The sequence below is a fragment of the Paractinoplanes aksuensis genome (genome assembly GCF_024137025.1).
Classification (GTDB): domain Bacteria; phylum Actinomycetota; class Actinomycetes; order Mycobacteriales; family Micromonosporaceae; genus Actinoplanes; species Actinoplanes aksuensis.
Genome location: NZ_JAMYJR010000056.1, coordinates 1 through 82453, shown reverse-complemented (window position 1 = coordinate 82453; position 82453 = coordinate 1). Strand labels below are relative to the sequence as shown.

The window sequence follows — 82453 nt, the reverse complement described above, 5'->3', positions numbered from 1 at the left end:
CCCCGGGGCGGGGGGGGGGGCGGGGGGCCCGGGGGGGGGGGGCGGGCCCCGCCGCACATTTTGTCCGCTCTGCCACTTTCGTGGAACTCACAGGGAAATACCAGATTCTGCGCGGTTCGCGTGGTTCTATCTTCCTCGACATAACGTGTCAAGAGAAGGTAGATATGAACCGACTTACTCGAATGCTCACGGTGACCGGCATGGGTCTCTTCGTGGCTGCCTCGGTCGGCGCCGGCCCGGCCATGGCGACCACGGGTGCGAGCCAGGCTCAGGGTCAGGCCGCGAGCTCGGCCGCCAAGACGACGGCGGGCGCCGCCTCCCGCAGCCGCGTCATCGACGTCTACTCCAGCCGCGCCGCGTGCCACTTCGCGGGCCGGCTGGGCGAGCGTCGCGGCTCGTGGGACGACTACGACTGCTACCGCGTCCGCGGCGGGTACGCCCTGCGGGTCGAGTTCGACTCCTGGGGCGGCTGGAACAACTGGGACGACCGCAACTGGTTCGGTCCCTGGGGCGTCCGCGGTCACCGCAACAACTTCCGTGACGACTTCCGCCACCGCGGCGGACACTGGGGTCACGGCGGGCGGGGTCACGGTGGCCGTGGTCACGGCGGCCGTGGTCACGGTGGCCGCTTCAACAACGGTGTCGGCGCCACGCCGGCCAACCCGGTGATCGTTCCGGGCCCCGGCACCACGTCTCCCTGATCGGCAGTCGCAACACCGAAGCGAGCCGCATCCCCGTTCGGGGGTGCGGCTCGCCGCTGTTTACGGTCGCCAGTTGTTCTTGTGAATCGACGTGAAGAATCATTTCACTCGTGACCTTGAAACTGTCGATACGATGATCGTGAATGCGAATGCGGACCATTCGTCGATCGATTCACTCATGGATTCCGGGGATGGAATGCGTTGACGTCGGCCCCGGTGCCGGACAAGACTCCTGCTCAGTGGAGCCGTATTCGACAATGATCGATATCGCGGTTGCCGAGTAACGCCCAGCGCGCGGGTGCTTGCACGGCGGCAAGGTACGGTCAGTGGCCGGATATTCAGGCTTCCTCGGCACGATCTCCCTTCCGTGCTCTCTCCAATGAGGAGTCAAGAAATGATCCGCAAAATTGGGACCGCGTTGGCCATTGCGGCCGGTGCGATCGCCGCTGTCGGTGTTGCCGCACCGGCCAGCGCGGCCAACGGGGACAAGGTCATCGACACCGGCGAGGTCGTCGTCTGGAAGGACGCGAACCTCACCGGGCAGTTCTACGACTTCGGGACCACCGTGCCGGCGTACCCGTCGGTGACCGCGGTGAACTTCGACAACTGCCCCAACCTCAACAACGACAAGTGGTTCGTGAACCCCGACGAGACCGCCCGCAAGCCCACGGCGACCGCGAACGGTCTGGAGTTCAACTCCACCGACCTCATCCACCGCAACGTCGCCGGCACCCTCAGCACGGACGACCTCGACCCGGGGACCTACACGGCATCGCCGACCCCGGACCAGCCCTCGTTCTTCTCCGTCGAGGTGTTCGGCGGGACGAGTGATTCGTACGGGACGCTCCGCTGGGACCCGGCCACCGGATTGTGGTCGATGACGGTCCCGCCCAGTCGTCCCAACCCGGGCTATTACGACGATGTAGACCCCAGCGTTGTGGTGACCCAGGCCGGGAAGAGCAAGAACGTCGTTCGGTTCGGCGTCGGCTACACGAACAACCCGGCAGGAACCGTGACGACTGTCGTCAGCGACGTCACCTTCCAGGGCGTGACGTACAAGCTGGACTGCAAGAACCTGCCTGCTTTCGGCACCCCGCCGGCCACCACGACGGCGATCGACAACAACGGCAGCAGCATCGTCAACTACTCCAACAGCTACGTGCGGGCGTACGCCAACGCCAACTACACGGGCACCTACATCCAGTTGCTGCCCTACGGGCAAGCGATCGGGACCCTGAGCTACGCGTACTCCACGCTGGGCACTCTCGACAACGCGCTCAGCTCGCACCGGGTCGCCGGGCCCTGAGGCTCGCGGCGGACTAACGAATGAAAACAGCCCGGCCAGCATCCGCCGGCCGGGCTGTTCCCCGACAGAGGAGCCGCCGCAATGATTAATGCGAAACGTGTTCTCATTCCTCTCGGTCTCACCGCAGCCGTCGCCACTCTCGCCGCTTGTACTACCGGGCCGGCCGAGGCGCAATCGGAAGAACCGTCGATCGGCGCCATTCTTACGGTACGGTCCGGTGCCGATATCGTGCTGCCGCTCGACGTTTATCTGCTGACCGGTGAACAGCGGGTGAAGATCGACGCGGCGGTAACCTCGATGGGTCGTGACTGCCTGAAGCGATTCGGTCTGTCCTGGCCCATGAATCAGTTGCCGACCCCCGACGGGACGCCCCGGAACGCCCGTCGATATGCGGTCATCGAGGCCGGGAAAGCGGCGACCATCGGCTACCACGCGCCCGAGACGGCGCCGCCGAACGTCGATCAGAAGAAGCCGACGGCCGACGCGATGAATGTCTGGGCGGGCCGGGGCGAACAGACTTTCCGGGGGCAGCCGGTTCCGGTCGGCGGTTGTGCCGGGGAAGCCGTCCGTCAACTCGCCGAGGGCGCTCCCGAGGCTGACCCCGGCCTCCCGGAGAAGCTCCAGTTCGAGACGTACAACCAGACGAAGGCCGACAGCCGGGTCGCCCAGGTCTTCGCCGACTGGAGCACGTGCATGCGGGCCAAGGGATACTCCTACCCCGACCCGTACGCCGCGGTCGGCGACCAGCGCTGGCAGACCGCCCGGGCCGACCCGGCCGAGATCAAGGCGGCCACGGCCGACGTGGCCTGCAAGACCGAGACCCAGCTGCCCGGAATGATGCTGGCCGTGGAGACCGCGTACCAGAAGCGGGTGGCGGCGCAACGGGCGACCGAGCTGGCCGCGATCAAGGTGTACCTCGAGACGCAACTCGCGAACGCCGCGGCCAAGCCGGCCCGCCTCACCAGCCCCCGTTGAAGAAGGCCAGCAGGGCCGGCGCGGGATCGGCCGCGGTGGTCGCGTTGGCCACCGTCAGCGTGCCGAGGATCAACGTCAGCACGACCGCGACCGACGCGGAAACGGCCTGCCACACACGGCCGTCCCGGTTCGTCCGCGCGAACCGCCGCCACAGCGCGACGCTGGCCGCGCCGAGCGCGACGGCCAGCACACCGGCGACGACGACCATCGCCGCGTGGTACAGGGCGAAGTCACCGACGAGAACCTCGACGGTGGGCGTGAACCGGGCCTCGGCCAGCTGCCGGCGGGCCGGTTCCCAGTCCGGCGGGCCGGGAGCGCCGGTCGCGGCGAGCGACAGCAGCGAGGACAGAGGCGCCACCGCGCCCTGGATGTTGGCCATGAGCGCGGCCAGCGAGAACACCCCGAGCGCGCCCGCGCCGACCGCGGCGACCTTGTTCCGGGCCCGGTAGAACACGAACCCGAACAGCACGAGCAGGGCCGCGGCGGCCACCGCCTTGACCACGTGGAAGGCGAGCCAGTAGTCGACGATCCGCCGCAGATCGGGTGGAAGCTCGCGGCCACCCGAACTGAGAAAGCCCGCCAACGCGGTGCGGCCGGCCTCGGCCAGGCTGCGCTCGCCCCCGAAGTGGCTCCCAGTCCACAGCCCGGCCAGCCAGGGCGGCGCGAACACGAACGCGCCGACAAGCCCCACCGCGGCCACTGCTGTTTTGATCTTGACCATGACGGCCTCGATTCTGTCTCCGATCGACTGACCGCCAGGACGGTAACCAGCGCCGTCCAGATGAGGCTGACCCCCGCATCCTTGGTAGGGCCAGCCGGATTGCGCTGGGTTCGCCGTGCCACAGTGGCCCGGTGGAATCGGACCTGATCGGGCTCATTCGTGCCAACTCGTGGTGGATGCGCATTCTCCGGACCGCGCGCGATGCGGCCGTACCCGAGGCCGGGGTCGGCGCAGGCGCGCTGCGCGACCGCTCCCGGGAACGGCTGGCCCGTCACCAGCCGGCGCAGCGGTGGCCGCGCGTCACCGTGCAACCGATCTAGACGCCGCGGTGACGTACGTCCAGGAACCAGGCCGCGGCGGCGACGCCGAGCAGGGCAACCGGCCAGCCCAGGACACTGATCAGGACGATGAGTACGGCCACCGCGAGCACCGCCAGCCGGACCAGCACGGCCGTCGGAACGGACGAGTACCTCATGCCTCCATCGTGCGCCGCCCAACCTTCGTCGCGGGCCGAACCGTGAGGGAAGGCACTCAGCGCTGGCCGACGGCGGTGGGGCGCACCAGAAAGGTCAGTGCCTGAGGGTGGTGAGCAGGCGGGTGGCTCGGTTGCCGGGGTGGGCGGTCAGGCGGTCGAGCAGGGTCTGGGTGTCTTCGGTCCAGTGGGGGCCGGGGACGAGAATCTTGCTCGGTGGGACGGCGTCGGGGCCTTCGACGGTGGTGGCTCGTACTCGGGTGTGGGTTATGCCTTCGGCCCGCAGGGTGGCGGCGCCGGTGTAGAGGGGGGTGGCCGTGGCCGACAGGTGGGGGTAGGCGGTGGCTACCTCGTGGGTGACCAGCAGGGCCAGCAGGATGTCGTCGGTGGTGGTGGGGCGGTTCTGGCGGCGGGCCTGTTCGTCGGCCTCGAGGCGGGTCCACAGGACGGGGCGGCCGGCGTGGTTGACCTTGCGGGCCAGGACGGAGAAGAGCAGACGGTCGCGGAAGCCCCGGCCGCGGTAGCGGACGCGGCCCAGCAGGGCGTCGCGGGCGGGGCGGAGTTCGGGGGCCAGCTTGTCGGGGCGCTGGGGCACGCGGTTGTCGAGCGCGGCCTGGCGGACCTCGGCCGGGTCGAGGCCGCAATCCCGCAGGACGGCGCAGGCCTCGGCGGTGGGGTCGGTCAGCACGGCCGCCAGCAGGGCCGAGGGGGAGTCCTCGGCGTCGCGCAGGGCGGCGGCAGCCGGGGCCGAGACCGGCGCGGCGCGGTCGTCCGTGCCGCGGACGACGGTGTGGCCGTCGGACGGGCCGCGATCGGAGGCGGCGTCGGGGTCGACGACCGGGCCGGCGTCCGGCCCGGCCGGTGGGCGGCCGGGGTTTCTCAGCACCGTGAGGACGACCGTGGACGTGATGTCGAAGGCGTCGAGCAGGGGTGTGACCTCTTTGTCGTACGCCAGGGAGAACAGCAGATGGCCGGTACCGATGGGGCCGTCGGCGGCGGCGCGGGCCCGGGACAGCGTTTCGGTCAGCTTGTCGCCGACGGTGAAGGTCATGACGATCAAGGTAGGGAACTTGGGCGGCCGGGCCATCGGGCCGGGGAGGGAAACCCATCCCTGCCCCAGGGCATAGGTCAGCGTTTGCGGCGCCGCAGCAGCACGTCGGCCGTCCAGGCCAGCAGGCCCACGCCGAACACCGCGGCCAGCCAGCCCGCGATCTCGATGATGACGATGAGGGCGGTCACCGCGAGCATCACCAACCGGGCCACGACCGCAGCCGGGCGGCCGCGCCGGGTGCCCTGGACGGGTTGCACGGCCAAGCGGGCGGCCAGCTCGCCGAAGTGGCGGGCGTCGCGCATCCGGGCCTCGCCGTCCTGCACGATGATGCCGTCGCACAGGTCGCGCACGCCGGGGGTTCCGCGGACGTACGACGTGACCGCGTCGTAGACCTCGGGGCTCTCGACCGTGCCGGTCAGGATGGCCACGCGGTTCTGCACCTGGACGGCCAGCGGCTGGCGCCGGTAGCGCTCGTCGGCGGCCAGCGCCTCGGCTATCCGGCGGGCGAGTTCACCGTCGGCGTCGGACTCCATGGCGTGCCTCCTCAGCGTTTGTCGTCGGCGTCGGCCAGTTCGTCGACCACGAGCAGGTCGGCCCGGGCCTGGCCGGCGCGGTAGGCGGCCCGGCCGATCATGTGGGCGGCGACCGGGGCCGTGGCCATCGAGAAGACGGCCACCAGCAGCAGGGTGGTGATGTCGACGGCGTCGCGCAGGCGCAGCGCGCAGCCGATCAGCACCAGAAGCAGGCCGAGCACCTGCGGTTTTGTTGCGGCGTGCATCCGGGAGAGCAGGTCGGGGAAGCGGATCAGCGCCACCCCGGCCGACAGGCTCAACAGCGCCCCGACCACCAGCAGGAACCATGCGATCACGTCCAGCACGCCGCTCATCGCACTTCCTCCGTGGGACGGTCGAGCCGATCCGGCGGACTCAGCGAATCGCCGCGGTCCGGCGGCTCGGGCGGACGCCGGTCCAGGGCGGCCGGCAGGCCCAGCGAGTCGGGCAGGTCGATCGACTCGGCCTGGTAATCGGAGCTGGGCCGGTCGGCGTCGCGGCCGCTGGGCGGGTCGGCCGGGGCCTGACGGCGGATGGCGAACCGGGCCACGCTGACCGCCCCGGTGAAGCCCAGGATCGACAGCACCGCCAGCACCGGCAGCGCGGTCGCGTCGCGTGAGAACGCGGCCTCGGTGGCGATGGACATGACGATCACGGCCAGCAGCACGTCGGTGGCGACGATACGGTCCAGGATGGACGGGCCGCGGACGATCCGGACCAGGGCGAGGACGGCGCCCCCGGCCAGCAGCGTGGTGATGACGATCGCGACGACGGTCATGCGGGCACCTCCTCGATGATGCGGCGTTCGGCCGGGGAGCCGAAGGCGCGGATGATCCGGCGTTCCAGCTCCAGCACGTCCTCCTTGAACTGCTCGGCCTGCTCGGCCGACTTGACCTCGAGCACGTGCACGTAGAGCACGCCCTTCTTGCGGTCGACGTCGACGATCAGGCTGCCGGGCACCAGCGACAGCGCCTCGGCGGTCATGGTCAGGCCCAGGTCCGAGGGCGCCCGCAGCTTCACGGCGACGATCGCGCTCGTCGGCACGTGCCCGAAGCTGAAGGCCAGCCGCACCACCTGGAAACTGGCCACCACCATGTCGGTCAGGAACCGGCCGAGGAACCGCAGCGTGCCCAGCGGGTGGATCCGCCCGGCGTAGGTGACCGCGGGCAGCGGGAACACCACCAGCACGATGACCGCGATGATCAGTCCGCCCACGAACGTCAGGGCGCTGAACGATCCCCACAGCAGCACCCAGATGCCGGTCAGCCCCAGGGCGGCGATGCACCGGTCGCGCCAGCGTCCGCCCTTCACGGCGCACCTCCGCCGAAGACGGCCTGCACGTAGTAGGCCCGTTCCATCAGCGAGGAGGCGGCCTGGTCGGACACGTCGAACAGCGGTCCGGCCACGACGGTCAGCGCGACGCCGAAGACGACCAGGGCCATCGTCGGCGCCACCATCAGCGGCGGCAGCAGCGAGCGCGACCGGGGCGGGCACGACGAGGGCGGCGTACGCCAGAAGGCCAGGTTCCAGACCCGGGCCACCGCGTACAGGGTGAGCAGGCTGGTCAGGATGCCGCCGCCGACCAGCAGCCAGGCCAGCACGCCGCCGTCGGCCACCCCGGCCTGCACGAGGCCGAGCTTGCCGATGAACCCGCTGAACGGCGGGATCCCGGCCAGGTTCAACGCCGGCACGAGGAACAGCACAGCGAGGACGGGCGAGAGCTTGGCCAATCCACCGAGCTTGTCCAGGGCCGTACTGCCGCCTCGTTTTTCTATCAGCCCGGCCGCGAGGAACAGGGTCGTCTGGATGGTGATGTGGTGGACCACGTAGAAGATCGCGCTGGACAACCCGAGCTGGGTCGTCAGCCCGACCCCGAACAGCAGGTAGCCGATATGGCTGACCAGCGTGAACGACAGCAACCGTTTGATGTCGGACTGCGCCACTGCGCCCAGGATCCCTATCACCATCGTCAGCAGACCCAGGATCAGCAGTACGGCGGCCGCCCGTCCCCCAGGGAACAGCAGGGTCTCGGTGCGGATGATCGCGTACACGCCGACCTTGGTCAGCAGGCCCGCGAACACCGCCGTGACCGGGGCCGGCGCGGTCGGATAGCTGTCCGGCAGCCAGGACGACAGCGGGAACACGGCCGCCTTGATGCCGAACGCCAGCAGCAGCATGCCCTGCAGGATCAGCCGCAGGCCGTCGGGCAGCGCGTCCAGCCGCTCGACCAGCTGGGCCAGGTTGAGGGTGCCGGTGGCCGCGTAGATCAGGCCGATCGCGGTCAGGAAGACGACCGACGAGAGCAGAGACACCACGACGTACGTCGAACCGGCCCGGATCCTGTTCTCCGTGCCCCCGATGGTGAGCAGCACGTAGCTGGCCACCAGCAGGATCTCGAACCCGACGTACAGGTTGAACAGGTCGCCGGCCAGGAACGCGTTAGTGACACCGGCCGTCAGGATCAGGTAGGTCGGGTGGTAGACCGACAGCGGCGTCTCCTCGTGGCCGTCGGCCATGCCCTGCCCGATCGAATAGACCAGCACGCACAGGGTCACGGCGGACGAGACGACCAGCATCAGCGCGGCCAGCTGGTCGGCCACGAGCACGATGCCCAGCGGCGCCGACCAGCCCCCGACGGCCACGACCAGCGGGCCGTCGACGGTCGAGAGGAAGAGCAGGGCGCACGAGACGAGCAGGGTGGCAGTCAGCACGGTGAGGCTGACCGTCCGCTGGGCGCGCGGCTTGCCGGCCATCATCAGCGCCAGCGCGGCCCCGAACAAGGGCATCACGACGGGCAGGGGAACCAGGAAATTCATCGCGCGGCCTCGTGGTGGTCGGTGTCGTCCGTACCGGAACCCTCGTCCCTCTCGGCCAGCAGCATGATGCGCTGGTCCTCGACGTCGTCCTGCACCTCGTCGTGGCCGGACATGGCCCAGCTGCGGTAGGCCAGGGCGAGCAGGAACGCGGTCATGCCCAGCGTGATCACGATCGCGGTCAGGATCATGATCTGGGGCAGCGGGTCGGCCATCTCCTCGTCCGGGCCGAGGCCCACGATCGGGGGCGTGCCGGCCTTGCCGCCGAGCAGGATCAACAGGTTCACACCATTGCCGAGCAGGATCATTCCCATCAGTACGCGGGTCAGGCTGCGCTCCAGCACCATCGAGACCCCGGCTGCGAAGAGCACGCCGATCACCACGACGTAGACCAGATTGGGAGTCATTTACACCGGCTCCTTCTGTCGTTCGATGGCCCGTCGTTCCGAGCGCGCCGCGACCTCGTGCTGGCGGTCCAGCTCGGCGCCGAGGCTGCGCAGGATCTCGAGCACCAGCGCCACCACGATCAGGTAGACGCCGATGTCGAAGAAGGCCGACGTGGCGAAGTGGATGTGGCCGACCAGCGGCAGGTGGAAGTCGAGCAGCGCGCTCTGCAGCACCTGACCCCCGGCGACCATGGCCGCCGCGCCGGTGCCGACCGCGATCAGCAGGCCCGCCCCGAGCAGCAGGCCGGCGTCGACCGGCGCGGCCGCGTTGAGCTCGCGCCGCCCGCCGGCCAGATACCGCGTGACCAGGGCCAGCCCGGCGACCAGACCACCGGCGAAGCCGCCACCGGGCGCGTTGTGCCCGCTGAACAGCAGATAGATCGAGAAGATCACGATCGTGTGGAACAACAGGCGGGCCACCACCTGCAGGATGATCGACTGGCGTTTGGCCTCGGGGTTGTCACCGGCCCGCATCCAGGGGCCCTGCGGCGCGGACATGGTCCCTTGTTCGGCCTTGCGCCGTTGCAACGCCCCGGACCGCCGGAAGATCAGCGACGCCACGCCGGTCGCGGCCACCACGAGCACCGAGATCTCGCCCATGGTGTCCCAGGCCCGGATGTCGACCAGGGCCACGTTGACGATGTTGTGGCCACCGCCGTACGACACCGCGGGCTCGGCGAAGTCGACCGAGATCGGCGTCGCGATCCGCCCGCCGACGGCCACGTAGGCCATGCCCGCCGCCACCAGCCCGGTCGCCGCGGCCAGGGTGGCCCGCAGGATCCGGCTGACCCGCAGCGGCCGGGCCGAGAACCGGACCGGCAGGCGCCGCAGCACCAGCACGAACATGACGATGGTGACCGTCTCGACCAGGAACTGGGTCAGGGCCAGGTCGGGCGCCCCGTGCAGCACGAACATGACGGCCACGCCGTACCCGGACACGCCGAGCAGGATCATCGCGGTCAGCCGCCGCCGGGACCGGGCCGCGATCAACGCCGAGCTGACCACGACCGCGCCCGCCACGAGCTGCAGCGGCGTGTCCCAGAGCCGGATCCCGCTGGGCCAGGGCGCGACGAACACCAGCGTGCCCGCGCCGAACAGCACCAGGACGACCAGGATGATGCCGAGCGAGAACGGCAGCGACCCGCGCTGGGTGAAGCCGGTGACCTCGACCGCGGCCCGGTCGACGGCGGACATCAGCCACTTGTAGACGGTCTCGGCGTACGGCAGGCGGCGTCCCGGCCAGGGCCGGCCGCGCAGGGTGGCGGCGAACATCGTGCCACCCGCGGCGAGGACGGCCGCCGACAGCAGCAGGGGCAGTCCGAAGCCGTGCCACAGCGCGAGGTGTTCGGTCTCGCCCGGGAAGAGTTCCGCGTACGGGGCGAGGACGCCGTCGAGCCACGACGCGCCGATGCCCACCGCGAGCCCCGCCAGCGCGAGCAGCCCGGCCGGCGCGGCGAAGGCGAACCCGGCCCGCGGCGCCTCGACCGCGGCCACGCCCGGCTTGGTCGCGAAGGCGCCCCAGAGGAACCGCAGGCCGTACGCGACGGTCAGCGCCGACCCGGCCACGAGCGCCAGCAGCACCAGCCGGTCGGTCGTGCCGCCGTGCTCGAACGCCGCGAACAGCGTCTCCTTGCCGACGAACCCGGCCAGCGGCGGCACCCCGGCCATCGAGGCCACGGCCAGCGCGGCGATGCCCGCGAGCACCGGCGCGCGCTTGCCCAGCCCGCTCAGCTCGCGCAGGTCCCGCGTCCCGGCCAGCTTGTCGACGATACCCACGACGAGGAACAGCGCCGCCTTGAACAGCGCGTGCGCCAGCAGCAGGGCGGCCCCGGCCAGCGCGGCGGCCCGGCCCCCGGCCCCGAGCGCGATGGTCAGCAGACCCAGTTGACTGACCGTGCCGTACGCCAGAAGCAGTTTCAGATCGTGCTGCCGCATGGCGTTCCAGCCACCGAGCAGCAGCGTGATGACCCCGGCCACCAGCGCCACCGGCCGCCACGGCTCGGCCAGGGCGAGCAGCGGGCCGAGCAGGCCGAGCAGGAAGACGCCGGCCTTGACCATGGACGCCGCGTGCAGGTAGGCCGAGGCCGGAGTGGGCGCGGCCATCGCGGCCGGCAGCCAGAAGCTGAACGGGAAGATGGCCGACTTGCTCAGCGCCCCGGCCAGGACCAGCACGGCCGCGACCGCGCTGTGGGCCGGCAGCGGGCCCTCGACGATCTCCGACCAGCGGTACGTGCCGGCGCCGTGCCCGAGCATGACGAAGCCGACCAGCATGGCCAGCCCGCCCGCGGTCGTCACGACGAGCGCCTGCATGGCCGCCCGTCGCCCGGCCGACTGCTCGCCCGAGTGCCCGATCAGCAGGTACGAGAAGACCGTGGTGAGCTCCCAGAACACGTACAGCAGGAGCAGGTCGTCGGTCAGGACCAGGCCGGTCATCGCGGTGGCGAAGCCGAGGAAGATGCCGGCGAAGCGACCCAGCCCCGGGTCGCCCTCCTTGAAGTAGCGGGCGCAGTAGGCCAGCACGACCGCGCCGATGCCGCTGACGATCAGCAGCATCAGCCACGACAGCGGGCCCATCCGCAGGGCCAGGTCCATGCCCAGGTGCGGCACCCAGGGGTAGGTCTCGGCGACCGGCGGCGACTGGGCCGCGGCCCAGACGAAGGTCCCGGCCGGCACGAGCGCGAGGCCGTAGAGAGCACGGTTGCCGGCGTATCGGATCGCCACCGGGGCCAGGAGCGCGGCCGCGGCGTGCAGGATCAGGACGACCAGCATCACGGCTCGATCAGCCCCGCCCGGATCGCGTACCGGGTCAGTTCCTGGCGGTCCTTCAGACCCAGCTTGGCCAGGATGTTGGAGCGGTGGCGCTCGACAGTCTTGACGCTGATGTAGAGCAACTCGGCGATGTCCTTGGTCGAGTGACCCTCGGCGACCAGTTTCAGCACTTCCTCCTCGCGTTCGGTGACGGCCCGGTCCGGGATGTCGGCGCCGGTGCGGGCCCGCTCCAGGTACTCCCGGATCAGCGCGGTCTCCGCCCCCGGGTACAGGAACGGCTCGTCCCGCATGGCCGCGTGGCAGGCCTCGACGAGGTCGCGGTCGGCGGCCGACTTCAGCACGTAACCGGCCGCGCCGACGCGCAGCGCCTCGAAGAAGAACTGCTCGTTGTCGTACATGGTCAGGATGAGGATGCGCAGGTCGGGATGGCTGCGGCTGAGCTCGCGGGCGGCCTGCAGGCCGGTCATCCGGGGCATGGCGATGTCGAGCACGGCCAGGTCGGGCGGGTCGGCCGCGGCCAGCGCCAGCGCCTCGGACCCGTCGGCGGCCTCGCCGATCACCTCGAGGTCGGGTTCGCTGTCCAGGATCAGGCGGACGCCGCGGCGCACGAGGGCGTGGTCGTCGGCCAGCAGGATGCGGATCATGCGGGCACCGACAACTGGACGGAGGTGCCGCCGGTGACGCCGGACTCGACGGAGAGGTCGGCCCCGATCAGCAGCGCGCGTTCGCGCATGCCGCGGATGCCCGCCCCCTCCGGGGCTCCGCGCAGGCCGCGGCCGTCGTCGCGCACGCACAGGCGTACGCCGCCGTCGTTCTGCTCGGACAGCACGAGATCGACGTGCTGCGCGGCGGAGTGCCGGGCGGCGTTGGTCAGGCTTTCCTGGGCGACGCGGTAGAGCACCAGTTCGACCTCCTTCGGAAGGACGGGCAGATCGGAGTGGACCTGTCGGCGCACGGCCAGACCGGCCGTGGTGAACTCGCCCGCCAGCGCACGCAGGGCGCTGGCCAGACCCAGTTCATCCAGTACGCCGGGGCGCAGCCGGCGGGCGATGCGGCGGATCTCGTCGAGGCTGTTGCGGGTGCTCTCCTGCACCTGCAGCAGCTGGTCGCGCACGGGATCGGGGGAGGCTTTGGCCACCCGCTTGAGATCGAGCAACACCGCGGTCAGCGTCTGGCCGATCTCGTCGTGCAACTCCTGGGCGATCCGGTGGCGCTCGGCCTCCTGGGCCGACAGCGCGCGCCCGGCGCTGGACGCCCGTTCCGTCTCGAGCCGGTCCAGCATCGCGTTGAACGCCGTGATCAGCTGCGCGATCTCGCCCTGGCCCCGGGCGACCAGCCGGGTGCCCGGACGCAGCAGGTCGATCGTGGTCATCACCCGGGTCAGCCGGGCCAGCGGCGACAGCCCCACGCGCAGCATCACGGCGTTGGCCACCAGTGTGACCGCGGTGCCGGCCAGGATGATCAACGCCTCGGCCAGCCGGGCCGTCGCCGACACGGTCACCGGGGCGAAGAGCAGCACGAGAGCCGCGACGGTGAGAACCGCCGCGTTCAACGAGAAGATGCGCCAGAACAGCGACACGCAAGATCACCCGATCCGGGACAGGGAAGCGTCTTTCCCCCTACCCTGCCTGGCCGGGAGGGGCCCTGCCATCGGGTCCAGCCCCCATCCGCCTACGTGAGGCGCACCACGCGGGGCAGGGGTGACGCCAGGGGCGCGAGGGCCGGGCGGCGGCGGTACTCCTGCGGGCTGACCCCGCGTTCGCGCTTGAACGCCGTGCTCAGCGCGAAGGCGCTGCCGTAACCGACGCGCCGGGCCACCGCCTCCAGCGTCGCGTCGCCCTGCCGCAGCAGGTCGGCGGCCAGGGTGAGCCGCCAGCCGGTGAGATAGGCCATCGGGGACTCGCCCACGACCTCGGTGAACCGCCGGGCCAGCGAGGCCCTCGAGACGCCCGTGCGCGCGGCCAGGGAGGCCACGGTCCACGCGTACGCCGGGTCGTCGTGAATGAGCCGCAGGGCCGGCCCGACCACGGTGTCGACCTGGGCCCGCTGCCACCCCGGAGCGTCCTCGTCGGGTGTGGCCAGCCACGAGCGCAGCACCGAGACCAGCACCAGGTCGAGCAGCCGGTCGAGCACCAGGTCCTGGGCCGGTTCGGTGCCGCTCATCTCGCGCACGAGCATGTCGATCAGCGCCCGGTCGCCGGTGCCGGCCGGCCGGATCAGCAGGCCGGGCAGCGCGTCGAGCAGCCGGCGGCTGACCTCGCTGTGGGTCTGGTAGGTGCCGCTGATCATCACGGACGCGCCGTCCGGGCCCGCGCCCCAGGAGCGGACGCCCTGGCCGGTCATCGTCATCTCGGTGCCGTCGACCGACGCGCAGCGCTGGCCGGGGTGGATGACGTTGCGGGGCGCGGTGCCGGGGGAGTCGGCCACCGTGTACGGCTCGGTGCCGTTCACCACGGCCACGTCCCCCGGCTCGATGCGGACCGGGGTCGCGTCCTGCTTCAGGATCCACGCGTCGCCCCGGACCATTGTGATCAGCGTCAGCGGCGAGCCGTCCTGGATCCGCAGCGACCACGGCGGATCCAGGATCGAGCGCATCAGGAACGCCCCGCGGGCCCGGGGCCCGTCGAGCAGTCCGGTCAGCGCGTCCATCCGCTCAGGTTAGCTGTCCCTCCGCCGCCGCCCGGGTCGCGTAGTCCGCGAAATCACGGGCCGGACGACCCAGGGCCTGGCGCACCCCGTCGGCCGGGCGCGCGTTGCGGCCGTCCAGGATGCCGCGGAACATGTCGCCCAGCTCGACCGGCAGCCCGGCCTCGCGCAGCACGTCCTCGTACTCCTCGTGGTCGATCGCGGTGTAGCGGATGTGGCGGCCGGTGGCCCGGCTCAGTTCGGTCGCGACCTCGGCGAAGGTCAGGGCCCGGGGCCCGGTCAGCTCGTAGTGCTTTTTGTCGTGTCGAGCCGGATCCGCGAGCGCCGCGGCCACCACGTCGGCGATGTCTTCGGCGTCCACGAACGGCTCGGACACGTCGCCCGCGGGCAGCCGGATGTCGCCGCTCGCGACCGCTCCGGCCAGGAAGTCCTCGCTGAAGTTCTGTGCGAACCAGCTGCACGTGACGATCGTCCAGCCCGCCCCCGAGTCCTTCACCCGCTGCTCGGCCGCCTGGGCCAGGGGCTCGCCGCGGCCCGACAGCAGCACGAGGTGCTCGACGCCGCTCTTGACGGCCAGGTCGGCCAGGGCGCCCACCTTGTCGGCCGCGCCGGGCAGCCCGAGGTCGGGATAGAAGGTGATGTAGGCGGCGCGCTGCCCGTCGAGCGCGGCCGGCCAGGTCGACTCGTCGTCCCAGTCGAACCGGGTGTCGCTGTGACGCGAGGCCACCCGTACGTCGTGGCCCTGCTCGGTGAGGCGGTCGGCGACCCGCCGTCCGGTCTTGCCGGTCCCGCCGATCAGAAGTGTCATGCTCCCCAGTACAGCGGCGTTCAGTGAGACGCTGAATGGCTCAGAGCCGCAGCGACATAAGCGAAACGCTCAGCAGTCGGGCGCTGCTCCGGTTCCAGGGCCACCGCCGCCTCGAACAGACCGGCCAGCCGGCTGGGGTGCGGCAGCACGGGGACGGGCTGCTCGACCCGGGCCGCGACCACCTCGGCCGGGTTCGGGCCGGGCCAGGCCGGGCCGCCGGTCAGGCCCGCGTGCAGCACCAGGCCGAGCGCGTAGACGTCGGTCGCCGCGGTGGCCGGACGCCCGTACAACTGCTCCGGGGCCAGGTAGGCCGGGGTGCCCCAGACCCGTCCGTCCGGGCCGACGGACGGGCCGCCCGGGCGCGCCGCGAACCCGAAGTCGACCAGCTTCGCGCCGTCCGGGCCGAGGATGATGTTGCCCGGCTTGACGTCACGGTGGACCAGGTCCCGGGCGTGGGTCGCGGCCAGTGCGCGGGCGACATCAGCACACGTACGGGCCACCTCCCGCCACGGCATCGGCCCGTGCGCCCGGATCCGTTCGGCCAGCGTGGGGCCGGGCACCAGCTCCATCACCAGGTAGGGCTGGCGCAGGCCGTCGCGCTCGGTCTCGCCGTAGTCGAGGACCCGGGCGATGTTGGGGTGGCGCAACCGGGCGCCGGTGATCGCCTCGCGGCGGACCGCGGCCCGGTGCGCGCCGCTGCCCGCCCGGTCGGGCACGAGCATCTTCACCGCCACCGGCCGCCCCAGCACCCGGTCGTCGGCCCGGCGCACCTCGGCCATGCCGCCCCGCCCGAGCGCCCCACCGAGCCGGTAGCGCCCGGCGAGCAGATCCACTCTCAGCGCCGGAACGGCCGGGCGGTCAACCCGTTGACGAACGCCAGCAGCACGACCAGGGCGCCGACCAGCATGCCGCTCCAGGCCACCCCGTGCTGCTCGTGGTAGCCCAGCACGAACGGCGCCGCCACCATCCAGGCCCCGGTCAGGGCGGCGACCGCGCTCAGGGCCCGGGACCGGTGGGGCAGCACGACCTGGGCCAGGCTGAGCACGATCAGCACCGCGCCCGCCACGACGTCGTTCCACCACGGGTAGACGCCGTGGTCGATGACGACCGGGGTGATCACCAGCCAGACGCCGCCGAGCAGCACGAACGCGATCGGCGTGAGGATGATGTCGCTACCGAGCCGGCGGGCGACCCGCGACCCCACGGCTTCTTGTGTCGGCATGTCCCACCCTCTCTGATCAGGCCTTTCGTTCAAAGGTCGGCGGGTGGCGTGGCAAAGGACCGGCGAACGTATGACAGTCACATGACGATCACCTCGCGCACCGCGTCGGCGAACGCGGCCGGCGCTTCCCGCGGCAGGTTGTGCCCGGCGTCGGCGACCTGGTGGTGCACCCGCGGGCCGGTGAAGCGGGCCGCGGTGGGGCTGCCGTCGGTGGCCGGGAAGTTGCCGTCGGCCGTCCCGTCCAGCGTCACCGCGGGCACGCTGATCGCCGGCAACGCGCTCAGCGCGGCCTCGGCCTGGGCGTGGGCCGGATCTCCCTCGGCCCGGCCCAGCCGGTGCCGGTACGAGTGGATGACGACGTCGACATGATCGGGGTTGGTGAAGGCCTCGGCCGCCCGGTCGAGCTCGGCCGCGCCGAACGCCCACTTGGGCGAGTTGCGCCGCCAGATCACCTCGGCGATCCCGCGGGCGTCCGTGCTCAGCCCGGCCCGCCCGCGCTCGGTCAGGAAATAGAAGAAGTACCAGAAACCGGCCTCCAGGTCAGGTCGCAACGGCTGCTCGGCCGCGCTGATGTCCTGGATCAGGTAACTGTTGACCGACACGATGCCGGCCACCCGCTCCGGGTGCAGGGCGGCCGCGACGCAGGCGGCGCGGCCACCCCAGTCGTACCCGGCCAGGACCGCCCGTTCGATGCCGAGCGCGTCCATCAGGGCGACCACGTCGGCCCCGAGCGCGGCCTGCTGCCCCGAGCGCGGCGTGTCCGGGCTCAGGAACCGGGTCGGCCCGTGCCCGCGCAGGTAGGGCACGATCACCCGGTGACCCGAGGCGGCCAGGTCCGGCGCCACGTCGACGTAGCTGTGGATGTCGTACGGGAACCCGTGCAACAGCAGCACCGGCGTCCCGTCCAAGGGCCCGGCCTCGTGGTACGCGACGTCGAGCACATCGGTCGTGACGTGTCGCACGGACAGCTTGTCGCTCATTTCTTTGTTCACCCCGCTAGGACCGTTGAGCGGCTCGCGTTGTGACAGGCGTTCTGGGTATAGGTCGGGGGTGGAAGACGAAGCCGGGCCGGTCCTGGCCGCGATCAGGGGCGCCTTCGGCACCAGCACGCGGCTGGCCGGCCTGGCCCCCGACCTGGTCGTACGCGACCCATCGGGCTGGGCCGAGCCCGACGCCGACCTGCTGCTCCCGGCAGCCGAGCGGCACTGGCCGGCCCAGCCGCACGTCGCCGCCGCTCTCATGTGGAAGGCTTATTCGTACTGGCTGGCCGTGCCCGCCGCCTTCAGCTGGGTGGCGGCCCGCCGGGTACCGCGCCTCACCACCGCCGACGTCCTGATCCAGCTCGACAGCCCACAGGGCCCGATCCGTCTCGGCCTGCGCAGCGCGGTGCCGGCCGCGGTGCTGCCCTCCGACCCGCTGGCCGGCCCGGGCGTGCGGGTGGCGGCGGACGACGACGCGCTGCTGGCCGAGCTGCGCCGGGTGCTCCTGGACGAGCACGCCGAGCCGCTGCTCGCCGCCGTCCAGCGCAAGGTCCGGATCGGCCGGCGCCCGCTGCTCGGCTCGCTCGCGGCCAACATCGCCCACGCGGCCCGGCACGCGGCCCGGGCCGTCCCGGGCGCCTCGACCCGCGAGGTCGGCACGCTGCTGGCCGCGCTCGGCCTCGACGACCTGGTCGAGTGGACCGCCGACCCGGCCGGCGCCGTCACGGTCACGCGGCGGACGTGCTGCCTGGCCTTCACCCTGCCCCAACCCCGCTGGTGCTCCGACTGCTGCTGCCCACCGCCCGTCAGACCGGGCTGAACGCCGCGCGGAAGCGGTCCGGCGCCTGCTCGGACGACGCCGAGGCCCAGCCCTCCAGAGCGACGACCCCGGCCGCCCAGTGCTCCACGCCGGCCACGGCCCGCTCCTCGACCGGAAGGTCCAGGAACACCATCTCCGCGCAGACGGCCAGCTTCACTTCGCCACCTCGACGACTCTTCCCGTACGGGCGGAGTCGGCTGCGGTCAGGGCGATGGCCAGGGCCGCGCGGGCGTCGTCGATCAGCGCCCGGGCCGCGACCCAGTCGGGCGCGAACCGCCGGTTGAAGCCGACCTGAAGCACCACCCCGGCCTCGCGGGCGGCGTCGATGACCCGGTCGGCGTCGGCCGAGCTCAACGCCATCGGCTTCTCGCAGAAGACGTGCTTGCCGGCCCGGGCCGCCGCCACCGCCAGGTCGGCGTGGAACCGGGCCGGGGCCGCGATGACCACCGCGTCCACCTCGGGGTCGGCCCACACCGGATCCGGGTCGGCGTACTCGCGGCCGGCCCCCAGCCGCTCGGCCGCGCCGGGCACCGGGTCGGCCACCGCGACCAGCCGCACTCCCGGCAGCCGACGGCTCAGGGTCTCGCCGTGGAACAGGCCCATCCGGCCGGACCCGATCAGCGCCACTCGCGCCATCGTCTCGCCTCCCTTTTCCTGGAACGTTCCAGGCCGAGGCAGGCCCGGTCAAGGTCCACCTTTGGAACGTTCCAGATGGTGCGATTACGCTGGGCGGGTGCGCGACGAACGCAGGGCCACGCTGACCGACGTGGCGACCCGGGCCGGTGTCTCCAAGTCCCTCGTGTCGCTGGTCATGCGGGACGAGCCCGGCGCCAGCGCCGAGACCCGCCGCCGGGTGCTGGACGCCGCCGAGCAACTCGGCTATCAGCCCGACAGCCGGGCCCGCCTGCTGCGCAGCGGCCGCAGCCGCCTGCTCGGCGTCGTGTTCGGCCTGCAGCACCCGTTCCACGCCGATCTGGTCACGGGTCTGTACGCGGCCGCCCGCGAGACCGGCTACGAGATCGCGCTGAGCGCGGTCACTCCCGGACGGGGCGAATCCGAGGCCGTCACCGGCCTGCTCCAGGACCGCTGCGAGGCCCTCATCCTGCTCGGCCCGCAGTCGTCCACGGCGAGCCTGGCCCGGCTGGCGACCCGGATGCCGGTGGTCGCGCTGGCCCGGCCCGTCCGCGACAACGGGGTCGACGTCATCCGCAGCGCCGACGCCGAGGGGCTCGCCCTGGCCGTCGAGCACCTGATCGGGCTGGGCCACCGCGAGATCACGCACATCGACGGCGGCCGGGCCCCCGGCGCCGCCGACCGCCGCCGCGGCTATCGCTCGGCGATGCGGCGGCACGGCCTGACCGAGCACGAGCGGATCGTCCCGGGCGGCCTGACCGAGTCCGAGGGCGCGGCCGCGGCCCGCACACTGCTCGAGAACCCCCCGACCGCGGTGACGGTCTTCAACGACCGCTGCGCCCTGGGCGTCCTCGACGTGGTGGCCCGGTCCGGCGTCGGCGTGCCGCACGACCTCAGCGTCGTCGGCTACGACGACAGCAGCCTGGCCCGCCTGGCCCACGTCGACCTGACCACGATCGCCCAGGACGTCGCCGTCCTGACCCGCCTGGCGGTGACCCGGGCCATCCACCGCGTCGAGGGCGCCCCGATCGACCGGCGCGAGATCGTCGTCCCGCCCCGCCTGGTCGTCCGCGGCACGACGGCCGCGCCACCCCGGCCCTGACCCATTCGGGTGGCACGCCGCGGAGGGCGAGCGCGGCCCGAGCCGCGTCGACGTCACCGCGCCCGAACAGCAGCACACCCAGGCCGAGGCGGCCTCGGCGCTGCCCGCCTCGTCCGCCCGCAACTGGGCCTCCGCGTCGCCGGGGCCGCGGCCGAACGCTCGATGCCAGTCCACCATGGCGCCGAGCCTGCCGAGACCCTTCAAGTCCAGGTGGACGACCGGAATATGCCTTCCGATACAGGTCTGATCGGACCGCAGCAAGATCCGTCGGCGGCCCGGTGCGTGTCAGACTGCCGTGCGCTCCTGATGATCCGCGGGGCCGAACTCGAGGAGACAGTCATGCCGGCGAAACGCGCACCCATTTTTCAGGCACTGTCCGCTGTGCTCGTGGCGGCATTGTCGGCCGCAGTCTGGCTCGCCTGGATGGGGTGGGACACCGAGTATCAGGTAGACCCGGTCACCGGCTCGCAGAGCGGTCCCTACGAGGCGTGGCAGGTCGCCGGCTGCGCGATCTCCCTGCTGGTCCTGCTGGTCGTCGCGCTGGTGACCGGAGTTCGGAAGGTGCTGGCGCCGACGGCACTGACCATCGGATTCACCGCGGCCTGGACGATTCAGGCGGCCCAGCAGCCGGACCAGACCGGACTGTTCGTCATCGGAGCGACATTGATCTTCGTGGGCGTCGGCCTGGCATCGGCAGTGGTCTCCGTGATCACCTACGCTCTTGGCAACCGCCGGGCCACGCCGTCCGGCGAGCCCAACTTCTCGGCCGGGCAGTGACGGCGCCGGCTCGATCAGGGACAAATGGGCATCACCGACAACGGCAAGGACCACGCCGCCTGGGCCGCCGCGCTACCGGGCCGGTTCCGGTTTGGCTGCGGAGAGCACGCCGCTCAGCTGGTTGCGGCCGGTGACGCCGAGGCGCGGGAAGAGCCGGTAGAGGCACGAGCTGACCGTGCGGGGCGACAGGAACAGCCGCTGCCCGATGTCGCGGTTGCTGAGGCCCTGCGCGGCCAGCGTGACGATCTCGAGCTCGCGGGCCGAAAGGTCGTCCAGCACTGACGTACGGCGGGCGGCCGGCTCCCCGGTCGCCCGGAGCGCTACTTCGGCCGCCTCGGACCACGGGCGTACGCCCATCCGGTCGAACCCGTCGCGGGCCGTGCGCAGCGGCTCGCGCGAGTCGAGGTAGCGCCGCTGCCGGCGCAGCCATCGGCCATGGTGCAGGTGCAGCCGAGCCCGGGCCAGCGCGCCCGCGGCCGGAAGCTCCGCTAGCGCCCACGCGTACCGCTGCTCGGCCTCGTCGTCCGACGCCAGCACCGCGGCACTGTAGACAGCCGCGATCACCATCATCTCCGACGGCAGCTGCCGGGCCAGCTCGGGCAACCCGGCCAGCACGTGCCGCGCGTCCTCGACGGCGCCGGCCGCCACCGCGGCGTCGGCCAGGTCGGCCACCGCCCGCCACTTCGTGATCGGATAGGCACCGGTGCCGTCGAACACCGTCCGTAGTGCGTCGTACGCCTCGGCGGCCCGCCCGTCCAGCAGCGCCAGCAACCCGGTCGCCTGCCGCTCGAGCGCGACGGCCAGCGGCAACTGCTCCAGCCCGGGGCGGGTGCGAAGGTCGAGCAGCCGCCGCGCCGCCGTCTCGGTCTCGCCCCGCAGCCCGGCGATCAGGGCCGCGGCACCGGTCAGGCCCTGCCAGATGGGGGTGTCGCCGGCCCGGTCGGCCAGCTCGCGCCCCTCGGCCGACTCGGACTCGGCCTGGTCCAGCCGGCCCAGGTCGATGCGGACCCAGCTGCCCACCAGCGACCGTGCGAGCTGCCCCAGGCGGCCCTCGCGCCGGCGCACGGCGGCGGCCCGGCCGAAGAACCGGGCACACTGGCTGAGGTCGCCGAGCGCCAGCGCGGCGCTGCCCAGGTAGTGCAGGGCGTGGTCGTCGGTCAGCTCGGGCCGGGCGTCGGCCAGCCGGGCCAGCGGATCGGCGCCCCGCCCGAACGGGTCGGCGTGGGCCAGCACAGCCAGCCGCACCGGGTCGTCCGGGCCCAGCGCCCAGCGGTCCAGCTCGGCCGTCACCTCGGTGCGGGTACGGTCCGGCGGTTCCTGGATGCTGCACCGGATCGCGGCCCGCCACAGCAGCTCCTCGGCCACCTCGGTCGCGCCCTCGTCGCGGGCCCGCCGGGCCGCCCCGACCATCTCGCCGATGCGCTGCGGCACCTCGCTGGTCTCGATCGTCGCGCCGTCCGAGACCAGCATCAGCCGTCCCCGTTCGACCACACCGGCCACCCGCAGATCGGCCCGCTCGAGCAGGCTGCGGGCCCGTTCACGCTCGCTGAGGCGGCCGGCCAGCTCGGCCGCGCGCACCAGCAGCATCGTGCCGCGCCGGGCGTCGCCGGTCAGCTCGGCCGCGCGGCGCAGGGCCGGCAGCGCGGCGGCGGCCCGGCCGTTGGCCAGCGCCTCGTCGGCGAACGCCTCGAGCCGCGCGGCCAGCCGGTCGTCGCGGCCGGTGGTGGCGGCGGCCTCGTGCGTCAGCCGGCGTTCCGGGTCGTCGCCGAGAGTCTCGGCCAGCAGGCGGTGGGCGGTCACCCGGTCGTACGGCCGGGCCTGGGCGTAAATGGCCGAGCGCATGAGCGGATGCCCGAACAGGGGACGGCCCTCGGTCAGCCCGATCAGCCCGGCGTCGATCGCCTCCTGCACCGCGTCCATCGTGACCGGCACCCCGGCCAGTCGCTCGGCCAGTGAGATCAACCGACCCAGGGGAGCGGTGGGCTCGGCCGCGAGCATGAGCAGGAAGGCCCGGCAGGCCGGGGTGGCCAGCGCGGTGCGGGCGCCGAACGACGCCTCCAGGCGGCGGGTCAAAGGCAGATCCTCCTGCCCGTACGACTCCTGGGACACCGCCTTGGGCAGCTCGACCAGGGCGAGCGGGTTGCCCTCGGCCCGCCGCAGCACCAGATCCCGCAGCGCGGGGGCCAGGCCCGGCGAGCGGTCGTCCAAGAGCTCGGCGGCCTCCGGGCCGGGCAACGCCCGCAAACCCAGAGCGGCGTACGAGCCGAACAGCTCGGGGCGGTTCGTCCGGGCCGCCCCGACGATGAGCAGGCGGTGCCCGGCGGCCCGACGGGCGACGAAGCCGAGCACCTCGCGGCTCAGCCCGTCGATCCACTGCAGGTCGTCGGCCGCCACCAGCACCGGACCGCGCGCGGTGGCGCCGGCCAGCACCTCCAGCAGCCCGAGGGCGACCCGGTAGACCTGGGGTTCCCGGCCGACCGCGGCTTCCCGTTCGACCGCGGCTTCCCGTTCGACCGCGGCTTCCCGTTCGACCGCGGCTTCCCGAGTGGGCGCGGCGAACGTGTCGAGCAGAGCGAGCCGGTGGGCGGATGGTTGCCGCTCGATCTCGCGGGCCAGCGGCTGAAGCAGCAGGTGCAGCGCGGCGAAAGGGAAGAGCCGCTCGGTCTCGACCCCGGCCAGCGGCAGCACGGTGAAACCGCGGCGGCGCGCCTCGTCACCGAGGTGGCTCAGCAGGGCCGACTTTCCTACCCCGGCCGGGCCGTACAACAGCACGGCCGAACCGTGCCCGGCCGTGGTCTCGTCGAGCACCCGGCCCAGGGTCTCGATCTCGTTGTCCCGCCCGATCAGAACCGGCATGCCGCCTCCCGTCGTCGTCTCGACTCCGGGAAAAGCTACCGCCGCCCAATGCGTATTAAGTTCGTGCTCATCTGCTCTCTCCGGTGCCTGTCGCCGCAGGTCATCCGCGGTGCGCGGCTTTGCGCTCGTCGCGCCGACTCACATGACCGGTGCGGCCTCGGCGTGGTGGGCGGTGGGGCGCGTCTGCGGCTCGGGGTCGAGAAGTTCGGGGAGTCACGCGGGTCTGTGCAGTTCAGATGGCCGGTGTGGGCATGGCGTGGCGGGTGGTCGGGATGGTCGGGCGCGTCTGACGCGCGGGGACGGCGAGTTCGGGGGAGTCGTGCTGGCTGGTACCGGTCAGATGGCGGGTGCGGGCACGGTGTGGCGGGTGGTGCGGGCGGTCGGGCGTGCGTGGGGGACGGGGACGACGCGGGCTTCGGCGGCGAGCGCCTCGCGGGTCAGGCTGTTGCTGGCGCGGCGGGCCGCGTCGGCGTCGTGCCAGGCGGTGCGCTCGGCGATGACGGCCTGCTCGTAGCGCTGCCGCAGCCAGGCGACCGAGGCGCGGGTGATGACCAGGTGCTGGTCGACCGGGTGCAGGCGGGCGTCCCAGCCGGCCCGCTCGGCCAGGGCGTCGGCCACCGCGGCGGTGGGCAGGTCGCCCCGGGCGGCCGCGGCGGTCACCTCGACGTGCAGGTAGCGCTGGCGGGCCGCGTACTCGTCGCACGTGCGCACCGACCACGGCGTGCCCCAGGCGGCGGCCGCGGTGGCGGTGCGCAGGCGGGCGTCGGCGTCGAGCCAGGCCGCGTACGCGTCGTTCAGTTCCGTCTCGGACCGCTCCCACGCCGCCTGCCGGCGCTGGGCACCGGCCTCGGCCCGGTCGGCGGCAACCCTTACCTCGTCGGCGAATCGGGCTGCTTCGGCGATCTGCTCGCGGGCGGTGGTGGTGTGGTGGCCGCGCAGGGCGGCGACGAACTCCTGGGCCGCCTGGCGGGGGCGGCGCATCGCCTCGGGGCTGCCCAGCACCAGGAGGGCCGGGAAGGTGAGCAGGATCAGCAGGGCCCAGATGGCCATGGGGGTGGGCTGGGTGAGCAGCATTTCCGCAACCACGTTCATGGTGTGAGAGTCCGTCCGTTCGCGTAACAGTCCAGGTGGGGTGGTCGGGTCGAGCGGTTGATCAGTCGTTCTTGGATGCGGTCATGGCCGCCAGGCTGGCTGTCGCCTCGAAGGCCCATCGATCCGTTTCGCTGCGCATTGCCGGCGACCGGGACCGCCGACTTCGGTGACGGTCAGGCCGGACCGACGACCGCCGGCGGCTGAGCTGAGGCGAGGAACGTCGGAAAGGCGACGGCCGGTGCAGCCAGCGTCGGAAGCGCGACGGCCGGCGCGGTGAGCGTCAGAACTGCGACGGCCGATGCGGCGAGCGTCAGAACTGCGACAGCCGGTGCGGCGAGCGTCGGAAGTGCGACGGTCAGGCGACGGTCAGGCAGCGGCCGGAGGCGCGCGCGAGCCGCGGACGCCGGCGGTGAACTGGGGCCGGAGGCCGGCCGTCCGAGTGGTCGGCAGCGGCTGAGCCACCACGGCGACCAGCGTCGTGGCGAGCCGCCCGCGACGGCGGTGAGCAGCAACGACGGCGATGACAGCGACGATCGTCAAGATCGCTGTCAGCACTGCCGCGGTCACCATGCGTACACCCTAGCTGTTGTGGTGGTGACCCCTGGGGCCGCCCCGCCGTTGTTTCGGCAGCGGATCTTGCGGGTAGTCGGCGGAAAGCGACAAAAAGGAGACGTGATGCCCGAGCTCAGCCTGCCCACCGACCCGGACAAGTACCCGCCTCTGGACCCGGGTGCGCCCATCCCCGACGACCCGGGTGAGCTGGAGCCCGACAGTCCTGACCCGCTGCCCCCGGCGCCCGTCGAGCCGATCGTGGAGCCTGACGTCGAGCCCGCGCCGGAACCGGGTGGGGTGCCCGAACCGGCTTGAACCCCGCTGATATCTTCGTCGCCGCCACCGATCGGCACGAGTCGATCAGGGCGACTCAATTCGGGGGAAACATCAACATGAAGGTCAACTTCACCGGCGCGGTGGTCGTGCTCGCCTCGGCCGCCCTGCTGGCTACCGGATGTGCTGGTCAGAGCGACGACAAGGGCAGCGCGGGCAATCCCGCGGGCCAGGCCACCTCGGCCGCGCCGGCCACCAACGGCGTCGAGGCGCTCGAGGCCGAGCAGATCTTGGACAAGGCGAAAGCCGCTCTCAAGAAGGCCGGCTCGTTCCACATGAAGGGTGACATCGTCACCGACGGGGACAAGATGGGCCTCGACTTCAAGACCGACGGCACCAAGATCAAGGGCAAGCTGTCGATGGGCGGCCCGAGCGTCGAGCTGCTCGAGGTCGACGGCAAACGCTACATCCGGCCCGACGCCGAGTTCTGGGGCATGGGCGGCGGCAAGGCGCAGGGCGAGCAGATGGCCAAGCTGGTCGGCGAGCGCTGGGTCGAGGTCAAGCAGGGCGACAAGGACTCGGCCGACATGTTCGGCTTCTCCGACATCGACTCGATGCTCGACGCCGAGGGTAAGGTCACCAAGGGCACGGTCAAGGACGTCAAGGGCAAGCCCGCGATCGGCCTGGTCGACAACTCGAAGGACGGCGGCACGCTCTACATCGCCACCACCGGCGAGCCCTACCCGCTGCGCATCGAGAGCAAGGACGCGACCGAGGGCGGCCTCGACTTCACCGAGTTCGGCGCCGAGTTCGCCGACATCGTGGCCCCGGCCGCGAAGGACGTCGTCGACCTCGAAAAGCTCATGGGTAAGTAAAACGACACCCCGGGATTGCGCGGCGCCACTAGGGTTTCTGGTGGCCCGCGCGATCGGGAACAGCTCGGCGACGCGGCCGCACTCCGAAGTGGAGGCGCGCGGATGACGACGGCGACAAAAGCGCAGTGGCACGAGGCTTTCCTGGGCGGCTCGCCCGAGGTCGAACGGGTGATCTTCGACCGGGTGGCCCAGCAGATCATGCTGACCCAGCTGAGGAACCGCCCGGCCCGGGGCGCGCCGATCGTGGCCGGCTTCCAGGCCAAGGGCACGTACGCGGTCGACGACGCCCACCTGCGCTTCGTCGACGACCTGCCGCCCGAACTGCAGGTCGGCTTCGCCCGCCCCGGCGCGGCCTATCGCACCTCGGTCCGGTTCAGCAACGCCGAGGGCCGCATCCTCGACGACCGCGAACCCGACCTGCGCGGCGCCGCCCTGCGGATCACCGTCACCGAGGACGAGCAGCACGACCTGCTGATGACCAACGCGCCGGTCTCGCACGCCCGCGACGCCCGCCAGTTCGCCGAGTTCGCGCTGGCCACAGCGGGCGGCGGGGTCGGCCGCTACACCGGCCTGGTCAAACTGGCCTTCGTGCTGGGCCCGGCCGAGGCGGCCCGCATGGTCCGCAACGTCGTGGCTGCGCGCCGCCGCATCACCAGCGTGGCCACCGAGACGTACTGGAGCCGCACCCCCATCACGTGGGGCGCCGAACTGGCCGTGCAATATCTGCTGCGCCCCGTGCCCGATGCGCCCGAGGGCGGCGAACGCGACAGCCCCGACTTCCTGAGCGCCGAGATGGAAGCCCGCTTGTCCCGCGGCGACGTGCAGTTCGAACTCTGCGTGCAGCGCTACCGCAACCCCGAAGAGACCCCGATCGAGGACGCCGCCGTCGATTGGCGTACGCCCGGAGCCCCGCCCGAGCCGGTGGCCGTGCTCACCATCCGCACCGGTTCGTGCGACAACCCGGTCGTGCACGGGCTCCGCTTCAACCCGTGGAACACCACCGACGACTTCCGCCCGCTCGGCAACCTCAACCGGTCACGCAAGGCCGCGTACGACGCCAGTGCCGCCCACCGCGACCGCCACCGCTGGCTGACCGAGGTGCCCACCCGCAACCGTGTGGCGAGCGCCGCCATGCGCCAGGCATTCGGGGCCGTCAACCGCTTCCGCCCGTGGCACCGCCTGCCCGACGCGCTGGCCCTGCTCAACCTGGCCGCGCTGCGAGACGGCCTGCGCCGCCACAACCTCATGGACACGCAAGCGAAAGAGGCACCCCCACGCGTACGCCAGGTGCCCCCGCCCATCCGCGATGAACAGCGCGAATTCCGTACGCACGAGGGTCGTTTCAACGATCTGTCCGAGCCCGGCATGGGCGCCGCCGGGTCCGGTTTCGGCCGCAACGTGCCCGCCGACCGCCGGCCCGACCTGGACGACGAGCCCAACCCCGTGACGGTGAGCGAACAGCTGCTGCGCCGCGAGACGTTCCGACCCGCGACCAACCTGAATGTGCTGGCCGCAGCCTGGATCCAGTTCCAGGTGCACGACTGGGTGGTGCACGCCCGCCACCCCCTGGGCGTCGACGACATACGAGTGCCCCTGCCCGACAACGCGCCCGGCTGGGCCAACACACCCGGCGCCCCGCTGGAACGCGAAATGCGCATCGCAGGCGACAGAATGCCCTCGGTCAACGTGGCCTCCCACTGGTGGGACGGCTCCGAGGTGTACGGCACCGACCCCGACCTGCTGCTAAGCGACGGCCCGAAACTGCGGCTGACCCCCGAGGGATACCTGCCCCTGGACGTGAACGGTTCCGAGATCACCGGCTTCAACGAGGCGTGGTGGCTGGGCCTGAGCGCCATGCACACACTCTTCGCCCGCGAACACAATCTGCTGTGCGACCACCTGAAGGACCGCAACCCCGACTGGGACGACGAACGGCTCTACCGGACGGCCCGCCTGATCGTGGCCGCCCTGATCGCGAAGATCCACACCGTCGAGTGGACCCCGGCCATGCTGGCCACGAACGTCCTCGACCGAGCCATGAACGGCAACTGGAACGGCGTGCCACCCAAGGACTGGCTGAGCCGGGCCGCCCTGTGGCTGACCGATGCCAACGCCCTGCGCGGCATCCCGGGAACAATCCCCGACCACCACGGCACCCCGTTCTCGCTGACCGAGGACTTCGTCACGGTCTACCGCATGCACCCCCTGATCCCGGACGACTACACCTTCCACAGCCCCGCCGGAGCCGACCTGGGCCCCCGCACCTTCACCGACCTGCAAGGCTCCCGCGCCGACGACGAACTACGCGCCATGGGGTTGAGCAACGTCCTGTACTCGTTCGGGACGGCCCACCCGGGCGCCATCACGCTGCACAACTACCCGCGGGCGCTGCTGACCCTGGAACGTGGGGGCGAGCGGATCGACCTGTCCGTGGTCGACCTGGTCCGCACCCGCCGCCGAGCAGTGCCCCGCTACAACGACTTCCGGGCGGCCTTGCACATGCCGCGGATCGAGCGGTGGGAGCAAATGAGCCCTGATCCGGCGATCGTGCAGCAGCTGAGCTCGATCTACCGCAGCGTCGACGAGGTGGACACCATGGTCGGTCTGCTCGCCGAGACGCCGCCGGACGGGTTCGCGTTCTCCGACACCGCCTTCCGGGTCTTCATCCTGATGGCCTCGCGGCGCTTGCAGAGCGACCGGTTCCTCACTGTCGACTACCGCCCCGAGCTCTACACCCGGTTCGGGCTCGACTGGATCGCCGGCACCACGATGAAATCACTCATCCAGCGCCACAGTCCCGAGCTGGCGGCAGCCGTGCCGGACAACGCTTTCAAACCCTGGCCCGGACCTCGGTAGCGCTCCACCGCCGCCTTTCTGTACTGATCGGTTACAGTTGAGGGTCGCCGGGGTGGGGAGATGCGGGATGGCGCAGGTGCGGGAGCGGGGGCGGCCGCGGGGGTTCGATGCCGAGGCGGCGCTCGATCGGGCCATCGTGGTGTTCTGGCGGCACGGGTACGAAGGGGCGTCACTGGGCGATCTGACGGCGGCCATGGGGATCAATCGGCCGAGCCTGTATGCGGCGTACGGGAACAAGGAGGAGCTGTTTCGGCTGGCGGTGACTCGGTACGCCGAGGTTGACATGGCGTACGTCCGGTCGGCGCTGGCGCAGCCCACGGCGTACGCGGTGATCGAGGACTTTCTGCGGGCCAACGTCGAGGCGCTGACCCGGCCCGATCGGCCCGCCGGGTGTTTGTCGATCCAGGGTGGTATCGCGTCGGGCAGTGACGACGGGCGGATCGCGGAGTTCCTGGCGACCAGCCGGCGGGCGGGGGAGCAGGCCCTGGCCGACCGCCTGGCCCGGGCGGTGGACGAGGGGGACCTGCCGGCGGGGACCGACCCGGCGGGGCTTGCGCGCTATGTGATGACCGTCAGTGAGGGCAACGCCGTGCATGCCGCGGCCGGGGTCGAGCGGGCCAGCCTGCACACCACCGTCGACTTCGCCCTGAAGGCCGTCCCGGGCCGGGCGCGCAGCTGACTCACGCCCGGCGCCGAGGTGGCTATGCCACGAGGGGCTTGAGGGCGGCGCCGACCGCGGCGACCACGCCGGGGCGGTGGCCGTTGCGGATCAGGTTGATGCAGACGCCGCCGACGCCGGCGTCGAGGACGCGTTCCTTGATCTGTTCGGCGACCTGGTCGGGGGTGCCGAGGAAGGCGCGGTTGCGGCGGTCGTCGGGGATGGTCTCGCCGAGTTCCTTGGCCTCCTGCTCGGTCTCGCCGACCATGCCCATGATCAGGAAGCTGGTGGCCAGGGTCTCCGGGTCGCGGCCGATCTCTTCGCAGCGCTGCCGCAGCACCGAGATCTTGTGGGGCAGCACGTCCAGGTCGCAGATGATGTTCATGTGGTCGGCGAAGCGGGCGGCCAGCCGGAACGTCTTCTGCTCGCCCGAGCCGCCCAGCATGATCGGTACGGTGTCGCGTACGCGGGGATTGTTCATGGCATTGCGGGCCTGATACCACTGGCCGTCGAGGGTGCCCTCCTGGCCGCGCAGCATCGGCGTGATGATCGTGAGCGCCTCCTCGAGCCGTTCGAAGCGCTGCCCGAACGTGCCGAACTCGAAGCCCATGTCGTGGTGCTCGCGCTCGAACCAGCCGGCCCCGAGGCCCAGCACGGCGCGGCCCTTCGACACGACGTCGAGCGTGGTCACGGTCTTGGCGAGCAGGGCCGGGTTCCGGTACGTGTTTCCGGTGACCAAGGTCGACAACTGCACGGTCGACGTGGCCGAGGCGAGCGCGCCGAGCGTCGTATAGGCCTCGAGCATGTTGTCGGACGGGTCGCCGATGCCGGGCAGTTGATAGAAGTGGTCCATCACCAGCACGGTGTCGAAGCCGGACGCCTCGGCCTCGCGGGCCTGGGCGGCCACGGTCTCGAACAGGTTCTCGTTCGGGACGCCGGGATAGGTGAAGTTCGGGATCTGATAGCCGAGCCGGATCGTCACTGTTGCCCCTGTCGTGGAAGATCTGCAACCAATGTAAGAGCCTACTCACATCAGTCCCAGCGGGGGAAGACGGGACCGGTCGGACCGCCGCCGAGCTGTTCCCGGAGGCGGCGCGCGCCGCTGGGAATGAAGGGCTCGAGCTCGTCGGCCAGGACCCCGCAGGTGTGTACGAGGGTGGCCAGAACCTCGTCCAGGCCGGAGTCCCGGGTCAGTCGCCAGGGCTGCTCGGCCTCGACGTACCGGTTGGCCCGATCGACGACGTCGATGATCGCACCGGTCGCCGCGCGGAAGTCGAAGTCGCCCAGAGCGCGATCGATGCGGGCCGGCAGATCGCCGGCCGGCTCGTCGCTCGGCGGGGCCGCGACCTGCCCGGCGCTGCGCTTGTGGACCAGGGCCAGGGTGCGGTGGACCAGGTTACCCAGCGCGTGCGCGAGGTCGCGGTTGGCGCAGTGCACCAGTCGCTCGACGGTGAAGTCCGTGTCGCCCACCGGTGGGACCTCGCGCAGCAGCCACCACCGCAGCGCGTCGGGGCCGTGGCGCTCGACCAGCGCGGTGGGGTCGACGGTGTTGCCGAGGCTCTTCGACAACTTGACGCCCTCGGCGGTGAGGTAGTCGTGCACGAAAATGGTCGTCGGCAGCGGCTGCCCGGCTGACAGCAGCAGGGCCAGCCAGTGCACGGCGTGGAACCGCACGATGCCCTTGCCGATCACGTGCACCCGTTCCGCGGCGCCCGGCCACCATTTCTCGTACGCCGGATCGCCCGTGCCGTAACCCAGGGCGGTCACGTAGTTGGCCAGGGCGTCCCACCATACGTAGACGACCTGATCCGGGTCGCCGGGCACCTCGATGCCCCAGCCGCCGGCCCGCGCGGCCGGGCGGGAGACGCTGATGTCGGCCAGCCCGGCCCGCACGAACGCGAGGACCTCGTTGCGGCGGGCCGCCGGCGCGATCCGCACCTGACCGGATTCGAGCACTTCGAGCACCCTCTGTTGGTAGCGCGAGAGGCGGAAGAACCAGTTGCTTTCCCGTACGGTGTCCGGCTCCTGCCCGTGCTCCGGGCAGAGCCCGCCGGGCAGTTCGGCCGGGGTATAGAACTGTTCGCAACCGGTGCAGTAGAGCCCGGTGTAGCTGTGGCGATAGAAGTCGCCGGCCTCGGCGCTCCGGTGCCACAGTCGTCGCACCCCGGCCGCGTGGCGCGGGTCGGTGCTGGTCGCGATGAAGTCGTCGAACGACAACGCCAGGGGCTCGCGCAGCGCGGCGAAACGGGCGGCATTGGCGGCCACGAAAGTCGCGGTGTCGACGCCGGCGGCGCGGGCCGCGCTGACGTTCTTGAGGGCGTTGTCGTCGGTGCCGGTCAGGAAACGCACCCGCTGACCGCGCTGTCGGCGGTGCCGGGCCAGCACGTCGGCCTGCACCAACTCGAGCGCGTGGCCCAGGTGTGGGGCAGCATTGACGTACGGAATGGCGGTTGTGACATAGAACGACATGGTTCCTCCTCCGCCCGGCCGCGCAGCAAGGCCGGTGGCGGATGAGAAACCAGGCCCTCGCGCGGCGGGGACCTGGTCGTCGAGATTCGTGCTAGCGCACGCCGAACAGCCCCGGAGCGGGGCGCATCATGCGGAGTCGGCTGGGCTGCATGAAACCGAGGGTGGCAGCGCGCGCGAAGGCCGGCAAACGATTATCGATGCGACGGCTAACCTTGCTACTTCGAGCGGAGGGGAGGGACATGGGCTACCACCACGGTGATCTGCGGGCCGCGCTGATCCGGACGAGTTTCGAGCTGCTCGCCGAGTGCGGGCTGTCGAAGTTCTCGGTCGCCGCCGTCGCCCGCCGCCTGGGGGTGAGCTCGGCCGCGCCGTACCGGCACTTTCCCGACCGCGACCACCTGCTCAGCGCCGTCTCGGCGGCCGCTGCGAGTGACCTGCGCGAGGCCATGCTCACGGCCGTCGCCGCGAACCCGGACGACGGCCTGGCCGCGGCGGCCGGGGCGTACGTGAGATATGTGGTTCGCACCGGCGCCGGCATCCATGTCATCTTCGCCACCGAGCTGTACGCGCTGCCCGACGACGCGCGCCGCGAGCAGACCCGGGCCCTGATGACCACGATGCTCGACCTCACCGGCCACGACGTGCGCCTGCTCGAGGCCACCCTGGCCGTCGCCCACGGCTACGCCTCCCTGATCCAGCAGCACTTCTTCAGTAAAGACACCGTCGACGACGTGGCCGACCGAGCTGCGGCCGCGGCCCGCGCACTGGTTTAGCAACCCGGCGGCACCGGAAGGGGCACCCGAGGGGCCGGAGTCTCTTCCGGGTGACGACACGACAGGAACTCCGACCGAATCCGCGGATTCGCGCCCGAGCCCGCCGGGCCATCACCGCTCCGATCTTCGCGGCGCTCGCCGTCGGGCTGGCGGTCGGCGCCAACCCGGTCCCGGTCCAGGCCGCGCCGCCCGCGGTGGCCCAGGAGTGGGGGTCGCTGATGTATCGCAGCCTGACCCGCCAGCAGACCCTGGCTACCCTGCGCTCGAACCTGACGATGCAGCAGACCGCGGCCGTGACTCGCAACCGCGAGGTGGCCGCGGCGACCACGGCCCTGACCGCTGCCCAGAACCAGGTGACCAGCGCCGGCACCGGCCTCACGGCGGCCCGGGCGCGGCAGGCCGGCGCTCAGACCGGTCTGGCCACCGCCCAGCAGAACCTGACCAAGGCCCAGAAGAAGCGCCCGGTGAGCAAGGCCGCGGTGACCAAGGCCAAGAACGCGGTCGCCGCCGCGGGCCGGGCCCTGGCCGTGCGCAGGACGCAGACCCAGACGGCGGCCACGACGCTGGTGACCGCCCAGGCCACGGCCCGTACGGCCGCCGGCACGCTCACCGCCGCCACCACCGCCCGGGAGGCGCTGGCGGCCGCGCTGGCCGTCACCCAGAACCGCATCGCCACCCTGCCCACCGCGGGCGACTACGCGACCAAGGCCGCCACCATGAGCAAGGACGTCGTCAACCAGACGCGGCCCGGGTTCGTCGTGGCCGACACGATGACGGTCTACGGCACGACCGTGCACAAGAGCGTCGCGTACGCCTTCAAGCGCATGGTCGACGACGCCCGGGCCAACGGCATCGCCATCTCGGGCGGCGGTTTCCGCACCAAGGAACGCCAGATCGAACTGCGGAAGATCAACGGCTGCCCGGACGTGTGGACCGCGCCGAGCTCGTCCTGCCGGGTTCCCACGGCGGTGCCGGGGCGGTCGCTGCACGAGCTCGGGATGGCCGTCGACATCACGTCGGGCGGCAAGACCCTGACCCGGTCCAGCCCGGCCTACAAGTGGCTGGTGCTGCACGCCAAGGCGTACGGCTTCGTGAACCTGCCCTCCGAGCCGTGGCACTGGTCGATCACGGGCGGCTGACCCGGTAGCCTGCCCGCGTGGCGGCGGCTGGTTGGCGGGCGGATTTCCGGCGCCGGTGGGCGGCCTACGCGACGAGTGAGTTCGGCAGCGCCCTGGGGTATTCGGCGCTGCCGATCGTCGCCGTGCTGGTGCTGGGGGTGGCCGACTTCCAGGTGTCGCTGCTGACGGTGCTGGCCGGGGTGGTCAGCGCGGTGGTGGCGCTGCCGCTCGGGCCGTGGATCGAGCACCACCGCAAGCTGCCGGTGATGGTCGCGGCCGACCTGGTGCGTTTCGCGGCCGTGGTGTCGGTGCCGGTGGCGGCCGTGGCCGGGCTGCTCAGCTACTGGCAGTTGTGCGTGGTGGCGGTGGCGCAGATGGCGGCCCGGCTGGCCTTCGACTCGGCCGGGACAGCCCAATTGCGTACGCTCGTGCCCGCCCCGCACCGGGCCGAGGCCAACGGCAAGTTCGAGACGACGATGTGGACGGCCAACGCGGCCGGCCCGCCCGTCGGGGGCGTGCTGATCTCGTGGCTGGGCGCCACCGCGACGATGGTGCTCGACGCGATCAGCTTCCTGGTGTCGGCCCTGACCCTGCGCGGCCTGCGCGACTCGGAACCGGCGCCGCCGACCCGCGAGCCCCAGCATCACTGGCTGCGCGAGATCACCGGCGGCTGGCGCTACATCTTCGCCCACCGCGGCCTGGCCCTGCTGTTCTGGAACTCGATGATCTTCGGCGGCTGCATCATGGCCCTCGTGCCGCTGCTGGCCGTGTTCGTGCTGCGCGACCTGGGGCTGCCGGCCTGGCAGTACGGCCTGATCAGCGGGGTCTCCGGGGTGGCCGGCGTGCTGGGGTCGCTGCTGGCCGGCCCGATCCGCCGGCGCCTGGGCGAGCACCGGTTGCTGCTGCTGGGCGGGGTCGGGCGCAACCTGTGGCTCGGCCTGATCCCGCTGGCCCCGGCGGCTTCGGTAACGGGGTTCGCCCTGGTCACCGCGGCCGAGTTCCTGATGGTGCTGTTCGCCGGCATGTTCAGCCCGACGTTCGCCACCTACCGCATGAACGCCACCGACGACACTCACATGTCCCGCGTCGTCATGGCTTGGTCCATCACCAACAAGGTCGTCCAGCCGCTGTGCATCGCCGCCGCCGGCGCCTTGGCCGCGCTGACGTCGGCCCGCACCGCCATCACCGTCCTGGCCGCGATCCTGCTGACCGGCATCGCACTATTGCCGTGGCGTGCCCCCGAGCCGTCCTGAGATCCTGCCCGGGTGTCCGATCCGCAGTTCGTCTCCATGTATTCGGTGCCGGGACAGGCATGGCACTACGAAGGCCCCGGCCTCACCGTGATCATTCCGGACGCCACCCCCGGCGACGGCCCGTTCACGCCCGTGGACGCGAGCCGCGCCCGGGTGGCGGTCGCTGACGGGTCGTCGTTGTCGTGGCCCGAGCTGACCCGCTTCATCGAGTTGGTCGAGGAGACCGGCGACATCCGCTCCAACGCCGAGACGCCGGCGGTAACCGGAGACCTCGCTCTCACCCTCGACACCTGGAGCTTCGAGGATCGGACGTTCGAGGTGCATTCCTTCCACCTCGGCGATCACGATTGCTGGTGTTACGAGCTCTACCAGACGAGCCCGCCCGAGGACGGCCACGACTACCTCGAGGTACACGTCCCCGACGCCCAGCCGGACGGCGGTCCTTGCGATCAGGCTTGGTCCCTGCGTGGGTCATCCCCCGCTCCCGAACCTCGGCCAGGTTGCGCGACGGTGGGGGTCGGCTCGGTGCGCGTCGGGCTGGGCGGGGCGGTGGCGGTGGGCAGGTGACACGGGCGGTGCTGTGACAGGGGGCGTGTCAGAGGCGTGTCAGGGTGGTGACAGGGGTCGGCCCGATCGTATGGGGCATGAGTTCAGCGATTGAGGTTTCGGGGCTGCGTAAGGCCTTCGGGGACAAGGTGGTCCTCGACGGCATCGATTTGGTGGTGGCGTCGGGCACGGTCTTCTCGCTGCTGGGGCCGAACGGGGCCGGCAAGACGACGACCGTGAACGTGCTGTCAACCCTGATGAAGGCGGACGGCGGCTCGGCGCGGGTGGCCGGGCACGACGTCGACGCCGAGACCCAGGCGGTGCGCAGCGCGATCGGGGTCACCGGGCAGTTCGCCGCCGTCGACGAGTTGCTCACCGGGCGCGAGAACCTGCAGCTGATGGCCGACCTGCACCGGGTCTCCGACGCCGGACCGGTCATTGACCGGCTGCTGGAGCGGTTCGACCTGGTCGAGGCGGCGCCGAAGATGGTGGCCGGCTACTCGGGGGGCATGCGGCGCAAGCTCGACCTGGCCATGACGCTGGTCGGCGACCCGCGCATCATCTTCCTGGACGAGCCGACGACCGGGCTCGACCCGCGCAGCCGCCGCACGATGTGGGACATCATCCGGGAGCTGCTGGCCGACGGGGTCACCATCTTCCTCACCACGCAGTACCTCGAGGAGGCCGACCAACTGGCCGACCGCATCGCCGTGCTCGACCAGGGGCGCATCGTGGCCCAGGGCACGCCGGACGAGCTGAAGCGGCAAGTTCCCGGTGGCCACGTGCGGCTGCGGTTCGCGGGGCCGGCCGACCTGGACCGGGCGGCCGGGCTGTTCCCGGATTCCACCCGGGACGACGAGACGCTGACCCTGCGGGTGCCCGGCGACGGCGGCACCGAGTCGGTGCGGGTGCTGCTCAACCTGTTGCACGACAACACGATCCACCCCGAGGACTTCTCGGTGCACACACCGGACCTCGACGACGTTTTCCTGGCCCTGACCGGACGTTCCAGCGCGGAGGTAGTGAAATGACCGACTCGGTGATCATGCTGCGACGCAACTTCAAGCACGTCGTGCGCAACCCCACGACCGTCTTCAACGCCGTGCTGTTCCCGGTCGTCATCATGTTGATGTTCGTCTACGTGCTCGGGGACGCGTTCAATGTAGGCGAGAACTATGTGGACTATGCGACGCCAGGGTTGATGCTCCTGGCCATCTGTTACGGGCTGTCCGGCACGTCGACGGCCGTCGCCTCGGACATGACCAAGGGCATCATCAACCGGTTCAAGGCCATGGACGTCGGGCGGGGCGCGGTGCTGGCGGGCCACGTCAGCACCACCATCGCCACCAACCTGGTCGCGGTGGCGGCCATCGTCGGGGTGGCCTTCGCGCTCGGGTTCCGGTCGTCGGGCGGCTTCCTGGACTGGCTGGGCGTGCTCGGTCTGGTGCTGCTGACCAGCTTCGCCACGGCCTGGATCACGGTTGCCCTGGGGCTGGCGGCCAAGACCGTGGAGGGGGCGGGCATGGCCACCGTGCCGCTGATCATGCTGCCGTTCTTCAGCAGCGCGATCGTGCCGGCCGACAAGATGGGGCCGGGCATCAAGCAGTTCGCGGAGTACCAGCCCTTCACGCCGATCATCGAGACGATGCGCGGGCTGCTGGCCGGCACGCCGTCGGCGGGAAGCGCGATCGCCGCCGTCGCCTGGTGCGTGGGCATCGCCCTGGTCGGCTACCTGTGGTCGACCTCGACGTTCAAGAAGCGAGCGTGACCTCGGCCAGCCGGCGCCAGTCGGCCGGCTGACCTTCCGCGGCAGCCTCGGAGAACCCGAGGCTGCCGCGCACTGCGTGTTCGATGCGGGCCACGTCCGGGTGGGAGCTGTCGGCCAGGCCGCGGACAGCGGTGGCCGCCGCGAGCAGGCGCGCGGCCTGCGCGGGGTCGCCCTGGCGCAGGGCCAGGTCGGCCACTCCGACCAGCGCCTGCGCGAGCAGAGGACCGTACGGCGCCGCGGTCATCGCGCGGAAGGCCGCCGTCCGCCGGGTGCGGGCCTCGTCCAGGTCGTCGGCCAGGTAGGCCAGCTGGTCGTCGGCCAGGCCCTGCGCGTTCTCGCCCAGCAGGGTCATCGCGACGGCCAGATGCTGCCGGGCCGCGGTGGCGTCGCCCCGCCAGCGCGCGAGCTCGGCTTTCGAGAAGGCCAGTTCGCCCAGCGCGTCCTGCCAGGTGACCCGTTCCGCCTGCCGTTCGGCGTCGGCCAGGGCGGCCGCGCACGCCTGTTCGTCGCCGAGCAGCCACCACAATTGGGCCTGCCGGCCCCGCATGCGGATGACATCCTCGACCGAGCCGAGTTCGGTGACGGCGCCGATGGCTTCCTCCAGCATGCGGGCGGCCAGGGCCACGTTCCCGCGTACGGTCATCCGCTCCGACAATTCGGTCAGGGCGAACCAGATGCCGAAGCGTTCCCCCAGCGCTTGGTACTCGGCCAGCGCGGCCTGGAGGTACTCGTCGGCGACCCGGCCCGCGTGACCGAGCACGATGCGCGACTTGCCGAGGTGCAACCGGGCCAGCGCCCGCACCCACGGATCGGCGTTGTCGAGCAGCGGTTCCCACGCCGCGAGCAAATCGTGCGGCATGCGTTCCATTCGCTCCAGCGCGGCCACGATGGCCTGCCAGGGCCCGCCCATGCGGCTGCGCACCCCGATCTCGTACGCCCGGTGAACCCACTCCGACAGCCGGTTGTCCACGCTGCGGCCCGAGCTGACGAAGTGCACGACCAGGGCGTACACGAGGGCCCGGACCTCGTCGGTGACCTCGCCCGGGGTCTCGGTGGCCGCGATGAGCAGCTCGAGACCCTCGGCCTTGTGCCCGGCCAGCCACCAGTACCAGCCGGCCCCGGCCACGAGCCGCATCGCCGCCTGGGCCTCGCCGGCCGCGATGGCGCCGCGCACGGCCGCGCCGAGGTTGTCGTGCTCGACGGCCAGGACGGCCAGCCACTCGATCTGCTCGGAGCGGCGCAGGTGCGGGTCGGCGGTCTCGGCCAGTTCCGTGCACCAGTCGAGGTGGGCCCGGCGGGTGGACCCGGTCTCGCCGGCCTCGGCCAGGCGCTGCACGGCGTACTCGTAAATGGTGCCCAGCATGCGGTAGCGCGGGGTGGCGTCGTCGGTGACGACCAGCAGCGACTTCTCGGTCAGCGAGGTGAGCAGGTCGAACACGTCCGGGTCGGCGCAGACGCGTTCGGCCGCGTCGAGGGTGGCGCCGCCGGCGAACACCGACAGCCGCCGCAGCACGGTCCGTTCGGCCTCGGTGAGCAGTTCCCAGCTCCAGTCGACCACCGCGCGCAGCGTCCGGTGGTGCGGCAGCGCGGTGCGGCTGCCCCCGGTGAGCAGGCGGAACCGGTCGTCGAGCCGGCGGGCCAGCTGGTCCAGCGTCATGGTTCGCAGCCGGGCCGCGGCCAGCTCGATGGCCAGCGGCATGCCGTCGAGGGCCGAGCAGACGCGGGCCATGGTGGCCTCGTCGTCCACGAAGTCCGGGCGCACGGCCCGGGCCCGGTCGCGCAGCAGCGCGATCGCCGAGGCCGAGGCCAGCGGCTCCACCGGCCACAACGCCTCGCCGGTGATGCCGAGCGGCTCCCGGCTCGTGGCCAGGATCCGCAGCCCGCGGCACTCGCCGAGCACCCGGTGGGCGAACGTCGCGGCCGCTTCGATCAGGTGCTCGCAGTTGTCCAGGATCAGCAGCGCCTGCCGGTCGCGGACCGCGGAGATGAGCCGGTCGGTCAGGTCGGCCGAGGTCGTGCCGCCGAGCAGGGCGTCGCGCAGCCCGAGGGCCACGATGGTCGCCTGGGCCACATCGCCGTCGGGGCCGATCGGGGCCAGCTCGACCAGCCACACGCCGTCCGGCTGGTCGTCGACCAGGGTGCGGGCGGTCTCGCCGGCCAGCCGGGTCTTGCCCGTGCCGCCCGGCCCGATCAGCGTGGTGAGGCGGTTTCCGGCCACCAGCGCGCGCACGGCGGCGACGTCGTCGCTCTTGCCGACGTAGCTGGTCAGCTCGGCCCGCAGGTTGGTCCGGCGCTCGGGTTTGCGTGGTTCGCCCTCGCCCCGCAGCAGGGCGACATGCAGGCTCGACAGCTCGGCCGAGGGGTCGGCGCCCAGTTCGTCGGCCAGAGCTTCCCGCGTACGTTGATAGACCAGCAGCGCCTCGCTGCCGCGTCCCGCCGCCGCGAGCGCCCGCATCAGCGTCCCGGCCAGCCGCTCGCGCAACGGATGGGCGGCCACCAGGTCGGTCAGCTCCGGGATCAGCTCGACGCCGCCGGCCTCGAGCGCGGTCAGCCGCAGTTCCTCGAGCCGGCCGACCGCCGCGTCGAAGGCCGCGCTGCCCTCGAGCCCCACGTCCTGCAGTGCGGCGCCGCGCCACAGGGCCAGGGCCTCGCGCGGCCGGCCCTCGGCGACGAGCCGTTCGAAGTGCACGGCGTCGACGGCGTCGGGCGCCACGGCCAGCCGGTAGCCCGTCGGGTGGCCCTCGACCGGCAGTGCCTTGCGCAGCCGTGAGACCAGCCGTTGCAGCGAGTTCGTGGCGTCGGCGGGCGGCTGCTCGCCCCAGATCCAGTCGACCAGCGTCGCCTTCGGCACCACCCGCCCGGGATGAAGCGCGAGCACTACGAGCAGGGCCCGCAGCCGCGCGCCCGGCACGTCGGCGACGCCGCCGTCCTCCGTACGAACCTCGAACGGCCCGAGCACCCCGATCTGCACGCGCAGATTTTGCCACGATGCCCGGGCGCGCCGGGGGTCAGGCGATGGGACGGCGTTGCTGGGGGAGGGCGGGACGTAGCGCGCCGTCGCGGGCGAGGTCGGTGAGTACGGCGTTCAAGGTGTCGACGTGAGCTTCGGTATGGGCGGCGGTGAGCTGGATGCGGAAGCCGATCTCGTCGCGCGGGACACCCGGGTAGGGGGCGAGCGTGACGTACTGGCCGGCCGCCCACAGGCGCTCGGACACCGCGATCAGGTCGTGCTCGGGCGAGATCGGGATCTCGACGACCGGGGTGTCATGCACGTTCAAAGTGTGGACGTTCATTCCCCGTACGTGGGAAAGCAGTTTCTCGGTCAGGCGGTAGAGATGCCCCCGCAGTTCGTCGCCGCGCTTCTCGTTCACGTCGAGGCCGGCCATGACGGTGGCGAGCGAGGCCACCGGCGATGGCCCCGAGTAGAGATAGGTCGGCGCGGCCACCTTGAGCTGGTTCTTGACGGCGGTCGGCAGGGCCAGGAAGGCCAGCAGCGACGAGTACGCCTTGCTGAAGCCCCCGACCAGGATGATGTTGTCGTAGGTCTCGCCCGCGTGCTTGACGATCGCGTTGCCCCGCATGCCGTAGGGCGAGGTCTCGTCCGCGGTGCGCTCGCCGATGACCCCCATGCCGTGCGCGTCGTCGACGTAGAGCAGAGCGTCGTGCTCGCGGCACAGCTTGGCGTATCGGGCCAGGTCGGGGATGTCGCCGGTCATGCTGTTGACGCCGTCCATGCAGACCATGATCGGCCGTTCCGTGGCCTCGCCGAGCAGGCGTTCCAGTTCGTCGAGGTCGCCGCTGCGGAAACGTTTCATCGTCGCGCCCTGGCCGCGGGCGAACACGCAGCCGTCGTAGATGGTGCGGTGGGCGCGGCTCTCCATGATGAGCGTGCCCTTCCCGATCAGGGCCGGGATCACGCCGAGGTGGATCTGCGAGATGGTCGGCAGCAGCAGCACGTCCTCGGCGCCGAGCAGCTCGCTCAGCCGCTCCTCGAGCTGCGGATACAGCTTGGGGCTGCCGAGCATGCGCGACCAGCTGGGATGGGTGCCCCAGCGGCGCAGTTGCGGCTCGACCGCCTGGATGACCTCTTCGTCGAGGTCGAAGCCCAGATAGTTGCAGGACGCCCAGTCCACCAGCCAGTCCTGGCCGATCCGGATCCGGCGCCCGTCGATCTCCTCGATGACGGCGTCGTACATCCGGCTGTTGACCCGAAGGTCCTCGATGTCGTGAGTTTGGGCCGGCACGTCGTACCCCTCTTTCGCGTTACAGGATCATCAGGCCCCTACCCCAGCAGATCAACGATCAACCGAAAACGTCTGACTGATCGGCCACTCTCGGGAAACCCGTCGCCGGGCGGTCCTCGACCTGCGGACCTGCGAATTTCCTGTCTTCCCGGTGGGCGGGATGTGACGAGGCTCCCTACAGTGGAGCCCGCCCGCCTGTCGACGAGGAGTAGTCATGCCGGAGCCGTACGAAGCCATTGCCGCCTGGCGGGCCGCCGGTGAGACGGGTGACGCGGCCGCCGCGGTCGCCGCCCTGAGCCCCGGCATCGAGTTGATCTCGCCGATCACCGACCAGTTCACCTTCCGCGGGCGCGACCAGGTACGGGAGCTGCTCGAGGTCGCTCTGGCCGAGATCGACGGCATCGTCTACACCGACCAGATCGCTGAGGGGCGCACGGTGGCGCTCTTCTACGAGGCGACTGTCGGCGGGACCCGCCTGCACGAGGCCCAGCGGCTGCGCCTGGGCGAGGACGGGCTGATCACCGAGATCACGCTGTTCATCCGGCCGCTGCCCGCGCTGACCCGGTTGATGAACCGGCTCGGCCCCGAACTGGCCCGGCGCAACGGGAAACCGGGCCTGGCCCGCCTGATCCCGCTGGCCGGCGGCATACTGCACGCGATGGCCGAGACCGGCGAACGGCGGATCATGCCCAAGGCGGCGCCTCAGTCGTAGTCGTAGACCGTGGTGTCGATGTCGCGGGCGCAGAGGGCGGCGACGACCAGCGGCTCGATGCGCTCCCAGCGGCCGCCGGCCAGACCGCAGCCGATGCGCGGCAGGTGGACCGAGGCGTTGAGGTCGCCGGCGTGCCGGGCCAGCGTGGCCAGGCAGCGCTCGACCGCGTCGTACCGGATGGGTGGGCCGTTGCTGCCGGTGCGGGTGCCGCGCTGAGCCACCATGTTGGCGACCCAGACATCCGGACGCACCTGGACCAGTTGGGTGGCGCCGAGCCCGAAGTCGTTGCCGGCCCGGGCGCGGTGCCACTGGCGGTAGGCCCGCTCGGGTTCCGGCCAGCGGCGCGACACGGCCAGGACGAAACCCTTGCCCCAGCCGCCGATGTCGTTGCCGACGTGTGCGATCAGCTTCGGGCCCTTGGCCTGGGGGCTGGTCGCGTCACCCTTGATGATCCGCAGCGGTCGCACCAGGGGATGCTGCCACCTCGGCCGAGGCCTCGTCGACCCGAATCCACGCCTTCTCGATCAAGGTCCAGGCCAGGAACCCGGCTGCGGCCAGCGGGAGCATCACGTACCACTCGCCGAGGATCCCGAAGTCGTCGGTGCGGCCCATCGTGTGCAGGACGCTGATGGTGGCGAGCGGCAGGCAGGCCAGGCCGAGGACGATGCGGCGGAGCCAGAGGCTGTTCTTCATGCCGCAAATCCTGTCAGCGGCCGGCGCCCCCCGGATCCGGCGCGAGCCGGAGATCGGCCTATGCCCTGGGGTATAGAGATGGCATGAAATTCTTCGAGCAGTTCCCGCCGCCGGAGCGCGACGAACCGGAGCCGGAGGAGCAGCCGCCGCCGTCGTGGGCCAAGCCCGAGACGGTGCTGGGGGCCGCCGTGCCGGTCGAAGTTGTGCTGGCCCGGGGCGGTGAGGCGGCCGTCGGGTTGAGCCGGGTCACCGCGTACCCGAACGGATTCACCTTCTCGATCACGGCTGTGCTGCGCCAGGAGGACCGGCGGGGGCGGGTCTTCCGGCTGGGGTTCCACCGCGAGCTCTTCGAGGAGCCGGTGTCCGACGAGTTCTTCCGGGTGGGCGTGCAGTTCGCGGACGGCGGGGTGGCCACGAACCTCGGATTCCCGGCGCTGCCCCCGGATGCCGAACCAGCAGCGCCGCTGCTGCTGCAGAACGGCGGCGGCGGGGGTGGACGGCGGTACGACATGGGCTTCTGGGTGTGGCCGCTACCGCCGCCGGGCCCGGTGACGTTCGTCTGCGAGTGGCCGGCGTACGGCATCGCCGAGACCCGGATCGACATGGACGCCGGGCCGATCCTGGACGCGGCCGAGCGGGCCGTGCCGCTCTGGCCTTGAGGGCCCGTTTCAGACTCCGACTCCGCGCCAGCCGTCGGCGGCGTAACGGACCAGGGTGCCGACCTGGTGCCGGGCCTTCGAGCCGGACGGCGGTGGCGGTGGGGCCGGCGGCGGAGCGGGCGCGCCCGGGGGTGGCAGGGGCGGGGGAGCGGCCTGCGCGGGGCACAGCAGGTAGTGCTTCATCACGGCCGGGAAGCGGTCGAGCAGCAGGTTGCGCGGGCGTTCCCAGGCGATGCCGGCCTGGGTGCAGACATGGCGGACGGTCCGTTCGCTGGCGAGGTTGGCGAATCCGGAGCCCTGCCACGGCAGGACGTGGTGGACGCGGTGGGGGCTGAGGCCGGCGCTGAGAAACAGGTCGATCCAGCGGTTGCCGACGACGGTGAGGTCGTAGCTGAGGACGATCTGCTGCGCCGCCCAGTCCTGACGGAGCGGCTCGGGGATCGCCGCGAGTTCGTCCTCCTCCGATTCCTCGAAGTCGTGGCTCGCGACCACCAGGAACGTGTTGAACCAGAGCGTGATGACGAACTGCACCAGCCAGGCCACGATGTGGCCGGTCACCAGGCAGGCGATGAATTCGACCAGGATCCAGGCGCGGATGAACCAGAAGTCGGTGCGGATGGCGTCGGCCACGCCGGACTCGGCGCGCCGGGGGCGCTCGAACTTGGCGATCTCGCGGGCGCGGAACGGCAGACCGGTCAGGGCGATGCCCAGTTTGTGCAGCGTGTATCCCGGAACGCGCAGCGCCGGGTGCAGACGCAGCATGCTGTCGAAGAAGGTCTTCTTGACGTCGGCCCCGGAACCCAGATAGGGATGGTGCAGCAGTACGTGCCCGTCGGATCCGATGAGGCTCGTGCCGACGTAGTTGATGTCGAACAGCGCCTTGCCGATCGGCATGGTCCAGCGGCGCTGGTCCTTCCATTTCCGGTGCAGGTGATAGTGACCGGAACCGGCCAGCGAGGTCCGGGTCACGACCATGACGGCGACGAAGGCCCAGGCGGGCAGCGGGCCGGCGATCAGGAGCACCAGCGCGGCCACGTGCACGGCACCGATGATCAGAGTCACGATGTCGAAAGCGCGGTCGTACCGTTTCAGATCCTTCGTCGAAAATGTGGTGTGCAGCCGGGTGCGGATGTCGGCGAGCAGACTTTCCTGGTCGCGGTGGTCGAGCTTCGGCAGATCGGTGCGCGCGTCGAAATCCGGCGCGAGCAGGAAAGGGGGAATGCCCAGCTTCGGGAGCAGATCGCCCTCGGTGACCGGCGGCGGATCGGCCGGCGTCTCACTGGCCCGCGGGGGAACAATCACCTTGGGGAGCACGGTCTTTCCGATGAGCTCCTCGATTTCGTATCTCGCCAGGAACTTCTGTAGGCGGGCCGGTTCCCGGTGGTATGTGTGCAGCAGCGCGCTGATGTCCCGGCCTTCGGTCTGGCGGAACCACATCGCGCCACCGGGGTGCAGCTTCATCCATTCGGTGAAGTCGTAGGCGCGGCCGTCGACGATCCAGAACGGACGGCCCCGGGGCAGAACGGTGCCTGTGAAGGGTGAACTCCGATCCGACATGTCCGCTCCTTGTCCTCAGGATTTGCCCGGCTTTCCGAACTCGAGCAGCGCGGTCTCTATCTGGGCGCCCGGGCCCATGGTCACCATCACGCCCCGGTCGCCCTCGGCGACGCTGCCCTCGGCCAGCAGGCGCTGCAGGCTGACCAGGAAGCTGCCGCTCGAGATGTTTCCGTGGTCGCGCAGAACGGAGCGCGTGTGCCGGAGGTCGTGGTCGGACAGATCGAGTCCGCGCCGGACGGCGTCGATGACCAGACCGCCGCCGGTGTGCACGATCCAGTGCCGGACCTCCGGGAGGTCGAGCCCGTTCCGCTTGAGCAGCGTCTCGACCGGCTCGCGGATGTTGCCGCCGATCACGTACGGGATGTCGCGGTCGACGTAGAAGCTCCACTTCCCGGCGTCGGCGTTCCAGTCGAAACGCATGGCCGCCCAGTGCTCGGGCAGGCAGAAACTCTCGAAGTCGACCACGCTTGGCGTACGGGCCGTGGGCCTCGCCCGGCCGGTCAGCACGACCGCGGCCGCGCCGTCGCCGAACAGACTGTTGACGATGCCGGTGCGCGGTGTCTGGTCCACTACGTACATCGCGGAATTGATCTCACAACAGACCAGTAGCGCCACTCCGTCCGGATGCGTCCGCACCCATTGGACGAGCGGATTCAGCCCGTTGATCCCGGCGTTGCAATGATCTGCGCATTACTGATCTTCCAAACACCTGATCTTCCGGCCCCGTTGTGGCACCTGTCGCCGTGGCTGGACACCCCGGACGTGCCGCCGTCGCATGTCGACACCCAGTTGGCCCGGCAGCAGCATCGGCGCTTCATCAAGACGCATGCGCCGCTGGCCGCCATCCCGTTCGACGCCCGGGTCACGTACGTCGTGACGGCCCGGCACCCGGTCGACGCGTTCATCTCGATGTACCACCAGGACCGGATGATCGGGCCTCCGCCGCCCGGGCCGCCCCTGGTGGGTGGGTCTCCGCCGCCCGGGCCGCCCCTGGTGGGCGGGCCTCTGCCGCTCGGGCCGCCGCTGGTGGGCGGGCCTCCGCCGTTCGGACCGCCATCGCTCGTCGAACCCTCACCGTCTGGTTCGCCGTTGCTCCAGCAGCACACGGGGCCGCCACCGCGTCGGGGGCCCCGGCCGCCGGCCGTGTCGCGTCACGAGGTGCACCGGGCCGTCCTCGACTGGATCGGGGCCGGCCGCAGCTCAGCTCGGTCCCCGAACTCGCTCCCGGCCACCATGGAGCACCTGGCCGAAGCCTGGTCCCGGCGGGCCGAGCCGAACGTGGTGCTGGTCCACTACGACGACCTGCGGGCCGACCTGGAGGGGCAGATGCGCCGGCTCGCGGACGAGCTCGGGATCGCCGTCGCCGAGCCGTCCTGGCCCACCCTGGCCGCGGCGGCGACGTTCGAGAGCATGCGGGCCCGCGACGACGTGCTGGTTCCGCCCCCACCCGGGATCAGGGCCGACACCGGCCTGTTCTTCCGCCGGGGAACCTCGGGCGCCGCTCGCGAGGTTCTCGCCGACGACGAGTTGGCCTGGTACCACTCCGAGATCGCCCGGCTCGCTCCACCCGACCTGGTCGAGTGGCTGCATCGGTGAGGCCGCCCTCAGTGGGTGTGCCCGCGCCGATCAGCTGGACTCAGTTGGCCGCCAGTTGGAGGGCGTAGTCGGGCCACCACTGGCCGGCTTCGGGGGCGTCGTTGCCGCAGGCGCCGTCGGACTCGCCGGGGCGCTTGATCCAGAGGAAGGCGTCTACGAGGGAGTGGCCGGTGGTCAGGGTGGGCGGGTCGCCCAGGGCGCGCCCGGCCGGGTTGCACCAGTGGGTGTGGCCGGCTGACTTGACGGCCGGGCCGTTGCCGTTGCGGCTGGTGTCGATCACGAAGCGCGCGTCCTCCAGGTGGCCGGAGACCGCGGTGCCGTAGGTGATGTTCGCGTCCGTCGTCTCGAAGTTGGCCACGTTGAGGGCGAAGCCGGCGGCCTTCTCCACGCCGGCCTGGCGCAGGCCGGCGGCCATCCGTTCCGGGTCGGTGATCCAGGTCGGGTTGCCGCCGTCCAGATACACGCTGAGCTGCGGGTTCGCGGTCAGAGTGGTGATCGCTTCGGTCAGCAGCCGGTAACGCTCGGCCCGCTGTGTGTTCGTCAGACAATCCTCGACGGCCTGGGCCACCGCGTCGGGTTCGAGGATCACGATGGCCCGCCGGTCGGTCAGGGCCGAGGCGACCGCGGCCACCCACGCCGTGTACTCGGCCGCCGAGCCGGCGCCACCGGCCGAGTGGCCGCCCGAGCAGTCGCGGTGCGGGATGTAGTAGAGGACCAGCACCGGGATCTGGACGGCGGCCGCGGCAGCCGCAGCTACCTCGCCGGCCCGGGCGGTGTTGGGGTCGGCGATCCAGGCCGCCACCGGGCGGTCGGCGATCTCGCGGATGAGCGCCGCGTCGGCCGTCCGGCCCGCGGCCTCGAACGCGGTGACCTGGTCGACCGCCGGGCCTGTCGGTTCGACGTACAAAGCGGCCGGCGGGGCCGACGACGGCGGGGGCGCGGGGGTGGCCACCGGGGCCGAGTTCTCGGGGCGGGCCAGCCAGACCACAGCGGTGACCGCGACAACCACGGTCACCGCGAGGGCCAGCAGCTTCCCGCGGCGGGAGGCTCGATGCCGGGCCACTAGGCGACCTGCACCCAGCGGCCCATCGACGGCACGCCGGAGTCGTTGATCAGGAAGAGCATGTACCAGCCGGACGGCAGCAGGCCTTTCTCGCCGGGAATAGTGATGGTCAGGCCGCCTTCCGCGCGTTCGACGCCGACGGCGACCGAGCGCTGGTCGACGTCGACGACGTGGGTCACCGCGCTGGGCCGCATCAGGCGGGCGCGCTTCACGTCGGCGCTGCCGGTCGTGAAAGTTACCGTCGACCCGCGCTCGACCCGGGTCGGCCCGCCGGTGATTACCGGTCGTGTCCCCTGAAAGAGGTACGGCGGGCTGTAGACCTCGATCCGCTTCTCGAAGCTGCCGGGGTTCTTGCCGGTCTCGTCGTACAGCGGGTCGCTGCCCAGGGTGATCACCCGGCCGTCGGGCAGCAGGATGGCCTCGGAGTGGTAGTTGCGCCCGACCGTCGACTCGGCCGCCGTGGCGAACTTGTTGGCGTCGGGCCGGTAGATCTGCGAGTTGAACAGGTCGCTGCGGGGGCGGCCCTGGTACGGGCCACCGCGGTAGCCGGAGCTGCCACCGGTGGTGAAGACGGTGTCGTCCGGCAGCAGCACCGTGCTCAGGTAGCGGGCGGGCTCGGGCAGGTCGGGTCCGGGCAGGTAGACCGGGTTGTTGGTGTCCAGGTCGGCGATGGCCGTGCGCGTGGTCGAGACCGGGGACTCGCCCACCTCGCCCCCGCCGAACAGCATCACCTTTTGCTCCTGGGCCGGCGCCAGCAGCACCGACGAACTGGTCTCGGTCAGGCGCGGCTGCTCCAGGCCGGGCACGATCTCGAAGCTGTTGTCGGTCAAGTTCCAGAGCCCGGGCGTACGGCCTTCGGTGTCGGAGCCGTAGCCCGAGTTCGACCCCGAGTAGAAGAGCCGGTCGTCGGCCATCAGGTGCAGCGCCGGATAGGTCGGGAAGTAGCGCTTCAGCTCGGGCGCGTCGACCCAGCGCCGGGCCGAGCGGTCGTAGCGCTCGTTGTCGCCGGGCAGGATGCGGCCGAACTCGTCGAGGCCGGAGACGGCCAGCACGTCGCCGTCGGGCAGCTCGGCCAGGGTCGGGTACCAGCGGCTCTTCACCATGTCGCCGGTGCGGACGTAGCGCTCGGCCACCGGGTCGAACTCGTACGAGGTCTTGTCCCCGCCGTACTCCTGCTTCTCCCGCGTGATCTTGTCGGACACGCCGTACAGGTTGTTCGCGTCGACGCCCTTCAGGCCGGTGATCGCGTACTGGCTGGGCTGCTCGACGACGGGGGAGTTGCCGGGCAGCACGGCGTCGACCCACACCTCGGCCTCGCCGGCGTGCTGCATCGGGAGGCCGCCGTGCATCATCTGGTGAGCGGCCGGCACGGTCACGTCGTCCCGGGTCTCGTACTCGAAACCGGTCTTCGAGGTCAGCTTGGTGCCCTTGGCGAAGAAGCGGGGGCCGGCCGTGGCCGACTCGTTCTTGAGCTTCATGACGCCGGCCGCGTTGGTGATGTCGCCCTCAAGCACCTCGTAGCTCTTGGTGCCGCCGGCGATCAGCAGGTTGCCGTTGGGCAGGAACGTGTGCCCGGCGCAGAAGACGTCGGTCGGCGTCGGCACCTCGGAGAACGCATCGGCCGCGGGGTCGTAGAGCACCGTGCGGAACGTGCCCGCCTCGAAGTTCTCGCGGTTGTTGCCGCTGCCCGCGATGATCAGCACCTTGCCCGTGCTGAGCAGCGCGGCATGGATCGCGTTGACCTGGAAACCGGCCGGGACGGGCAGCCGCGACCAGTGGCCGAACTGCTCTTTGTACGACTGTCGGTTGATGTTATAGGTGTGCAATGCGTCGGCCCCGAAGGCGACGACCGGGCGGTTGACCACCGCGACCACGGTCAGCACCAGCAGGGCGACCAGGCCGGTGCCCAGTCGCCGGGCGAGACTCGGACGAGGACGAGGGGTCATGCGTACGTCTCCACGGGCTCTTCGATCGACAGGGCGGGCTCACTCGGCTCGGCCTTCGGTTTGGGCTTCGCTCTGGCTTTCGCGCCGAGCAGGCCGATGGCGGGCGGCGTCAGGCAGATGACGAGGTTGAGGGCGGGCCACAGCCACATCCAGCCGTCCACGTGCCCGATCCCGGGCGCGACGACCAGCAGGACGGCGTAGAAGGCGGCCCACCGCAGGCCGTGCTTGAAGGTCGCGGGCCGGTCGGCCGTGGCCGCCTCGCCCTTGGGCGTGACCACGAAACGGGCCGGGCGCCGCAGCACCGCCGACACGAACGCGGACACGTAGACCGGCGTCGACAGGGTGGACACGAGCATGCCGGCCAGCCCCGAGGACCCAGCCACCTCGTGCGGGCTGACGTTGTGCCGCCGGTTCCACATGTAGAGCAGGAACTGGAACAGCGCCGCGTCCACATAGAGCATCAGCCACACCTGCTGCGGCACCTGCACGCCCTTGGCCCCGAGCACGAGATAGCCGACCGCGTTGACCGCGCCGAGCAGCCAGGCCAGGGCGGTCAGCGGGTAGTACGACATGAGCAGGCCGTAGAACAGCGACCGGCGGGGGCCGAGCCGGCGGGCGGTGCGCACGAACGAGGTCACGGCGACCTCGTCGGTGCCACGCGACCAGCGGTACTGCTGGCTGAAGTAGTCGGTCCAGGTCGACGGGCCCTCGCCGACCGCGAGCACGTCAGGGGTGTAGACCGAACGCCAACCGGCCGCGTGCAGGGTGAGGCTGGTCGCCATGTCCTCGGTGATCGAGTCCTGGATGCCGCCGATCTCGCGCAGGGCCGAGATGCGTACGGCGTTGTTGGTGCCCACGAGCATGGCCGCGCCGAACCGGTTGCCGGCCCGCTGCAGCAAAGAGTGGAACAGGTATTGCTGCGACTCGGCCCAGCGGGTGATCAAGTTGTCGTAGTTGCCGTAGATCTGGGGGCCGACGACGAAGGCGACCTTCGGGTCGTGGAAGTAGCCCAGCAGCCGCTCGCAGAAGTTGGGCAGCGGCACGTGGTCGGGGTCGACCGAGACGAACACGTCGTAGTCGTCGCCGTGGACGTCGACCCACGAGTTGTAGTTGCCGTGCTTGGTCTTCGTCTTGAACTGGCCGGTGCGCGTGTTGAACTTCTCGATGCCGTGGCGGCTGAAGTGATGGACGCCGATCCGCTCGCACATGGCCCGGACCTCGGGGTCGTCGCCCTCGTCGAGGAGCCAGACTGCGTACGGGCCCTCGTGGCGCACCTCGAGGGCGGCCCGCAGGGTGCGCTCGACCATGGCCACCGGCTCCTTGCCGGGCACGATCGTGGTCAGGAAGGCCACCCGCAGGCCGGGGTCGGGGGTCAGCGGCTCGGGATCGCGGGCCCAGATGGTGGCGAGGCAGAGCGTCACCACGTTGACCAGGCGGAACACCTCGATCAGGAGGGTCGCGCCGATCATGAACCAGGTGGCGAGGTGCAGCACCGGGTGCAGGGCGCGGTCCGGCACCTCGACCGAAGACAACAGCCACGCGACGAACGTGGCCTCGAAGACGAACGCGAAGAGCGTGATGGCCACGTTGCCGATCGGGCGACGGCCGGCCAGGCGGCGCAGGGCGATCGGTCCCGGGGTGGGTGGCGGGGGCCCGGCCGGACCGGCCAGCCCGCTGTAGGCGTCGTAGTCGTAGCGGGGCGGGGGGATCACAGCTTCCTCGTCCTCTCACCACCGTGACCCTGAGTAGTGACCAACCAAATCGGGCAAAGTCACTGAGGGTCATGGCGGTCACGTGCGGCTACACGTTTGACCTGCATATTGCTCAGCAGCTAGTAACTGAACGTGCAGGCTATGCGTCGCCTGTGTGGAGTCTGAGTACTTGTGATCAACTTCACGAACACATAAAGTAATGACGGGCATTTTCGTCAGTTTTCGGACGCCAAGCCCAAGGCGTAGGCGGGCCACCAGTGGCCGGCCGGTGGGGCGCCGCGGCCGCAGGCGCCGTCGGACTCGCCGGGACGCTTGACCCAGAGATAGGCGTCGACCAGCGGGCGGCCCGTCTTCAGAGTGGGCGGCTGGCCCAGCGCGCGGCCGGGCGGATTGCACCAGTTGCGGTGCCCGGAAGATTGGCGAGCCGGGCCGTTGCCGTTGCGGCTGGTGTCGATGACGAAGGGCGCCCCGCCGAGCCGCTTCGAGAGCTCTGTCCCGTACCGGATGTTGGAACTGGTGGTCTCGAAGTTGGCCACGTTGAGGGCGAAGCCGCGGGCCCGCGCGATCCCGGCCTTCTTCAGGGCCGCAGCCATCGTGGCGGTGTCGGTGATCCAGGCCGGGTTGCCGCCGTCGAGATAGACGGTCAGGCCGGGGTTCGCGGTCAGCTTGGTGATGGCCCGGCTCAGCAGGCGGTAGCGCTCGGCCCGTTGACCGACGGTCAGACAATCCTGCAGGGACTGGGCCACCGCGTCCGGTTCGAGGATCACGATGGCGCGGCGGCCGGTCAGCGCGGCGGTGACGGCGTCGATCCAGGCCGCGTAAGCCGGGCCGGTCGCCGCCCCGCCGGCCGAGTGGCTCGCGCAGTCGCGGTGCGGGATGAAGTACAGCGTGAGCACCGGGATGAAGCCCCGGGCGGCCACCAGCACGCGGCCGACCCGGGCGGTGTCGCCGTCGGCGAACCAGGTCGCCACCGGCCGGGTCGCGATCTTGCGGATGAGCGCGGCCTGGGCGGTGCGGCCTTCCTTCTCGTACGCCATGAGTTGCTCGACGGCCGCGCCGGTGCGCTCGACATAGAGCTCGGTCGGTGGTGGCGGCGGCCCGTACGTCTCGTGCCCCACCCGCGACGGCCAGCCGGCCGCCAGCGCCGCGGTCAGTCCGGCGGCCATGACCCGGTGGCCCGGGCTGATCAGAAAGGCCACATACCGGACGGTACCGCCTCAGGAATCGCTCCGGCGGACGATCACGTCCGGCTCGAAGCGGTCCTCGGCTCGGTCTGCGCCCTGCTCAGGGGGCGGTCACCTGATAGATCGCCCCGGCGTAGTCGTCGCTGACGTAGATCGCGCGGTCCGGGCCTTGGACGGCCATGACCGGGCGGCCCCAGCGGGAGCCGTCCTCGCGCTGGAAGCCGGAGAGCAGCGTCTGCTGCGGCCCGAGCTTGTTGTCGCGCCAGGCGAAGAAAGACACCTCCGGCGGCCGCGGGGGCTTGCGGTTCCACGAGCCGTGGATGCCGACCAGCGCGCCCGCCCCGTACGCCCCGGGCACTTCGGTCGCGAAGCTGAGCCCCAGCGGCGCCGAGTGCGCGCCCATGCCCTGCTCGACCGGGCGCAGGGTCGCGCAGTCCAGCTTCGAGCCGTCGCGGTTCGTGTCGAAGTCGCGGACGAAGGGCCGGTCGGTGTAGCTGAGCGGCGAGTCCTGTTCCCCGGGCTGCAGGTCGGGGTCGGGGTTGCAGTAGGGCCAGCCCAGGTCGCGGCCCTGTTCGAGCTTGGCCAGCGGCTCGAGCGGGTGGTCGTTGACGTACGTGGTGTCGACCTTGCCGTAGTCCTTGCTGTCGTACGGGAAGGGGATGTTGTCGCGGTTGTTGACGGCCGTCCACACGCCGCCGTCGGGCGCCACCGCCAGCCCGGTGCCGTTGCGGACGCCGCGGGCGAAGGTCTCGAGCTTGCCGTCCTCAAAGCGCAGGATCGACGCGCGTTCGGGGTCGGTGTCGCGGTCCTCGGCCGAGATGTTGCCGGTCGATCCGATCGAGACGTACAGCTCGCCGTCGCGGCCGACGGCGACGCTCTTGAGGGCGTGCGCGTACTTGCCGCCCAGCTCGGGGCTCTTCTTGTCGGGCAGGCCGCCGACCACGACGCGCCGGCCGGAGACCTTGCCGGCGGCGTACGCGAAGGCGTTGATCTGGTTGCTCTCGGCCACGTAGAGGGTGTCGCCGTCGAGGGCCAAGCCGTGCGGCTGGTTGAGGCCCTCGACGAGGGTCTGCTGCTCGCCGTCGGTGAGGACCAGGACGTCACCGGACTCGGGCCGCGAGACCAGCAGCTTGTCGTCGGGCGTCCAGGCCAGCAGGCGCGCGCCGGGCACCTTGGCCCAGCGGCTCACCGTCCAGCCGGGCGGGGCCTCGACGGTTTGGCCGTCGCCGTTGCGCACCTCGGTCGCGACCAGCGTGGCCGTGTCGACCGCGGCCGAAGGGTGCACGGTCTTTCTCGGTTCGGCCGGGGCGTCGGTGGAACACGCCGCCGCGCCGAGCAGAAGTCCGCCGGCCATCACCACGCGCACGATCGATCTCATCGAACCATTGTTCCCGGCTCTGTGTCGTTCATCCTCCTCGCCCCGGCCCGGCAGACTCTTTCTCACCCCGGCGTGGCTGTGTCTCATCCGGGCTCGGCTTCCTCGAATACGAGCAGGGTGCGCGTGTTGACCACGCCCGGCATGCCCTGGATGGCGTCGAGCACCAGGCGTCCCAGGGCGGCGTTGTCCTCGGCCCGCACCAGCATGATGACGTCGAACTCGCCGCCGACCAGCGCGATGTGCACGACGCCGGGCAGCGCGCGCAGCCGGTCGGCCACGTCCCGCCACTCGGCCTGATTGAGATTCACCGTCACGTACGCCGTGGTGCCCAGACCCGCCGCGACCGGGTCCACGTCGGCCTTGAAGCCCCTGATCACCCCGGTCGTGCGCAGGCGCTCGACCCGGGCGTAGGCGTTGGCCCGCGAGATGTGCAGACGCTCGGCCAGCGTGCGCATCGACAGCCGGCCGTCGCGGGTCAGCTCGGCCAGGATCAGGCGGTCGACGTCGTCGAGCGGGCCTGCCATCTGTCTCACCCTCCCGGCTCCGGCGTCGCGCGGCCTGGACGTTTGGTCGTTGATCGGCCAGTACGAACGTACATCTTCTCGGTTCCGGGCCAGTAGTGGAATCCAGATGGCAACGCGAGAAGCATGGGCCCATGACAGGTGACGCAGACCACCTTCTGCCCTCCGACACCCCGGTGACCCTCATCGACGCGCACGGCCACCCCGTCGCCGATGCCGGTCGCGCCCTCCCCGACGATGCCGCGCTGCGCCGCGCCCTGGCCTCGCTGATCACTGCCCGCCGGCTCAACGATCAGGCGTACGCCCTGGTCCGCCAGGGCCGGCTGGCCGTCTACCCGTCGTCGCACGGGCAGGAGGCGTGCCAGATCGCCGCGGCCCAGGTGCTCGACGAGGGCGACTGGCTGTTCCCGACCTATCGCGACACGGCGGCCGTGGTCGAGCGCGGGGTCGACCCGGTCGAGGCGCTGACCCTGCTCAAGGGCGACTGGCACTGCGGCTGGGACCCGTACGAGCACCGGGTCGCCCCGCATGCCACGCCGCTGGCGACCCAGTTGCCGCACGCGGTCGGGGTGGCCCACGCGGCCCGGCTGCGGGGCGAACCGACCGTGGTGATGGCGCTCTGCGGCGACGGCGGCACCAGCGAGGGCGACTTCCACGAGGCGCTCAACTTCGCCGCCGTGCTCAAGGCCCCGGTCGTCTTCCTGATCCAGAACAACGAGTACGCGATCAGTGTGCCCCTGGCCCGGCAGACCGCAGCGCCGTCGCTGGCCCACAAGGGTGTCGGCTACGGCCTGCCGGGCGAGCGCGTCGACGGCAACGACGTGGCCGCGCTGCTGTCGGTGCTGGGCAACGCGGTGATCCGTGCCCGCGCCGGCGAGGGACCGCAGTTGATAGAGGCGCACACCTACCGCATGCAGGCGCACACGAACGCCGACGACGCGACCCGCTACCGCGCCGCCGCTGACGTCGAGGCGTGGACCGGGCGCGATCCGATTGTCCGGCTGTCGGCCTATCTGTCGATCGACGAGACCGCCTTCCGCGCCGAGGCGGAGCGCGTGGCCGAGCATGTGCGCGACGGGCTGAACCGGGACATCGAACCCGATCCGGCCCAGCTGTTCGCTTCCGTCTACTCCTCGCCGACTCCGCAGTTGCGGGAGCAGGCGGCTCAGCTGGCCGACGAACTGGACCGGGAGGTGGCGGCGCGATGACCCGGCACGAGAAGTTGTCGATGGCCCAGGCGCTGAACCGGGCCCTGCGCGACGCATTGTCCGACGATCCGACGGTCGTAGTATTCGGCGAGGATGTCGGGCCGCTGGGTGGCGTCTTCCGCGTCACCGACGGGCTGACCGCCGAGTTCGGCGAAGACCGCTGCTTCGACACGCCCCTGGCCGAGTCCGGGATCGTCGGCGTGGCGGTCGGCATGGCCATGAACGGCATGCGGCCGGTGGTCGAGATGCAGTTCGACGCGTTCGCCTACCCGGCCTTCGAGCAGATCGTCAGCCACGTGGCCAAGATGCGGAACCGCACGCGCGGCCGGGTGGCGCTGCCGATGGTCATCCGGATCCCGTACGCCGGGGGGATCGGTGGCGTCGAGCACCACTGCGACTCGTCCGAGGCGTACTACGCGCACACGCCCGGGTTGCACGTGGTGGCGCCGTCGACGCCGGCCGACGCGTACGCCATGTTGCGGGAGGCCATCGCCTCGCCCGACCCGGTCGTGTTCCTCGAACCGAAGAAGCTGTACTGGAGCAAGGAAGAGGTCGAACTCGGCCCACGCCCGCCGGCCATCGGGCGGGCCGTGGTGCGGCGCGAGGGCACGGACGCCACGCTGATCGCGTACGGGCCGAGCGTGCCCGTCGCCCTGGAGGCGGCCGAGGTGGCCGACCGCGAGGGGCGCAGCCTGCAGGTGGTGGATCTGCGCTCGATCGTGCCGTTCGACGACGAGACGGTGTGCGCGGCGGTCCGCTCCACCGGCCGCGCGGTGGTGGTCGCCGAGGCGTCGGGCTTCGCCAGCGTCTCGTCCGAGATCGTGGCCCGGGTGACCGAGCGGTGCTTCCACTCGCTGGCCGCGCCGATCCGCCGGGTTACCGGTTTCGACATCCCGTACCCGCCGCCGAAATACGAGCACCTGCACCTGCCCGGCGTCGACCGGGTCCTCGACGCGGTCGACGACCTGCAGTGGGAGGACTCGTGACCGACCAGGTGTCCGAGCGCGCTGACCAGGGGTCCGAGTCGCTTGACCAGGTGTTTCGGCTGCCGGATCTCGGCGAGGGGCTGACCGAGGCCGAGGTGGTGCGGTGGCTCGTGGCCGAGGGCGACGTGGTCGAAGTCGATCAGCCGGTGGTCGAGGTGGAGACGGCCAAGTCGCTGGTCGAGGTCCCGTCACCGTTCGCAGGTCAGGTCGCCATCCGGCACGCGCCGGAAGGGGGCGTGCTGGAGGTGGGCAAGCCGCTGCTGACGGTCGCTGCAGCCGGCTCGACTCCTCCGCCGCTTTCGGCTGGTGCGTCGGCTCCGCTTTCTGCGCCGGCACCGCTCCTCGTGTCGACTTCAGATGGTGCGTCCGCTTCGGTTCTTGCGCCGGCTTCGGATGGTGCGTCTGCCACGGTTGCTGCGTCGGCGTCGGATGCTGCGGCGGCTTCGTCCCCTGTGCCGGAGGGCGCTTCCGCTTCGTCTGCCTCGGGCGAGACTTATCGCGAAGAGGAACGGGCGGGCTCGGGGAATGTCCTCATCGGGTACGGCACCTCGGGCGGCGCTGCCGCGTCGGGGCGTCGCCGTCGGCCGCGAGCGGCGGTGGCGCATGCGGTGCCGGCGCCGGTCTCGCGCGTGCCGCTCGTCGTCTCGCCGCTGGTGCGGAAGCTGGCCCGCGAGGGCGGTGTCGACCTCCGCACACTCGACGGCACGGGGCCGGGCGGGCTGATCGTCCGCTCCGACGTGACCCGGGCGCTGGCCGTGCCGTCCGCACCGCTGCCGTCTGCGCCATCGTCGGCGGGCCCCCTTGCGCCGCCGAACTCGTCCGCGTCGCCGGGATCGATCGCAGCCTCGGGGCCACTTGCAGCGCCCGGTTCGCTTGCGGCGCCCGGTTCGCTTGCGGCGCCCGGTTCGCTTGCGGCGTCGGGGTCGGCCGTGGCTTCGGGGTCGTTCGCGGCGGCGAGTTCATTTGCGGCGCCGGGGGAGCGGCGCACTCCGATGAGTGCCTTCCGCCGGGCGACATCGGCCGCGCTCACGCGCAGCCGGGCCGAGATCCCGGAAGCCACGGTGTGGGTCGACCTCGACGCCACCCGGCTGTGGGAGCTGCGCGAGGCCACCCGCCCCGGACCCGGGCTGATGGCCTACATCGCCCGCTTCACGGTGGCCGCGCTGCGCGAGTACCCCGTCTTCAACTCCCGCGTGGACACCGAGCGCCAGGAGATAGTCGAGCTCGATCGTATTGACCTGGGCGTAGCAGTCCAGGGCTCGCGCGGTCTTGTGGTCCCGGCCGTCACCGATGCCGGTTCGCTCACCACGACCCGCCTGGACGAGGAGATCCGCCGTATCACCGAGGCCGCCCGAGCCGGCACGTTGACCGGCAACGGCACTTTCACCCTCAACAACTACGGCAGCTTCAACGTCGACGGCAGCGCCGCCATCATCAACCACCCCCAGGTGGCCATCCTGGGTTTCGGACGCATCATCGACCGCCCCTGGGTCATCGGCGGCCAGCTCTGCGTTCGCAAGATCTGCCAGATGAGCTTCGTCTTCGACCACCGCGTGGCCGACGGCGCCACCGCCGCCGCCTTCATGCGCAGTGTCGCCGACGCCATCGAGAACCCGGCCTCGGCGATCGCCAAGCTCTGAACGGTTCGGCGGCCGCTGACGAACCTGAGTCGGGCGGCTGCGGAGTTCCGCGTGCCCGGCGGTTACGGCGGTGAGGGAGTTCCGCGCGCCGATTGTGTGGCGATCAGGCAATCGTCGGACCCGACGGCTGATCGCCACGCTGTGAACGTGCGGTTCTGCGACCGCGAGTTCGCGTGCGAGACTCGCGGGCATGCGGGTGGTGCTGCTCGGGCCGGTGGGGGCGGAGGCCGGGGGAGAGGCGCTGCGGCTCGGTGGGCTCAAGCAGCGGGCGGTGTTCGCGTTGCTGGCTCTCAATGCGCGCCGGGTCGTGCCGCTCGACCGGTTCGTCGATGAGTTGTGGCCGCGGGAGCCGCCGGCGCGGGCCACGTTGGGACTGCAGTCGTACGTTTCGCGTCTGCGTCGCCTGTTGGCGGCCGACGGGCCGCACCTGCTGACCCGGCCGCCGGGGTGGATGTTGGACCTCGACCCGGCCCATGTGGACGTCAACCGTTTCGAACAGCTGCTGACCGACGCCCGCCGGGCCGGCGATCCGCGCGCGCTGCTGGCCGAGGCGCTGGGGCTCTGGCGCGGGGACGCGCTCGCCGATCTGCAGGCGGTGCCCTTCGCGCGGGCCGAGGCAGCCCGGCTGGCCGAACTACGCCTGGCGGCCGAGGAGTTCGCGCTCGAAGCGGCCCTGCTCGCCGGGGACGCGGAGGCCGTGGTGGCCGCGGGCGGACGGTTCGTGACGGCCAACCCGTTCCGCGAGCGCGGCTGGCGGGCGCTCGCCCTCGGGCTGTACCGCACCGGGCGCCAGTCTGACGCGCTGGCCGTCCTGGCCCGGCTGCGGCGCGGGCTGGCCGAGGAGCTGGGGCTCGACCCGGCCGACGACACCCGTGAGCTCGAGGCCGGCATCCTGCGCCACGACCCGGCCCTGACAGTGGTGCCGGCCCCGGCTGTCGTCGAGCTGAGCGACCCCCCGGAAGCCGACGCGGCCGACTCCCTGCTCGGACGGGCGGCCGCGCTCGCCGTGGTCGATCAGGCTCGGGCCGCCGCCGGGCGGGGGCGAGGCGCGTTGCTGGTGCTGGAGGCGTCGGCCGGGGCGGGCAAGACGACCCTGCTGCAAGCGGTGGCCGAGCGGGTCGTCGCGGCCGGCGGCTCGGTGGTGCACGGGTCGGGAGTGGGCACAGGGGCCATGCCGGCGCTGTGGCCCTGGGTCACCATCGTGCGCGAGGTCGCGGAACGCCTGCCGGACGGCGCGCCCGGCGAGGCGGCCGGGCACGCGCTGGAGCTCATGGTGGCGGGCGGGCCCGCGGGCGGCTCGCCGACCCGGCTCTTCCGCGGGGTCGTCGACCTGCTGCTGGCCGCGCATCGGGTCGCGCCGTTGCTCGTGGTCCTCGACGACCTGCAGTGGGTGGATCCGGACAGCCGCACCCTGCTCGCGCTGGCCGTGGATCAGTTGATCGACCACGGTGTGCTCTTCGCCGTCGCGGTCCGCAGCGGGGAGCCGGGCGCCGAGGCCGTGGTGGCCGCGTTGCGCCGCGACGCCGTGGTCCGGCTACCCCTGCCCGGGCTCGGGGTCGACGACATCGCCGAGGTCGTGCGCCGCGTCTCGGGCCAGGTGCCGGGGCCCGGCGTGGCCGAGGCGCTGCATCGGCGTACCGAAGGGAACCCGTTCTTCGTCGGCGAACTGGCCCGGTTGCTGGCCAGTGAGCAGCGGCTCGACCCCGACGCGGTGGGCGAGGCGCTGCCGGCCGGCGTCGAGGAGGTGCTGCGGCGGCGTCTCGAACGACTGCCGCAGCCGACGGTCGCGCTGCTCACGGTGGCCGCGCTGGCCGGCCGTCCGATCGACGTCGAGACGCTGGCCGCGGTGACCGGGCTCGACGCCGACGCGGTGCTCGATGCCGGTGAGAGCGCCCTGCTGGCCGAGCTGCTGGTCGAGCAGGGGCCGGGGTTCGCGCTGCGGCACGACCTCGTGCGGCAGACCCTCGAACGCGGGGTGTTCCAGGCCCGGCGGGTACGCCTGCACGCCCGCCTGGCCGAGGCCGTGCGCGCCCGTGGGGTGCTGGCCGCGCCGGACGTCGTCGCGGTGGCCCGGCACCTCGCCCTGGCCGAGCCCGTCACCGGGGCCGCCGCCGTGCCGTTCCTGGCCGCCGCGGCCGACGACGCGGTGACCCGCAACGCCTACCGCGAGGCCGAACGCCTGCTCGAACAGGCGCTGGCCCTGGCCGAGCGGGCCGTCGACGCGCAACTCGTTCAGTCGGTGCGCGGCCGGTTGGCCGTCGTGCGGGTCTGGAGCGGGGGAGCGCGCCCGGCCACGGGCGACGGCGGCGGCGAACCGGACCTGATCGAGAGCATCGCCGGCTGGGTCAACGCGCTGGTGACCCGGGGCGTGAGCGGCCGCTACGGCGAGGTCGTGGCGATCGCCGAGCGGGCCCTGGCCACCGATCTGGACCCGGCCGCCCGGGCCGCCGCGCACTTCGTCGCCGGCTGGGGGCAGACGGTCCGCGGTCAGCTGGACGAGGCGGCCGAGCACCTGCGCGCGGCCGCGGAACATGAGATCGGCGTGCCCGCGATTCAGATCGCGGTGCCCGCCTACACCGCGATCGTCGCGCACTGCCGCGGCGATGACCCGGCCGCCGACCGGGCCGTCCGGCTGGCCCACGATCGGGCGGCCGGCGACGCGACCCTCACGATGGAGACCGACCTGTACGCGGCGTGGCTGCACGCCATGCGGGGCGATGCCGACGCCTGCCACCGGCGGGCCACGGCGTGCGCCGATCACGAGGACTCACTCTTCGGCGCGCACGCCCGTGTGCTCGTGGCCTGGGCCGAGGCGATGCGGGGCGACCCGGCCGCGCCGGGTCGGGCCGACGAGGCGTACCAACGGGTTGCTGCTTCCGGGGTGTTGCTGTTCCTGCCGTTCTATCTGTTGCTGCGGGCCGAGGCCCATCGGCGCGTGGGTGACGCCGGCCGGGCCGCCGAGCTGGTCGCCGAGGCCGCGACCCGCAGCGCCGTGCTGGGCGACGTGTGCCGGGTTCCGCGGCTGACCGCAAACGGCGTGCAAGGATCGCGCAAGCCCTGAGCCGCATCGTCGGGGCATGACCACAGTGCTGCGGCGGACACCGGCCGGGAACACCACCCGCTGGGAACTCGCCGACATCGCCGCCCCGCCGGGAACCCCGGCCCTCGGCACCGCCGTCACGCGCACCGGCGCCGACGGCGTCACCCGGCTCCTCGAACTGACCCCACCGCTGTCCGAGCTCGTTTGCGAGCTGGTGGCCGCGCTGCGCCGCACCGGCGCGACCGCGCTCGAGCTGCCCGCGGACGAGCCTCAGGTGCTCGCCGGCCTGTGCTGCGAGGACTTCGAGCACGTCGGCCCGCACCTTCTCGTACGGTTCTGAAGGGACACCACCATGCAGTCCACGCTCGTCACGCCGGCCGGGCCCGTCCGGTCCGGGATCTCCCGCTGGATCGCCGGCCACCCGCTGACCGCCTTCCTGGCCTGGTTGTTCACCGTCGGCCAGGGCATCGCCTTCTTCCCGCTGCTCGTCGACGTTCCCGTGCCCCACCAGGTGTTCATCGTGGCCACGTCGCTGCTCGGGCTGCTGCTGCCCGCGGTGGCGATCACCTGGATCGCCGACGGGCCGGCGGCCGCCGGCCGGTTCCTGCGCCGGTTCGTCGACTGGCGGGTCGCCTGGCGCTGGTACGCGCTGGCCCTGGCCGTCGTGCCGGTCGTCGCCGTCGGGCTGGCCCGGCCGCTGCTGGGCGCGCCCACCGGATCCTGGACCGACGCGCTCGTCTCCGGTTTCGCACTGTCCCTTGTGCTCACTCTGATCCCCAACAACTGGGCCGAGGAGGGCGCCTGGTCGGGGTTCTTCCAGGCCCGCCTGCAACAGCGGCACTCGTTGGTGATGGCCGCGCTCCTGGTCGCACCGGTCTTCGCCCTGCAACACGTGTCACTGGCGGTCGGCAACCCGTTGCCGGTGGCGGTGGCGATGCTGGCCTTCCTGGCGGTGCTGATGGTCCCGTACCGAATTCTGACCGGCCGGATCTGGAACCGCACCGGCAGCCTGCTGATCCTCGGTCTGGTGCACGCGGCCGGCAACGCCGCGGGCCCGGGCAGCGGCTTCGGCGACGGCCTGCTCCGCACGCTCTACCCCGGCGAGGCGATGACCGCCGGATTCCTGCACCTGTTGGCGTACGCCGTGGTCGGCCTCGCCGTTCTCGCTCTCGGAAGGAAGTAGATGCCATGCTCGACGTCCGCGCTGTCACCAAGAACTTCGGCCGGCACACGGCGGTCCAAGACCTTTCCTTCACCGTACGACCGGGGGCCGTCACCGGCTTCCTCGGCCCCAACGGCGCCGGCAAGTCGACGACCATGCGCATCGCCGTCGGCCTGACCCGACCCGACTCCGGCCGAATTCTGATCAACGGCCTTCCGTACGACCGGTTGGCCGCGCCGCTGCATGAGGCCGGAGTTCTGCTCGATGCCCGTGCCGTGCATCCGCGCCGCAGCGCCTACCAGCACCTGGCCGTGCTCGCGACCACCCACGGCATCCCGTTGCGCCGGGTCGACGAGGTGCTGGGCCTGGTCGGGCTGTCCGGGGTGGCCGGCCGCCGCCCGGGCGGGTTCTCGCTCGGCATGTCCCAGCGTCTCGGCATCGCCGCCGCCCTGCTGGGCGATCCCGGCGTCGTCATCCTCGACGAGCCGGTCAACGGTCTCGACCCGGAGGGCATCCGCTGGGTCCGCACGCTGCTGCGCAGTCTCGCCGCCGAGGGCCGCACGGTTTTCCTCTCCTCCCATCTGATGAGCGAGATGGAGATGACGGCCGACCGCCTGATCGTCATCGGCCGCGGCCGGCTCGTGGCCGACGTGACCATGGCCGAGCTGACCGCCGGCCACCAGTCCCTCGAGGACGCCTACTTCGACCTGACCCGCGACTACACCCTGGAAGGGGAGTCCCACCGATGAGCGCGCTCACGACCCGTCCCGCCCTGACCTTCTCCCGCGTGCTGGCCGCGGACCGGCGCCGCCTGCGCACCGTCCGCTCCACCTGGTGGTTCGCGGCCGCGGCGGTCGTCCTGACCGTCGGCATCGGGGTCTTCCCCGCCGTCGGGGTGCTGGTCGGCGCCCTGCCCGGCAGTGAGGTGGAGACGCTGGCCGGAGTGCTCGGGGGTATCTCGGTGGCCGAGATCCTGGTCGCCGTCTTCGCCGTTCGCACGGTCACCGCCGAGGCGCCGTTGCCGGTCTTCACCGCCGTGCCACGGCGGGCGACGGTCGTTCTCGCCCGCGCCGTCGTGGTCGCGACCGCCGTCCTGGCCGTCGCCTCGGCCCTTGTCCTCGGCACGTTCGCGGTGGTCCACGTCCTGCTCGGGTCGGCCGGGGTGGACCTGTCGCTGACCGCGCCGGGCGTGGCCCGCGCGCTCGCCGGAGCGGTTCTGCACCTGACCGTGGTGGCCGCGCTGGCCGTCGCCGCCGGCTGGCTTCTGCGCAGCGCGGTGGCCGCCGTGGCCGCGGTCCTCGGCCTCTACTACGTCCTGCCGGTTCTGGGGTTCCTCCTGCCGGCCGCGGCGGCCGCGACCGTCCTGCCGTGGCTGCCCGGCAGCGCCGCGGCCACCTTGATGGGACCGGAGCCGACACAACCGTGGGCGCCCGCTCTCGCCTTGATCGGCTACGCCGTGAGCGCCTCGCTGATAGCGGTGGCAGTGGTGCGCCGACGCGACATTTGACCCTTCGGCCGGACTGCGAGCCCGAAACTTGTTTCGGACTTGCAGTCCGTTTCCTCTGCCTCAACCGGTCGTTGACATCGAAGTAACCCGATGGAAGCATTCCCGAAAAGGTTTTCGGCGTTTCTCCCCCTGCGCCGCCGGCCGTGCCTGGCCGTGTGGTGTTGCGCCTCCTCCGCCCGAATGACCTAAGGAGGTGCCGCGGTGCCACGTCCCCCACTGGCCATCGCGACAATCGCAGTCCTGACCAGCTCCCTACTCGTCGTCGCGGCCTCGCCCGCGCAGGCCGCACAGACCATCGGCTACCCGAGCTTCTCGGGGCCGTCCATCCCCGCGCCGCCGGTCGCCCTGACCACCGGCAACACCATGCAGGCGATCTACGACGCCGAGGCCGGCGGCACCGACTTCTGGATGGACCGGCTGCTCGCCCGACCGGGCAACGACCCGGCCGGCACCTGGCTGATGAGCCGGGGCCGGGCCGTGTTCATGAAGACGCACACACCGGCCACGCTGGGCTTCGGCGGCACCGTCGCCTACTGGGAAAGCATCAGCGACCAGGCCGCGTTCACCGTCACCGCCGGCTCGGGCACGTGGAGCGAGCAGGTATCGCAGCGCTGGCAGGCGCCCAGCCACTGGAGGAGCGTCCACACCAACGGCTCGCTGCGGATCAACCAGACGAAGTTCATCACCCAGAACAACGTCGCGGTCGACAACCTGGCCATCACCAACACGGGCACGGCGTCGCAGACGGTCGCGTTGCGGGTCACCTCGCCGTACGCGACGACGGTCAGCGGCACCGAGTTGACCGGCTCGCGGGCGGTCAAGAACAACCTGACCACGCTGGGTCTGCGGCTCTCCGGCGACAGTTTCACCGCCGCGAGTGGCGCGCTGACCCGCAGCGTCACGGTCGCGGCCGGGGCGACCACCACCGTCAAGGTGCAGATGGGCTTCACAGCGCCCGAGATCCCGGACTCGCTCACGGAATACAACACTGTCCGGGCCGCCGCGGCCGCCACCGCTTTCGCCGGCCACGTGCGCGAGTACAACCGCTGGTGGGCCGTCAACGTGCCCTATCTCGACGTGCCCGAGCCGGCCATCAAGAAAGAGATCTACTACCGCTGGTGGCTGATGCGGTTCAACTATCTCGACGCCAACATCCCGGGGCAGGACTTCCAGTTCCCGGTCAGCGTCGAGGGCGCGCTGGGCTACAACAACGCGATCGCGCTGACCCAGCCCATGCACATCGACGACCTGAAATACCTGCGCAACCCCGCCTGGTCGTACGGGCCATGGTTGTCGGTGGGGCAGTCGTCCAAGGGCGGCCGGTTCATGGACAACCCCGGTGACCCCGAGAACTGGTCCAACAGCTACACGCAATACATCGCCGAGGCGGCGTGGCGCAGCTATCAGATCCACGGTGGACAACCCGGTATCGCGGCCAACCTCGCCAAATACGCCGAAGGTGACGTCAAGGGCCAGTTGTCGTACTACGACCACGACAACAACGGCCTGATCGAGTACGACTGGGGTGCGCTGACCGGCAACGACGCCGACGCGGTGTCGTTCCACTGGCGGGCCGGCAACCTCGACCGCGCCGAATCGGCCTACGTCTACAGCGGCGCCCTCGCGGCGTCCCAGGCCTACGCGTCGATCGGCAACACCGCCAAGGCGACCGAGATGCAGCAGATCGCCGACCGCATCAAGAACGCGATCAGCACGGTCTTGTGGGACTCGACGAACAAGCTCATCAAGCACCGGCACGTCTCGACCAACGCGCTCGTGCCCTGGAAGGAAATCAACAACTATTACCCGTACGCGGTGGGCGCGATGCCCAACACGGACGAGTACCGCCAGGCCCTGCGGCTGTTCGCCGACCCGGCCGAATACCCGGTCTTCCCGTTCTTCACCGCCAACCAGAAAGACAAAGCCGCGGCGGCCGCAGCCGGTCAGCCCGGCAGCAACAACTTCTCGACCATCAACTCGACCGTGCAGTTCCGGCTGTACTCGTCTGTGCTGCGCAACTATCCGAACTCGTGGATGAGCGCCGAGGACTACAAGAAGCTCCTGTACTGGAACACTTGGGCGCAGTACGTCGGCGGCAACACGCAGTGGCCCGACGCCAACGAGTTCTGGGCCGACTGGAACGCCGGCACCTCGACCATCGACTATCGGTCGTGGATCCACCACAACATCCTCGGCAGCAGCAACTGGACCGTCATCGAGGACGTGATGGGCCTGCGCCCGCGCACCGACAAGCAGGTCGAGCTGAGCCCGATCGGCATCGGCTGGACCCACTTCGCGGCCAACAACCTGCGCTACCGCAACGCCGACCTGAGCATCGTGTGGGACGACCCGGCCGACGGCGTGACCCGCTACAGCGGGATCCCGCAGGGCTACTCGATCTTCGTCAACGGCACCCGGGTGGCCACGGTCGACAAGCTCGTGCGCTTCGTCTGGAACCCGGACACCGGTGCGGTCACGTTCCCGGCCGGTGGCGGCACGGTGCTCTACAACCAGGCGTACGCCGGGATGCAGACGCCTTCGGCGGTCACGCAGAACAGCGCGCAGATGGTGGACATGTTCAACAAGGCCGGTGTCGACCTGACCGGCAATCTGACCAACTACGCGCAGGGCGCGGGCACGTCGGCGTCGTACACGGCGAGCGGGACGGCCGGGGCCAACGCGGTCGACGGGTTCCCGATCAACGAGCCGCTGTGGGGCACGTACGGGTCGGCCAACGCCACCGACTGGCTCGAGCTCAACCTGGGTCAGGCCCGCACGGTCGACGAGGTGCGGCTGTGGTTCCGCAACGACCGGGCCACCAACCGCTATCGAGCGCCCGCTTCGTACCAGATCCAGTATCTGAACGGCAGCACGTGGACGAATGTCGCGTCGGCGGTCAAGACGCCGGCCGGCCCGCAGGCGAACTACAACGTGGTCCGGTTCGGCGCGGTGAGCGCGACCCGGCTGCGGGTCCAGGTCACGCACGCATCCGGGTTCAAGACCGGGCTCACGGAAGTAAAGGTCTACAACCGTGGGGGCGGGGTCGTCCAACCGCCGACCGGGAACCTGGCCACGAGCGCGACGCCGACGGCCAGTTACACGTCGTCGTGGGAGAGCGTGGCGGCGTTGAACGACGGCATCGATCCGCCGTCGTCCAACGATACGACGAACCCACGATGGGGTACGTGGCCGCAGACCGGGCAGCAGTGGGCCGAGCTGACGTGGCCGAGTGCCCAGACGCTGAGCAGTGCCGACGTCTACTTCTTCGATGACAACGGCGGGGTGCGGGTGCCGGCGTCCTGGAAGCTCCAGGCCTGGAACGGGTCCGCCTACGTCGATGTGGGTGGGGCTTCGGGGTATCCGGTCGCCGCCAACCAGTACAACCACGTGACGTTCACCTCGACGAGCACCACCCGGTTGCGGGTCGTGCTCACCAGTGGCGCCGGCTCGGTCGGCCTCCTCGAGATCAAGGCGTTCGCATGAACTTGACCCGGCGTACCTTGCTCGTGGGATCGGCCGCTGCCGCCACCGTTCTGTCCGTGGGCGCCAAGGCGTCCGCGGCCGCTCGGCCGGACACCGGTGTCTCGGCGTACGCGTTTCCGCTGACCGCCGTGCGGCTGTTGTCCAGTCCGTTCACCGCGAACGCGGCCCGCATCCAGTCGTATCTGCTGTTCCTCAACAACGACCGGCTGTTGCACACCTTCCGGCTCAACGTGGGGCTCTCGTCGTCGGCGACCGCTTGTGGTGGCTGGGAATCGCCCAGCACCGAACTGCGCGGGCACTCCACCGGTCATCTGCTGACCGGGCTGGCTCAGGCCTATGCGAGTACGGGCGACACGGCGTACAAAACGAAGGGCGATCAGATCGTCGCCGTGTTGGCCCAATGTCAGGCCCGCGCGGCGACGGCCGGTTATAACACGGGTTATCTGAGCGCTTTTCCGGAAAGCTTCATCGACCGGGTCGAGGCGCGGCAGAGCGTGTGGGCGCCCTATTACACGCTGCACAAAATCATGGCTGGGCTGCTCGACATGCATCTGCTGGCGGGCAATGCGCAGGCGTTGACCGTGTTGCTCGGCATGGCGTCGTGGGTGAAGTTCCGCAACGACCGGCTGACCCAGACCCAGCGCCAGAACATGCTCGACACCGAGTTCGGCGGCATGAACGAGGTGCTGACCAACCTCTATCAGCTGACCGGGGACGCCGCGCACCTGGCCGCGGCCCAGCAGTTCGACCACGCCGAGGTGTTCGATCCGCTGGCCGCCAATCAGGACAGCTTGAACAACTATCACGCCAATACGCAGATCCCGAAGGTGCTGGGCGCGATCCGGGAATACCACGCGACGGGAACGACCCGGTACCGCGACATCGCGGTCAACTTCTGGGACATCGTGACGCGGCGCCACACGTACGCGATCGGTGGCAATTCCAACGGCGAGTACTTCAAGGCGCCCGACCGGATCGCCAGCGAACTGTCGGACACGACAGCCGAGTGCTGCAACAGCTACAACATGCTGAAGCTGACCCGGCAGTTGTTCTTCACGAACCCGACGCGTACGGATTACCTCGACTACTACGAGAAGGCGCTCTACAACCACATCCTGGCCTCGCAAGATCCGAACTCGTCGCACGGCTTCCAGTGCTACTACGTGCCGCTGCGGGCCGGGGGCATCAAGACGTACAGCAACGACTACAACAGTTTCGTCTGCTGCCACGGCACCGGAATGGAGAGCAACACCAAGTTCGGTGACACGATCTATTTTCACGACGGCGGGAGCACGCTGTACGTCAACCTGTTCATCCCGTCGATCCTCACGTGGGGGGCCTTTTCCGTACGGCAGGAGACGAGCTTCCCCGAGGCCGGGTCGACGAAGTTGACCGTCACCGGTGCGGGCCCGTTCACGATGCGGATCCGCATTCCGGGCTGGGCGTCGGGAGCACAGATCCGCGTCAACGGCACGGTCTTCTCGTCGCCGCCGGCCGGGGCGTACGCGGCGGTCAGCCGTACGTGGGCCTCGGGTGACGTCGTGGACGTGAGCCTGCCGATGGCGTTGACGCGGGAGGCGACGAACGACAACAGCACTGTCCAGGCGGTCAAGCTGGGGCCGATCGTGCTGGCCGGGTTGTTCGGCAACTCGAATTTGAGCGCGTTGCCCGCCCTGGATCCGGCCACGCTCACGCCGACGTCGGACGGAAGTGTTGCCCTGCAGCCGTTCTACAAGGTGCACGGGCAGCGCTACAGCGTCTACTGGTCGGTCACGGGGTCGCCGTTCGTCGCGCACTATCCGTTCGACGGGTCACCGGCCGACGCGAGCGGCAACGGCCGGACGGCGAGCATCTTCAGTGCCGGGTACGTCGCCGGTCGTACGGGAAATGCTGTGAATCTCGACGGGACGGCCGGATATGCGGCCCTGCCGTCGGGCATCCTGGCCGGGGCGAGCAACTTCACGATCGCTCTGTGGGTACGCCTCGACACCGTCACCACGTGGAGCCGGCTCGTCGACTTCGGCACGGGTACGGGGGCATACCTGTTCCTGACTCCGCGGTCGAGCGCCGGGACGCTGCGGTTCGCCATCACCACGGGGGGATCCGGCGCAGAGCAACGGATAGAAGGGCCGGCCCTGATCGCGGGGGCCTGGACCCACGTGGCTGTCACCCGTAGCGGCAACACAGGCACGCTCTATGTGAACGGTGCTTCGGCCGGCACGAACACAGCGCTCACGCTCGGGCCGTCAGCGCTCGGCGCCACGACGCGCAACTGGCTCGGCCGGTCCCAGTACGCCGATCCGTACCTCGATGGCGCGCTCGACAACGTGCGGCTCTACAGCCGGGCGCTGTCGGCGACCGAAGTCAACTCGCTCTACACCAACGGCTCCTGAGGAGTGCCCACCATGAACCGGAACTTCGGTCCGCTCCGGCGGGCGGCCGCGGCAGTATCCGCCGCGTCTCTCCTACTGGTGCTGCTCGTCCCCGGCCGCGCTTCGGCCGCCGTCACGTTCACCAGCACGATCGCCAACACCAGTACCAACAACTGCGTGACCGTGCCCGGCGGCGCCACCACCCCCGCCCTCCAACTGACCCAGGCCGCGTGCGGCCCGGCGTTCACGCTGACCCCGGTCGGCAGCAGCGCCGACACCTACACGATCGCCACCCCCGGCGGCGCCAACTGCGTCGACGTGAACGGCGTGAGCACGGCCGACAACGCGCAGATCATCCAGTGGCCGTGCAACAGCCAGAACAACCAGCGCTTCCAACTCCGTCCGATCGGCACCAACACGTTCCAGTTGGCGGCCGTGCACTCGAGCAAGTGCATCGCGGCCAACGGCACGGCGGCCGGTCTGATCCAACTGCCGTGCACGACAGCGGCCGCTCGGGTCTGGCGATTGTCGGGCTATCCGACAAACCCCGGCGGCAAGACCTTCACCAACCCACTCAAGGCACAGGGCCCCGACCCGTGGCTGACGTACTACAACGGCAACTACTACCTGGCCACGACGACGTGGAACCGCACCATCACGATGCGCAAGGCGACCACCCTGGCCGGTCTGGCCACCGCCACCGACCAGGTCATCTTCAACCTGACCCGCCCCAACGGCGCGGGCACGATGTGGGCGCCCGAGTTCCACCTGATCAACGGCCGGTGGTACTTCTACTACACCGCCGGCCAGGAGCCGTACAACCTCGGGACGCAGCGGATCCACGTGCTCGAGTCGTCCGGCACCGACCCGATGGGCCCGTACTCGTTCAAGGCCGACCTGCTCGACCCCACGGCCGACAACACGTGGGAACTCGACGCCAGCATTTTGCAGCTGAACGGCAAGCTGTACCTGCTCGGCACGTTCTACAACGGTTCCCAGCCCAACTTCATCCGTGAACTGTCCAACCCGTGGACGGCCGCCGGCACCCGGCGGATCCTCTCCACCCCCACGTACAACTGGGAAACGGTCGGCGGCGCGGTGAACGAGGGTGCCGAAGTGCTGCAGCGCAACGGAAAGACGTTCATCGTGTTCTCCGCTTCGCACTGCTCCACGCCCGACTACAAACTGGGCCTGCTCACCTACAACGGCGGCGACCCGCTGCTCTCGTCCTCGTGGGTGAAGTCGTCGACGCCGGTCTTCCAGCGCAACAATGCGGCCGGCGTCTACGGCCCCGGCCACAACGGCTTCTTCAAATCACCCGACGGCACCGAGGACTGGATCGTCTACCACGGCACCACCAACCCGAACGGCAACTGCGACCTGAACCGCTCCACGAGAGCGCAGAAGTTCACCTGGAACGCCGACGGCACCCCCAACTTCGGCACCCCGGTCGGCCTGGGCGTAACCCTCACCGCCCCGTCCGGCGAGTAGCCCGATGACGTGCTCCGGGTCTAAGCGGCCCGGAGCACGTCGAACTCGCAACCCGGCGCGTCCGGGTCGAAGCCGTGCTCGGCCAGCCATCGCCCCGCCAGCAGGCTGCGCAACGACCACCAGGCCCGGATCAGCTCGACGTCGACGCCCGGGCCGTAGCCGGCCAGCACATCGTCGAGGAACTCCGGGTGCGCGAGCGTGAGGCTGCCGAGGTCGCGGTGGGCGTCGCCCTGGGCCGCCTCGGACCAGTCGATGATGCCGGTGACCGCGTCCCCGTCGACAAAGACGTGGCTGGCATGGAGGTCGCCGTGCACGAACACCGGCTTCCAGGGCCGGAGCGCAGCCGAGGCGCGTTCACGGTTGCGCTCGACGACCGCCGCGGGCAGAACGTCGTTGGCCAGCAGCCACTCGCATTCGCTCTCGAGCTCCGCGGCGTACTGCTCGACCGGCGGCCCGACCCAGCGCGGAAGCGCAGTCTCGTGCAGAGCCCGGACAGCAGCCCCCGCCGCAGCCCACGCGGCCCGCGACGCGACGGACGGATGACCCGTACGCCCCAGGGCCTTCCCCTTGACGGCCGCCAGAGCCAGCACCGGCGGCTTCCGCCACAAGACCTCGGCCGTCGGCACCGGCACCAGGGTCATGGCCTCGACCTCGACGTCGATCCGCCGCTGATCAGGGTCGACCTTCAGAAACACGTCCCCGACCCGCAGGGTCGCCCGCTCCGCGTGGGCGATGACCACCTCGACTTCGTCCATGCCAGCCATCCTTGCCAAGCCCCCATGCCGGCGTCACCGCATTTTCTGGCCGGCGACTGTCATCATCGCCGGATGGAACAGGTGAGCAGCCGTGTGGTCTATCGCAACCCTTGGATGACTGTGCGGGAAGACGAGATCAGACGACCGGACGGCAGCGCCGGCATCTACGGCGTGGTCGAGAAGGCCGACTTCGCGCTGGTGCTGCCCCGCTGCGACGGCGGTTTCTGGATGGTCGAGCAGTTCCGCTATCCCATCGGCCGCCGGGCCTGGGAGTTCCCGCAAGGCAGCTGGGGCCGCAACGGCCACGGCGACCAGGCCGCGCTGGCCCGTCAGGAGCTGGCCGAGGAGACCGGCCTGCGCGCCGGGTCCCTGGCCCACCTCGGCCATCTCTTCGAGGCGTACGGCTATTCGACCCAGGGTTTCGACGTCTATCTGGCCTCTGACCTCGAGGAGGGCGCACCCGACCGCGAGCCCAGCGAGCAGGACATGATCCACCGCCCCTTCAGCGACGACGAGATCGTAACGATGATCCGCGCGGGCCAGATCGTGGATGCGCCGTCCCTCGCTGCGCTCACTCTCTATCGGCTGATAGAGGCCTGAGGTCGATCGGTTCGGTGTCGAGGTCGGAGACTCCGGTCCTCGACAGGAGGGCCAGCATGTCCTCCTGTCGGGGCTGGCCGAAGGTGAGCCGGTAGAGCGCCAGGTCCCGCTTCAACCGGTCGTAGCGATCCTGGTCCCGGCTCAGCGGAAGCGGCAGCACATGGCGTTCGACTGCAGCCGGGCCCGGATAGAGCCAGTACGGCATAAGGTCGCCCAGCTCCGATGTCTCACGGGCGGCGTCGTAGGCGGCCTTCCAGACGTCCCTCTCGGGTGAGCGCAAGGCTTCGGCCCGGTGATGGTGTGCGACATTGCGCCGTACGGCATGACCACCGAACCGGTGTACCCGGCCTTCACGCTGCTCGAAGTCGACCGGGTTGGGCGGCACGTTCCAATGCACGACCGCTGAGCAGTAGCGGTGGAAGTCGATGCCCTCCTGGCCCGCGCTCGTCGTAGTGACGACGAACGGCCAGAACGGACTGTTGAAGGCGCCCTGCACGTCTTCGGCCCGATTGCTGTCCTCGGCGTGCTTGCCCCCGTACCGCAGGGCGAACCGGCTCATGATGCGGATGGGCTCGTCGAGATCGTGGGGATTCGTGGCGGTGTACGGCGCCGGTCGGAGGGTGAGAGCCGCTTCGACCTTCAGGGCCAGGAGCCACAGGCCGTGGTCGTCGAGGGGCTGGTCGGCCGAGTCGGACCGTAGGACGTGCAGGTACTCGTCGAGAACCGATTGCAGACCGCCGGCCGCACAGTACTTGAGCACGGTTTGCCAATAGTGCCCGCCGAGGTTCATCCGATCCAGCAGGAGCATGGACTCGGCCCGGTTGAAGAGGATCCGCAGGCTGTCCGCGATGACGGCGGCCGCAAACCACTGTCCGCGCGGAGTGATGTGGTCGCGCTCGTCGACGAGCCGGCCCACCGCCCGCCAGGCGATGTTCCCCGGAGCATGCATGCCGATGGAGACCAGGTCATCCACGTCGGCCCGGATCAGATCGCTGTCGATGGTGGCCGTGGCGTGTGCGAGCTGCACATGCTCGTACAACGCGACGGGAGAATCTTCGGATTGCGGATCGTGCATGACGACCGCCGCGTCCCGCACGCTGAAGTCAGGCGCGGCCCAGGCCCCCGGCCAGCGCAGGACACTACGCCAGGGTTGCTGGTCGCCGCGTCCGGTGGCCCGGAGTTCCCGGGGCGCGGTGGAACGGAGGCGAGCCCGACACATCTTCTCGATCTGCTTCACCGTGACGAGGCGGTCGGGCGCCGAACGTGCGTACTCCTGTGGATCGCAGGCCTCGGCCAGGCCGGGATGCGGCCAGAACAGGGCCAGCGTGCTCATGGTGGCCGGCTGCCCACCGACCGACCGGTAGTCCAACCGCGGTGGCGGTGGTTCCGGCCGGTCGCGCCGGATCCGGCATTCGGCGTCATAGCTGAGAAGGGCGGAGACGGCGGTCGGGGTCGCCTTCCAGGACGAGAAGATCAGCCTCTTGGTGATGCCGTCGCCGGCAACCTTTGCGAAGGGTTCGGCGAGGCGGTAGTACGGCATCGAAGGCGGGATCCACAGCAGCTTCCACCAGCCGCGGTCCACGGTCTGTTCGGCCAGCCTCCGCAGCTTGCCGTGCCCGAGGTTGATCGGGTTCCAGGAGTCGAAGTCCTTCTTCTCCAGCAGCCGGGCCACTTGGAGCAGGTCTCGAACCCGCTCGCTCGGCCCCGCCCGCAGCGCCGTCCTGAGGTGCTGACCCAGCAGATAGCCTTCGACGAAGTTCAGGAAGTACGGAGCCGACTTCCAGTACTCGAGCGTCACCGGCGCGTCGAGCTCACGGCCGAGCTGCTTCATCGCGGCCCAGGATCGGATCTCGGCGGCATCGAGGTTGTCAGCCGGGAGCACGTGTTCGGTGAGCGGCATGTGCTGGTGCAACGGTGGCCGCTCGGTGCGGCACATCACCTGGAGCAGCAGCTGCCGGACGGCCCCACGAGCAGTTGCTGTCGGTTCTCCGGCGAGCAGGGTTTCACGGTACTCAGCCAGGTGGCGGCGCACATCGGCGTTCCACCTCGGGTCCGGGTTCAGGAACCGCAGGACCGCGTAGAGGTCGGCCTGATGGTCGTCGTCGGTCTCTTCCGCGTACGTGAAGGGCTTGTACGGCGTGGCCGAGAGCAACAGCACCCGGGCATGCTCGTAGTCGAACAGATGGTGGGCGAGCTCGGCCGCCTCCCCGCCGTTGTCCGGGTCGAGCAAGCCGCGGAACCGCTGGAACTCGTCGAGGATGACGAGGTCGGGTTCGAGGGCCTCGACACCGGCCTTGGCCAGCGCGGACCGCAGGTCGGCCACGAGCCGGCGGGCCCGTTGTCCCTCGTCGCGATCGAGTTCGGTCCGCCGGCCGATCGCGGACATGAACTGCCGGAAGTCGTTGAGCAACTTCCGTTCCCGCGAGTACTTTCCGAAGGCTCTGAGGACCCCGGGGTGGAACGGCGTTTCGTCCAGCCGTTCGCGGATGCTCTGGCACTCGACTTCGAAAGACTCCATGGACCGTGAAGTGCACTGCAGGATTCGCAGGGCGGCTTTTTCGCGCCACCGGTCCCAGGCATCCTTGGCCAGCAGGTGTGAGCGAAGCAGGTAGTAGATCAGGGCTCTTTCCTCGGCCGTCCCGGTCCGCCACCCGGCCTCGAACGATGTGCCTGGCGTGAACGACACGAGATTGACTGGCTTGTCGCCCGCCCGTTTCCGGTGTGGTGGTCGCGGTTCGAGTCCCAGAAGCGTGAGCCGGCCCGTCCCGGCCGGCGCCTCTTGTCCCGGTGGGCTGAGCCGGGCGAGGTTCTGCCCGGCGATCTCATGGTTCGAGCAGATGTAGACGATGTCGATGCGACGAACTCTGTCATCGCTCCGGAGTCGTTCGATCAGCTCCTCGATGATGCCGCCGGCGACCACACTCTTGCCCATGCCGGTCTCGTCGGCGATGAGGAACCGGCGGGTCGGACCCGCTCCGAACCAGCGATCCATGACGTACGCGACGGTGTCGCGCTGAAAGTCCTTGAGCTTCGTCATGCCGTCGCCCCGATCAGGCCCCGGCGTGCTTCTTCGACCAGATCCCACAGTTCGAGGAAGCCGTCCGGCAACACCGCCCGGCCCTGTTCCGTCGCAGCCATCCGGTTGATCAGGCGCGCGAGGTCTTCGAGCTGTGCGGGCCTCTCGGCCAGCGCTCCCAGCAATAGCTCCAGCAACCCGAGCTCGCCGGCCCGCCGGCTGCGGTGCCCACGCGTCTCCGCGTCTCCGCCGCTGGACTCCGCGGAATCCCCGAAGCCGAGGCCGAGCAGCAGGGCGACGAACCGCAGAAATTTCTCCGGTGTGTCGATCTGCTCCGCGAGCACCTGGTCGAGGCGGTCAGCCGGATCGCCGCTCAGCTCGGCGACAACAACAGCCCTGCGAGTCGTACCGTCCCAGGCGGTCACCGTGACGATGAGAAAGCGGGTGATCGAAGTCGTACGGAGATCGTCGAATACGACCTCGGCCGGCTTACCCGGCTTGACCGGGGCAACGGCGCCCCGGCGCGTATGCAGGCTCACGCCCAGTCCGGCCCCGCCCGGCGGCTCGGGCAAAGAGGGGACCGCGACCCGCATCGTGTGCGGCTCCTTGCCGGTCACCACGTCCGCCCGGAACGGCGCCGTACCCAGGTCGAACAGGTAGCTCTCGAGCTCCCGGCCGATGTCGTCCTCCAGTTCCACGGAGTCGCCGGGTTCGTACTCCTCCAGCAACGGTCCGAAGGAGGACATGAGGGTTTCGAGGCCGAAGTCGCGACGTGATCCGACCAGCTCGACCAGCAACTCCAGATTTCCGCCGAAGGCTCCGGCCGAGGCGTTGGCGGATCCCACAAAGACGTGGGCTCGGTTCCCGTGTTCGATCACGTAGGCCTTGGCGTGCAGGCCGGACCGGCGCATCAGGTCGGGCTCGTCGTCGCGGTCGAGGACGGCCAGATCGTTCAGGACGAAGGTGGCGTACCCGTCGAGGGCGCCTTCTGGCAGACCGTCGAGATCTTCCTGCCGCCCGACCAGGGTGGTCCGTCCGTCGGGTGGACAGAACTTGAGGCCCTGCTCCTGCACGAAGGGCGACATGACCAGCCTGCGGGTGCCGGCGAAGAAGGGGCTCTTGGCTTTCGCAATTCCGAGAGCGTGCAATCGCATTTCGCTGAAACCCTCGGGCGGGTCCCAATCGGTCCGGACCAGGTCGTTGATCAGCGCGTCGACCGCTTCCCGTCGGTCACGAGCGAGAGGAGTGACGGCAAGATCGATGGCTCGCCGGAGCAACTTCTCCAGGGGGCGGTTCCCCTCGTGTACCTGATTCCCGATCCATCCGTCGAGACGAAGGCCGATGTCCCAGCTCCGGCTCCGGGCCAGGTTGCGGCTGAGGACGAGCAGCCGCATGTGCCGGTCCTCGTCCCCGGCGTAACGGACCAGCCAGATCTTAGGATGGAACAGGTGGCCGGCCCGGGGGCGGGCGACCGGGTGGACCATCTTTTCCAGCAGAGCCAGCAGTCTCGATCCGTCCGCCGGTGCTTGGATCGCCCCCGCCTGGCAGAAGACATCCATCCGATCGGCGCAGCGGAGCACCGCGGCCATCACCGACTCGTCATCCGCTTCGTCGCGCACCGCGTGGGCGGCGAAGGCCAGCGGGGCGCTCAGCAGACTTTCCAGGTCGAGGGTGAAGGTCGTCGCGATCGCCCGGTCGAGTGTGCACCTGGCCGGCGGTCGCAGCAGGTCGGTCAGCAGCGCGCGGTCATCCGGTGGCAGCAGCATCTCGGGCCTCCAGCCCGTCGTGAATGTCGATCACCATTCGGCGGACCTGTGGCCACCGGAACACCATCCGTCCCGTGCCGGACGCTCCCGTCCACGTTTCCAGCCGGCGTGAGTTGCCCAGACGGGACTGCGAGCCCTTCATAGCAAACTCACGGCCGGCGACCAGCGCACGCATGTCCTTGTCGACGGCGGCCCCTCCGGCCCGCCCGTTGAGCACCGCTTTGGCCCACGCATTGACGAAACGCCGCGCCCCGGCGTCAGCCGCGATGCGAGGGTTGACATCGATCAGCCGGTACCACATCGCCGACGGATCCCACCCCCGAAGCGTGGTCGTGGTGTCGGCCCATTTCACCAGCCGGTCCTGATACGCGGCCGGATCGACCCCGTTGAACCCATGCCTCACGCAGTCCTCAGCCAGCAGCAGGTTGTAAAGCAGAACCGCCCCGTACATGCACGTTGAGAAATGCCGGGCGTGGGCGAGGTCGCCCGCGATCTGAGGCGGGGCGTTCCTTGTGGCCGGGTCCTGCCAAGGGGTCGTGGAGGAACGGTTCGGACGATTTCCGGCCCGAAGCAGGTGGGCCAGCAGCGAGTCGGGTGCGCTCAGCAGGAGCTGGTCCCGCAGCCAGCTCGCTTCGGCCGGCGACAGGCGCAGCCGCGTCAGGCCGTCGGGAAAACCGGATGGCGGCTGGGGAAGCGTGGCGGGCCAGCGCTGGACGGCCCGTCGGCTCAATTCCTCGGTGGGATCGTCGGCCACCTCCGGCCCCACACCTCTGTCGATCCCGTGCCACCGCAACGCGGACCGGTAGACCGCTGAGGGAAGTGTGGTGACCCCGGCCGGATCGGTACGACCGATGAGCCCTTCTGTCTCACCGGCGTCGCGCAGCACCACGATCACTCTGCGCTCGATGCGGTCGAGTTCCCTCGCCTCGTCGCGGGTACGCCGCCGAGCCGCATGTTGAATGCACCACGGCACGATGAGCAGGTAGCGCGCACGCGTGTGCTGCGTCGACGACCCCGGGAAGAGCAGATCGCCGAACGTGTCGCGGATCCGGCCCAGGCCCAGCTCATCCCGGGATTCGTGGTCGCTGAACATGCTGATCAGCTCGCGCATCCGCTGTTGTTCGGAGCGAGAACTGTCGAGCCACGCCAGTTGAGAGGGCATCGCGGCCAGTATTCCGCCGCACGGGTGCAAGCAGGCCGGATTCGTCTCAGTCGGTTCCGATGATGTTCTCGTCCATGCTCACCCGGCGATCCGGCCTGGGCTCGTTCTCACGGTCGGAAGGTGAGTGCGCTGACCCGGCTGCCCGCGTCCAGGGCCAGGTACAGATCGTGGACGCCGTCCGTCTCGGTCGTGGCGGCCGCGGCGCCGGGCGTGACGGAGGCGAATTCCGGTCCCGCGTACGGGTCGTCGAGGCGCAACAGGACAGGCGGCCCGTCGCCGTCCACGGCCACTTCGCGTACGCCGGAAAGGTCGACGCCGTTGAAACAGCACCACGCGCCGTCCTCGGTGGCGCGCACCGCCTCGCCGCGGACCGGGTCGGCCGTCGCGGCCAATGTGATGCCGCTGTACTCGTCGTGGTCGGTGGCGCGGACGGTGCGGTCGAGCACGCGCTGGGCGCCGATCCGGGTGCCGCGCACGGCCAGCGTGCCGGTGAGCCGGATGTCGCTGGCCGAGCGCCCGACCAGGATCTTGTGGCGGGCCGTCTCGACCACGAACCGGTTCGAGGTGACGTCCCAGAAACACAGGTCGTCGATGCGGAGGGTGAAGCTGACCAGTTCGGACTCGCCGGGGGACAGACGCACCTTGTCGAACGCGCGCAGCCTACGCAGCGGCTGCTTCACCCGCGACACCTGCTGATGGGTGTACAGCTGCACGACTTCGGTGCCCGCGCGCTTTCCTATGTTGGTGACCCATACGGTGATCGTGACCTCGTCGCCCGCTGCCGCCGTAGGTTGCGACACGTCCAGGTTCGAATAGTCGAAGCCGGCGTACGAGAGTCCGTGACCGAACGGATACAGCGGCGTTCCCCGGTAGTATTGATAGGTCGCGTCGTTGGTGATGATGTCGTAGTCGAGGATGTCCGGTAGTTCGCACGCGCTGCGGTACCAGGTCTGGGTGAGGCGTCCGCCCGGGTCGGCCTTCCCGGTGAGCACGTCGGCCAGCGCGTGCCCGAGCTCCTGCCCACCGTGCGACATCCACAGGACGGCCGGCAGGTGGGCGTCGGCCCAGCCGATGGCGTACGGGTAACTCGAGACCAGCACCAGCGCCGTCTCCCGGTTGGCCGCGTGCACCTCGCGCAGCAGCCGATCCTGGGTGGGCGGCAGTTGCAGGTCGGCCCGGTCCTCGGTTTCCCGGCCGTTCACGAGCGGGTGGTTGCCGATGACGACGACCACCGCGTCGGCCGTGGCCGCCAGGTCGGCGGCGTCGGCCACACCGTCGACCAGAGTTTCCAGGGTGAAGCGGGCCGCGCGTGGTCCTAGGCTGAGCTGCGTAGTGATGGCCTCCTTCCCCGGGTGGGTGTGCACGGTGGTCGAACCGTCGGGCCGCTGACCCAGGGTGAACATCTCGGTGACGACCCACTCGGACGGACCCGGGGAGTCGGCAGCGACCCGGCCCTCGGCCGCGCGCAGGAACTGGCCGTTGAGCGTCGAACGGAGCGTGACGACGTTGTTGCCCCAGTCGAAGACGTCGAACGCGGCCGGCTCCACCGTCAGCCGGATCCCGTCGGCGTCGGCCGCCAGGTAGAGCCCGCCCAGACGCAGGGCGATCCGGTCGACCCCCTCGGCGTGGACCACGGTGTCGATGACCTCGGCCAGTCCGTCGCGCGCGGTGACCGCGTACGCCAGGGAACCGCTGTACCAATCGGTGAACACGCGATCGGCGTGGGTGCCGACGACCGCCACCGTGCGATGGCGGGCCGGGTCGAGCGGCAGCAGGCAGCACTCCGACTTGAGTAGCGTGATCGACTCGCGGGTGGCCTCGCGCGCCAGCTCCCGGTGGGCCGGCGAGTTCACCACGTCGGAACCGATCTTCACGTACGGGTTCTCGCCCGCCTGATCGAATTCGCCGAGCCGCACCCGCGTGGTCAGGGCGCGCCGGACGGCCCGATCGACGTCCTCCTCCTTGATCAACTCGCGGCGCATCGCCTCGGTGATCCGCTCGACGGTGACCTCGCTCCGCTTGTCGGCGTCGGTGAAACTGTCGATGCCGGCCCGCAGCGCCGCCGCGTGGCTCTCGGCGTGGTCGGCGAAGAAGGCCTGCTGCATGGGATCGGCCAGGTTGGTCGGGGCGTAGGCGTCGGAGACCACGAAGATCTCGTCGCCGGTCCAGGTGCGCAGCTCGTCCTCCAGATAGGGCGAGACGTGCGCCGGTCGTCCGTTGACCAGGTTGTACGCGGCCATGACGGCGACGGCCGAGCCGCGCTCGATGGCCGGGCGGTAGGCGGGCAGCTCGTACTCGCGCAGCACCCGCGGGCCGAGGTTGCTGGAGGTGAGGCACCGGTCGGTCTCGTTGTTGTAGCCGAGGAAGTGCTTGAGCGTGGGCGCCGTCCGCAGCACGCGCGGGTCGTCGCCGGCCAGACCCCGGGCGTACGCGTCGCCCATGAGCCCGGTGAGCAGCGGGTCCTCGGCGTAGCCCTCCTCGTTGCGGCCCCACCGCGGGTCGCGCAGCGGGTTGACGACCGGGGCCCAGACGTTGAGGCCGCACTTGCCCTCGCTGTGCAGGCCGCGGACCTCGTCGCCGACGGCCGCCCCGACCCGGCGCATCAGGCCGAGGTCCCAGCTCGTGGCCAGCCCGACGGCCTGTGGGAAGACGGTGGCCTCGCCGAGCCAGGCGACGCCGTGCAGGCCCTCGGTGCCGGTGGTGAAGGCGGCCAGGCCGAGGCGGTCGATCGCGGGCTGGTGCTGGTGCAGCATCGCGATCTTCTCGGGCAGGGTGAGGCGGGCCAGCAGGTCTTCTACGCGTTCCGCGAGGGGCGCGGTCGACCGGCGGAACAGCGGGGTGTCGCTCATGGGGGTTCACATCCGTGGCGGCGTTTTCGTCGAGGCACTCCGGCGGCCACCCACGAAGCCACATTATCGAAGCGCTTCGACACGGGCGGGCAAGCATGTCGTCCATGTTTCGGCGATTTGACGATCTGTCTACCGGAGCACCTCGGGGGCCGTCAAGAGATCACTATCGATGCTGCCGCCTGCCGCCTGCCGCCTGCCGCCTGCCGCCTGCCGCCTGCCGCCGGCCGCCTGCCGCCTGCCGCCGGCCGCCTGCCGCCTGCCGCCGGCCG

At 70.8% G+C, this 82453-nt stretch carries 73 protein-coding genes; 32 read left to right on the top strand and 41 right to left on the bottom strand.

Annotation, left to right across the window (positions count from 1 at the left end):
- Window positions 1-200 precede the first annotated feature (200 nt).
- From M1L60_RS42815 to M1L60_RS42805, 3 genes are all read left to right on the top strand, one after another.
- Window positions 201-701, top strand: coding sequence for a hypothetical protein (locus tag M1L60_RS42815; RefSeq protein WP_253243348.1), 501 nt, complete (start codon window positions 201-203; stop codon window positions 699-701).
- A 394-nt stretch (window positions 702-1095) separates the two neighbouring features.
- Window positions 1096-2007: a peptidase inhibitor family I36 protein gene (locus M1L60_RS42810; RefSeq protein WP_253243347.1), complete on the top strand. Its 912-nt coding sequence runs from the start codon at window positions 1096-1098 to the stop codon at window positions 2005-2007.
- A gap of 228 nt (window positions 2008-2235) precedes the next feature.
- Complete coding sequence (locus tag M1L60_RS42805; RefSeq protein WP_253243346.1) at window positions 2236-2982, top strand: hypothetical protein; 747 nt, start codon at window positions 2236-2238, stop codon at window positions 2980-2982.
- Here the strand turns inward: M1L60_RS42805 and M1L60_RS42800 are convergent.
- The gene (locus tag M1L60_RS42800; protein WP_253243345.1) at window positions 2966-3703 is read right to left on the bottom strand and encodes a hypothetical protein; all 738 of its coding nucleotides are present in this window, start codon (window positions 3701-3703) and stop codon (window positions 2966-2968) included. The two genes, M1L60_RS42805 and M1L60_RS42800, sit on opposite strands and share 17 nt — an antisense overlap.
- Window positions 3704-3834: 131 nt before the next feature.
- Between M1L60_RS42800 and M1L60_RS42795 the strand changes: the two genes are divergently transcribed.
- Window positions 3835-4023, top strand: a complete 189-nt coding sequence (locus tag M1L60_RS42795; RefSeq protein WP_253243344.1) for a hypothetical protein — start codon at window positions 3835-3837, stop codon at window positions 4021-4023.
- Here the strand turns inward: M1L60_RS42795 and M1L60_RS42790 are convergent.
- The 16 genes from M1L60_RS42790 to M1L60_RS42715 form a co-directional block, all read right to left on the bottom strand.
- Window positions 4020-4178, bottom strand: a complete 159-nt coding sequence (locus tag M1L60_RS42790; protein WP_253243343.1) for a hypothetical protein — start codon at window positions 4176-4178, stop codon at window positions 4020-4022. The genes M1L60_RS42795 and M1L60_RS42790 overlap by 4 nt on opposite strands.
- A 94-nt stretch (window positions 4179-4272) precedes the next feature.
- Window positions 4273-5226 carry a Clp protease N-terminal domain-containing protein gene (locus tag M1L60_RS42785; protein ID WP_253243342.1) on the bottom strand — a complete coding sequence of 318 codons (954 nt, stop codon included), beginning with the start codon at window positions 5224-5226 and terminating at the stop codon, window positions 4273-4275.
- A gap of 77 nt (window positions 5227-5303) precedes the next feature.
- Window positions 5304-5759: a BON domain-containing protein gene (locus tag M1L60_RS42780; RefSeq protein ID WP_253243341.1), complete on the bottom strand. Its 456-nt coding sequence runs from the start codon at window positions 5757-5759 to the stop codon at window positions 5304-5306.
- Window positions 5760-5770: 11 nt separating this feature from the next.
- Window positions 5771-6112, bottom strand: a complete 342-nt coding sequence (gene mnhG / locus M1L60_RS42775; protein ID WP_253243340.1) for a monovalent cation/H(+) antiporter subunit G — start codon at window positions 6110-6112, stop codon at window positions 5771-5773.
- Window positions 6109-6555 (bottom strand): MrpF/PhaF family protein, encoded by a 447-nt coding sequence (locus M1L60_RS48130; RefSeq protein ID WP_308208628.1) that lies wholly within the window; start codon window positions 6553-6555, stop codon window positions 6109-6111. The genes mnhG and M1L60_RS48130 overlap by 4 nt, the downstream gene beginning before the upstream one ends.
- A complete protein-coding gene (locus M1L60_RS42765; protein ID WP_253243339.1) occupies window positions 6552-7088 on the bottom strand; it encodes a Na+/H+ antiporter subunit E in 537 nt (178 codons plus the stop codon). Before M1L60_RS42765 ends, M1L60_RS48130 begins: the two co-directional genes overlap by 4 nt.
- Window positions 7085-8593 (bottom strand): Na+/H+ antiporter subunit D, encoded by a 1509-nt coding sequence (locus tag M1L60_RS42760; protein WP_253243338.1) that lies wholly within the window; start codon window positions 8591-8593, stop codon window positions 7085-7087. Before M1L60_RS42760 ends, M1L60_RS42765 begins: the two co-directional genes overlap by 4 nt.
- Window positions 8590-8997 (bottom strand): Na(+)/H(+) antiporter subunit C, encoded by a 408-nt coding sequence (locus tag M1L60_RS42755; RefSeq protein WP_253243337.1) that lies wholly within the window; start codon window positions 8995-8997, stop codon window positions 8590-8592. Before M1L60_RS42755 ends, M1L60_RS42760 begins: the two co-directional genes overlap by 4 nt.
- Complete coding sequence (locus M1L60_RS42750) at window positions 8998-11805, bottom strand: Na+/H+ antiporter subunit A (protein ID WP_253243336.1); 2808 nt, start codon at window positions 11803-11805, stop codon at window positions 8998-9000.
- Window positions 11805-12449 carry a response regulator gene (locus M1L60_RS42745; protein WP_253243335.1) on the bottom strand — a complete coding sequence of 215 codons (645 nt, stop codon included), beginning with the start codon at window positions 12447-12449 and terminating at the stop codon, window positions 11805-11807. The genes M1L60_RS42750 and M1L60_RS42745 overlap by 1 nt, the downstream gene beginning before the upstream one ends.
- Window positions 12446-13384 (bottom strand): sensor histidine kinase, encoded by a 939-nt coding sequence (locus M1L60_RS42740; RefSeq protein WP_253243334.1) that lies wholly within the window; start codon window positions 13382-13384, stop codon window positions 12446-12448. The genes M1L60_RS42745 and M1L60_RS42740 overlap by 4 nt, the downstream gene beginning before the upstream one ends.
- A 92-nt stretch (window positions 13385-13476) precedes the next feature.
- Window positions 13477-14454: an AraC family transcriptional regulator gene (locus M1L60_RS42735; protein ID WP_253243333.1), complete on the bottom strand. Its 978-nt coding sequence runs from the start codon at window positions 14452-14454 to the stop codon at window positions 13477-13479.
- A 4-nt stretch (window positions 14455-14458) separates the two neighbouring features.
- Window positions 14459-15259 carry an NmrA family NAD(P)-binding protein gene (locus tag M1L60_RS42730; RefSeq protein WP_253243332.1) on the bottom strand — a complete coding sequence of 267 codons (801 nt, stop codon included), beginning with the start codon at window positions 15257-15259 and terminating at the stop codon, window positions 14459-14461.
- Window positions 15260-15279: 20 nt separating this feature from the next.
- A complete protein-coding gene (locus M1L60_RS42725; RefSeq protein WP_253243331.1) occupies window positions 15280-16092 on the bottom strand; it encodes a serine/threonine-protein kinase in 813 nt (270 codons plus the stop codon).
- Window positions 16093-16094: 2 nt separating this feature from the next.
- Window positions 16095-16481: an SPW repeat domain-containing protein gene (locus M1L60_RS42720; RefSeq protein WP_253243330.1), complete on the bottom strand. Its 387-nt coding sequence runs from the start codon at window positions 16479-16481 to the stop codon at window positions 16095-16097.
- Window positions 16482-16558: 77 nt separating this feature from the next.
- Window positions 16559-17461, bottom strand: a complete 903-nt coding sequence (locus M1L60_RS42715) for an alpha/beta fold hydrolase (protein ID WP_253243329.1) — start codon at window positions 17459-17461, stop codon at window positions 16559-16561.
- A 70-nt stretch (window positions 17462-17531) separates the two neighbouring features.
- Between M1L60_RS42715 and M1L60_RS42710 the strand changes: the two genes are divergently transcribed.
- Window positions 17532-18281, top strand: coding sequence for a hypothetical protein (locus M1L60_RS42710; protein WP_253243328.1), 750 nt, complete (start codon window positions 17532-17534; stop codon window positions 18279-18281).
- On the opposite strand, the gene M1L60_RS42705 is transcribed toward M1L60_RS42710, so the two are convergent.
- Window positions 18268-18438 (bottom strand): hypothetical protein, encoded by a 171-nt coding sequence (locus M1L60_RS42705; RefSeq protein ID WP_253243327.1) that lies wholly within the window; start codon window positions 18436-18438, stop codon window positions 18268-18270. The two genes, M1L60_RS42710 and M1L60_RS42705, sit on opposite strands and share 14 nt — an antisense overlap.
- Window positions 18435-18917, bottom strand: a complete 483-nt coding sequence (locus M1L60_RS42700; protein WP_253243326.1) for a Gfo/Idh/MocA family oxidoreductase — start codon at window positions 18915-18917, stop codon at window positions 18435-18437. Before M1L60_RS42700 ends, M1L60_RS42705 begins: the two co-directional genes overlap by 4 nt.
- Window positions 18918-19014: 97 nt before the next feature.
- Between M1L60_RS42700 and M1L60_RS42695 the strand changes: the two genes are divergently transcribed.
- Together M1L60_RS42695 and M1L60_RS42690 are read left to right on the top strand one after the other, a co-directional pair.
- Complete coding sequence (locus M1L60_RS42695; protein WP_253243325.1) at window positions 19015-20016, top strand: LacI family DNA-binding transcriptional regulator; 1002 nt, start codon at window positions 19015-19017, stop codon at window positions 20014-20016.
- Window positions 20017-20226: 210 nt separating this feature from the next.
- Window positions 20227-20793, top strand: coding sequence for a hypothetical protein (locus M1L60_RS42690; RefSeq protein WP_253243324.1), 567 nt, complete (start codon window positions 20227-20229; stop codon window positions 20791-20793).
- Between the two features lie 72 nt (window positions 20794-20865).
- On the opposite strand, the gene M1L60_RS42685 is transcribed toward M1L60_RS42690, so the two are convergent.
- From M1L60_RS42685 to M1L60_RS42675, 3 genes are all read right to left on the bottom strand, one after another.
- Window positions 20866-23649 carry an ATP-binding protein gene (locus M1L60_RS42685; protein ID WP_253243323.1) on the bottom strand — a complete coding sequence of 928 codons (2784 nt, stop codon included), beginning with the start codon at window positions 23647-23649 and terminating at the stop codon, window positions 20866-20868.
- A 336-nt stretch (window positions 23650-23985) separates the two neighbouring features.
- Window positions 23986-24741 (bottom strand): hypothetical protein, encoded by a 756-nt coding sequence (locus M1L60_RS42680; RefSeq protein WP_253243322.1) that lies wholly within the window; start codon window positions 24739-24741, stop codon window positions 23986-23988.
- Window positions 24742-25107: 366 nt separating this feature from the next.
- A complete protein-coding gene (locus M1L60_RS42675; RefSeq protein ID WP_253243321.1) occupies window positions 25108-25311 on the bottom strand; it encodes a hypothetical protein in 204 nt (67 codons plus the stop codon).
- A gap of 105 nt (window positions 25312-25416) precedes the next feature.
- Here M1L60_RS42675 and M1L60_RS42670 point away from each other — a divergent pair, with 105 nt between their 5' ends.
- The 4 genes from M1L60_RS42670 (at window position 25417) to M1L60_RS42655 (ending at window position 29976) form a co-directional block, all read left to right on the top strand.
- Entirely contained in the window at window positions 25417-25608 is a 192-nt protein-coding gene (locus M1L60_RS42670) for a hypothetical protein (protein ID WP_253243320.1), read from the top strand.
- Complete coding sequence (locus M1L60_RS42665; RefSeq protein ID WP_253243319.1) at window positions 25605-26441, top strand: hypothetical protein; 837 nt, start codon at window positions 25605-25607, stop codon at window positions 26439-26441. The genes M1L60_RS42670 and M1L60_RS42665 overlap by 4 nt, the downstream gene beginning before the upstream one ends.
- A 102-nt stretch (window positions 26442-26543) precedes the next feature.
- Window positions 26544-29297: a peroxidase family protein gene (locus M1L60_RS42660; RefSeq protein ID WP_253243318.1), complete on the top strand. Its 2754-nt coding sequence runs from the start codon at window positions 26544-26546 to the stop codon at window positions 29295-29297.
- A 67-nt stretch (window positions 29298-29364) separates the two neighbouring features.
- Window positions 29365-29976, top strand: a complete 612-nt coding sequence (locus tag M1L60_RS42655; RefSeq protein WP_253243317.1) for a TetR/AcrR family transcriptional regulator — start codon at window positions 29365-29367, stop codon at window positions 29974-29976.
- Between the two features lie 22 nt (window positions 29977-29998).
- On the opposite strand, the gene M1L60_RS42650 is transcribed toward M1L60_RS42655, so the two are convergent.
- Both M1L60_RS42650 and metG read right to left on the bottom strand, forming a co-directional pair.
- Entirely contained in the window at window positions 29999-30937 is a 939-nt protein-coding gene (locus tag M1L60_RS42650; RefSeq protein WP_253243316.1) for an LLM class F420-dependent oxidoreductase, read from the bottom strand.
- A 50-nt stretch (window positions 30938-30987) separates the two neighbouring features.
- Complete coding sequence (gene metG / locus M1L60_RS42645) at window positions 30988-32424, bottom strand: methionine--tRNA ligase (protein ID WP_253243315.1); 1437 nt, start codon at window positions 32422-32424, stop codon at window positions 30988-30990.
- Window positions 32425-32663: 239 nt separating this feature from the next.
- Between metG and M1L60_RS42640 the strand changes: the two genes are divergently transcribed.
- The 6 genes from M1L60_RS42640 (at window position 32664) to M1L60_RS42615 (ending at window position 37882) form a co-directional block, all read left to right on the top strand.
- Window positions 32664-33197, top strand: a complete 534-nt coding sequence (locus M1L60_RS42640) for a TetR/AcrR family transcriptional regulator (protein WP_253243314.1) — start codon at window positions 32664-32666, stop codon at window positions 33195-33197.
- A 50-nt stretch (window positions 33198-33247) separates the two neighbouring features.
- Window positions 33248-34336 (top strand): M15 family metallopeptidase, encoded by a 1089-nt coding sequence (locus M1L60_RS42635; protein ID WP_253243313.1) that lies wholly within the window; start codon window positions 33248-33250, stop codon window positions 34334-34336.
- 17 nt (window positions 34337-34353) lie between these two features.
- The gene (locus M1L60_RS42630) at window positions 34354-35568 is read left to right on the top strand and encodes an MFS transporter (protein ID WP_253243312.1); all 1215 of its coding nucleotides are present in this window, start codon (window positions 34354-34356) and stop codon (window positions 35566-35568) included.
- Window positions 35569-35580: 12 nt separating this feature from the next.
- Entirely contained in the window at window positions 35581-36135 is a 555-nt protein-coding gene (locus M1L60_RS42625; RefSeq protein ID WP_253243311.1) for a hypothetical protein, read from the top strand.
- Between the two features lie 77 nt (window positions 36136-36212).
- Window positions 36213-37145 (top strand): ATP-binding cassette domain-containing protein, encoded by a 933-nt coding sequence (locus M1L60_RS42620; protein WP_253243310.1) that lies wholly within the window; start codon window positions 36213-36215, stop codon window positions 37143-37145.
- Window positions 37142-37882 carry an ABC transporter permease gene (locus M1L60_RS42615; protein ID WP_253243309.1) on the top strand — a complete coding sequence of 247 codons (741 nt, stop codon included), beginning with the start codon at window positions 37142-37144 and terminating at the stop codon, window positions 37880-37882. Before M1L60_RS42620 ends, M1L60_RS42615 begins: the two co-directional genes overlap by 4 nt.
- Here M1L60_RS42615 and M1L60_RS42610 read toward each other — a convergent pair.
- Window positions 37866-40853 (bottom strand): AfsR/SARP family transcriptional regulator, encoded by a 2988-nt coding sequence (locus tag M1L60_RS42610; protein ID WP_253243308.1) that lies wholly within the window; start codon window positions 40851-40853, stop codon window positions 37866-37868. The genes M1L60_RS42615 and M1L60_RS42610 overlap by 17 nt on opposite strands.
- 37 nt (window positions 40854-40890) lie before the next feature.
- Entirely contained in the window at window positions 40891-42126 is a 1236-nt protein-coding gene (locus M1L60_RS42605) for an aminotransferase class I/II-fold pyridoxal phosphate-dependent enzyme (RefSeq protein WP_253243307.1), read from the bottom strand.
- Window positions 42127-42340: 214 nt separating this feature from the next.
- On the opposite strand from M1L60_RS42605, the gene M1L60_RS42600 reads away from it, so the two are divergent.
- Window positions 42341-42838, top strand: coding sequence for a nuclear transport factor 2 family protein (locus tag M1L60_RS42600; protein WP_253243306.1), 498 nt, complete (start codon window positions 42341-42343; stop codon window positions 42836-42838).
- On the opposite strand, the gene M1L60_RS42595 is transcribed toward M1L60_RS42600, so the two are convergent.
- Complete coding sequence (locus M1L60_RS42595) at window positions 42829-43305, bottom strand: macro domain-containing protein (RefSeq protein ID WP_253243305.1); 477 nt, start codon at window positions 43303-43305, stop codon at window positions 42829-42831. The genes M1L60_RS42600 and M1L60_RS42595 overlap by 10 nt on opposite strands.
- The gene (locus tag M1L60_RS42590) at window positions 43277-43531 is read right to left on the bottom strand and encodes a hypothetical protein (RefSeq protein ID WP_253243304.1); all 255 of its coding nucleotides are present in this window, start codon (window positions 43529-43531) and stop codon (window positions 43277-43279) included. The genes M1L60_RS42595 and M1L60_RS42590 overlap by 29 nt, the downstream gene beginning before the upstream one ends.
- Window positions 43532-43614: 83 nt before the next feature.
- Between M1L60_RS42590 and M1L60_RS42585 the strand changes: the two genes are divergently transcribed.
- Window positions 43615-44190 carry a hypothetical protein gene (locus tag M1L60_RS42585; protein ID WP_253243303.1) on the top strand — a complete coding sequence of 192 codons (576 nt, stop codon included), beginning with the start codon at window positions 43615-43617 and terminating at the stop codon, window positions 44188-44190.
- Between the two features lie 9 nt (window positions 44191-44199).
- Here the strand turns inward: M1L60_RS42585 and M1L60_RS42580 are convergent, their stop codons facing one another.
- A complete protein-coding gene (locus M1L60_RS42580) occupies window positions 44200-45747 on the bottom strand; it encodes a fatty acid desaturase (RefSeq protein WP_253243302.1) in 1548 nt (515 codons plus the stop codon).
- Window positions 45748-45762: 15 nt separating this feature from the next.
- Window positions 45763-46383, bottom strand: a complete 621-nt coding sequence (locus M1L60_RS42575) for a 3-oxoacyl-[acyl-carrier-protein] synthase III C-terminal domain-containing protein (RefSeq protein WP_253243301.1) — start codon at window positions 46381-46383, stop codon at window positions 45763-45765.
- 42 nt (window positions 46384-46425) lie between these two features.
- On the opposite strand from M1L60_RS42575, the gene M1L60_RS42570 reads away from it, so the two are divergent.
- Window positions 46426-47343, top strand: coding sequence for a sulfotransferase domain-containing protein (locus M1L60_RS42570; protein WP_253243300.1), 918 nt, complete (start codon window positions 46426-46428; stop codon window positions 47341-47343).
- A gap of 40 nt (window positions 47344-47383) precedes the next feature.
- On the opposite strand, the gene M1L60_RS42565 is transcribed toward M1L60_RS42570, so the two are convergent.
- From M1L60_RS42565 to M1L60_RS42540, 6 genes are all read right to left on the bottom strand, one after another.
- The gene (locus tag M1L60_RS42565) at window positions 47384-48406 is read right to left on the bottom strand and encodes a glycoside hydrolase family 6 protein (protein WP_253243299.1); all 1023 of its coding nucleotides are present in this window, start codon (window positions 48404-48406) and stop codon (window positions 47384-47386) included.
- Window positions 48406-50352, bottom strand: a complete 1947-nt coding sequence (gene glxA / locus M1L60_RS42560) for a radical copper oxidase GlxA (protein ID WP_253243298.1) — start codon at window positions 50350-50352, stop codon at window positions 48406-48408. The genes M1L60_RS42565 and glxA overlap by 1 nt, the downstream gene beginning before the upstream one ends.
- On the bottom strand, window positions 50349-52064 hold the full coding sequence (locus M1L60_RS42555; RefSeq protein ID WP_253243297.1) for a glycosyltransferase family 2 protein: 1716 nt from the start codon (window positions 52062-52064) through the stop codon (window positions 50349-50351). Before M1L60_RS42555 ends, glxA begins: the two co-directional genes overlap by 4 nt.
- Window positions 52065-52279: 215 nt before the next feature.
- On the bottom strand, window positions 52280-53263 hold the full coding sequence (locus M1L60_RS42550; RefSeq protein WP_253243296.1) for a glycoside hydrolase family 6 protein: 984 nt from the start codon (window positions 53261-53263) through the stop codon (window positions 52280-52282).
- Between the two features lie 85 nt (window positions 53264-53348).
- Window positions 53349-54626 (bottom strand): PQQ-dependent sugar dehydrogenase, encoded by a 1278-nt coding sequence (locus M1L60_RS42545; protein ID WP_253243295.1) that lies wholly within the window; start codon window positions 54624-54626, stop codon window positions 53349-53351.
- An 83-nt stretch (window positions 54627-54709) separates the two neighbouring features.
- The gene (locus tag M1L60_RS42540; RefSeq protein ID WP_438862216.1) at window positions 54710-55204 is read right to left on the bottom strand and encodes an Lrp/AsnC family transcriptional regulator; all 495 of its coding nucleotides are present in this window, start codon (window positions 55202-55204) and stop codon (window positions 54710-54712) included.
- 77 nt (window positions 55205-55281) lie between these two features.
- Here M1L60_RS42540 and M1L60_RS42535 point away from each other — a divergent pair, with 77 nt between their 5' ends.
- The 11 genes from M1L60_RS42535 (at window position 55282) to M1L60_RS42485 (ending at window position 72036) form a co-directional block, all read left to right on the top strand.
- The gene (locus tag M1L60_RS42535) at window positions 55282-56355 is read left to right on the top strand and encodes a thiamine pyrophosphate-dependent enzyme (protein WP_253243293.1); all 1074 of its coding nucleotides are present in this window, start codon (window positions 55282-55284) and stop codon (window positions 56353-56355) included.
- The gene (locus M1L60_RS42530; protein ID WP_253243292.1) at window positions 56352-57341 is read left to right on the top strand and encodes an alpha-ketoacid dehydrogenase subunit beta; all 990 of its coding nucleotides are present in this window, start codon (window positions 56352-56354) and stop codon (window positions 57339-57341) included. Before M1L60_RS42535 ends, M1L60_RS42530 begins: the two co-directional genes overlap by 4 nt.
- The gene (locus M1L60_RS42525; protein ID WP_253243291.1) at window positions 57338-58981 is read left to right on the top strand and encodes a dihydrolipoamide acetyltransferase family protein; all 1644 of its coding nucleotides are present in this window, start codon (window positions 57338-57340) and stop codon (window positions 58979-58981) included. Before M1L60_RS42530 ends, M1L60_RS42525 begins: the two co-directional genes overlap by 4 nt.
- A 190-nt stretch (window positions 58982-59171) precedes the next feature.
- Window positions 59172-62042, top strand: a complete 2871-nt coding sequence (locus tag M1L60_RS42520; RefSeq protein WP_253243290.1) for an ATP-binding protein — start codon at window positions 59172-59174, stop codon at window positions 62040-62042.
- Between the two features lie 16 nt (window positions 62043-62058).
- Complete coding sequence (locus tag M1L60_RS42515; RefSeq protein WP_253243289.1) at window positions 62059-62361, top strand: hypothetical protein; 303 nt, start codon at window positions 62059-62061, stop codon at window positions 62359-62361.
- A 12-nt stretch (window positions 62362-62373) separates the two neighbouring features.
- Window positions 62374-63204: a CPBP family intramembrane glutamic endopeptidase gene (locus M1L60_RS42510; RefSeq protein ID WP_253243288.1), complete on the top strand. Its 831-nt coding sequence runs from the start codon at window positions 62374-62376 to the stop codon at window positions 63202-63204.
- 5 nt (window positions 63205-63209) lie between these two features.
- The gene (locus M1L60_RS42505; RefSeq protein WP_253243287.1) at window positions 63210-63932 is read left to right on the top strand and encodes an ABC transporter ATP-binding protein; all 723 of its coding nucleotides are present in this window, start codon (window positions 63210-63212) and stop codon (window positions 63930-63932) included.
- Window positions 63929-64690, top strand: a complete 762-nt coding sequence (locus M1L60_RS42500) for a hypothetical protein (protein ID WP_253243286.1) — start codon at window positions 63929-63931, stop codon at window positions 64688-64690. Before M1L60_RS42505 ends, M1L60_RS42500 begins: the two co-directional genes overlap by 4 nt.
- 201 nt (window positions 64691-64891) lie before the next feature.
- Window positions 64892-68173 (top strand): galactose-binding domain-containing protein, encoded by a 3282-nt coding sequence (locus M1L60_RS42495; protein ID WP_253243285.1) that lies wholly within the window; start codon window positions 64892-64894, stop codon window positions 68171-68173.
- Window positions 68170-70566, top strand: a complete 2397-nt coding sequence (locus M1L60_RS42490; RefSeq protein ID WP_253243284.1) for a glycoside hydrolase family 127 protein — start codon at window positions 68170-68172, stop codon at window positions 70564-70566. Before M1L60_RS42495 ends, M1L60_RS42490 begins: the two co-directional genes overlap by 4 nt.
- Window positions 70567-70578: 12 nt before the next feature.
- Complete coding sequence (locus tag M1L60_RS42485) at window positions 70579-72036, top strand: family 43 glycosylhydrolase (RefSeq protein ID WP_253243283.1); 1458 nt, start codon at window positions 70579-70581, stop codon at window positions 72034-72036.
- A gap of 20 nt (window positions 72037-72056) precedes the next feature.
- Here M1L60_RS42485 and M1L60_RS42480 read toward each other — a convergent pair whose 3' ends face one another.
- On the bottom strand, window positions 72057-72791 hold the full coding sequence (locus M1L60_RS42480; RefSeq protein ID WP_253243282.1) for a phosphotransferase: 735 nt from the start codon (window positions 72789-72791) through the stop codon (window positions 72057-72059).
- 72 nt (window positions 72792-72863) lie between these two features.
- Between M1L60_RS42480 and M1L60_RS42475 the strand changes: the two genes are divergently transcribed.
- Window positions 72864-73391 (top strand): NUDIX domain-containing protein, encoded by a 528-nt coding sequence (locus M1L60_RS42475; protein WP_253243281.1) that lies wholly within the window; start codon window positions 72864-72866, stop codon window positions 73389-73391.
- On the opposite strand, the gene M1L60_RS42470 is transcribed toward M1L60_RS42475, so the two are convergent.
- The 4 genes from M1L60_RS42470 to M1L60_RS42455 all read right to left on the bottom strand — a co-directional run bounded on the left by M1L60_RS42470 (window position 73363) and on the right by M1L60_RS42455 (window position 82184).
- Window positions 73363-76428: a helicase-related protein gene (locus tag M1L60_RS42470; protein WP_253243280.1), complete on the bottom strand. Its 3066-nt coding sequence runs from the start codon at window positions 76426-76428 to the stop codon at window positions 73363-73365. The genes M1L60_RS42475 and M1L60_RS42470 overlap by 29 nt on opposite strands.
- Window positions 76425-78173, bottom strand: a complete 1749-nt coding sequence (locus tag M1L60_RS42465; protein ID WP_253243279.1) for a phospholipase D family protein — start codon at window positions 78171-78173, stop codon at window positions 76425-76427. Before M1L60_RS42465 ends, M1L60_RS42470 begins: the two co-directional genes overlap by 4 nt.
- Window positions 78154-79335, bottom strand: a complete 1182-nt coding sequence (locus M1L60_RS42460; protein WP_256518478.1) for a DUF6361 family protein — start codon at window positions 79333-79335, stop codon at window positions 78154-78156. Before M1L60_RS42460 ends, M1L60_RS42465 begins: the two co-directional genes overlap by 20 nt.
- Window positions 79336-79442: 107 nt before the next feature.
- Window positions 79443-82184: a glycoside hydrolase family 3 protein gene (locus M1L60_RS42455; RefSeq protein WP_253243277.1), complete on the bottom strand. Its 2742-nt coding sequence runs from the start codon at window positions 82182-82184 to the stop codon at window positions 79443-79445.
- Window positions 82185-82453: the final 269 nt, after the last annotated feature.

Bases quoted from the DNA above. Each gene is read 5' to 3' on its own strand.
- M1L60_RS42615 (WP_253243309.1), top strand. From the start codon at position 37,142: ATGACCGACTCGGTGATCATGCTGCGACGCAACTTCAAGCACGTCGTG.
- M1L60_RS42685 (WP_253243323.1), bottom strand. From the start codon at position 23,649: ATGCCGGTTCTGATCGGGCGGGACAACGAGATCGAGACCCTGGGCCGG.
- M1L60_RS42715 (WP_253243329.1), bottom strand. From the start codon at position 17,461: ATGAGCGACAAGCTGTCCGTGCGACACGTCACGACCGATGTGCTCGAC.
- M1L60_RS42475 (WP_253243281.1), top strand. From the start codon at position 72,864: ATGGAACAGGTGAGCAGCCGTGTGGTCTATCGCAACCCTTGGATGACT.
- M1L60_RS42520 (WP_253243290.1), top strand. From the start codon at position 59,172: ATGCGGGTGGTGCTGCTCGGGCCGGTGGGGGCGGAGGCCGGGGGAGAG.
- M1L60_RS42535 (WP_253243293.1), top strand. From the start codon at position 55,282: ATGACAGGTGACGCAGACCACCTTCTGCCCTCCGACACCCCGGTGACC.
- M1L60_RS42600 (WP_253243306.1), top strand. From the start codon at position 42,341: ATGCCGGAGCCGTACGAAGCCATTGCCGCCTGGCGGGCCGCCGGTGAG.
- M1L60_RS42745 (WP_253243335.1), bottom strand. From the start codon at position 12,449: ATGATCCGCATCCTGCTGGCCGACGACCACGCCCTCGTGCGCCGCGGC.
- M1L60_RS42785 (WP_253243342.1), bottom strand. From the start codon at position 5,226: ATGACCTTCACCGTCGGCGACAAGCTGACCGAAACGCTGTCCCGGGCC.
- mnhG (WP_253243340.1), bottom strand. From the start codon at position 6,112: ATGAGCGGCGTGCTGGACGTGATCGCATGGTTCCTGCTGGTGGTCGGG.
- M1L60_RS42545 (WP_253243295.1), bottom strand. From the start codon at position 54,626: ATGAGATCGATCGTGCGCGTGGTGATGGCCGGCGGACTTCTGCTCGGC.
- M1L60_RS42800 (WP_253243345.1), bottom strand. From the start codon at position 3,703: ATGGTCAAGATCAAAACAGCAGTGGCCGCGGTGGGGCTTGTCGGCGCG.
- M1L60_RS42590 (WP_253243304.1), bottom strand. From the start codon at position 43,531: ATGAAGAACAGCCTCTGGCTCCGCCGCATCGTCCTCGGCCTGGCCTGC.
- glxA (WP_253243298.1), bottom strand. From the start codon at position 50,352: ATGACCCCTCGTCCTCGTCCGAGTCTCGCCCGGCGACTGGGCACCGGC.
- M1L60_RS42510 (WP_253243288.1), top strand. From the start codon at position 62,374: ATGCAGTCCACGCTCGTCACGCCGGCCGGGCCCGTCCGGTCCGGGATC.
- M1L60_RS42730 (WP_253243332.1), bottom strand. From the start codon at position 15,259: ATGACACTTCTGATCGGCGGGACCGGCAAGACCGGACGGCGGGTCGCC.
- M1L60_RS42465 (WP_253243279.1), bottom strand. From the start codon at position 78,173: ATGCTGCTGCCACCGGATGACCGCGCGCTGCTGACCGACCTGCTGCGA.
- M1L60_RS42530 (WP_253243292.1), top strand. From the start codon at position 56,352: ATGACCCGGCACGAGAAGTTGTCGATGGCCCAGGCGCTGAACCGGGCC.
- M1L60_RS42815 (WP_253243348.1), top strand. From the start codon at position 201: ATGGGTCTCTTCGTGGCTGCCTCGGTCGGCGCCGGCCCGGCCATGGCG.
- M1L60_RS42460 (WP_256518478.1), bottom strand. From the start codon at position 79,335: ATGCCCTCTCAACTGGCGTGGCTCGACAGTTCTCGCTCCGAACAACAG.
- M1L60_RS48130 (WP_308208628.1), bottom strand. From the start codon at position 6,555: ATGACCGTCGTCGCGATCGTCATCACCACGCTGCTGGCCGGGGGCGCC.
- M1L60_RS42515 (WP_253243289.1), top strand. From the start codon at position 62,059: ATGACCACAGTGCTGCGGCGGACACCGGCCGGGAACACCACCCGCTGG.
- M1L60_RS42455 (WP_253243277.1), bottom strand. From the start codon at position 82,184: ATGAGCGACACCCCGCTGTTCCGCCGGTCGACCGCGCCCCTCGCGGAA.
- M1L60_RS42720 (WP_253243330.1), bottom strand. From the start codon at position 16,481: ATGCCGACACAAGAAGCCGTGGGGTCGCGGGTCGCCCGCCGGCTCGGT.
- M1L60_RS42780 (WP_253243341.1), bottom strand. From the start codon at position 5,759: ATGGAGTCCGACGCCGACGGTGAACTCGCCCGCCGGATAGCCGAGGCG.
- M1L60_RS42480 (WP_253243282.1), bottom strand. From the start codon at position 72,791: ATGGACGAAGTCGAGGTGGTCATCGCCCACGCGGAGCGGGCGACCCTG.
- M1L60_RS42655 (WP_253243317.1), top strand. From the start codon at position 29,365: ATGGCGCAGGTGCGGGAGCGGGGGCGGCCGCGGGGGTTCGATGCCGAG.
- M1L60_RS42700 (WP_253243326.1), bottom strand. From the start codon at position 18,917: ATGGCGCGAGTGGCGCTGATCGGGTCCGGCCGGATGGGCCTGTTCCAC.
- metG (WP_253243315.1), bottom strand. From the start codon at position 32,424: ATGTCGTTCTATGTCACAACCGCCATTCCGTACGTCAATGCTGCCCCA.
- M1L60_RS42570 (WP_253243300.1), top strand. From the start codon at position 46,426: ATGATCTGCGCATTACTGATCTTCCAAACACCTGATCTTCCGGCCCCG.
- M1L60_RS42735 (WP_253243333.1), bottom strand. From the start codon at position 14,454: ATGGACGCGCTGACCGGACTGCTCGACGGGCCCCGGGCCCGCGGGGCG.
- M1L60_RS42675 (WP_253243321.1), bottom strand. From the start codon at position 25,311: ATGGTGACCGCGGCAGTGCTGACAGCGATCTTGACGATCGTCGCTGTC.
- M1L60_RS42585 (WP_253243303.1), top strand. From the start codon at position 43,615: ATGAAATTCTTCGAGCAGTTCCCGCCGCCGGAGCGCGACGAACCGGAG.
- M1L60_RS42755 (WP_253243337.1), bottom strand. From the start codon at position 8,997: ATGACTCCCAATCTGGTCTACGTCGTGGTGATCGGCGTGCTCTTCGCA.
- M1L60_RS42485 (WP_253243283.1), top strand. From the start codon at position 70,579: ATGAACCGGAACTTCGGTCCGCTCCGGCGGGCGGCCGCGGCAGTATCC.
- M1L60_RS42640 (WP_253243314.1), top strand. From the start codon at position 32,664: ATGGGCTACCACCACGGTGATCTGCGGGCCGCGCTGATCCGGACGAGT.
- M1L60_RS42580 (WP_253243302.1), bottom strand. From the start codon at position 45,747: ATGTCGGATCGGAGTTCACCCTTCACAGGCACCGTTCTGCCCCGGGGC.
- M1L60_RS42470 (WP_253243280.1), bottom strand. From the start codon at position 76,428: ATGACGAAGCTCAAGGACTTTCAGCGCGACACCGTCGCGTACGTCATG.
- M1L60_RS42505 (WP_253243287.1), top strand. From the start codon at position 63,210: ATGCTCGACGTCCGCGCTGTCACCAAGAACTTCGGCCGGCACACGGCG.
- M1L60_RS42620 (WP_253243310.1), top strand. From the start codon at position 36,213: ATGAGTTCAGCGATTGAGGTTTCGGGGCTGCGTAAGGCCTTCGGGGAC.
- M1L60_RS42760 (WP_253243338.1), bottom strand. From the start codon at position 8,593: ATGAATTTCCTGGTTCCCCTGCCCGTCGTGATGCCCTTGTTCGGGGCC.
- M1L60_RS42670 (WP_253243320.1), top strand. From the start codon at position 25,417: ATGCCCGAGCTCAGCCTGCCCACCGACCCGGACAAGTACCCGCCTCTG.
- M1L60_RS42810 (WP_253243347.1), top strand. From the start codon at position 1,096: ATGATCCGCAAAATTGGGACCGCGTTGGCCATTGCGGCCGGTGCGATC.
- M1L60_RS42660 (WP_253243318.1), top strand. From the start codon at position 26,544: ATGACGACGGCGACAAAAGCGCAGTGGCACGAGGCTTTCCTGGGCGGC.
- M1L60_RS42490 (WP_253243284.1), top strand. From the start codon at position 68,170: ATGAACTTGACCCGGCGTACCTTGCTCGTGGGATCGGCCGCTGCCGCC.
- M1L60_RS42680 (WP_253243322.1), bottom strand. From the start codon at position 24,741: ATGAACGTGGTTGCGGAAATGCTGCTCACCCAGCCCACCCCCATGGCC.
- M1L60_RS42750 (WP_253243336.1), bottom strand. From the start codon at position 11,805: ATGCTGGTCGTCCTGATCCTGCACGCCGCGGCCGCGCTCCTGGCCCCG.
- M1L60_RS42500 (WP_253243286.1), top strand. From the start codon at position 63,929: ATGAGCGCGCTCACGACCCGTCCCGCCCTGACCTTCTCCCGCGTGCTG.
- M1L60_RS42790 (WP_253243343.1), bottom strand. From the start codon at position 4,178: ATGAGGTACTCGTCCGTTCCGACGGCCGTGCTGGTCCGGCTGGCGGTG.